The sequence below is a fragment of the Aureimonas endophytica genome (assembly GCF_014642635.1).
GTDB classification, from domain to species: domain Bacteria; phylum Pseudomonadota; class Alphaproteobacteria; order Rhizobiales; family Rhizobiaceae; genus Plantimonas; species Plantimonas endophytica.
On record NZ_BMIQ01000012.1, the window covers coordinates 1 to 89,938 of the forward strand.

The following is an 89,938-nucleotide window of genomic DNA, read 5'->3' on the forward strand; positions in this document are numbered from 1 at the left end:
CTTCCACTCAGCCCACCGCGTCACTCCCACGTCACCATGACAATCCCATGCAAAAATATCCGCCCTCCCAGACGGAAAGATCGGCCCGCTTCGTCGACGTCCCCCGCCGGCCGGAAAACGGTCGGTGCGGTTCCGTCAGCCGCGCAGGGCTTCGGCCGGTGACTGGCGATAGGCGAGGAGGGCGGGCAGGAGCGTCACGAGGCCGGTCAGCGTAATGAGGACGAGCAGCGCCAGTCCGTCTTCGCTTCGGAACTCGACCGGCAGGCGAATGCCGCTCGCCCCGCCGACATGACGCGCCAGGGCCAGCGCCGCGCCATAGCCAAGCGCGAAGCCGCCGATTATGCCGAGACCGATCGTGCCGACCACTTCTAGCCAGACGATGGAGAAGACCGTGCCGCGCGAGGCGCCGAAGGCGCGCAAGGCGCCGATCTGGCGCCGTCGCTGCAGGACATGGATGGTGACGACGAGAAGAATCGCGCCGGCGACCAGCGCCTGCGCGCCATAGGCGATCGTCGCCAATACGCTGCGCGCATCGCCGAGCGTGCCGTAGAGCCTAGTCAGCACTTCGGCCGGAAAGACGGCGAGGCTGCGCTCGTTGCGATATTCCTGCCGCAGCTTGTAGGCGTCGGCGATGGTCCTCGGCTTCACGAGAATCGCCGGCACGCCGGGCGCGCCCGGCGATGCCAATGCCGCCGGGTCGATCGGCCGATCGAGATCCAGCGCGTCATGCGTGCCCGCCGCATCGGCGGCCTTCGCGCCGGCCAGAAGCGGGGGCACGGCCTCCGCCTCATGCGCATGCACCTGCCAGACGGCCTCGATCGGCACGAAGATCGCGCGGTCCCACGGGGTGCCGGTCGGCGCCATGCGCCCGACCACGCGGTAGCTGACCTCGCCATGGACATGCCCGCCTTCGGACATCCGGCCATGCAGCGGATGGAAGCGGCTGTCGATCCCGCGTGCCACGGCGGCGCCCACCACCGCCTCGCCGAGCCGCGCGAAGAGCCGGCCCTCGGCGGGTCCGCCGAAACTCGAGATGACGTCGCCGGTCGTGCCGACCACCGGATCGTCGCCGACGAAATCGCCGAAGCCGACCGGTGCCGCGACGGCGACGCGTGGATCGGCTCTCAGCGCCGAAAGGACGCGGCCGGGCAGGAGGGGCAGGGGAGCCGGCTGCAGGAAGACCGACGAGAGGACGAGCTGCGTCTCGCTGCCGGGCGCGCCGACGACGAGATCGAAGGCGCTCGCCGCCCGCGCGCTGCCGAGGCGCAGCGCCCTTTCGCCGAGCGTCACCGAAACGCCGAGCGCCGTCGCGAGCGCGATGAGCAGCGCGACGGCGAGCGCCCCGGCCCATTGACGGCGAAGATCGGCGAGGACGAAGCGAATCATCGGTCAGGCGCCTTCCGCCGGGAGGAGCCGGCCATTGGCGAGCCGCAACACGCCCCCCAGCCGTTCGAGAAGGCGCGGGTCGTGGCTGGCGACGATCAGCGTCGCGCCGGTCTCCGTCGCGAGGTCGAGAAGGAGTTCGCCCACCGCCGCCCCCGCCTCGGCATCAAGGCTCGCCGTCGGTTCGTCGGCGACGAGGATGCCGGGCCGCGTCACCAGCGCCCGCGCCACGGCGACGCGCTGCATCTGCCCGCGCGACAGGGTCTCGACGCGCCCGTCGCGCCGGGCGACGCCGACCCGGTCCAGCAGGCGCTCGGCCTCCGCGCGCGCCTCCGCCTGCGGCCGGGTCCGCGCCAGGCGATTGGGCAGAAGCACGTTCTCGATGGCCGACAGGCCGGGAAAGAGATGGAAATCCTGCATCACCAGGCCGACATGGCGCGCCCGCCAGCGGTCGCGCCGGGTCTCGGACAGGGTCGCGAGGTCGGTCTCGCCCCAGCGCAGCGCGCCGTGGCGCACCCGTTCGAGGCCGGTCAAGGCGTTGATGAGCGTCGTCTTGCCGGAGCCCGAGGCCCCGGTCAGCGCGATCCGGGCGCCGGGCTCGAGGCGCAGGGAGGGAATGGCGAGCGCCGGGGCCGCCAGTCCTCGGAAACGGACTTCCAGGGCGTCGATCGCGAGGCCGAGCATGGATCAGGCGACCGAGAAGCCGGCATCGACGATGCGGACGCGGCTGACGAAACCGGTCTCGGGATCGGTCCAGGAGCCGAGATCGAGGCGCCCGGCGACGTCGATCGGCCGGTTGGCCTGCACGAAGGTCTGCGCCTCCTTCAGATAGATCACCACGATCGAATCGGGCCAATCGGCATCGGAAGAACAGAAGGGGCAGAGCGACATCGGAATTTCGGTGAGGACGAAGAACTTCGCCTCGGCCTTCAGCGGCGGGGCCATGAAGCCGCGCATCGTCACGTCCTGGCCGGCCAGGGCCTTGGCCTTGTCCGACAGGGTGAGGCCGAGAACGCTCACCTTGCCGTAGAGTTCGTCGAAGGCGATCGCGGACGCGGCCCGGGCGGGACGCAGGGGAATGAGCCCGCTCGCGGCCCCCGCGAGGGCGGATCCGATCACCTGCCGGCGGGAAAGAGCGAAGCGGGCCATGGCCTTGGCTCCTCGAGGCGGGGCTGTCCCCCGAAGGAAAAGGGCCCCGGCGGCGGGCGCCGGGACCTCGTGTCGTGCGACAGGGACTTTGCGTTCCGCCTCAGTTCTTCTGCGGCGCCAGGGCGAAGGCATCGGCGAGGACGCGATAGATGTCGCTCTCCTCCATATAGCCCTTGAACTCCTCGGCGCCCGGTCCGGCCGCCTGAAGCACGACGTCGTCGACGGCATGGACGGCGGTATCGGCCGAGCGGGGCAGGTTGCCCTCGCGGAACACGGCGCCGGGAACCGACTTGTAGGCGTCGTTCGCGACATATTCCTTCTTTTCGTTCTGCACGGCGGGCTCGAACGGGCCGTCCATCTTCGGCCGGAAGGTCTCGTAATAGTCCGGATAGTTGTTGGAGAAGATGGCGAGGCGGCGCGACACGTCGACCCGGTCCGGATAGCCGTCGCCGTCCTTGTCCTCGTAGTTCGGGAAGCCGGCATCGGCATAGACGCCGACCTTCTCGCGCATCTCGGTGCCCGGCTTGTCGTCGTCGATCGTGCCGATGATCGAGACGCCATGGGTGTGGTCCGCGGTGGCGACGATCAGCGTGTCGGGATGGCTGCGCTGGAACTCGCGGGCGACGGCGACGGCCTTGTCGAACTCGATCGTGTCGATCATCGAGCGCTCCCAGTCCATCGGATGCGAGGCCTTGTCGATGCAGGAGCCCTCGACCATCAGGAAGAAGCCCTCCGGGTTCTTCGACAGCTTGTCGAGCGCGACCTCGGTCATCTCGACGAGGCCCGGCTGGTTCGGGAACTTCGCCACGGTGCCCTTCTTCAGGAAGCCGCGATCCAGCATGAAGTCCATGTTGCCGGTGTGGAAGAGGCCGAGCAGCTTGTCCTGATTCGTGCCCTTGGCGGCGGCGAGCTCCGTCTTGTCGGTCGCGAGCGCGTAGCCCGCATCCTTGAACATCTGGATATAGTCCTTGTCGTCCTTGCGCTTCGAGCCGGCGGTCGCCTGGGGTAGGAAATAGGCCGAGCCGCCGCCGAGCAGGACGTCCGGCTTCACGGCGAAGAGCATGTCGACGATCTCCGGCTTGTCGGCCCGCTTGCGGGTGTGGGACACGACGGCCGCCGGGGTCGCGTCCTCGACCTCGGAGGTCGCGACGATGCCGATCGACTTCTTCGTCGTGCGGCGCAGCGCCTCGCCGATCGTCTCCACCTTCGGATCGTCGAAGGAATTCTTCGTGCGGTCGGCATAGACGCCGAGCGCGTTCACGGCCGTCTTGTGGCCGGTCATATAGGCCGACATCGTGTTGGCGCTGTCGGTGGCGACGGCATTGGTCGAGGAGGTGCCGACGAAGGCCATGTGGTCGAGATCGTCCATGGCGAGGCGGCCGTTCGCCTTGCCCTCGGTCATGCCCTTGGACATGATCCGGGCGCCGGTGCGGTTGGCCACCGACATGCCGTCGCCGAGGAGGAAGATGATGTTCTTCGCCTTGGGGATCGCCGGCGTGCCGTAGACCGTCCAGGTCACGGTCTTGGTCTCGTCGCCGGCCTTCGCCTCGACCTTATAGCTGCCCGGCTCCTTGAGGGCGGCGCCGTGGAGACGCACGGCGGAGGCCTCGGTGCCCTCTTCCTTGGCGATGAACTCGACCGGCTTGCCGAGCACCTCGGCGGCCGGCTTGCCGTTGATGGTCACGGACACGGCGCCTTCTTCGACCGCCTTCGCGAACTCGACCTTCATGTCGAAGGGCGAGCCCGCCAGGATCGTCGCGCGATCGAGCGGCAGCACCGTCGTCGCGCCGGCGGCGGAGGAAAGGAGGGTGGTGGCGGTGAGCAATGCGACCAGGCCGCGCATGGCGTCGTCTCCAGCGTTGGGATGGCGGTCGGCTATTCGCTTTGCATGACAGGGCAATGACGTAATATTATTGCATTACAGTGGGATGGCCGGGGCCATGACGGCGTGAAGACATCGTGGGCGGGCACTTCGTCGCAGGGGCCGCCGCCGATCCTCCGGCGCGTTTCCGGATCGCTTCTCAATCCCGAGGGGGATCGGCCGGGATCGACGCCTCGTCGGGGTCCGGTTGCCGGTCGGCCCTGCCTTCGAGAAGGAATTGCGGCCGGCTCGGCGTGAAGCCCTGGAAATAGGTCTTCAAGGCGGGCGAGGCCGCCAGGAGTTCCACGATCTCGCGCGGATGGAGGGGCGTCCGTCCGAACCAGGGAAAGCGCTGCGGGCTGAAGCTCTCGACCAGCCAGTCCACCACGGCGCGATGGCGCGCCGTCTTGATCACTTCGGGATGGACGGCGAGCCAGATCTCGACCGAGCCGCCGAGCGCCAGATCGACGGGAACGACGTCGCCGCCGATCGCCATGGCATAATTCGGCAGAAGCCCGAGGCCCGCGCCTTTGGCGATCGCCCAGTAATGGGCGCTGGCGAAATTGGTCCGCAGCCGGATCATCCGATGCGCGACCTCGGGCGTGAAGATCGCGCCGAGATCGCCGCTGGAGAACTGTTCCATCTCCTGCGCGATGATCTTGTGCCCGGCGAGGTCGGCGAGGGTCGCGGGCAGGCCGTGGCGTTCGGCATAGGACCGGCCGGCGAAGAGCGCCAGATGGGCATGGCCGAGCCGGCGCTTGATGAGGTCGGGCGCCGTCGGCTCGGTCACCTGGATCGAGATGTCCGCCTCGAGCCGCAGGACGTCCACCGAGCGCAGGGCGCATTGCAGGGTGAGCTGGATGTCGCGTCCCTCGTCGGACAGGAAGTCGACCAGCTGGGGCAGGAGCCAGAAGGTGCCGAGGCCCTCGGTGACGGCGAGATGCACCGAGCCCGCCATGGTATTGGCCGCCGACTGGGCGACGCGCCACAGGTCGGACATGGACTGCTCGACGCTGCGGGCCGAGCCGGCGAGGCGCCGGCCCTCCGCCGTGAGGTTGACACCATTCGCGTTCCGGTAGAAAAGACGAAAGCCGAGAAGGTCCTCAAGCCGCTCGACGGAATTGCGCAGCGTGTTGACGCTCTGCCCGAGATCGAGGGCGGCCTGCCGGAAACTGCGGCGCTCGGCCACCGCCAGAAACACGCGAATCCCGTCCCAATCGACGTTCTGGGGAAGGTGTTCCATTTTCTGAACGCCCCGCTCCTATCTTTGCGGCATCCAGCGATGTTAACGCGAGCTAACCATAAGGTACAACCTTGTGGAGAAGTCCATTGGCCAGCTCGACCAACCTTCCGCCGCGTTCCCCTTCCGACGAGGCCGGCGCCATGTCCGCGCCGCGGCATCGCTTCGCCACCAACGATCCCGAGCATCGCGGCACCGGCATCTCGGTCGTCCATGGTCTCGACGACCTGATGAAGGTCGTCGCCGTGCGCTCGGCCGTCTTCCTCGGCGAGGAGAAGTTCGACTTCGCCCAGCAGTTCGACGGCAACGATCTTTGCGCGACGCATCTCCTCTACAGCGTCGAGGGCGAGCCGGCCGCCTGCATCCGCATCCGCTTCTTCGGCGATTTCGCGAAGATGGAGCGGCTCGCCGTGCGCAAGGAGTTCCGCCGCTCGCGCATCGCCTTCCAGATCGTGCGGGCCGCCGTCGATCTCTGCCGCGCCAAGGGCTTCCGCCGGCTCTACGGCCATGCCAAGCAGGACAAGCTCGATTTCTGGCAGTTCTTCGGCTTCAAGCTGCGCGACAATGGCGCGCCCTTCGACCTCGCCGGCTATGCCGTGGTCGAGATGGTCGAGGAGGTGGAGCCCTTCGAGGATGCCGTCCGGCTCGGCGGCGATCCGCTGCGCTCGATCCGCCCCGAGGGGCGCTGGGACGTGCCGGGCATTCTCGAAGAGCCGGCGAAGCTCTGATGACCATCTCGACCGAAGAGGAGCAGGCGATCGCGAGCCTCGCGCGCTCGATCGTCCGGGACCGGGAGGCGGCGCGCGAGCTCAGCATGCCCTTCGCCTGCCGGCTGCTCGACCTGTGCCTGATGGAAGTGGCGCTGAACTGGGAAGGGCGCGGCCCTTCCGCCGCCCGCGCGCCGAACGATCCGCTGGCCGCTCTTCTCGAAACCAAGCTGCGCGTGGCGCTGGCGGAGCACGGCAATTTTCCGCCGCGCTGAGGACGCCGATTCCCTTTCGATTTCACTCGTTGCGGCCTCGCGCCGATTTCAGGACATTCCCGTGAACCCTCGCAGCCAGCCGGACGATCTCGCGCTTCTTCTCTATCTCGCCAATGCGCTGCCCGCCCTGCGCCGCGTGTCCGAGACGGCCGCACGCCTCACCGAGCATTCGATCGTGGAACTGGCGGTCGCCATCGCCTGCGGCCGCGACCCGGAAGGGTCGGCCTTCGACCTTTACCGCTATCTCGGCCATGCGGTGCGCGATGTCGAGGCGATCGCCCCGACCAGCGCCGACGCGCTGCGCGCCGCCCTGTGCCGGCTGCTGCCGGCCGATCTCGCCGACGGCCTCGTCGACATGGCGCCGCTCGGCCGCGCCTGAGCGCGGAGCCGCCGCCTCAGGACAGCGGGAAGTGACAGGCGGCGAGCGTGCCGGCGCCGCCGGGCGCGGCCGAGAGCATCGGTCGCTCGGCGCGGCAGCGGTCCTGGGCACGGGGGCAGCGCGGCTCGAAGCGGCAGCCGGGCGGCGGCGCGAGCGGGCTCGGCACCTCGCGCGCCACGCGCCGCGCGCTCTCGCCGCTCGCCGTGCGCCGGCCGGCATGCGGCTCCGGAATCGCCTCCAGCAGGGCCGCCGTATAGGGATGGCGCGGCGCCTCGAAGATCTCGTCCGCCGCGCCGATCTCGACCACCGAGCCGAGATACATCACCGCGACGCGGGTCGAGATCTGCCGCACCACTGCCAGGTCGTGCGCGATGAAGACATAGGTGAGGCCGAAGCGCTCGCGCAGGTCGCAGAACAGGTTGACGATCTGCGCCTGGACCGAGACGTCGAGCGCCGAGACCGGCTCGTCGGCGACGATCAGCTTCGGCTTCAGGGCGATCGCCCGGGCGATGCCGATGCGCTGGCGCTGGCCGCCGGAGAATTCGTGCGGGAACCGGCTGGCATGCTCGGCCGGCAGCTCGACGCTGGCGAGCAGCTCGGCGACGCGATCCGGGATTTCCTTTTCCGAACAGAGTCGATGTACGCGCAGCGGCTCGGCCAGGAGGTCGCCGACGCGCCGGCGCGGGTTCAGCGAGGCATAGGGGTCCTGGAACACCATCTGCAGCCGCGCCCGGAAGGGCCGGAGCGCGGCGTTGGACAATTCGCCGATCTCCGCCCCGTCGAATTCGAGCCGGCCGTCGGAAAGCTCGGTCAGGCGGGTGAGGCAGCGCCCGAGGGTGGACTTGCCGCAGCCCGATTCGCCGACGAGGCCGAGCGTTTCGCCCGGCATCACGTCGAAGGAGACGTTGTCGACGGCGGTAAGCACGCGCCGCCGCGCCTTCACCAGCGAGCGCACCGCGTCATAGCGCTTGACGATGCCGCTCGCGCGCAGCAGCGGACGGTTCGGAACGGCGGCGGTCATGCGGATTCCAGCAGTCTGGCGCGGCGGAAGCGGGCCTTTGCCTCGTCCGGCAGGAAACAGGCGGTGCGGCCGGCGCCCTCCGCCACGAGCGGCGGACGGGCCGTGCAGGGCGCGAAGGCATGGGCGCAGCGCGGCCGGAAGGCGCAGCCCTCCGGCGGCGACAGGAGATTGGGCGGCAGGCCGGGAATGCCGGTCAGCCGGTCCGGCCGGGGGCCGCGCAGCGGCGGGATCGAGTTGAAGAGGCCGTGCGTATAGGGATGTCGCGGCGCGGCGAACAGGTCCGCCACCGGGCCGGATTCGACGATGCGGCCGGCATACATGACGCAGACGTCGTCGGCGATCTCCGACACGACGCCGAGATCGTGGGTGACGAAGACGACGGCCGTGCCATGGTCGCGCCGCAAGCGGTCGATCAGCGCCAGGATCTGCGCCTGCACCGTCACGTCCAGCGCCGTCGTCGGCTCGTCGGCGACGAGCAGCGCCGGCTCGCAGCTCACCGCCATGGCGATCACCACGCGCTGGCGCATGCCGCCGGACAGTTGATGCGGATAGCGCTCGGCGACGCGGGCGGGATCGGGAATGCCGACCTCGGCGAGAAGGGCCACGGCGCGCTCGCGCGCCGCCTTGCGCGACAGGTCCGTATGGGCGCGGATCTGCTCGACGATCTGGGCGCCGACCGTGTGGACCGGGGTCAGGGCCGTCATCGGGTCCTGGAAGATCATCGCGGCGCGCCGGCCGCGGATGCGGCGCAGGCGCTGCGGCGACAGGCCGACCAGCTCCTCGCCCTCGAAGCGGATCGAGCCGGACAGGACGGCGTTCGGATCGGTGATGAGGCCGAGCATGGCGAGCAGCGTCTGCGTCTTGCCCGAGCCGCTCTCGCCGACGAGGCCGAGGACGCGGCCGGCTTCGAGCTCGAAGGACACCCCGTCCACCGCCCGCACGAGGCCGCGTTCGGTGCGGAAGGAGACGGCGAGGTCGCGGACGGCGAGCAGCGGTTCAGCGGGCATCGCGCACCCGGGGGTCGAGCAGGGCGTAGAGCATGTCCACCAGCGCATTGGCCGCCACCACGAAGAAGGAGGCGTAGAGCACGGTCGCGAGGATCACCGGCAGGTCGAGATTCTGGAGCGCGTCATAGGTCAGCTTGCCGACGCCGCGCAGGCCGAAGACCACTTCGGTGAGCAGCGCGCCGCCGCCGATGAGGGCGCCGAAATCGAGGCCGAACATGGTGACGAAGGCGATGAGCGAGGAGCGCACGCCATGCCGCCAGAGGATGTGGCTTTCGCTGAGGCCCTTCGCCCGCGCCGTGCGGATGAAGTCCTCCTGCATCGTCTCGATGAGATCGGCGCGCAGGATCCGGCCGTAGAGGCCGATATAGAGGATGGCGAGCGTCGTCCACGGAATGACGAGCGCCTTGAACCAGCCGAGGGGATCAGTGAGGAGCGGCTTGTAGCCGAGCGGCGGCACCCAGGAGAAGAGCATGGTGGCGTGCAGCGTGCGCTGCGACAGGAGATTGGCCACCTCGCCCACCCAGAAGACGGGCATCGAGACGCCGACGAGGCTCGCCGCCATCAGCATGCGGTCGGTCCAGGTGCCGCGCGTCGCGGCGGCGATGACGCCGACGACGAGGCCGCCGAAGATCCACAGCACCGCCGCGCCGAGGACGAGCGACAGCGTGACGGGGATCGCCCGCGTCACGGCCGGCACCACCTTCTGGCCGCGATTGACGAAGGAGGTGAGGTCCTGCGTGACGAAGAGCTTCTTCATCATCAGCGCGTATTGCACCGGCAGCGGCTGATCGAGGCCGAAGCTCTGGCGCACCTGCTGCAAGGTCTCCTGCGAGGCGTTGCGCCCGGCGATGCGCGCCGCCGGGTCGGCGCCCGGCGTCGCGAAGAAGATCAGGAACACGACGACGCTGATGCCGAACATCACCGAGACGAGCCGGGTCAGGCGCGACAGGATGGCGAGGATCATCAGAGAATCCTGACCTTGGCGCGCGGGTCGAGCGCGTCGCGCACGCCGTCGCCGAGAATGTTCAGGGCCAGCACCGTGACGGCGATGGCGATGCCGGGGGCGAGCGCCACCACGGGCCGCGAATAGAGGAGGCCCTGGCCGTCCTGGATGATCGTGCCCCAGGAGGCGTCCGGCGGCTGCACGCCGATCGACAGGAAGGAGAGCGAGGACTCCGTGATCATGTCGAGCGCGAGGAGGATCGGCACGAAGACGATGACGCGCGGCATGACGTTGGGCAGGAGGTCCTTGAAGAAGATCCGCCAGGGCGGCACGCCGAGCGCCACGGCCGCGAGGATGAATTCGGACTTCATCAGGGACAGGGTCTGGCCCCGGATCGGCCGGGCGACATAGGGCACGTAGACGAGGCCGATGATGACGATCGGCAGCCAGAGACTGCCGGCGCTGACCTCGATCGGGCCGATGGAGAAGCCGTGGCTGATGAGCACGATCGAGAGCGAGATCGCGAGAAGATAGATCGGAAAGGCCCAGAGCACGTCGAGGACGCGGTTCAGCACGCCGTCGACCACGCCGCCGAAGAAGCCGCAGGCGAGACCGACGATCACGGCGAGGACGAGGGTGAGGAGCGTCGCGGCGCCAGCGATGAGAAGCGAGTTCTGGCCGCCATAGAGCAGGCGCGCCGCGACGTCGCGGCCCTGGTTGTCGGCGCCGAGGAGATAGGGGCCGAATGCGAGCGTCGGGCCGATCGGCGTGGTGCCGAGACCGAGGCCCGTGGTCGAGGGCGCCATGATCGGCACGGCCTTGCCGTCCAGCATCACGGTGCCCGACAGGTTGGTCGCGAAGGGATTGGTGCCGGAGACCCGCGCGGCATAGAGCGGCGCGAGGGCCGAGGCGAGGGCGATGACGAGGAGGACGGCGAGCGCCACCATCGCCGCGCGGTCGCGCTTCAGGCGGCGCCAGGCGGTGACCCAGGGGCCGAGCGAGGCGGGCGCGGCTGGCGCCGGCTGGATCTCGGCGGGGGAGGCGAGGGCGCTCATGCCGCGGCCCGGACAGCGAAGCGGCGGCGGGCTTTCGCCGGCGCCGGATCGGCCGGCGATGCGATCTCCCCCGCGAGGGGGGAGACCGGACGGATCGTCGGCATCGGCGCGGGCGCCGATGCCCTGTCGGCCACAGGCCTCACTGCACCGCCACCTTCGAGACGATCATGTAGAATTGCGGGCTGAAGGTGAAGTTCTGGACCCGCGAGGACACGAAGTCGACGCGCTTCGGCGTGAAGAGCACGGCGGCCGGCGCGGCGTCCGTCACCATCTTGTCGACCTCGGTCCAGAGCGGCAGCGCGGCGGCCTTGTCCTTCACCGAGGCGGCGAAGGCCTCCGTCATCTTGGCGTCCACCGCCTTGTCGCAGAAGCCGGCGATGTTCACCGAGGCGTCCGAGCCCGGATGGAAGGAGGCGCAGGAGAACAGGACGTTCAGGAAGTTCGAGGGCGAGGGATAGTCCTGGAACCACTGCGAGATCGACAGCTGCACCTTGTTGTTGGTGTTCTGGATGTAGGTGAACTGCAGGTTCTGCGAGATCGGCTGGACCTTCGCCTTGTAGCCGAGCTCGTTGAGGACGTCCTGGAGATAGACGCCGATGGCGCGCGAGACCACCGTGTCCTCGGGCACGATCGTCACCTCCTGGCCGGCGGTGCCGGATTCCTGCACCAGCGCCTTCGCCTTCTCCATGTCCGGCGCCGACCACTTGGCGCCCGGCTCCTTCGTATAGGGGCAGTAGTCGACATGGCCGGGGAAGTCCGGCGGCAGGATCTGGCAGGCGGGCTGGCCGAGATTGGCGCCGCCGAAGAGCTTGACGATCGCCTCGCGGTCGATGGCGAAGTTCACCGCCTGGCGCGCCTTGGCATTGTCGAAGGGCGGCAGGTTGGTGTTCATCGGCGCGTACCACATCGCCGTCAGCGGGTGGACGAAGACCTGGTTCTCGTATTGCGTGCCGATCTCGGCGAGCCGGTCCGGCGGCGGCTGGTCGAACATCCAGTCGGCGTCGCCGTTCTGGATCGCGGTGACGGCCGCCTCCTCCGTCAGGCCGAAATCATAGGAGATGTCGTCCACGAGCCCGTCCGGCTGGGCGTCGGCGCTCCATTCCTTGAAATTCGGATTGCGGACGAATTTCAGCGAGGCGTTCGGGTCGTAGCTCTGGATCATGTAGGGGCCGGTGCCGGGGATCGGCGTCGTGCCCTGGTCGCTCGCCGGCGTCGCGGCCGGCAGGATATAGGCATGCGGCACGGCGAGCTTCTGGAGGAACTCGCCATCCGGCGCGGTGAGGTTGATGGTCACGGTGCCGGCCGCCTTGTCGCCGCTGACGCCGCCTTCCAGCGTGCAGGTGGCGGGAGTCGCGAGGCATTTGTCGGCGCCGACGATGCCGTTGTAGAAGGTGCCGGCGGTCGGACCGGAAATCTTGAAGATGCGCTGGAAGGAGGCGACGACGTCGTCCACCGTCAGGTCCTGGCCGTTCGAGAACTTGATGCCCTGGCGCAGCTTGAACGTGTAGGTCTTGCCGTCGTTCTCCGGCGTCGGCAGGGCCTCGGCGAGATCGGCCACCACGTCGAAGCCGGTCTTGTCGCCCGTCTTGCGGAAGGTGACGAGCCCGTCATAGGTGACATACATCAGCTGCCAGTATTGCAGCGTGTAGTTGATCTGCGGATCGATGGTGCCGGCGGCGGCACGGGCGAGAAGGCGCAGCGAGCCGCCCTTCTCCTGGGCGGCGGCGGGGCCGGCGAGGGACAGCGCGAGCGCGCCGCCCGCCATGGCGGCGAGAAGGCTTCGGGCAACGATCCGCGACATCAACGCATCTCCTTCACATGGTTCCGATCGCAACGGCTGGCGGTGCGGCGCCTCACCCGAAGCTTACGGACTCGGGCGCCGCACGATAGCTATCAAAAGTCATAGGGCGCCACTCGTATGGACGGCATTCCGCGAGACGGCAAAATACGGGCGCGGGACCGGATGGGGCGGCGATGCGCGATGCGGCGGCGCGGCGCTCAGGCGGCCGGCGCGGCCTCGATCAGCCGGTAATGCGCCGCCCGCGCCACGGCCTGGAAGCGGTTGCGCGCGCCGAGCTTGCGGCTCGCGGCATTGAGATGCAGCGTCACCGTCGGCACCGAACGCTCGATGCGGCGGGCGATCTCCTTCGCCGTCAGCCCGTCGGCGCAGAGGCTGAGGCATTCGCGCTCGCGCGGGGTGAGGCGGACATGATGCGTGCGCCGCGTTTCGGCGTCGAAGCCGGCCGAGACCACGTCGTGGAAGATCTGCCCGAGAACGCCGATCTGCGGCACGATCTCGGCCGCGTCCGCCGCGAAGTCCGGTTCGGCGTCGATGCGGATGGCGGTGAAGGTGGCGAGATCGCCGCGCGGCTGGTGGATCGGCACCGTCACGCCGAAGGAGAAGCGCATGTCGTGCATATAGCCGAGTACTGGCCGGTGCCGCTCGCGGATCACCTCGTCCATCACCCGGCTCTGCTTGCCGAGCCCCGACCAGACGAAGGGGGCGGCGGTGGCGAGCGCGGCGTCCTGCACCGGATCGAGCTGGTAGAAGCCGGATTTCCACAGCGCCAGCATGTCTTCCGGCACGCGGCGCGCTTCCAGGATGTTCGGCGTGATGAGGCTGCCGTCATGGCTGCGCGGCACGGGCGTATAGTCGTAGATGACCGCCGAGAAGCCGGCGCGCTCGAGGATCGCGAGGGCGCGATCGAGCGCCGGCCCCAGCGCCATGCCCTCGGGCAGAAGTCGCGGAATGTCGGACAGGATCGTCATGGCGCGGCGATCTTTGCGCGCTTGCGGCCTGCCCGTCAATTGAGCGCGCCCAAGTTTCAAGCAGGAATCGGCGTCATCCCTGTCTTTTTTGACAGCTTTCGTCGCCCGGCCTCCTCTCGCTAGCCTCGCCCCAAAGCAAGGAGGACCCGATGGCCGCCATTCCCGTCACCGAAGGCTATGCGCCGCATGGCGAATACCGGACCTGGTATCGCGTCACCGGCGATCTCGCGAGCGGCAAGCTGCCGCTCGTCGTCGCCCATGGCGGGCCGGGCTGCACCCACGACTATGTCGACAGCTTCAAGGACCTCGCCGCGAACGGCCGCGCCGTGATCCATTACGACCAGATCGGCAATGGCCGCTCGACGCATCTGCCGGAGAAGGGCGGCGACTTCTGGACGGTCGCCTTCTTTCTCGGCGAGCTCGACAATCTCCTCGCCCATCTCGGCATCGCGGAGCGCTACGCGCTGCTCGGCCAGTCCTGGGGCGGCATGCTCGCCTCCGAACATGCCGTGCGCCGCCCGCAAGGGCTGAAGGCGCTGATCCTCGCCAATTCGCTCGCCGCGATGGATCTCTGGGTGGCGGGCGCGGCGGAGCTGCGCGCCCAGCTGCCGGCGGAGGTGCAGGACGCGCTCGACCGGCACGAGGCGGCCGGCACCACGCAGGACCCCGAATATCTGGCGGCGAGCCGCGTCTTCTACGACCGCCATGTCTGCCGCGTCACGCCCTGGCCGGAGGAGGTGGCGCGCACCTTCGCCGCCGTCGAGAGCGATCCGACCGTCTATCACACGATGAACGGGCCGAACGAGTTCCATGTCGTCGGCACGATGCGGAACTGGACGATCGTCGACCGGCTCGACCGGATCGAGGCGCCGACGCTCGTCTTCCGGGGCGCCTATGACGAGGCGACGCCGGAATGCGTCCAGCCCTTCATCGACCGCATCCCGACGGTGGAATCCGAGGTCTTCCCGAATTCCAGCCACATGCCGCATGTGGAGGAGAAGGAGGCCTGTCTCGCCCGCGTCGAGCGCTTCCTCGCCGCGCGGGACTGAGCCCGGCTAGCCCTCGCCGATCCGGTAGCCGACGCCCGGCTCGGTCTCGATGAGGCCGGGCTTCGCCGGGTCCTCTTCCAGCTTCGCCCGGAGCTGGCCGATATAGACGCGCAGATATTGCGTGTCCTGCCCATGCGCCGGACCCCAGACCGCCTGGAGGATCTGGCGATGGGTCGAGACCTTGCCGGCATGGCGGACGAGATAGGCGAGAAGGTCGAATTCCTTCGGCGTCAGCTTCACCTCCGCCCCGGCCCGCGTCACGCGGTGGCGCAGGACGTCGATCTCGATCGCGCCGATGCGCAGCGCCGCCGTCTCGCCGGCCCGGCGCATCCGATGGCGTAGCGCGGTGCGCAGCCGCGCCATCAGCTCGCCGACGCCGAAGGGCTTTTCTACGAAATCGTCGGCGCCGAGATCGAGCGCCTCGATCTTGTCGGCCTCCCGGTCGCGCGCCGAGAGGACGACGATCGGCAGATCCGTCTCGGCGCGCAGCTGCCGGATCACCTCGCGCCCGTCCATGTCGGGCAGGCCGAGATCGAGGACGAGAATGGCGGGAGGGCGCTGCCGCGCCTGCGCGAGTCCCGCCCCGCCGGTCTCGGCCCGGGCGACCTCGTAGCCCTCTGCCTCCAGGGCGGGCTTCAGGAAGCGATGGATGGCCGGCTCGTCGTCGACGACGAGAACGAGGGCGCGGCTCATGGCCGGGATCCGTCGCCGAGCGGCAGGCGGATGCGGAAGGCCGCGCCGCCGCGCCCCGCCGCTTCCGGCAGGAGCTCGACCGTGCCGCCATGCGCCTCGACGATGCCGCGTGTGATCGCGAGGCCGAGCCCCGCGCTGTCGCCGCCGTCGCCCGCGCCGCGCTTCGCCCGCGTGAACTTGGCGAAGACCTCGGCGCGCAGAGCCTGCGGCACGCCTGGCCCGTCGTCGCGGATCTCGATCGTCATCGCCTCGCCCGAGGCCTCCGCCGCGAGGGTGACATGGGCGTCGCGCCCGGCATGGCGCACCGCATTGGCGACGACATTGCCGAGCGCCTGGTCGATGAGGCTCTGATCGGCGAAGACGAGCGGCAGGCCCTTGGCGATCTCCACCGTGAAGCGCTGCGTCGCGCCGCGCTTCGACGCGGTCGCCACGATCCGGTTCAAGCCTTCCGCCATGTCGATCCAGTCGCGGTTGAGGTCCAGCGCCCCGGCTTCGAGGCGCGTCATCGCCAGGAGATTGCGCACCATCTGGTCGAGATGGCGAGCCTCGTCGCGCACCTGTTCGAGAAGATCGAGCCGCGCCTCCGGTGCGAGGCGCTCGCCATAGTCGATGAGGCTGCTCGCGGCGCCGAGCACCGAGGCGAGGGGGGTGCGGAAGTCGTGGCTGATCGAGGCGAGGAGGATGTTGCGCACCCGCTCGGTCTCGGCGGCGGTGCGCGCCTCGCCGACCTCGGTGGACAGCTGCGCCCGGTGCAGCGCCGCCGCCGCCTGCTCGGCCAGCGCCTCGAGCAGCGCGCGCTCCTCGAGGCCGAGCGCGGCCATGTCGGGCGCCTCCTCGACGCCGAGGACGCCGACGCGCCGGCCGGGCAGGGCGAGCGGGCGGAAGGTCCAGCCGCTGGAGGGCAGGGTGCCGGTGCCGGCGCCCGCCGCCTCGTCATGGTCGAAGGACCAGCGCGCGGCGCTTCTCGCCGGCGTGTCGAGCCGGTCGTTCGGCGGCCAGGCGGCGGCGATGGCGAGGTCTCCCTCCCTCGGCAGCAGCACGACGGCCGCCCGGCCGAGCGCGGCATTGATCTCGCCCGCCACCGCCTCCGCCACCGCGCCGGCATCCGGCAGGGCGGAAAGGGTGCGGGTGAAGCGGTAGAGCCGGCGCGCGGCGCGGGTGCGCTGGGCGGCGACGCGCATCTGCTCGCGGGCGCGGCCGGCGACGGCCGAGATGGTGACGGCGATGATGAGGAAGATCGCGAGCGCCAGCAGCTCGTGCGGCCGCGCGACGGTGAAGGTGTAGGTCGGGTCGATGAAGAAGAAGTTGTAGGCCGCGAAGGACAGGAAGGAGGCGAAGACCGCCGGCCAGACGCCGAAGACGAGGGCCGGCGCCAGGACGGCGAGGAGATAGAGCATCGAGACATTGGGCAGCGGCACGAAACGCAGCAGCACGGTGCCGAGCGCCGTCGCGCCGGCGACGCCGCCCGCCGCCGCGAGATAGGCCGCGCCGGCGCCGAGCGGCGGCCAGGGGCGTCGCGGGCTCTCCGCCGCGCCGGCATCGGTCACGACATGGATCGAGATGCCGTCGGCCCGGCGCACCAGCGCGTCGGCGAGCGACAGGGCGCGCCAGGGCCGGAAGCGCCGGTGGCGCCGCTTGCCGACGACGATCTGCGTGACGTTCTCGAAGCGCGAGAAGCGCAGGATCTCGCTCGGCAGGTCGTGGGCGACGAGCTGCACCACTTCGGCGCCGAGCGTGCGGGCGAGCTGGAGCGCGGCGTCGAGCCGGGCGCTCGGCGCCTCGCCGAGCGTCGCGCCCGGCCGCTCCACCGTCACGGCGAACCAGGGCGCGTCGAGGAGATCGGCGAGGCGCTTCGCCCCGCGCACCAGCCGCTCGGCCCGATCGTCCGGTCCGAGCGCGACGAGCAGCCGCTCGCCCGCTGCCCACGGGCCCTCGATCGCGCCGCCCTGCATGCGCTCCACCAGATCGCTGTCGACCCGCGCAGCCACCTGGCGCAGCGCGAGTTCGCGCAGGGCGGTGAGATTGGAGGGCTTGAAGAAGTTCTGCGTCGCGCGCGCCGCCGTGTCCTCGACATAGACCTTGCCCTCGGCGAGGCGGCGGATCAGCTCGTCCGGCGGCAGGTCGACCAGCACGATCTCGTCGGCGAGGCCGAGCGTCGTGTCCGGCACCGTCTCGCGCACCCGGACGCCGGTGATGCGCTGGACGACATCGTTGAGGCTGGTCACATGCTGGACGTTCATCGTCGTCCAGACGTCGATCCCGGCGCGCAGCAGTTCGGCGACGTCCTGCCAGCGCTTGGGATGGCGCGCGCCCGGCACGTTGGAATGGGCGTATTCGTCGACGAGGATCAACGCGGGGCGGCGCTGGAGCGCGGCGTCGAGGTCGAATTCGCCGATCAGCCGGCCCTTGTAGGCAATCCCCCGGCGCGGCAGGACCTCCAGACCCTCGACAAGGGCGGCCGTCTCGGCGCGGCCATGGGTCTCGACGATGCCGACGAGGATGTCGCGGCCGGCGGCGCGCGCGGCCTTCGCCGCCTGGAGCATGGCGAAGGTCTTGCCGACGCCGGGCGCCGCGCCGAGAAACAGCCGCAGCCGGCCCCGGCCCTCGCGCTCGGCGGCGCTGATCAGCGCATCGGGCGAGGCCCTCGGCGTCTCGAGCTTCGTCATGGTCGTCGTCCGGTCGGCGCGATGCGCGCGAGGGGCGCCCCGCCGGGACCCCCTCGCGTCTCCTCTCGCATGGATCGCGGCGCCCGTCGCCTCATCCCGCCGGCGCGCCGGCGGAGGCGGCGGTGGGCGTGCCGCTCGCCGGGGCGGATTTGGGCGCCGCCGCCGCGTCGAGCGCGAGGTTGACGGCGAGGACATTGACGCGCGGCTCGCCGAGAAGGCCGAAGGTGCGGCCCGCCGTCCCGGCGGCGATGATGCGCTTCACCTCGCGGAGGTCGATCCGCCGGGCGCTGGCGATGCGCGGCGCCTGGAGGGCGGCGAAGGCCGGCGAGATGTCGGGATCGAGCCCGCTGCCGGAGGTGGTGATCGCATCCGCCGGCAGGAGACCCGCGCCGGTCTCGGCCTTCAGCGCGGCGCCGTCCGCCTTCAGCCGCTCGGCGAGCTTGGCGCTGGTCGGGCCGAGATTGGTGCCGGAGGAGGCCGTGCCGTCATAGCCGGTGCCGGCGGCCGAGGGACGCGGATGGAGATAGATCGGCGCGGCGAAGGCCTGGCCGATCAGCGAGGAGCCGACCGGAACGCCGTCGCGCGTGACGAGGCTGCCATTGGCCGCGTCGGGAAAGAGGCGCTGCGCGATTCCGGTCATCGCCAGCGGATAGGCGAGACCGAGAAGCACGGTGAAGCAGCCGAGGCCGGCCAGCGCGGGGCGAAGCTGTTGCAGCATGGCGAAAACCTTTCAGGCGAGGCCGAGGGCGGCGACCGCGAGGTCGATGAGCTTGATGCCGAGAAAGGGCACCATGATGCCGCCGAGGCCGTAGACGAGGAGATTGCGGCGAAGGACGCTGGCGGCGCTCGCCGCCCGGTAGGGCACGCCCGTGAGGGCGAGCGGGATCAGGGCGACGATGACGAGCGCGTTGAAGATCACCGCCGAAAGGATGGCGCTTTGCGGCGAGGCGAGGCGCATCACGTTGAGGGCGCCGAGCTCCGGGATCGCCGCCACGAAGAGGGCGGGGATGATGGCGAAATATTTCGCCACGTCGTTGGCGATGGAGAAGGTGGTCAGCGAGCCGCGCGTCATCAGGAGCTGCTTGCCGATCGCCACGATCTCGATGAGCTTGGTCGGATCGGAATCGAGATCCACCATGTTGCCGGCCTCGCGCGCCGCCTGGGTGCCGGTCTGCATGGCGACGCCGACATCGGCCTGGGCGAGGGCGGGCGCGTCGTTGGTGCCGTCGCCGCACATGGCGACGAGCCGGCCCTGGCGCTGCTCGTTGCGGATATAGGCGAGCTTGTCCTGCGGCGTCGCCTCGGCGATGAAATCGTCGACGCCGGCCTCCGAGGCGATGGCGGCGGCGGTGACCGGATTGTCGCCCGTCACCATCACCGTGCGGATGCCCATGCGGCGCAGCTCCGCGAACCGCTCCTTGATATCCGGCTTCACCACGTCCTTCAGGTGGATCACGCCGACGAGGCGCCCGTTCTCGGCGAGGCCGAGCGGCGTGCCGCCGGACTGGGCGATGCGGTCGACGGCGGCGGTGAAGGCCGCCGGCTCGGCAACCTCGCGCCCGGCGCTCTCGCGCACGAAGCGGCGGATGGCGTCGACCGCGCCCTTGCGGATGCGCCGCTCGCCGAGATCGACGCCGGAGAGGCGCGTCGCCGCCGAGAAGGGGATGAAGCTCGCCCCGTCCGGCCGCTCCTCCGACAGGCGCCCGGCGAAGCTTTCGCGCGCCAAGGCGAGGATCGAGCGGCCCTCCGCCGTCTCGTCCGCGAGGCTGGCGAGAACGGCGATCCGGGCGGTGTCGGCCTCGCCCGCGCCATCGGCGGCGATGAATTCCGCCGCCATGCGATTGCCGAAGGTGATGGTGCCGGTCTTGTCGAGAAGCAGCGTGTCGACGTCGCCGGCGGCCTCCACCGCCCGGCCCGACATGGCGAGGACGTTGTGGCGGATCAGCCGGTCCATGCCGGCGATGCCGATGGCCGAGAGCAGCCCGCCGATCGTCGTCGGAATGAGGGTGACGAGCAGCGCGACGAGGATCGGCACCGAAACGGCGGCGCCGGCATAGGCGCCGAAGCCCGTGAGCGTCACCACGGCGACGAGGAAGATCAGCGTCATGCCGACGAGAAGGATGGTGAGGGCCAGCTCGTTCGGCGTCTTCTGCCGCTCGGCACCCTCGACCAGCGCGATCATCCGGTCGAGAAAGGAGGAGCCGGGCGCAGCGGTGACGCGCATGACGATCCAGTCCGAGACGACGGTGGTGCCGCCGGTGACGGCCGAGCGGTCGCCGCCGGATTCGCGGATCACCGGCGCGGATTCGCCCGTCACCGCCGCCTCGTTGACCGAGGCGATGCCCTCCACGATCTCGCCGTCGCCGGGGACCAGATCGCCGGCCTCGACCAGGACATGGTCGCCGACCTTCAGATCGAGGGCCGAGACCGGCTGGACGTCAGCGCGGTCGGTGGGATCGGCGAGGCGCTTGGCGATCGTGTCGGTGCGCGCCTTGCGTAAGGAATCGGCCTGGGCGCGGCCCCGGCCCTCGGCGACGGCCTCGGCGAAATTGGCGAAGAGCACCGTGAACCAGAGCCAGGCCATGATCTGGCCGGTGAAGGCGAAGGGCTGGCCGGCGACGAGATCGCGGACGAAGAGCACGGTGACGACCGCCGCCACGGTCTCGGTGACGAAGATCACCGGATTGCGGACGAGGGCGGCCGGGTTCAGCTTGACGACGGCGTCGAGCGCGGCGCGGCCGAGAAGCTGGGGCGTGAAGGTGGAAGCGGCGGCTTGCGCGGCCATGGCGGGGATGTCCTTGCGATGAGGAGGGGCGCGGGGCGGCTCAGAAGGTCTTGCCGGCCAGCATGCCGGCCTGTTCGGCGATCGGGCCGAGGGCGAGCGCCGGAAAGAACTGCAAGCCGCCGAGGATCAGGATCACGCCGGCGAGGAGGCCGACGAAGAGGGGGCCGTGGGTGGGGAAGGTGCCGGCCGAGGGCGCGAGCCGCGTCTTGGCGACCAGCGAACCGGCGATCGCCATCATCGGCACGATATAGGCGAAGCGGCCGAGGAGCATGGCGAGGCCCAGCGTCGTGTTCCACCAGGGGGAATTGGCCGACAGGCCGCCGAAGGCCGAGCCGTTGTTTCCCGCCGCCGAGGTATAGGCATAGTAGATCTCCGACAGGCCGTGCGGACCGGCATTGCCGAGACCTGAGAGCGCCGAGGGCAGCACGGCGGCGACCGCCGAGAAGCCGAGGATCGCGACCGGCAGGATGAGGATCGCGAGCACCGCCATCTTCATCTCCTTCGCCTCGATCTTCTTGCCGAGATATTCGGGCGTGCGCCCGACCATCAGCCCGGCGATGAAGACCGAGACGATGGCGATCACCAGGATGCCGTAGAGGCCGGAGCCGACGCCGCCCGGCAGGATCTCGCCGAGCATGATGAGGACCATCGGCACCATGCCGCCGATCGGCGTGAACGAGCCGTGCATGGCGTTCACCGCGCCGTCCGACAGGCCGGTGGTGACGGCCGCGAACATGGAGGAGGCGGCGAGGCCGAAGCGGACCTCCTTGCCTTCCATGTTGCCGCCGGCGGGATCGAGCCCGGCGCCGGCGAGGATCGGCGTGCCGGCGGCCTCGGCCCAGTAGCAGGTGGCGATGCCGGCGACGAGAAGGAGGCCCATGGCGGCGAGGATCGCCCGCGCCTGGCGCCTGTCGCCGACGAGATGGCCGAAGGCGAAGACGGCGGCCACGGAGACGACGAGCATCTGCCAGAGGGTCAGCGCATTGGCGAGCGGCGAGGGATTCTCGTAGGGATGGGCGGAATTGGCGTTGTAGAAGCCGCCGCCATTCGTGCCGAGCTGCTTGATCGCGAGCTGCGAGGCGACCGGGCCGAGGGCGAGCGTCTGCTCGGCCCCTTCCAGGGTGCGGACCTTGGCGGCGGGGCTCAGCGTCTGCGGCGTGCCCAGCGCCACCTGCCAGAGGCCGGTGACGATCGCCAGCGGCAGGAGCACGTAGAGGGTGGCCCGCGTCATGTCGACGAAGAAATGGCCGACGGTCGAGCCGCCCGAACGGGCGAAGGCCCGGACGAGCGCCACGGCGAGCGCCAGACCTGTCGCCGCCGACAGGAAGTTCTGCACGGTGAGGCCCGCCATCTGGCTGAGATGGCTCATGGTGGTCTCGCCGCCATAGGACTGCCAGTTCGTGTTGGTCACGAAGGAGACCGCCGTGTTGAAGGCGAGATGCGGCGACAGGCCGGGAAAGCCCTGGGGATCGAGCGGCAGGAGGTCCTGGAAGCGCAGGAGGAGATAGAGGAGCGCGAAGCCGGCCGCGTTGAAGAGGAGCATGCCGGCCGTGAAGCCGAGCCAGCTCTGCTCGCGGGCGGGATCGACGCCCATCGCCCTGTAGAGAAGGCGCTCCACCGGATGGAGGAGCGGCGAGAGGACGGTGCGCTCGCCGGAGAAGACGCGGGCCATATAGGTGCCGAGCGGCAGGGCGAAGAGAAGTACGGCCGCGAGGATCAGAACGATCTGCAGCCAGCCGACGAGGGTCATCGGATGAGGGCCTTTGCGAAAGGATCGGAAGCGTCAGAACCGCTCGGGATGGACGAGCGCGGCGACGAGATAGGCGGCGAGGGCGAGCGCCGTGGCGCCGCCGAGGACGAGGTCGAGCATGTCAGGCCTGGTCCGCCCAGCGCGCATAGGCGCCCATCAGCGCGAAGAAGCCGAGGCCGGCGGCGAGGTAGAGAAGATCGAGCACGGGGCGAGCCCTCCTTTCGGGATCGTCCGTCGATCTAGGAGCCGCCGCATAAAGCCTCGATAGGAAAGAGGCGGGCGCCGCATAAGGAAGCCGTAAAGACGACGGGCCGCCCCTTGCGGAGCGGCCCGCCGATCACCCGAGGAGGCGCCTTCGTCAGGCGGCGGCCGGCAGCCGGTCGTTGACGAGGGCGGCGAAGCGCCGCGCTTCGCTGAGACAGGCCGGCTGCTCGGCGCCGTAGCGGTGGTTGATCTCCATCATCAGCACCGTGCCGGGCAGGGGGCTCAGCTCGGCGAAGATCTCGGCGAAGGGGATGTCGCCCCAGCCGAGCGGCATGTGGAGATCGCCGAGGCCGAGCGCCGTCGCCTCCTGCGGGAAGTAGAAGGGCGTGCGGCCCTGCGGCTGGCCGAAGGAATCATGCACATGGAGATGGCCGGCGACTTCGGCCATGGCCCGGAGCTCGGCGCGGAAGTCGAGGCCGCGATAGGTCGATTCGATATAGGCGTGGCTGAAGTCGATCAGCGCCACGAGATTGGGATGGCCGATCGCCTTGATCGCGCCGGCGAGCTCGCTCGGGCTGCGGCGCCATTGGCCGGGCTCGGTGGTGAAGATGTTCTCCAGGGCGATGCGCACGCCGTAGGGGCGCGCGAATTCGGCGAGGGCGTGGACGGTCTCGTCCTCCAGCCGGCCGGCCGCCGCGCGCTCGGCGCCCTGGTCGGCCCGGATCGCGCCGCTGTGCTGGACGAGAATGCCGGAGCCGATGCGGTCGCAGATCTCGACCAGCGCCTTGGCGGCTGCGAGCTGGCGGTCGACCGTCTCCCTGTCCATGAAGTTGGAGGCGACGAGGCCGTGGACGGTGTAGCGCAGCGGCAGCGAGCGCGTCAGCTGTTCGAGCCGGGCGGCGCGCTCGGGAATGATGCGGCCGCCGGCGACGATGTCGAGCGAGGAGACGGCGATCTCGGCGACATCGGCGCCGATTTCCGCGATCTGGCGCAGCCGCGCCTCGAGACTTGCGAATTCGCCATCGGCGGAAGCGGCGTTGAAGCCGACGGCGACGATCGGGGATGGGGTCATGGGCTGGTTTCCAGCTGGGAAAAGCCGCTGGCCGGCAGGCGGGGCGGGCGGGTGCGGACAGCCCATAGGAAGGTCGTGTCACCGGCATATGACGCTGCCCGGATCGCCCGCGCCGCCACCCGGCACGCGACGAGCCCTCCTCCTGCCTTCGCCATCGGGCGGGGTCCGGATCCGCCCGACGGAAGCGAACAAGCCACTGAGCGAATTTATCCTTTCCGAAACCTTAAATCCGCTGGCGCGGAATTCGGAGTCATGCAACTGCATCGCGAGTTGAGTTGTAGTAGAGATTCGCATGTCCGATTCCTTTCTTTCGGTCGTCCCCCTCACTCCCGGTACCGATCTTCTCGCTCCCTCGGCCGAGGGGCGATTGGTGACGGCGACCTTGTCCACGCTGAATGCCTCGGACCAACTGGTCGGCGGCGCCGGTCATGACGTCCTGGCGCTGGACGGCGCGGAGGCGACGTATCGTTCCAACCCGTTCGACGCCCGCAACACCTTCGATCTGTCGGAGCTCGCCGCCTTCTCCGGCTTCGAGGAAGTGCGTGTCAGCAATCCGACCCGGGTGCAGGTCAATCTCGACCTGCCCGACGGCATGGACCTGAAGCTCGTCCTCAGCGACGGCCGGGTGCCCGGCGCGAATGTCCCGGCCTGGACGGGGAACATCTCGGTCCAGCTCGGGACGGGACGGGTGAACCTCCAGGGCGGCGCCGAGGGCGACAACATCATCGCCTCGCAGCCCGACCATCTGGCGGCCGGCAGCGTGATCGACGGCGGCGCGGGGCGCGACCAGCTGAATTTCAGCCATGTCTATCAGGTTCTGGGCGGCTACGACCCGGAGACGCAGATCTATACCCCGATCACCATCGCCGACACGGTCTACGACCTGACGAAGATCGATCTGAAGAATGTCGAGAATCTGGCGCTCTTCGGCGGCTTCTCGCAGCTGAACGGCGCGACGGTCGTCAAGGTCGATGCGGCTTCGCTCGCCGATGTGACCCTGATCATGGGCGTCGACAATGCCGAACTGACGACCGACGCGGCGGCGCTGGATCTGACGGGCAAGACGCTGCGGGACGTTCTCGTCGCGAGCGGCAGCAAGGCCGGCACGGTCTTCACGACCGACAGCGTCCAGACGGCGCTGCAGATCGTCGGCGGGGCCGGCAAGGACGAGGTGGTCCTGACCGGCGCGGCGCTGACCGAGGCCCAGCGCGAGCATATCTTCCGGGAAGGGGCCATCGAGACGCTGCGCGACGCGTCGGGTCTCGCCGAGGCCGAATACGATGCGCAGGGCGCGCTCCGGCAGGTGATCTTCACCGGCCTGGACGGCGGCAAGCGCATCGACCGCTACGCGCCGGACGGCACGAAGCTCGCCGAGACGTCGATCCACGACGGTCTGCGCGAGGAGCACAGCTTCGTCGTGACGGGCAAGGCCTATGCGAGCCAGGACGCGGTCTATGACGCGGCGAGCGGCAGGCTGATCTCGCTGGAACGCGCCTATGCCGACGGCCGGCCGGCCCTGTCGCAGACGGTGAAGGCGGATGGCAGCCAGGTGGTGAAGGACTGGACGCCGGCGGGCGAGCTCACCGTCTCGATCCTGTCGAGCGACGGACGCCTCCAGACGCAGGACAGATACGATGCCGCCGGGCATCACCTCTCCTTCGACATGCGCAATGTCGACGGCTCGCGCGAATGGCGCGGCTTCGACCCGGAGACGGGACGCGAAACGAGCCTCGTCCACGTCAATGCCGACAAGAGCCGGGTGGAGACGAAGCATACGGTGGCCGGCAAGCCCTATGCCGACCAGGTGGCGAGCTACGATGCGAAGGGCCATCTCACCGAGATGCTGCGCCACCATGCCGACGGCTCGCTCGCCTTCTATCAGGTGAACGGGGCGGACGGCACCAGCGAGGTGCATCAGTACGACGCCTTCCATCGTGAGACGACCAAGGTGCTGGGCGATCTCGCCGGGGCGCGCGATGCGTTCGAATTCGCCTATGCCGGCCGCTCGCCGCTGCCCTCCGCCGTGACGCAGACCCATTACGGCGCGGGCAACGTGAAGCTCTGGACGGACCGGACGGCGGCGGACGGCAGCCACAGCCAAGTCGCCAAGGCCGCCGGCGCGGTGCTGGTCTCGCACGAGGGCGTCGCGGACACCTTCACCGGCTTCAAGGGCGGGGCGGACACCTTCGTCTTCGGCCAGGGCTTCGGCAAGGACGTGGTGAAGGGCTTCGAGGCGGGATCGGGCACGGGGCACGACGTCCTCGCGTTCGACGACAGCCTCGTCTCCAGCTTCTCCGAGCTGCAGACCCACATGACGAAGCTCGGCGGCGATACACTCCTCTCCTTCGGAACGGACACGCTGCTCGTGAAGGGTGTCGCGCCGGCGGCGCTCACCGCCGACGATGTCCACTTCATCCATCACGACCAGCTGATGATCTGACCACGGGGCGCGAGCGACCGTTGTGCCCCGGCCGCGGCTTCCCGCAGCCGCCGGGCCCTGGATCGCGCCCGCGCCGGGCGGTCGATCCGGCACTCGCGGCGCGGCGTCGCGCGGAGGTCCGGCGCGACGCGCTTCGGGCGTGCTTCGCCCTGCCGGAGGGCGCGGCCAGACGTCATCCGACCCTAACCCCACGGCATATTTTCGTGTGGCGCGCCGCCCGGGCGAAAGGGTAACTTCATGCTCCGCCGGCCATGGTTGGCGGATCACTGAGCAATCGATTCGAGAGCGGCGCCCGGTCCCCTCCCTCTCGACGATCGCGGAGCTTGCCGTGCCATGCGAAAGGGATTGAGGCAGATCGCGACCCATCAGGTTCGGCTCGGCATGTTCATCGAGCGCCTGGAGGGCAATTGGCTGGATCACCCCTTCTGGCGCAAGCGCTTCCTGATCGAGGCGCCCGCCGATCTCGCGCGCCTGCGGGCGAGCGCCGTCGCGGCGGTGACGATCGACGAGGCGAAGGGCGTGCCGCTCGCCGACGATGCGGACGCGGCGCCGGCCGCCGCGTCTCCTCCCCAGCGCCGACGCCTTTCCCTCCCGCGTCTCGCTCTGTCGCCCATGGATCGGGAGCGGGCCCGCGCCGAGCGGGTGATCCAGCAGTCGCGCCGCAGCATCGCGCGGATGTTCGGCGAGGTGCGCCTCGGGCGGGCCATGCCCTTGCAGCGCGCGCTGCCGATCGTCGACGAGATCGTCGGCTCGATCGACGGCAACGTCACCGCGCTCTTCGAGCTGACGCGCCTCAAGTCGGTCGATTCCTATACCTATCTCCATTCGATCGCCGTCAGCGGGCTGATGATCGCCTTCGCGCGGCATCTGGCGCTCGATGAGGACGAGGTGCGGCTGCTCGGCCTCGCCGGCCTCTTGCACGACATCGGCAAGATGGCGATCCCGCGCGCCGTCTTGCAGAAGCCCGCCAATCTTTCCCCCGCCGAGGTGGCGCTTATCCAGACGCATCCCGAGAGGGGCCACGCGATCCTGCTTGCCCGGCCGGACACGCCCGAGCTCGTGCTGGATGTCTGCCTGCATCACCACGAGCGCATGAACGGCGGCGGCTATCCGGGGCGGCTGGCGGGCGAGGGATTGAGCCGCGCCGCGCGCATCGCGGCGATCTGCGACGTCTATGACGCGGTCACCTCGGTCCGGCCCTACAAGAAGCCCTGGGCGCCCGTCGAGGCGCTGACGCAGATGGCGCGTTGGGACGGCCATTTCGACCGGGCGCTGCTCGAACGCTTCGTCGCCGCGCTCGGCTTCGAGGATCAGCGCGACAGGGTGCTGGAACAAGGCGCGGAGCCGGCCCAGCAGGAAGTCTCCGTCAACGGCTTTTCCGATCCTTCGGCCTGATTTCGGCACGGAAAATCGGTTTTCTTGCACCGTTTTCGCGCTTAGCGCGGCCGTCCGTCGATCACGATCCGCTCGCCGGTCCGCTTCGGGCTCGATCCCTTGCCGATCCGGGCCGCCCGATCGTTCGTCGCCTAAATATTTCCTCGCGGAGGCCGTTTTCAAGACAGGATGCAAAATTCCGTGTCTTCGAAATGCCAAGGAGAGCGGTTAGGAAGTCGCACCATTGCTTTGATGGAGAGATAATCATGCCGACGATTGGATGGCGCGACGTCGCCCATGTCGAAGTCACGGGCCCGGTCCGCTTCCGCAGCATGACAGTACAGATCCGCTCGGAACATGTCGCGCGCTGGCGCGATGATCCTGACGGCCGCTTCAATGTGCATGCCTCGTCGGCGGATCCGACGGTCGGTGAACTTGGAAAGTTCTTTCCGAGCCTTTGAGAGCCGGACGGCAGGTCTTCGTGAAAGCCTGCCGACCTCTTTCCCGCGCCGCTTCTACGGCGCGAGTATCGGCGGCGGCGCGACGGATTCGCGCTCGATCAGCGGCGTGTCGAAGACGCGCCGCCGCACCTCCCGCCGCCCCTCGATCCGCTCGGCCAGCATGCGCATCGCCTCGCCGCCGAGATCGTAGGACGGCTGCGCCAAAACGGTGACGGCCGGCGACAGGGCGCTCGTCCATTCCGCGTCGTCGAAGGTGACGAGCGACAGGTCGCGCGGAATGGCGAGACCGAGCGTCCGCGCGGCCCGGAACACTTCCAGCGCGATCTTGCTGTCGGAGGCGAGGATCGCGGTCGGGCGATCCGCGCCGGTCAGGAGTTCGGCAAGGATCGCCTGGGCGGCACGCGGCGCGCCCGCGTTCAGCCGGACGAAACGCTCCGGCGCTTCCAGCCCCGCCGCCGCCGCCGCGTCGAGAAAGCCGCTGAGCCGGCCGAGCACCGTCGTCAGCACGATCTGCGACAGGTCGCGGAACCGGGCCTCCGGCGCGTCGGTCGCGGTCAGATAGGCGATCCGCCGGTGGCCGGCCGCGACGAGCAGCCGCGTCGCGCGCCGCGCCGCCGCGCCGTCGTCCACCAGCGCCGCGTCGACCTCCAGCCCCTCCACCTCGCGATCGACGAAGACGAGCGGCAGGCCGCGCGCCTGCGCGTCGCGAAGATGCGCGCCGTCGCGCATCGAGGCCGGCGCGACGATCAGCCCGTCGACGCGCTTGGCCATCAGCATCGCCACCGCCGTCCGCTCCTCGGCCACGTCCTCCCCGGAATTGGCGAGGATCACGCCGAAGCCGAGCGCCTTGGCGCTGTCGGTGATGCCGCGCACCAGGAGCCCGAAGAACGGGTTCTCGATATCGCCGACCACCGCGCCGATGGTCAGCGAGCGTCCCGTCGCCATGGTGCGGGCGAGCTCGTTCGGCCGGTAGTCCAGGCGCTCGGCCGTCTCGACGATCCGCTGCTTCAGCGCCTCGCTCACCGTGCCGTAGCCGCCGAGCGCGCGGGCGGCCGTCGCCTTGGAGACCTGGGCGGCGCGCGCCACATCGGCGACGGTCACAAGGCGTTTGGGAGGGAGCGTGTCGGCCATTCGCCTTTCGCGTACAAATCCGCGCCAGTTTCGTCAATTGCACAAAAATTCGCGTCTGAGACCGGTTTCCGCTTGTCATGAAACCGGTCTCAAGCTTTACTCGATCCGAAAGGGCGAGGCCGGTCAAGGAGGTGCGGCGACGCATGGCCGGTCGCGGGAGGAGGCGCTTGCCGCCTCGGCGAGAATTCCGCGCGACGGGGGTCGCCGGCTTTGCAAGGAGACGACGCATGAACCGACCGAACCGCCGATCCATCCTCGCCTCCGCCGCGTTCGGGCTGGCGCTTCTCGCCGGCACGGCGGGTATCGCCGGTGCCGCCGACAATGCCTACGGCCTCATCGAGCCGGGCCAGATCAGCGTCGGCACGATGGGCGATGCCAAGCCCTATACCTTCACCGACAAGGACGGGAACTTCACCGGCTTCGACATCGAGCTGTTTCTCGACGTCGCCCGCCGCATCGGCTTCGACAAGGCGCATGTGACCTTCATCGGCCAGGAATTCTCGGCCCTGATGCCTTCGGTCGCCAATGGCCGCTTCGATGTCGCCGTCGCCGCGATCGGCACGACGGACGCGCGCAAGAAGACGGTCGATTTCTCCGACGGCTATCTCGCCGGCTATCTGACGGTGCTGACCGCCGACACCGCGATCAAGAGCGCCGACGATCTCGCCGGCAAGCGGCTCGGCGTCGTCCAGGGCACGCTCCAGGAAATCTACGCGGAGAAGAACTTCGCCAAGGCCGACATCGTGAAGTTTCCGGACAACAATTCCGCCGTCTCGGCGCTGAATTCCGGTTCGATCGACGCGCATTTCCTCGATTACGAGGCCGCCAAGCAATATGGCGACCAGTACAAGGGCCTGACGCTGGCGATCAACATCCCGTCCTTCGACGCGCCGGCCGGCTTCGTCGTCGCCAAGGGCAAGGATGCCTTCCGCGAGGCGCTGAACAAGGGCCTTCACGAGGCGATGCAGGACGGCACCTGGAAGACCCTCTACCAGAAGTGGTTCCCGGGTTCGCCGATGCCCGACCAGTATCTGCCGAAGCCGTAAGCCGGCCCGGCATCACGACGGCGCGCCCGCTTCCCTGATGGCGGGCGCCTGTCCCAACCCGCGCGGCGGCCGCGCGGCCGCTCTTCCCCTCGTCGTACGCAAGCGGGCCGCATGACCTGGTTCGAGATCATCCAGCGCAGCTTCTTCGACTTCGGCGCCATGGCCGAGGTCCTGCCGAACATGCTCATGGTCGGCCTCAAGAACACGCTGATCCTCGCCTTCGCCTCGACGCTGATCGGCATCGTGATCGGCATGATCCTGGCGATCATGGGCATCTCGCGCTCGGCCTGGCTGCGGGTGCCGGCCCGTATCTATACCGACATCTTCCGCGGCCTGCCGGCCATCGTCACCATTCTCCTCATCGGCCAGGGCTTCGCCCGGATCGGCCGGCAGATCTTCGGGCCCTCGCCCTATCCGCTCGGCATCCTGGCGCTCAGCCTCATCGCCGGCGCCTATATCGGCGAGATCTTCCGCTCCGGCATCCAGAGCGTCGACAAGGGGCAGCTCGAAGCCTCGCGCGCCCTCGGCATGACCTATCCGAAGGGCATGCGGCTCATCGTCGTGCCGCAGGGCGTGCGGCGCGTCCTGCCGGCGCTGGTCAACCAGTTCATCGGCAATATCAAGGATTCGAGCCTCGTCTATTTCCTCGGCCTCCTGGCCTCCGAACGCGAGCTTTTCCGCGTCGGCCAGGATCAGGCCGTGGTCTCCGGCAATCTCTCGCCGCTGATGCTGGCAGGCCTCTTCTATCTCCTCATCACCGTGCCGCTCACCCATGCGGTGAACGCCATCGACAAGCGGCTGCGCACCGGCCGCCGCCCGGCCGCTCCGTCCTCCGGTCTCCACGAGGTGGAGGAAGAGGAGGCCGCAACGCCGGCGCTGCCGGCGCGCGGCAAGCTGAAGGGCGCGCGGCTCGACGTCGTCGATCTCGACATGGCCTATGGCAATTATCAGGTCCTGCGGAAGGTGAATCTCTCGGCCCCGGCCGGCTCGATCACCTGCATCATCGGCCCGTCCGGCTCCGGCAAGTCGACGCTGCTGCGCTGCCTCAACCGTCTCGCCGAGCCGCTCGGCGGCGACATCCGCCTGGACGGCGACAGCGTCATGGCGATGAAGCCCGACCGGCTGCGCCGCCGCGTCGGCATGGTGTTCCAGCATTTCAACCTGTTTCCCGACCATACCGCGCTCGGCAATGTCATGCTCTCGCTGCGGAAAGTTAAGAACCTGTCGGGCGGCGAGGCACGGCGCGTCGCCGAGACGCGGCTCGCCGAGGTCGGTCTCGCCCAGCGCATGGACCACCGGCCGATGGACCTGTCCGGCGGCCAGCAGCAGCGCGTCGCCATCGCCCGGGCCCTTGCCCTCGAGCCGGAACTGATGCTCTTCGACGAGGTGACGAGCGCGCTCGACCCCGAACTCGTGAAAGGCGTCCTCAAGCTGATGGCTGGCCTCGGGGAAAGCGGCATGACCATGGTGGTCGTCACCCACGAGATGAACTTCGCCCGGCGCGTCGCCGATCAGGTCGTGTTCATGGACGAGGGCGCCGTCGTGGAGAGCGGGCCGCCGGAGGCGATCTTCGGCAATCCGCGGAGCCCGCGCCTCAAGCGCTTCCTGTCGGAAGTGCTCTGAACCGCGCGGCGAGCAACGAAGGGCGAGGAAACATGACATCCAAGGTGCAATGGGGCGTCCTCTCGACGGCGAAGATCGGCCTGAAGGCCGTGATCCCGGCGATGCAGAAGGGCGAGCGGGCGACGATCGCGGCGATCGCCTCGCGCGACGGCGACAAGGCGCGGGCGGTGGCGGCGGAATACGGCATTCCGCGCGCGTACGGCTCCTACGAGGAACTGCTCGCCGATCCGGCGATCGAGGCGATCTACAACCCGCTGCCGAACCATCTCCATGTGCCGCTGACCATCCAGGCGCTGGAGGCCGGCAAGCACGTCCTCTGCGAGAAGCCGATCGCGCTCACCGCCGCCGAAGCCGAGACGCTGGTCGAAGTGTCGAAGCGCACCGGCCGGCGCGTCGCCGAGGCCTTCATGGTGCGCCATCACCCGCAATGGCTGAAGGCGCGCGATCTCGTCGCCGAAGGGCGGATCGGCGAGGTGCGGACCATCCACACGCTCTTCTCCTATTATCTCACCGACCCGACCAATGTCCGCAACCAGGCCGAGATCGGCGGGGGCGGCCTCTACGACATCGGCTGCTATGCCATCAACACGGCGCGCTTCCTGTTCGGCGCCGAGCCGGAGCGCGTCGTCGGCACCTTCGACAACGATCCCGAGATGCGGATCGACCGCATGGTCAGCGGCCTCGCCGAGTTTCCCGGCCGGCGCCATCTCGCCTTCACCTGCGCGACGCAGCTCTCGCCCAGCCAGCGCGTCGTGGTGCTCGGCACCAAGGGGCGGATCGAGATCGAGATTCCCTTCAACGCCCCGAACGACCGCCCGACGCGCATCATCGTCGATGACGGGCGCGATCTCTTCGGCTCCGGCCGCGAGGCGATCGAGATCCCGGTGACGGACCAGTACCGGCTCCAGGGCGACGCCTTCTCCGCCGCGATCCGGGGCGAGGGGCCGGCGCCCGCCGGCCTCGACGACGCGATCGCCAATATGCGCGTCATCGACGCCTTCTTCCGCTCCGGCCGCTCGAACGGCTGGGAGCGCCCCTGAGCCCAAGGGACATCCGACCATGACCTCTTCCGCCCAACGCCATGTCGCCGTGATCGGCGGCGGCATCTTCGGCACGTCCACCGCCTTGCATCTCGCCCGGCTCGGCTGCGCCGTGACGCTCGTCACGGAGGCGGGCCTGTCCTCCGGCGCCTCGGGGCGGTCGCTCTCCTGGCTGAACTCCTCGCGCTACCGCTCGCTCGCCTATCACCACCTGCGCATGGCGGGGCTCGACCGCTATCGCTCGCTGCTCGCCGCCCATCCCCGGGCGGGGGCCTGGCTGCGCTTCGACGGCGGCCTGACCTGGGATGCCGATCAGGCGGAGAACGAGATCGAGGCCGTCTTCGCCTACGAGACCGCCATCGCCTATGACGCGCGCTTCCTGGCGCCGGCCGAGGTCGCGGCGGTGACGCCCGGCGTCGACGCGCGGGCGATCACCCGCCAGGGCGCGATCTTCAATCCGGGCGAGGGCTGGGTCGATCTGCCCTCGCTCGTTGCCTTCCTGCGCGGGCAGCTGGCGGCCGAAGGCGTCGCGATCGTCGAAGGAGCGGGCAAGGTGCGGGTCGCGGTCGAGAACGGGCGGGCGGCGGGCGCGCTCCTTCCCGGCGGCGAGCGGCTCGCGGCCGATGCCGTGCTGCTCGCCACCGGGCCCTGGGTGCCGCGCTCGCTGGCCGAGCTCGGCATCGCCATGCCGGACCAGACGCCGATCTCGCTGCTTGTCAAGACGACGCCCTTCGCCCATCCGCTGCGCGCCGTCCTCAACACGCCGCGCGTCGCGATCCGCCCGACGCCGGACGGTGCCTTCGCGCTGGATTCCGCCTGGTCGGAAGAGGAGGTCGTCGCGAAGGAGGACGGCAGCTACGCGGTGCGGCCGGAAACGCTCGATGGGCTTCTCGCCGAGGCCGCCAAGGTGCTCGAAGGCCAGCCGCGCCTTGTCGTCGAATCCTTCGGCGTCGGGCCGAAGCCGATCCCCGCGGATGGCGATCCGGTCTTCGGCGAGCTCGCCGAGATCCCGGGCCTCTTCGTCGCCTTCAGCCATTCCGGCGCGACGCTCGGTCTCATCGCCGGCGAGATGCTCGGCCGCGAGATCGCGACGGGCGAGCGCCAGCCGATGCTGGCGCCCTTCCGGCCGGACCGCTTCACGCAGGTGTCCCGCCAGGCGGCGGAATAAGCAGGGCTCGAGGACATCACGGCCGGCGGTGGTTTTCCGCCGGCCGGAAAAGCTCGCTCCGACGCTGCTGCGACATATGACGACCCTGTCAAACAAAAGTCGTTGACAGCGGCCCGTCCGTCGCGCCTAAATCACGCATGGCCAGGGAGACTGTCCGGCCGCGCGTCGCGGCGGACAGGGGCGAGGACGGGGAGGTTCGCATGTCGCGCCAGACGACGAAGCATGCCGGCGGCCGGCGCCCGATCCCCCTTGCGCGCGCCCTCGGTTCTCGGCTCTAGCGAGCTCGGCACCCCGCCGGGAGCGGGAGCCGGTCCGAGGCCCGAGAACCGCAACGCCTCCCAGCTTGCAGCGGCGGCTTTCGCGACCGGCTCCCGTCGGGGCCCGCGCGGACGATCTGATCAGGAAGAGACCATGAAATTGCAGGACAAGGTTGCGATCGTCACCGGCGGCGCGCAAGGGATCGGGGCCGCGATGGCGCGGGCGCTGGCCGACGAGGGAGCGCATGTCGTGATCGCCGACATCGCCCTCGACCGGGCGGAGGCGACGGCGAAGTCGCTCGGCGGCAAGGCGATGGGCGTCCATCTCGACGTGTCCGACACGGCCTCGATCCAGGCCATGGTGGGGCGGGTGGTGGAGGCGCTCGGCGGCATCGACATCCTCGTCAACAATGCCGCGATCTTCGATGCCGGTCCGTTCCTGGAGATCAGCGAGAAGAGCTACGACCGGCAGTTCGCGATCAACGTCAAGGGCACGCTCTTCACCATGAAGGCGGTCGCGGCGCGGATGGTCGAGCAGGGGCGCGGCGGCAAGATCATCAACATGGCGAGCCAGGCCGGACGCCGGGGCGAGGCGCTGGCCGCCGTCTATTGCGCGACCAAGGCGACGGTGATCTCGCTGACGCAGTCGGCGGCGCTGGCGCTCGCCCCGCATGGCATCAATGTCAACGGCATCGCGCCCGGCGTCGTCGACACGCCGATGTGGGACGAGGTCGACGCGATGTTCGCGCGCCACGAGAACCTGCCGCTCGGCGAGAAGAAGAAGCGCGTCGGCCTCGCCGTGCCGCTCGGCCGCATGGGCAAGCCGGAGGACTATCGCGGCATCACGATCTTCCTCGCCTCCTCCGATTCCGACTATGTGACCGCCCAGACCTATAATGTCGACGGCGGCAACTGGATGAGCTGAGGCGCCTGCGTTAGGAAGCGAAGACGCGCGAATCCCCGCGACGGCCGATGCCGCGCGGGTCGGGAGGCCGGCATCGACCGGTCTCTCCTTCATGGTACGACGATCACGGCACTCTGGGAGGATATGCCAATGACAATGGGAACGCGGATACGGACCCTCATGGCGGGCGCCGCGCTGCTCGGCCTCGCCGGCGCGGCCGGGGCGCAGACGACGCTGACGATCGGCACCGTCAACAACAACGACATGATCCGCATGCAGGGCCTGACGCCCGAGTTCGAGAAGGCGAACCCGGACATCAAGGTGAACTGGGTGACGCTGGAGGAGAACGTGCTGCGCCAGCGCGTCACCGCCGACATCGCGACGCGCGGCGGCCAGTTCGACATCATGACCATCGGCACCTACGAGGTTCCGATCTGGTCGAAGCAGGGCTGGCTGACGCCGCTCGAGAATCTCGGCTCGGCCTTCGCGGTGGACGACCTGCTGCCGCCGATCCGTACGGCGCTGTCCTCCGAGGGCAAGCTCTATGCCTCGCCCTTCTACGGCGAGAGCGTGATGACGATCTACCGCAAGGACCTGCTCGACAAGGCCGGCCTAAAGATGCCGGAGAAGCCGACCTTCGCCTTCGTCAAGGAAGCGGCGGAGAAGATGACCGACAAGTCGGCGGGCGTCTACGGCATCTGTCTGCGCGGCAAGCCGGGCTGGGGCGAGAACATGGCCTTCATCGGCAATCTCGCCCGCTCCTACGGCGCGAATTTCTTCGACGCTTCCTGGAAGCCGCAGTTCCAGAGCGAGGGCTGGAAGAAGGCCGTGTCGGACTATGTCGACGTCATGAAGAAGTACGGCCCGCCCGGCGCGGCCGCCAACGGCTTCAACGAGACGCTGGCCCTCTTCTCGACGGGCAAGTGCGGCATCTGGATCGACGCGACCAGCGCCGGCTCCTTCGTCACCAATCCGAAGCAGAGCCAGGTGTCCGACAAGGTCGGCTTCACCTCGGCGCCCTGCGGCGTCGAGAACTGCCCGAATGGCGGGGCGAACTGGCTCTGGGCCTGGTCGCTGGCCATTCCGCAATCCTCCAAGAAGAAGGAGGCGGCCGAGAAGTTCATCGCCTGGGCGACGGACAAGAACTACCAGACGCTGGTGGCCGAGAAGGAAGGCTGGTCGAACGTGCCGCCCGGCACGCGCACCTCGCTCTACGAGAACAAGAAATATACCGAGGCGACGCCCTTCGCGGCCGAAACGCTGCGGGCGATGAACGCCGCCGATCCGGGCACGAAGCCCGACAAGCCCTATGTCGGCCTGCAATTCGCCGCGATCCCCGAATTCCAGGGCATCGGCACGGCGGTCGGCCAGCAGATGGCGGCGGCTCTGTCCGGCTCGATCACCGTCGATCAGGCGCTCGCGGCGGCCCAGGCCCAGGCGACGCGCGACATGACCCGCGCCGGCTACATCAAGTAAGCCTGACGGAACGATCCGGCCGGCGCCCCCTCGCGCCGGCCGGACCCGGTTTCCCCTGTTGCGGCCCGGCGGAACCCCGCCGGGCCGCATTCTCATTCCCACATGCTGTACTGCTCGTTCGACACCGCGCCGATGCCGAAGCGCGTATCCTTGGTCGACTTGCGGCTGTTCTCGGCCTTGAACACCCGCCGGGCCTCATCGTAGCGGCCGAGCTTGAGATTGGCCCAGCCGCGCAGGAGCTCGGCGCCGCCATTATGACCGAACTTGGCCTTCTGCTTGTCGAGAAGGGCGAGCGCCTCGGCATAGTTGCGCGACTTGAAGGCGGCATTCGCCTCGGCCATCAGCTGCGAGCCACCGCCACCGCCGCCGCCCTTCGCGCCGCCGCCGGATTTCACGGCGCGCACGGCCTTCGCCGCCGGACGCTCCGCCGTTTCCGCCTTGAGGCTCGCGAGTTCGGGGAAGTCGTTGCCGAAGCGCTGCGTGATCTCGCGCAGCTCCTTCGGATTCTTCGACCGGGCCGCGACCACCGCGAGGCCCGTGACGCCTTCCTGCGTCGGCTGCCAGGACACCGACTTCTCGAACCAGCCGCGCGCGTCGTCCAGCCGGTTCTGCGCCAGGAGGTTCCAGCCGAGCGACTGGGCGCCGAGCGCCGAGCGCGCCTGATCGACTGCCCCGGAGAAGTCGCGGATGGTCGCCGCGTCGAGCACGGCGGCGGCGTCGTTCTCGGTGAGGCGCGTCGAGATCATCTCGATATAGAGCTTGGCGATCTCCTCGGCGCGGGCGCGATTGGTGAAGGCGAGGCTCACCGCCTCGTCGGTCTGCCCGCCGCTCCGCAGCGCGAGGATCTGGCCCTCGATCGCCTTCGGATCGGGGCCGAGCTGGCCCGCCGCCTTGAACCAGGCCGTGGCCCCGGAAAAGTCCTTCAGCGCGTAGAGATACCAGCCGAAGAGGAGAGCGTCGCCCTGGCTGCGGCTCGTGGCGACCGCGGCGGCGAAGCCGTCGAGCTGCGCCTGGTCGGGACCGCTGCCGGCGTCGCCGGACGCGACCGCCGCCATCTGCCGGCGCAGCGGATCGAAGCGCAGCGAGCCGAACTCGTCGCGCCCGTCCGGCTGCGGCCGGCCGAGGGCCGCCAGCGATTCCATGCCCTGCGGCGGCAGGAGGAGGGCGGCCTTCTGATAGGTCGCCATGCGCTGCGCCGGGTCGTCGCAGCTCTTCAGGATATAGCTGTAGAGATCGAAGGAGCGGGCGAAGTTCTGGAGCCGCGCATAGCCTTCGCCGAGCGACCAGAGCAGGTCGATATTGCCGCAGGTCAGCGCCGCCGCGTTCTTGCCGGCCGCCGTGACGACGCCGTTCCAGTCGCTACGGCTCGCCGCGCTGCCGATCTCGAACCGCGCCCGCTCGACCGCGACCTTGCCGGCGAGGTCGTCGGAAGGCTTCCAGTCCGGCTGCGCCTTGACGCGGGCGGCCATCGCGGCGTCGAGGCCAGCGAAATCCTTCTTGGCGAAGAGATCCCAGAGCTCGCTCTCGTCGACGGCCGCCTTCTGGGCGAAAAGGTCCGCCGGCGGCTGCCAGTCGGGATGCAGCGCCTTCAGGCGGCGGATCTCGGCGCCGACCCGGGCGAGATTGCGCGTCGAGGCGTAGTAGCGCAGCGCCGTCTCGTCCACCGCGCCATCCGTCGCGCCGTCCTCGGCCTTGGCGGCGTCCGCCGGCGGCGGGGTCGGCTCGAAGGGCGAGGCGGGCGTCGCGGTCGCCGGAGCGGCGGCGGGGGCGGGGGCGGCGGCGAAGGGATTGATCCCCGGACGGAGCGTCGCGGCGGCGGCCGGAGCCTGGATCGGCGCCGGCGGCGCGGCGAAGGGATTCTCGCCGGGCGCGACGGGCCGGGTCGGCGCGGCGGCGCCGAGCGAAGCCGGAACGGCGACCGAGGCGCTCGCCACGTTCACCGGCGCGGCATTGCCGAAATCCGGGGCGGTCGGTCCCGCCGCGAAGCTCGTTCCGCCGAGCGCCAGCACGAAGAAGGAGGAGGAAAGAAGCAGTCGGTTCAGCGAAGGCATTGCGGATACCTCTCGGCAAGCGCCATCAAGGCGAGGATGTGGAGGGTGCTCGGGTAGTATTGGGTCGGCTCGAAGGCCGTGGCGGCCTCGGCGCGCGGGCTGCGCCCCGTGGCGCAGTCGAGAAGCGCGACGATCGCGCCATAGCCGGGGTCGGACAGACGCTCGAGGGTCTGCCCGGTGGCGAGATCGACCGTCCGGGGGCCGCCGGCCCCCGGCGACAGGGCGTCGGCGAAGCTGCCGACGAGATAGCTGTCCGGCTGGCGCGACCAGGCAAGATAGAGCGGAACGCGCACGGCATTGTAGCCGAACTCGGCCGGGAAGCCCTTGGCCGGCGCCGGATGCTCGCCGGCGAGCGAGGTCCAGTCGGCGGGCAGGCCCGCCTGGCCGAAGCGCGCGTCGGTCACGAGGCGGGCGCCGGTGGCGGCGAGATCCGCCTTGCGGAGCTTCGGCGAAATCTCGCCGAGCTCCTCCAGCGCCGGGAAGATCCAGTAGGACAGGTTCACCACGGGTCCGTCCGGCTGCTCGCCGGCCTGGAAGCCCTGGCTGCCCGGCAGGAGCACCTTGCCGCCGCCGCTCGCCACGACATTGGTCTCGACCACGGCGTCGGCGATCGCCCGCGCCTCGTCGCGCCATTTCGGCTCGTTCCAGCGCTTGGAGGCCCGCAGCAGCGCCCAGGCGATCAGAAGATCGCCGTCGGTCGCGTTGTTGCGGTCGGAGACATGCGGATCGGCGGCCGGGTCCCAGCGCCAGGCCGCCAGCCCGTCGTCGCGGACCATCAGCTCCTTGCGCGTCCAGCCGAGCATGCGCTCGAAACCGGCGCGGTCGTCGGCGGCGACGGCGATCAGCATGCCGTAGCCCTGGCCCTCGCTATGGCTGATGCCGCCATTGGCGCCGTCGACGACGCGGCCTTCCGGCGCGACGAAGCGGCTCGAATAAAGGGCCCAGCTGCCGAGGATCAGGTCCTCGCCCGGTGCCGGGGGCGGCGCGGCGCGGGCGGGAAGCGCCGCGAGCCCCGCCGCGACCGCGATCGCCGCGCCGGCCAGGAGATGGCGAAGCCGCATCACGAGTTCTTCTCGCCGACGCTGCGCAGGAGCAGGCTGGTGGCGAAGCCGAGGAGGAGCAGCGTGCCGATCGTGGCGATGAGATATTGCTCCGTATGCCGCGAGAACCAGCCGGCCACGACGAGGCGGGCGTTCGAGAAGGTGCGGGGCTGCGTCTCGTAGAGCCGCTCGCTCGTCGCCGCATGGGTGGTGACGCGGGCGTCCTCGGACGAGACCTCCGTCACGGCGCCGCCGAGCGAGGACCAGTGCTCGCGCTTCGTCACCGTGGCGACGCCCGCCACCACCTGATCCTTGGTCGGCGCCGTGACCATGGTCCAGCTGGAGGAGGAGGCGTTGGGCGAGGGCATCTGCGCGATGGTGAGATCGGCATCGGCCGAGGGCGTGAAGGCCTCGGGCGTGCGCTGCGCGGTGGCGATGGTCATGATCTCGGACAGGGCCCAGCCGGCCGAGGTGCCGAGATCGTCGAGGACGCGGTTGAGACCGCCGCCGATCGCGGCCTCCTCTACAACCGGCGCCGGCGGCGGGGTCGCCGCGGCGAGGGCGGCGGGGTCGGGCAGGCCGAGCGCCGGGGCGGGCGGCGTCGCGGCCGCCGCCGGGGCGACGAAGGCCGCGCCGGTGCTCGCCACTTCCGTGGCGGCGCCGCCGACCTGGGCGATGCGGACCGTGTCGAACATCGTCGGCGGCAGCGTGTTGAGGGCGCCGAAGGCGATGAGATCGTCCTTGAGGTCGAGCGACAGCGTGGCGGTGGTGCGCACCGGCTGCGGCTTGCGCGTCGAGCTCGTGATCTTGGCGACGAAGGTGGCGGCCGCGCCGAGCAGCGGGCGGTCGAAATTCGGCACCAGGAGGCTGAGACCCTTCTCCACCGCGCGATTGGCCTCGGCGATGCCGGCGGTCATCGAGGCGATGTCCGGGGCATGGCCGATGCGCGCATAGTGCGGCATGGTGAAGGACGAGGTGTCGGCGAGGCTGAAGCGGATCTGCGGCGTCGCCTGGGCGGTCGTCTCGCAGGCCGCGTCGGCGGCGTTGGGCACGATCGCCTCGACGTTGAAGACGTTGACGCCCGGCTTCAGCGCCTTCAGCGGCACGCGCATCCGCTGCTGGCGGATCTGGCCGGCCCGGCTGGAGCTAAGCGGCAGCGTCGTCACCACCTGGTCGTTGGCGCGGATGATGAGCTGCGCCCGCTCGGCAAGGCCCGCCGCGAAGCTGCCGTCGAGCGTGAAGGCGGCATAGTCGTAGTCGGCGGCATAGAAGTCGGCCGGCAGGACGATGCGGAACTCGTCGCGATAGAAGCGGCCGGCGAAGGGCCGCGTGTCGGCGCCGAGCTTGGCGAAGCTCACCGTCTCGCCGCTGCCGACGCTCTGGCCCCGGCGCATGGCGAGGCTTTCCTGGCCGGCGGCCGGACCCTCGGGCCGCATCGAGCGGGCGCGGGCGAGGAGATCGGCGAGATTCTGCTGGACATTCTCCGCCGTGACGCCGGAGACGACGAGCACCTGCCGCTGGCCGTCGCGGGAGGGGAGCAGCGAGACGAAGGGAATGTCGGTATTGCCGCGCAGGTCCGGAAAGGCCTTGCCGAGCTCGCCGACGCTGCCGACGACGACGTCGAGACCCGGACCCGTGCCGCCCCGATCGGAGAAGTCGACCGTCGGCGCCTCGAAATAGCCGAGGAGAACCGCCGCCTGGATGGCGTTCATCGTGGCGTCGATCGCGCCGCCGGTGGCGCTGGCGCCGACGACGCCGCGAATGCGCACCCGGCCGTCCTCGCCCGGCTCGATCGCCGGCAGTTCCGCCAGCGACCGGACGCTGCGCGCCGCGCCGTCGAAGACGAGGCCGCTCGTCGCCGGATTGATCTTCGTCCAGAGTTCGTAGGTGCCGTCGGTCGAGCAGTCGACGCGGTGATGCTGCTCGACCAGGAGGCGCACCCCGTTGAAGCCCGGCTGCAGCAGCGCGGCGGGAATGTCGGCCGAGACGGTCTGGCCGCCGGCCCGGCCGAGCGTGACGTCGCGCACCAGCATGTCGTTGACATAGACCAGCATGCGCGACTGCTCGGGCAGGACGGAGACCGCGCTGTCGAGAACGAGCACCAGCCGGGCGGCGGCGGCCGATTCCGCCGCGGTCACGAAGACCGGGAATTCGAGCCGGCGGCTCTCGCCTTCGAGGGTGAGGTCGCGGTTCTCGATGGCGAAGCGCCGGAGATTGGCCGGCGCCGCGCTGTCCGCCGCCCGCGCGAGGGGGGCGGCGGCATTGGGATCGAAGGCGGGCGCGGTCTCGGCCGGCGCGGCGAGGGCCGCGACGGAGGTGCCGAGAAGGCTCGCGACGGCGAGGGTCAGCGGAAGTTTGCGGGTCATCCCGATCGTCCTTCGTTCAGCTGGCGTCGGCGGGCGTGGCCGGGGTGATCTTCGAGGCCAGGGACGGCAGCGCCGTGGCTTCGGGCTTGGCGGGCGTCTCGTTGCGATCGGCGACGAGATGGTAGAAGGCGCTCCAGGGGCGGCCGAGACCCCAGGCAAGCAGCGTCAGGCTGCCGCGCAGCATGCCGCGCGGGCGGCGGCGCGCTTCGCGCTCCTCGCGCACGGCGCTGAGATCGCCCGTCATCAGCTCGGCGATCGCGGCATAGTCGCCGGAGGTCGCCTCGTAGCGCAGGCCGAGGGTGACCGTGTCGCTCCAGCTGGTGACCTGGCGGATGGTGACCGGCAGGCGGCCGCGCTCGGCGCCGCTTTCGCCGTCCACGACGATGATCTCGGCCCGGTCCTGGCCGGCGAGCGCCGGCAGGGCGGCGAGCGGGACCACCTTGGCGCCGCCGAGCGAGGTGTCCTTCACCTCGACCGGGATCAGCGCGCCGGCGACCGAGAGCACCGCGTTGCGGGCGGCGCTGATGCGCGGCGTCTGGCGCCGCTCGCGCCGCTCGGTGACGACGCCGAGGGCGGCGCCGGCGATGAGGACGTTCAGCGCGTTCCAGGCGGCGACGACGAGCAGGATGCCGCCGACCTGCGGTTCGGTCTCGTAGCGATAGACCGAGTAGACCATGGCGCCGAGCAGCACCGCGAAGATCACGAAATAGGGGACGGCGAGCGGCGAGAGGCGGTCTTCCTGGAGCGTCTCGCCCTTGGCGGTGACGTTGAAGGTCGGCCGGCGCGGGTTGACGATGACGCTGAAGACGGCGCGGAAGAGATAGACCGACTGCACGTATTCATAGAGTTCGGACACGAAGGGCCAGCGCACCGAGCCGTAGAGATAGTTGCGGATCAGCGAGTTGATGGCGAGATAGGTGACCGTGTAGGCGAAGAACTCCTGCGCCGAGACGTCGAAGATCTTCAGATCGAAGAAGATGAAGAGAAGAGGGGATAGGAGGAACACCATGCGCGGCAGCGGGAAGAACCAGCACATGCAGCTCGACAGGTAGCAGGTCTTCTGCGACAGGCTGAGGTTGCGGCGGAGCAGCGGGTTCTTCAGCAGGAAGATCTGGATCATGCCGCGGCACCAGCGGGAGCGCTGGCCGATGAAGCTCGACAGCGTTTCCGGCTGGAGGCCGGTCACCATCGGCCGCTCGACATAGCGGCTGGTCCAGCCGCGCGAATGCAGTTCGAGCGCGGTCTCGCAGTCCTCGGTGATGGTGACGCCGGCGAACCCGCCCACCTGCTCCAGCGCGCGGCGGCGCAGCACGGCGGCCGAGCCGCAGAAGAAGGTGGCGTTCCACTTGTCGAGCCCCTTCTGGATCGAGTTGTAGAACATCTCGTTCTCCGACGGCATGCGGTCGAAGGTGCCGAGATTGCGCTCCAGCGGGTCGGGATTGGAGAAGAAGTGCGGCGTCTGGACGAGGAACAGCTTGTCGTCCTCGCCGAAATGCCCGACCGTCTCGCGCAGGAACTCCTTGGCCGGGGCGTGATCGGCGTCGAAGACCACGACGAGCTCGCCGGTGCTGTGCGCGAGGCCGTTGTTCAGGTTGCCGGCCTTGGCGTGCTCGTTCTTGGCGCGCGTCAGATAGGTGACGCCGAGCGTCCGGCAAAGCTCCTGCAGTTCGACATGGCGGCGCTGGGCCTCGGCGGCGGCGCGCAGATCGCGCGAGTTGCGCTTCTGGTCCGTGCCGCCGTCGTCGAGAAGGAAGACCTTCAGGCGCTCGGCCGGATAGTCGAGAGCCTTCGCGGCCGACAGGGTCAGCGAGAGGATGTCGGCGCTCTCGTTATAGGAGGGCACGAAGACATCGACATTCGGCAGGTCCTCGTCGGCCGTCTGCGGCGCGCGCTTGCGCTCCAGGGGATCGGCGGCGACGAAGAGGCTGATGAACAGGAAGGCGATGCAGTACATCTCGGCCGCGTAGAGAATGATCGCGGGCACGAAACTGACGAGATCGCTGGACGACGGCAGCGTCGCCGTCGTGCGCCAATAGGCGTAGCGCAGCACCACGGCCACGGCGAAGACCAGGAAACAGTGCCGCCACGCGCCCTGCAGTCGGAACACGTAGATCAGGCCGGACAGCACGATCGCGGTCAGGGCGACCGCGAGCTGTGTTTCCACGCTGAGTGGCTGGAAGATCAGTAACAGGGCGGCAATGGCCGGCAGCGACCACAATAATGCCTTCGCAGGGACGTGCATGAGGCTCTCGACAACTTACCTTGGGAGATCGGTCGCCGTGACTTAGGATGAATTTGAATCGGAAAGCAACTAATCGGCCGTTCGACGGTTAATGGATGATTTTATTGATCGATGATTAAATGGTTTAATAATAGTAAGCGCAAGGCGAAGTGTTTTATCGGTTTTGTTTCGCCCTTGCCGTTTCAACGACTTGGCCTCGATCCGGCCGGCTTGGCGAGGCGTATCGCGTGAGATCCACCGGCGATGCGATGGCGGGCGAGGAGGCCGCGCTCGATCGGCTTAACGGATTCCCCTGCGACATCCTGGGGCGAAATAACTTTTGGTTGTGTCAATCGCGGAGTCCATCTTGGCCCGTTTCCGGCTAAATAAGTCCTGGCTACGTATTTCGGCCGGGCACGAAGATCTGAGGGAAGGCGATCTTCTTTTTCGTCTTCAGGGCGACATGCCTGCCGACGCGACAGCCAAGCCGGAGCTTTGAGCCGGTCCGATCGGCGCGCCGGCCGGGAAGGAGGGGGTACGGCGCGGCGGTGCCATCCGCCGCGCCTTCCGCATCCGGCTTGGAGTCCTACCGCCTCACGCGGCGTAGCAAGGCCATTGGAAGTGGCGCAGCAGCACGGAATTGGCCGGATTGTCGGCGGGACTGAAGCCGATATAGGACGAGCCTTCGAGCTGGATGTCGAAGCGGACCTCGAGATCGACGAAGATCGAGCGGTCCGGCCGGATCAGGCCGAACTGCAGGAAGGGCATCGGCAGATAGCCCGGCATCTGCGCGACGACGGTGCGGCCGTTGCCGTCCTCGTCGATCCAGGTGCGCCGCGCCGTCGCCTCGCCGCACAGCCGCCAGGTGCCGACATCGTCGACGAACTGGATCGCGGACTGGCGCAGATACATCCAGCACTTGCACCATTTGTCGTCGCAGGCCCAGGGACAGCTCTGGATATTGGTCCAGCCGGTGATGTTGCCGAAGAGCTCGACCCAGGGCGCCGAGTTGTAGCGGCCGGAGGCGGAGGGCGGTCGCCGTTCCGGCTGCAATTCGAAGGTCGCCCAGGCGCCGGTGCTGAAGGGAAGCAGCGGATCGCCGTTGTAGTCGCGATGGCCGAAGAAGTGCAGCCCGTCGGTCTGGGAGGATACGGCGATCCCGCCGCCGCCATACCATTGCGTCCGCGCCCACCAGAAATCGGCGCCCGCCGCGAAGGGCGCGGCATCCAGCGGCGCGAGTTCCGGCTGGAAATCGGTCCAGCCGAGCTTGCCGACGCGATCCGCATAGGCCTGGAGGGCGGAGCGCGCCCGGCCGTCATCGCCCTTGAAGCCTTCATGCTCGGCGGCATGGAAGATCGCCGCCTCCTCGCCGGACGGCCGAGACTCGGCGAGGAACCGGTGCGAACGCGCCAAAGCCTCCAGCCGCGCGGCCCGCGCGTCGTCGAACGACTTCAGGAGCCAGTCCGGCAGCTCGTGATTGGGATTGTCGACGTAGTCGTGTTCGATCATTGCAGCATCCCCTATGGTTGACGGGAAGAACAGCTTTCAGACCTACGCACACGCTCACAAGACGAAAGGAAACTGACCTAAGGGAACAAGGCTTAGCACATTGGCGACATCTGTAAACGCGCCGGGCAACCCGGATGCCGGGCGCCGCGCGGGCGAAACGGTGCCGTCGCGCGACGTTCAGGCCGCCGCGCGTCCCGCAACGACGATCGCAAGCCAGAGGACATGGCTCGACAAGCGACCCGCCCCTGGCGCCGACGATGAAAGGAAGATCGAATTCTCGGGAAATCGTCCGCCGAACCTCGGGAGGCGGATCCTCGACCCCTTCAGGGGAAGGTCACGCGCCTTGCGATGGCCGAAGCCATCGTCCTGTTCGACATCTGCGGATTGGTGCCCAGGAAAGGACTGCATGAGGGGAGGGCTGGAAAGCCTATTTTATAGGGTTCTCAGGGTTTGCATCGTAGAGTTTGTAGCACAGTCGCGTGGCGCATTGAAAGTCTACGGGGCAAACTAATAAAATCCGCATTTAACCCTTGATACCGCGCGTGAACCGATGACACTGTAGGTTGAAACATATCGCCGGTGCGCAAAAATGAAGTCGTGGGCTAGCTTCGAAGAGAATGTACGTGGACTTGCTTCCGCAATATGGAGCCACGACTGCCTTCCTGGGAGAATTGGAGGTGTCGATATAGATGGTGTGATCGACACTGAAAGCGATATACGCATCCTAATTGAAATGACGGAGCGAAGAGACCTTAATAAGGTTCGTGAAGACGTTAATAAACTCCTTACTGCCAAAAATGCTCTCCTGGCAGAAAGCGGCGAATTCGCTAGATGTTTCTGTGTTGTCAACGGGACCGTAACCAAATCAATGGTCGAGGCTGGTGCGCCTCACAAGATTAAGGTTGTTTCCTTCCAGTCTTTCGCCCGTACCTTCTACGATTTTGCTACTTATCGCATCGCTCGTGAAAGCGCCCCCTTCGGCAGTGCTGTTGATCCCCTCACCGGGAGAAGGGATGAGAGCGATTATGTCGCTGTCCGATACGAACACCTCGCTCACCGAACCGAACTAACCGCAAAAGACGTGACAGATTTGCTGCTCGCAGGAAAGCGAGTTGTGCTGCTTGGAGAGTACGGTAGCGGCAAAAGCCGATGCTTACGTGAGGTCTTCTTTCAGCTCGCCGCGCAGGCAGAGGCTTTGCAGAACTATCCTGTAGGTATAGATCTTCGTGAAATGTGGGGAGTTAAGAGGGGCATCGAGTTGTTGCGTCGGCATCTCGAAGATCTTGGGCTCGATGCGTTGCAAAAGCCTGCCATTCGAGCACTAAATACAGACAGCCTTATCCTTCTATTTGATGGGTTCGACGAACTGGGCTCGCAGTCTTGGAGCAACGACAACGACAAGCTGCGTGCAATACGTGCTAAATCGCTTGAGGGAGTTAAAGACCTCATATCTAGAACGACGGGCGGAGTGCTGATTACGGGGCGCGAGCACTACTTCAACAACAACGAAGAGATGTTCGCAGCGCTAGGCATGTCGAAGAATTCAGCCGTTGTGCTTCGCTGCAAAAGTGAGTTTTCCGAGGCGGAAACTAGTGAGTTCTTCCGCCGCTTGGAGGCTGAGATTGATCTCCCGCAGTGGCTTCCTCGGAGGCCGCTCATCTGCCAGACGATTGTAAATCTTTCCGAAGACGACATCGATCGGATGTTCGGAGATGAACAAGACGAAGCAGAGTTTTGGGAGCATTTCATCCATGTTCTCTGCGAACGAGATGCTCGTATACACATCTCGTTTGATGCATCAACGATTGAATTGATTCTTATCCAGCTCGCACGGCTGACGCGGACTCGGCCAGCGAACGTTGGTCCAATAACGTTGGCTGATACCCAAACAGCTTTCGAGGCAGTCGTAGGCCAGCAGCCGGTTGAAGAGGCTGCCGTTATGCTGCAAAGACTTCCTGCGTTAGGTCGGGTGAAAGCCGAATCGAACGACCGCCAATTTATCGACGTTTACATCCTCGATGGGCTTCGAGCGAAGGATATCGCAAACCTTACGCGCACCGATGATGCGGCTCGACATAGCCAGACCAATGGAATCAAGTACGTTAATCCCTTGAACGATCTAGGACAAAAGGTTCTTTCTCACCATATTGGTGACAGGAATTTAGAATTTCTTCAGCTTGCTAAGCGGGCCCTCACCGGTTCCAACAGGGTATTGGCGTGCGATATTGTTGCTAGTCTGCTGCGGGGGAGATTGGCAAGTCTAGATTTTGGAGGGCTCACAATTGACGACGGATTGTTCGTCAAGCTGAACTTATCGAAGACGCTTCCGTCTAATCTTCGTGTAACAAACTCGGTGCTTGGCGACTTCACTCTGCCGTCCGCTCCGCCTCCTAATACGTCGTTTGAAAACTGCCTCGCTGAACGTGTTTTCGGTATTGCATCGGCCAATGCTGTGCCGGCATGGATAAAAGGCTTTAGTGCCGACCACTACGATTCCGTCGAGAGCGTGTCGAGAATCCGGCAAATTGGATTGAGCCCAGAGCAAGAGGTTCTCGTCGCGATCATCCGTAAGGTTTTCTTCCAGAAGGGGGCAGGAAGGAAGGAAGAAGCGTTGACGCGTGGCCTTGGGAAGTTTGCGCCTTCGTCTAAAGTCGAGAAGATCATCAACTTGCTGATGCGGGAAGGTGTTTTAGAGCGGTTTAGAGGTAACGAGGGCTGGGTTTACACACCGAAGCGCCCCCTTGCTGCGCGGATGAAGACAATGCTCTATGAGTTGCGGACGAGCCGCGATCCAATCTGGCAGGCAGTCTCCACTCTCTAGCTTTTCGCTTGGGGGGCCGGTTATCGGTTCCTCTTCGCGCCACGCCCAGCCAGCCTAAAGCGGGCCTTAGCCATCATGACACTGTTGAACTCCGGGATAGGTTAGGGGTCGCTTATCCCAGACGCCCTCACGCAGGGGCGGACGTGAGGTTTCCCCCCGTACCCCCCCTCCCGGTTTGATAGTGGCAACCGGCTGAACTAGCGATCGTTGGAGCAGCTTGCATCTCAATCGAGAGCGATGTTGATGCCGTCGTAAATGATCGCACTGCCTGGGTTCATGCGGATTCCCCACCCGGGGTTCTGCAAAAGGAATAGCGCTGCCCCTTCGACTGTCGCGAATTCCTTCGCAGACGCGACATGGTTCGTAGATGGCGGGAAGCATTTGAACCGGCTGCCATGGAGTAGATAAGCCTCTTTCTGTACGCCTTTCGTGTTTGCCCAAATGCGCATGACGCCCCTCGAATCTTGCTATGGTGCCCACGGTGCATACCCTATCCGAACTCAACCGTTCCACAGGGCTTGGTCTAGCGGGCCGTTCCACGCCGTGCCTAAAGCCGTCCCACAAGAATGCCCGTTGACATTTGGAACGGAGCAACCATCATAGCCTAGACCCCATTGGAACGATCGGGAGCCGCTAGGCCATGTCCATGCTGATCGGATACGCACGCACGTCCACCCTGGAACAAGAAGCCGGCCTCGAAGCCCAAGAGCGCGACCTCAGGGCCGCAGGATGCGAAGAGGTCTACGCGGAGCGCGTCTCTTCGATGTCCGAACGGGCGGAGCTTCGAGCCGCCATCAAGTTCGCCCGTAAAGGTGACACGCTCGTTTGCACGAAGGTTGATCGTCTCGCCCGCTCAGCGTCCGGCCTCTGGGACATCGTGAAGGAACTGGACGAGAAGAATGTGGGTCTCCGCATTCTCAGCCTTGGCGGCGACACGGTGGACACTCGGAGCGCCACGGGCCGGCTTATCCTCACCATCTTCGCCGGGTTCGCTCAGTTCGAACGGGAGATGATGCTAGAACGTCAGCGTGAGGGCATCGCAAAGGCGAAGGCCGAGGGAGCCTATAAGGGACGCAAGCCGACTGCGATGGCCAAGGCCGACCAGGTGAAGGCGCTGGCAGCCAAGGGGATGTCCATGAGCCAGATCGCGGCGGAGGTCGGTATTGGTAAGGGCAGCGTCCACCGCATACTGACGGCTAAACCGGAGACCGCGAAACTCGCTAGCGCTTCCGTTTAGGTGAACGCGCTTCCCGCTCGGCTTTTCTCTTCTCCCGATCTTCCTGCGCTGCCTTTCGGAGTAGATGGTCGAGAGCGATGCTGGCCATACTCATCCCTTCTGACGCCTCAGCATCGTCAGCTTTGCGCACCCGATAGGTCGCTGGCGGTGGCGACGCCTCCACCCTTTGCTCAGCTCGCGCCTTCTCGCGCATCTCTTGGATGGCTCGGCGGCTGACGAAATGCCGCCTCCCGATCTTCTCGATAACCAGCCGTCCGCGCCTCGCCTCCGCCCGTAGGGTCGCAGGCTTGATGGCCTCCCTGAAGATCAGCTTGCACGCCTCTTCGAGCGTTAGCGGCTCGTCAGGATCGGGTGCGTTCTCCATCAATCCTCCGCTTCTTAATTGCCTCTCGTCCGTTTGAAACGTGGCAAGGTTTTCGCCAAGCCGAGCCACCATCAATCGCTATCTAGAAGCTCGCGCCCCGCCGCTGTCCATTCGCCGAACCGAAAGCCGCCTTCCTCCATCTTCACGAAGCCCGCGTCGGCTAGGAGTGCCATCGCCTCCTCCCCAGCCGTCATGCACATATTGTCCAGGCAGTGGACCAAGCGGCCGTCGTTCATGTCTTCCCTGGAGAGATACTGAGCGACCATCCAGGCAAGAGAGCGGAGGAGAAGCCGCTCGCGTTCGTTCATCGTGTCCTCTCCGTCTGCCGCCGGCCGGCCGTACGCTGTCCCGCTAGCTTTGCTGAGGCCGCTGACAGTGTAGAGCCAGTTCACCCACATCACCAAGGAGAAGGACTGCCTCGGCAAGGACGACCGCGTGGACTGCGTGGCGGGCGGCGTGGCGGTCTTCGCGGAGATGCTGGGGGTCGATCCCACCGTGATGAGCGCCAGGGCCAGCGAGGACCGTAAGGCCGCTGAGATCGCCGCGCTCTTCGATGAGGAGGACGACTTGTTCGGGACGGGCCGAGTGATGGCGGATACGCGGGCCCAGGCTGCGAAGGCGCAGAAACGGCATTAGGGGATACGAGATTGAGGGAGCCTGCCGGGTGCGGTGGGCTCTCTATTTGTGTTTTTGCGTAATGGGGCGTGAGGAAATAGGTAGGTCTATGAGGGGGGCTCTAGGCTGCCATATAGTTATACACATAGAGATAGACCCCATCATCATCCTCACCGGGAGCATGGCCATCAGGAGATGGAGCTTTAGGCTGTGCTCAAAGTGTACGATCCAAGCGACCTATTAGGCTCTTTGGGGGATGATGGGGTCTAGGTAAAAGCCGTTCGGAACCCATGTGCCTTTACGAGAAGGCACTTCGAACCGACTCTAGACCAATCAACGGCTTACGGTGTGGGCGCCTCTTAGGAGAACGAAGCGCACCCCGAGGCACCCATGAGGAAACTCCGTAGAGACTTCACCGAGCCCGCCGATCCCGAAATGGCACGCCGCCAGCGCTGCAACGATGCGGCATGGCGCTTCCTTCTTGATGCCGTGGCCGAACGCTTCCCCATGGATGCCATGCGTGATGCTGCGATTGTGTCTCTTCGCCGTCCTCGGGGCCTGAAGTCCCTTACGGGTTCAGCGGTCTACGAGGTGGTAAAGCGCTTCCACTGCCCTGAGCCGACCGTGAAGCTGATGACGGGGACCCTCGCGGACCTCTTGGTGCTTGGCGGTACGGCTGGCCTCGATGGATCACCGAGCCCGATCGCTGAGACCTACCAGAAGTTCACCACATGGAAGCTGGCCAAGGCCGGGGCGGAAAGGCGTCGGCGGGACATCACGAAGGCCGCTGAGAAGACCAAGGCCCAATGGAGACAGTCTCGGGAGTGGGAGGGGTCTAGCTGAGTTAGGTGGACTGATGAGGAAAGCCCTCTCGGAACCCCGCTCGCCCCAGAACATGAAGAAGGGCCGCAGCCCAGCCAGACCGCGACCCTTCAAGCCCCTCTAGAAGGATTGGCGGCAGTGATCCGCTGCGGCCAGCCCGGAGAATACCGCGCGGCCTCCGAAGAGCAAGGTGGTGGAAGGCGACATAACGAAAAGGAATCCAAGGGCCTAAACGGATTCACACAATGAATTGGACCCTCCGAATCCCGGTGGCCTAGCCTCGCATCCGCCTCAGGACCTCAGCCCTCCTCAGGCGCAACCGACCAGCCACCTCCGAGGATCACCAGCCATGAACGCCGTAACGCTTGCTCCGAGCGAAGGCACCTTTGCGTCCGTTGAGGCACCGCTTTGCCCCCTGCCTACCGAGGAGTTCAGCCAAAAATGGCGCCGAAGCCTGAGGGATGGCAGCGAAGAGGTGGTGCCGTGGTATCAGCGTGATCCCGCCGGAATTGTACGCTGCCCGTACGGGATACCGCAGACCAATCCCGGCTTCGTTTCACCGCTGGGTTATCTGGACCTTCATGAGGATACCCCAGCCGTGATGGCGGGCTGCCACATAGCAATAGGGCTTGCAGCAGCTTCGTGGGCGCAGGTTGGAGGGGAAAGAACAACGGGCGGCCGGGATGTCGTGATTTGCCTCACTGAGGACGCGTGCCCGATCAGCGACATGACACTATTCGAAACCCTCTGCATCGCTGAGCACGAACTCCAGCCCGCCCGCGATCGTGTCGCCGTCCGCCTCGCCACCGACCCCGACTTCACCGCCAAGTTCGCCCAGGCGCGGGCCATCATGAGCGCCGCGTGCGTCTACTTCCCCTGGTATCGCGGGGATGGCAAGATTCCCGGCTGAGGGAAGCCGTAGGGGTCTCATAGGTCCCAAGACTGAACCCCAGCGAGGGGCATGAAGCCGGGCGGCAAGGGTGCGAGAAGACGCCCACCGCGCGGTTTCGTTATGTTCGGCCGGAGGAAGGCGAATTGCCCCTCATGATGAGAAAGCCGGCCTAGTAGGGGCGCAATAGGTAGGTTGATGAGGAGCGGGATTATGTCTCGTATCGAGGAAGGCGCTCAGAATTAGGCGTCACGATAAGGCCCCCGCGCCTAACTAAGTGCGCCGCGCGGTTCAGAGATACCCTCAATGCCGGCCATCTCGAACACTAAGCGTAACGAGCGGTACGCTTAGCGCCAAACCATTTCGCCCTTCGCCTCGCATGGCCGGGCCATACCGCTAACCATCGACCCCAATTCCCTCTCAGCACCCACGGGCCGCGCCATCCGCGCAGTGGGGGGCCGCGCCGCGCCTTCAAGGCATCGCGCCATGCCAGCCGAGAGGGACGCTGAGGCCCGCAGACAGAAAATCCCAGGGGTGGGCGCTGTCTGCGGGCCGGATGGCTTCGTGCCGTCCAGTCTTCGAGCCTGCCCTGTCCCCCCAATCCACCACCATTCAGAAACGAAAGGCATCGCGCCTATGTCTACGATTCCGGCCCCAAGCCCGCCCCGACGCCGCATCCGCAGGAACGCCCCCGACCGCTATCTCTCAGCGGACGGCCTGTACGCCCGCCTCGCGTACCTTCAAGACTTCATCCGCCACGCTCAGCACCACTTTCCGGCACCGCCCCCAAGCGACTTCACGGACCCCATTCCGAACTTCCTCCTGGTCGGGGCAGAGCATGGACCGATCACCGCCGTTGAGCTGGACATGCGGGGCGGACACCAGATGGTCGGCATTTCGATCCACGGCCGCAACCTCCGTTGGCTCCACCCCCTCGACTACGTGGCGGTAAGCTTGGTGACGGCTTACGGCGTCCCGCTCACGCTTCAGAAGACAGGTGGCGGCTTCGACTATCCGAGGTTCCGCGCGTTCATGCCCGCAGCAAAGGGCCGGAATATCTATCTTCTCCGAGCCCTTGCCGATGCTCCGCCGTGGCTGGTGGCGAGCCATCTGGAGCCGATCGCGGACCTGAACGAGGCCGCTTCGAGGGTGGACCACCACTATCTCGGCAGGGACGCCATTCGGCTTCGATCGGTGAGGGAGGTTCGGGAGGAAGGCAAGGAAAGCCGTGTCCCGCGCCTTGGGCGGCAAGCCCTTATCGATGCCGCCGCACACTATTACGGGCTCCATGCAGACAAGGCGGAGTTCCATCCGGCATCGGAAGTCTACCGGATGATGGTCGAAGCGGCCTTCACGTTGGCGGACTGGCGGCACGGAAGAGCGGACGGCAAGCCTGTGGCAGCAACCGCATTCGACCGTATCGCGGGCGTTTCCCTCCCGACCGCAGCCTAGCACCACAGCCAAGCTATCCGAGCCTCGGGGCAATCGCTCCGGGGCCGCTCGCACATTTCTCATTCAGTCCGAAGGCTCACCCCATGCCCAGCATCGAACCGAATATCTTCACCATCGACCGGATGCCCTACGTAGACAGCCGGGACATCGCACGCGAGTTCGGCATTCGGCATTCCCGCGTTCTCGAACGGATCGCCGAAGTTAGAAGCAACATCCCGGATGCAGCCAGCGAGCATTTCCGCAAGCGGATGGCTGTGGTCGACGGCCATGAAACCCATTCCGTCGCTGTCTCCTACATCGCATTCATGACGATGCCGGTCCCACACCGCCGGACAGAGCGGACGCTGAAAGCGCTCGTCGCCTATCTCGAAGCGATGAGTGCGGCCTTCGACGCGGCCGGAGGGACGATCCCGCCCCTTCGCACGTTGATGGAGGGGCGGAACTGATGGCCCGCGCACCGAGCACCCCTTCCTCAGGCACCGTGCTCCTCCAGCCGCAAGCCCAGCCCGTCGACACCTTCGAGGCGCCCCCGAGAACCAATCCGCTCTTGGAGCTGGCGCAGAGCCTCGCGCCGCTCAGCCGCGAGGTGGATGAGATGCTGTCCGTCCGCGCCGCGAAGCAGAAAGAGGACGACATCAAGCAGGCCGACGCCCTCTTCGTTGAGACAAACGGCGACGGCATCGCGGAGGCCACGCGGCGAGGGCTCTGGCCAGCGCACACCTCCCCGACATTCGTGAAGCACTACAAGCAGCTCGAAGGGGATGCGATCGGCCGACGCCTCCGGGCCGGCTGGCAGGCCGCCTACGACCAGTGGGCGGAGAAGGGCACCGCTGACGATGCGGCTCTGAAGGCCAAGCAGAAGGAGTACGTTGCGGCCAACATCGGCACGGACGATCCTGAAATCCTGGCGGCAGTTCGCCCCCATCTCAGCGAGCTTGTGGGCGCTGCCATCGAGACCCACTCCCGCTATCGTTCGGGGCAGTTCAGGGAGGAGGCCCTTCGCGCCAACCTCTCCGCCATCAACTCCACCCTGGACGATGCCGACACGGACGGCCTCGCGTCCGGCAAGGGGACCGACTACGCGGCGGCAGGCGATGCCATCGAACGCCAGCGCCAAGCCTACATCGCATCCGGCGGCACGGCTTCGGACTTCGATGAGAACGGCATGAAGCTCATCGCGGCGAAGGCGGTGGAGCTGCGCGACCCGAAGCTCCTCGATTTCTTCAAGCGCAAGGTGCCCGGCGAGGACTACACCTATGGCGATACGCCCGTGGGCTCGCAACTCCGGCAGACCGCGACGGATCACCTGGAGACGATCGCCCGGCAAGAAGTAGTCGACCAGAACCAGCAAGCGGAGCGGCAGCGCAAAGCCCAAGCCGATGCCGCCACCCGATCCGCGATCGATGCGCTTGCGGCCGGGCAGACAGTGCCGGAGGAGGTCTTGGCGGCGGGCTCGAAGGCCGATGCCGACTTCCGGGTGAAGGTCGGCGAGTGGAAGGCCAACCTCGCCAAGGGCCGCCGTAATGATCCTCTCGTTATGCAGATCAAGCGGGAGATTGTTGGCGGCGCTGGGATGGATGCCGTCCGTGTGGCACTGCCGAGCATCGAGAGCCCTGACGACCTCAGCGACGTAGTCACCTTCGCGAAGTCCGTAGGCGGGGACGAAGCAGGCGGAACGAACAACATCCTCAACACGGCGTCTGTTCGCGAGACGTTGGCCACGCTGGAAGCCCGCACCAAGGCCACCGGATCGTTCCTCAATCCGATCACCGGCACGACGCCGGAAGGTGATGAAGTGATGTTCGACTTTCGGATGATGGCTTTGCAATGGGCGAAGGCTCACCCGGACGCCCCGGCTGAGGAGCGTGAAACGGCCATTGCCCGCATGGGCAAGATTGTTAAAAGCCGCCTTTTCCCCGACCCAGCGGACCCGAACATCATGCAGTATCGGCGTGATGCCAATGCCGTGGGCGGCTTCGAGAACCCTTACGAGACCGCAGCGCCGGTCCAGCCGGAGAACGCCCAGCCTCAGCCGGCCGCCCAGCCCAAGGCCGACGACAGGACCCCGCAGCAGCGGGCGGAGGATGCCGGCGCTGCGATCGGACGCATGGTCCCGCCCGCAGGATCGCCTCAAGGAACCGGCCTCAGCCCGGAAGCCCAGAGCTATTTCGACAGCTTCAGCCCGGAGGAGCAGGCGGCCATCCGCAACGGGGCGGCAGGGGTGAAGGGCGGTCTCCCGGCGATGGTCGATCACCTGCAACGGACTGGCCAAAAACCGAAGGCCAGACCCACCGCCACCGCGCCGGATGGGACACCGATCGACCCCATTGCGTATCACCCCTCGCAGCCGGCTCGCCCTGCCGACCTTCGCTTCCTCTCCTCCCGCGCCGTCAGCGGGGCCCAGCGCCCGGACAGCTTCACGGGGATGCGGCCGGAGTTCGCTTCTGGGCTCGAAGCTATGCTCCGCGCGGCTCCTCCCGAGATCGCGGAGGGGCTTCAGGTCTCTTCTGGATACCGATCGCCGGAGCGCCAAGCCGAGCTTTGGGCCGATGCTCTTCGGAAATACGGATCGCCGGCCGAAGCCCGCAAGTGGGTCGCACCGCCCGGACGCTCCGGCCACAACCACGGCCATGCGGCAGACCTCTCGTTCAACGGCAAGCGCCTGGACGATGCCCCCGCCAATGTCCGGGAGTGGGTCCATCAGAATGCGGCTCGGTTCGGCCTCGCGTTTCCCCTCGGCAACGAGGCGTGGCACGTAGAGTTGGCCGGGGCGCGGAGCGGCGGAGGCAAAGGAGCCATCGCGCGGCGCACCTTCACACCGAAGGATGCGGAGAGCTTCCTATCTGCGGCGATGTCGCTGGATGCGCTGGATGCTCCAGGCGATGCGCGGGATAATGAGGGCGGCGCGTTCGTCCCTGGCGATGTCTCGGCAGGCCGGCTCCTGGACCTCATTGGACAGGCGGAAGCGGGCGGCAACTACAACGCGGTCTTCGGGAACGAGGACGCAACGCGGGACCTCAGCCGCTACAGCCTGGACGACATCCTCAACGAGCAGGCCGCCGCGAAGAACCGCAACGCCTACTCGACGGCCATCGGCAAGTACCAATTCCTTCACAAGACCCTTCGCGGCCTAAAGGAGGAATTGGGTCTCAGCGGATCGGAAAGCTTCACGCCGGAGCTTCAGGACAGGCTTGCGGTCGCGCTTCTGCGGCGGCGCGGATGGTCGGCATTCCGGGCCGGGAAGATCAGCAAGCGGCAGTTCGCCCTTCGCCTCAGCCAGGAGTGGGCCACGTTGCCGGACCCGAACACGGGCCGAAGCTTCTACCACGATGACGGCGTGAACCGGGCCAGGGCGAAGAGCCGTGAGGTCTACGCGGCGCTTGGCTTCCCGATCGGCGGCGAAGGCTGAGGGCGGAAAGGAGATAGAACAAATGAGCAACACAACGCTGGAAGACGCCATCGCCTCCTTCCCCGCACAGGATGAGGCCGGCGCTATGCCCTCGCTCGAAGATGCCATTGCGTCCTTTGGGCAGGACGGAACGGCCGATCCGGTAGCGGGCACCGCGTCCTTGGAAGATGCCATCGCCGGCTTCGGGAATGAAGAGGCCACCGCATCAGCGCCGGCCGCCCGATCGCCCGCCCTCACGCCCGGCTACTATGTCGAGCACGGCGAGGCCGGCCTCGGGCAGCCCATCTCCTCCACGGTCCATGCGGCTACCCTCGGTGGCCTTGCCGCTGCACATGAGACGGCAGACTTCGTGAAGGAGCGCCTCACCGGCTCCGGTTTCGATCACCCCGAGTTCGATGCGGAGGTGAGGAAGGCCAAGGAAGGCGGTATCGTGGACGGCCTCGCGCTCGGCATCGGGCAGTTCGCTGTTGGCATGATCGGCGCCGGGAAGCTGATCGCCCTCGGTAAGGCGGCACCCATCATCGGTGGTGCGCTGGAGGCGGCCGGCAGTGCCATCGCGGCCACCCGTCGCGGGCGCTTCGCAGCCGAGACAGTGAAGCTTGGGGCCGTCTCGGCGGTGGCCTTCGATCCCCACGAGGAGCGCCTGTCGAACCTCCTTCAGGACAGCGTGATCGGCAATCCGCTCTTCGAGTATCTCGCGGCCGACCCCGACGACAGCACGGCCGAAGGGCGGTGGAAGGCATTCCTGGAGAGCACGTTCCTGGATGCAGCCCTCGCCGTTCCGAAGCTGCTTACGGTTGGCGCGAAGATTGCCCGTGCGCAGATACGTGGCGACACGGCTGGAATGGCTCGGCTTGCTGACGATGGCTTGGCGGAGATCAACGCGGCGGCCCGAGCGGGAGACGCGGAAGTGCCGGCCGCCCTTGCGGATGACATTGCGCCGAAGCCCGTGGACGCCCCTCAGCCCGCGACGATAGAAGGTGGTCTAGATGAAGCTGCCCCCGCCGTGGGGCGATCCGCTGACGATGCGGCACCCGTCGCTACTGTGGACGAAACGGCCCCTGTTGCAGCCGTGAAGGCGACCGAAGCCCGATCGAAGTTCGACCTCCTGCCCAAGCCGACGCAGACGGACGAAGACACGGCTAAGCTTCTCGACGCCATGCGATCGGACACCGACGCCATCGCTCAGCACGGGAGCCGACTTCGCGCGATCAACTCGGGCCATGCCTTCGGCCGTGGCGAGACGATCCCCTATCCCAAGCTTGGCGATACGGCCGAAGTGAACGCTTTCTTGGCGCGTGTGGTCGATGCCGAGGAAGAGCGGATCGTCGCCGTCAAGGGCGTGGCCGTCCTCCACGATGCTGACGTTGAGCGGATCGCCTTAGACAGGGCCAAGCTCTTCGGCGAAGACCCCAGCGACTTCATCGCCCGCCTTGAGGGGTCGGCGGAGGCGTCCGTGAAGATGGTGGCGGATGCGGAAGCGGGCCGCTTGATCGTGAACCGGCTTGCGGGGGACCTCACGTCTCTTGCTCAGCGGCTTCAACTCGGGGACTTCTCCGAGTTCGGCGGGGATCGCGCAAGGGCCTTCCAAGAGTTCGCCCGCCGTCACGCCATGCTGTCCAGCGTCCACGCCTCCACCGCCGCCATAACGTCGAACTCAGCGAGGGCCACCCGTCTCGCAGGGGTGCGGCTTGTGGTCGATCCGGCCGCCGTGGAGGCCATCCCGATCCACGACACGGAACGGCTTATCGGTCTCTACGCCGCCAGCGATGGGACGCCTCAGAGCATCCGCCGCTTGGCCGATCCCTCGCTCTTCGCCAAGGGAATGGATGTGGCGAAGTTCATCCTCGTCAACAATCTCATCTCGGGATGGACCACCCAAATCGTCAACATGCTCGGCAACAGCTACATGGTCGGCATCCGGCCCTTGGAGCGGATCATCGGGGCCTTGCCGGGCACGGCGATGGGGCGGGAGGAAAGCGGGCTTATCGTCCGGCAGGCGCTTCACCAGTACGCCTACACCACGACCGCCTTTATCGACGGCTTCAGGTCCGCCGTGCAGACGCTCAAGACGCGGGACAGTGTGCTCGCACCGCAGACCACCGAACTCTATCGGACGCTTCAGGGGCCAGCCCAGGCGGTGCCGTCGCAGACTTGGAGGCCGTGGTCTACGCCCGAAGGCGCAATCCACAACGTCTTCGCATCGATCCTCCCAAAGGCCGCCCTCAACGTGATCGGCACGCCGATGCGCTTGGCCGGCTTCACGGACGAGATGGCGAAGCAAACTGTCTACCGTTCGTCGGTGATGGCGAAGGCGCATATGGAAGCCGCGAGCGAGGCCGCCCGGTTGGGGCTTCAAGGTGACGAGGCGCGGGCCTTCGCGAAAGACTATGCCCGGCAGAAGGTGGAGGCAGCCTTCGATGCAGCCGGAAGGGGAACCGATACGGCGGCGCTGGAAGAGGCGAACATCGCCACCTTTTCGCAAGACCTCATCCCCGGCACATGGGGCAATACGGTGCAGCGGGCCAAGCTCAGCCATCCGGGCCTTGGCTTCATCCTCCCCTTTACCAAGACCCCGACCAACATCCTCCGGTACGGCTGGAAGATGACACCCGGCCTCAATCTCCTCCAGGCCGAGTACCGGGAGATGCTTCTCGGCAGGATGGGAGGGGAGGCCCAGGCGCAGGCCATGGGACAAGTCGCGATCGGCACCTCGGGGATGCTGGCGGCGGCCTCACTGGCTTCCATGGGAACCATCACGGGCGGCGGGCCGCAGGACCCGAAGCAGCGGCAGGCCCTTCTTGCAACGGGGTGGCTGCCCTATTCCATCGTGAAGGAGAACGCGGACGGCACCAAGACCTATGTCAGCTACGGCCGGCTTGATCCCATCGCGATCCCCTTCGGCATCATTGCGGACATCCAAGACGCGATAGCCGCGATGGGGCGTGATGAGGGGCTCGATGATGCCGGCGCGTTGGAATGGGCACAGACGGCAAGCCTTGCCCTCGGCATCGCCCTCACCAAACAGTTCCGGTCCAAGAGCTATCTCAAGGGCTTCTCGGACTTTATGGAGATGGTGGTCGATCCTGATCAGAAGGTGGGGTCGTTCGCCGGGCAGATGGCCGCCAACTTCGTGCCCTTCGCCTCGCTCCTCCGCCAGACGGACCCGGACGATACGATGCGCGATGCCAGGACGATGGTCGATAAGATCATGGACACAATCCCCGGCCTGGGGACCGGCCTTTCGCCCCGCTACGATGCGTTTGGAGACCCCGTGCTGTCTCGCAACGGCTTGTGGACTTCCGATAAGGCGGGCATCGTGGATCGCGAAATGCAGCGCCTCGCCCTGGAGAACGGGGCGGCACCGACAAGGGTGAGCCCGACGCGGGATGCCGGGGTAGACCTCCGAGACATCACCATGACGGACGGGGAGTTTGCCGGCCGGAACGCCTACGAAATGTACCAGGAGCTTGCCGGGCATCTGCCTCGGGGACCAGCCCTCAAGGATGTGGTGGCCAAGCTCATCGAAAGCCGAAGCTATCGTCTTGCACCAGATGGGGACGCTGGAACGCCGGGCACGAAGCTGAATGTCCTGACGGGGCTTATGGGCAAGTACCGGGCGGACGCGATGGGTATTCTGAAGCGGGACGGGGCGGTGCGTGATGCGATGCTGAAGCGCCGGAGGAAAGCGGAGCGGGAGGGCTTGGCGCTGCGACAGGGGGCGCTCGGGCTGGCCTTACCGGGTGGCTCGGGGCAGTCTCAGGCGGGAGGACGGCCGGGCGTTGGCGAGGCGTTCGGGGTCCAGTTGGGTGCTGTGTTCGGAGGGCGATAGACAAGGTAAAAGTTTGGGGCTTCGGGTTCGCTCGGGGCTCCTATCCCCTCTGTGTGTTACTTCGAAGTGCAATCCTCTTGGCTTTCGATGATAAGGAAGTGGGTTTATTGTGGAGCCCAAGTCCTCCCTTCAAGCATCACTGCCTGCGAAACAAATAGGGAACATTTCCTAGCCTCTATGCCTTCCTCATGGCATTATCCTCAAGCGAATCACGTTGATGTGGAGGCGGCCATGGCAGGGATTTGCAGGGAGGAGCTACCCAACCCCGAAGGCCCGGACGACGACCTTGAGAGGCTCGTAGTAGAAGCCATCACGCTAGCCGAGGGTGACATGCGCCGGGCTATCCGCGCCCTGATCCTCGGACAGCACGAGATCGAAGCCGAGAAGGCCGCCCAAGTGTCCGCCGGCTACATCCGCAGAGGGCTCTACTGATGGCCGCGCCTAAGCCCCGCCTCTACGAACTCAGCGATAGCCAGCGCGAAGAACTCCTCACGCGGTCGCGAGACCTTTGGAAGATCGTTTGCGGCTCGCTTGGCGTGATGGAAGCGAGAGGTCGGGATCACGATGCCTTGGCGGACTTCGCGCCGGAGCTTGGTGCGTTCGCTTATGCCATCAGCGAGGGTAGGGTGAACCTCGGGGAACAACTCGCGACGGCCCACGCGAAGGCGGAGCTTCTGGAGGACGATGCTGATCGTTACGAGCGCGACGTGGAGGCAGCCATTGCGATGTGCGGTGGAGACGAACGGGCAACCATCAAGAGCCTTTTGGTCCTGACGGAGTTCCTGGAGCTGGAAGCGTTCGGAGCGGAGGGCGCACAGTACCGACGAAAATAGAATGGGCGAGGCACCCATCGCTCTCGCTGTTTGGATCAATGCACTGCCTCCATACATAGCGACAGCGATGATGAGTCTTTCACCAATTTTTAAAAAGCCGACCGCACTCTATAACCCATTTACTGGAGCCGGCTTCGCCTGCAAGAGTTCAAGGCGTTCTATTGCACCTCCCAGCTTTCGTTCAACTTGCACTTTCCAAAAGCTATTCAACGGTGGAGTGGCCGTTGCAATTCGCTCCAATAATCTGCCGCACAGTGCCTTTAACCAGGGCAACTCACTTTTGATCGCCATCAGGTCTCGGCCGAGTCCATATCTGTCATCTGTCAGCCAATCGAGCGCCGCGTGATCCAGACCACCTTCGCGAAGCAGAAGATTAGAGAATTCATCGACCTCAGCCTCCGCGAGTATTGGCAGGCGCAGGTAGTCTCCTAATGCCTTGTTCTGGTCTGAGATCATATGCAAATTTCGATCTTCTCGTACAAGCGCATCTATAAGTGCCGCTCGATATTCAGGAAATCTCTGCCTGGCTGTGCGCATCATGCTGGACCGGATCAAATCTAATATCAGTACCAGTTCTTCCTCATGTGCTTCGGCCCCTATCGCTTGGTAGCCGTAGGCAGTTAGCCGGTTAAGAGATGTATGCTCAAAGCCTGGCTCAAGTCCAGACCCTAGCACATGAAGTTCATCGATGTATTTCTTAATAAAATCGCTCGGCTTTAGCCCAATTGACAATGTATTATCGCCGTGCTCTTCGCGCCAGAGCATTATACCTGCGAGTTGTAGCAGCTCACCGGCATCGCGAACCTGGTGCTTTTCAAGTTTCTCAACTGCGCGTTTTGTTTCCCGCAGCAGCGTTTCGGTGTCCAGCTCCCAAATTTCGATGAGATGGCGCCAAGGAGGAACGTTCTCCGGCTTGCCGGTAAGCGGGCTGATACTCAAAGCCAAATTGATCTCTTCGCAAGAGAACTGCCCATGCGCGATATAATCATAAATCAGCTTGAATGGGAGGGTTGGAGCGGAAAGGGAGAGAGCGCTATCATATCGTTCGACGATAGAATTTGCCTGCTGCTCCTCCTCCGTTGGTTGTGTATCTTGCTTTCTTATCACATAAGAATTTCTTCCCGTGCTCACGGCATAGGGATTGATGAGCGGCTTTTCAGATATTGCCGACCCAAGTTCGAGAGAAACATAGATGCAGCTTAGGAAAATGCTCTTCAGACCGTCAACGCGATCTCGATAAACAGGATCGAGAAGCAGCATAAATCTTCCGAACGCCTCAATGCCAATTCTTAGTAAGCGTAGGTTCTCGCGACCAGATGCCCAAAAGACGTTCAGAGCTGCTTCTTGCTCTCGCTTTGCTATTTCCCTAGCTTCTGGCGCTGCGAGGGCTTCCACAAAGAAAGGGTAAGCCGCGATAGGATCGGCTTGAAATAGGAGGGTGCGGCCTATCAGCTTTTCCTTGAAAGACGCTAATACGGTTGCGTTTTCTTTATCTAGATTAGAAGCATCAGACCGCTTGAAGGCAGCTTCGTTAGAGACAACAACTACTCTGAATTTTTCATGTTCCACAAATCTGTTGATGTATCCGAGTGCATCTCTCAGAGGCATCTGAGAACGCTCGATGTCATCGAATATTATCAGGCCGTCCCGGATCAGCTCCAAGCGTTCGGCTAGCGCCTTCGCCCCTACATCATTAGCTATTCCCTTGGCAGCGTCGCCCGCGCCGAAGACACTCCCAGCACCTGCAAGGGCTGTGGAAAGGAGATAGCCAACTGTGCGTCCAGTTTTTGAAAATAGTTGAGCAGTGGCTTGCTTCTCCAAATCGCTGATATTCTGGGCTCCGAAGAGCGATATATATAAGCTTTTCGGATCGTCCGTCTTTGACTGTCTTTGTAATTCGTCCAGATATGTTTTAATAAAATAGGTCTTCCCCGCTCCCCAGGGAGCATTGATTTGAAGCGCGTAGAATGGAATGCCGGACTGCGCTCGAAAGAATTCTAACTCGTCTAGGATATGCTGATTTTTATTGGCCACTAATATCTCTCAATCTTCCGCTTTAAATCGGGGAAATTTTTCGAACGCTTTCACTTGCGCCGCTAGGCTGACATCGCCGTAGCGTCCGCCTACGGTGGAAGGCGCCCAGCCGCCGATAGCATCCAAAACGCTGTCCTCTATGCCGACCTCACGCCCCCGCGTTTTGAAGGCGTGCCGCCATCCGTGGTTCGGGGCTACGCGCTCATCCGGCACCACCTCACGCGCGAAGGCAGCCAACCGGTTCTTGACGGCCTTCCACTTTCCGCGCGGGTCTTCGTCACCCTTCACCGCGTAGAACAGGTGGCCCGGCTTGCTGGCCTGCACGAAATCCGGGAAGCCTTGCTCAACGAGGTGGGCGTGAAGCACGACCTCGCGCACCTCTTTGTCCTTCACGGTGCCGGCCTCCGGCGTGATGGTGATGGTCCACCATTCGCCGTTCTGCTTCACGTCCTCCTTGCGGAGCTGGACCACCTCGCCCACTCTCGCCCCCGTGTAGGCGCAGAGCCACGGCACCCAGCGCTTGGCGGCGGCTGTCTGTGGTTTCTCGGTGGGCGTGCGGACATGCCGAAGACTCTTCCTCAGGATCGCCTCGGCTTCTTCAATCGTGAAGCCCTTAGGCCGCGTCTGAGTCTTCTTCGAGCGGAGCACCTTCACGCCGTCCGCTGGGTTCGAAGCCATGAGCCCGTTCGCAACGGCGTAATTGAAGAGAGCCTTCAGCCCAACCAAGTCGCTGTCCCGCACTGTCTTCAGGCTGGCACCGGATGCGATGCGGTGATCCTTGAAGCGGACCACATCGGCGTTCGTCACGCGCTGCGGGTCGTCGTGCTTGAGAAACGTGGCGAAGCGGTTGATGCTGGCTTGATAGCTATCGTGGGTGGACTGAGAGCGGCCGGCGATCTTGGCCTCTGCCCACCAGCGACCATGGAGACCCTTGAGGGAAACCTTGTCGCTCGCCTTGCCCGTTGGCTTCGGAGGATCGACCACCACCACCGGCTTAGGGGCCACCCACTCAGGGAAGCGAACCGCTTCCGGGGGAGGGGAGAAGTCGCCGGCCGCTTGGCGCTTTTGGACTTCGAGGCCATCCCGAAGAGCGCGAAGAAACTCCCGCAACGCCAGGGCCCGGCTCGGCTTGTCGATTTCCGTGAGGCCGCGATCACGGAGGGCGTGGTCTACGAGACGGCCGAAGAGCGGCTCCAACTCTTCCAGAGGGTCTATCACCTCCTCCGGTGCAGGCAGCTGATTAAGTGCAGCCTGCCAAGCGCCGGGCAACTCGAATGGATCATCAACGACCCGCCAAGCCGTGCCCGGCTTCAGCGTGTCCGACTCAACGGCGGTCGTGCGGCCCCGCTCTGTGCTGGCCCAGTTGCGAAACATCGCACCAGCAAGCGCAACGCATTGCTGATGGGAGAGGGCGATCGGTTTGGAGGACCGCAACGACGCGAAGAGCGCCTCGAAGTATGCGGCTAGTTCTCCCTGCCGCTGACGGACTTCGCTGGGGATTGCGGTGCGAAGCGAGATGCGAAGCGTTTCAGTCTTGGCCGTGATGTTGCATCGGGCAGTCTTAGGGCCGATCGGCACGACCAACGACATGCCTGCCATCCGCTCCCGAAGGTCTGCCGGGATGCGCTGCCTGAAGCTGTAATTTTGGGTGCCTTTGCGCCGCAGAGGAGCCACCGGTCGGAAGAGCATGTATGCCACCTTTGTAGCACAGCCCGTCCGTCTCAATCGACTGTAATCGCTTATCTCTTTGGCTTCCCGGAACAATCCGGTGAATTGGTGCCCAGGAAAGGACTCGAACCTTCACGCCTCGCGGCACACGGACCTGAACCGTGCGCGTCTACCAATTCCGCCACCTGGGCACGGCCGGACGTTTAGGGGCTCCCATTCCGCCTGTCAACGGCCCAATGACGCCGACATGACGCTCTTCGCAAAAAGAGGCGAGGCGGCCGGGACGGCGGCCGCTTCAGCAAGCGTTCACCGCCGCGCCACTTGGCGTGGTGCGCGCGCAGGATTCTCTTTTCGCGCGGGCCGTGGAGCGCTATGACCGCCTCGACAGTTCTTCCGGTGGCGGCCGCCTGCGCGCGGCCCGACAGATTCAAGGCGGATTCGGCATGGCGGTGGATCTCAACAAGACGGTCACGGTCTTCGGTGGGTCCGGCTTCATCGGGCGCTATGTGGCGCGCTCGCTCGCCCGGCGCGGCCATCGCGTGCGCATCGCCTGCCGCCGGCCGGACCTCGCCTATCACGTGCAGGTCGCCGGCAATATGGGCCAGGTCATGCCGGTCCAGGCGAATCTGCGCTATCGCTGGACCATCGACCGCGCGGTCGAGGGCGCCGATCACGTCGTCAATCTCGTCGGCATCCTGGCGGAAGGCGGCAAGCAGCGCTTCGCCGCGCTCCAGGCCAAGGGCGCCGGCGAGGTCGCGGAGGCGGCCAAGGCGGCCGGGGCGCGGCTGACCCATCTCTCGGCCATCGGCGCCGACGCCGCCTCGCCCTCGGCCTATGCGCGGTCCAAGGCGGAAGGCGAGGCGCTGGTGCGCGCTGCGCTGCCGGACGCCACCATCCTGCGCCCCTCCATCGTCTTCGGACCTGAGGACAATTTCTTCAACCGCTTCGCCGACATGGCCCGCCTGTCGCCCTTCCTGCCGCTGATCGGCGGCGGGACGACGCGCTTCCAGCCGATCTATGTCAACGACGTCGCCGAAGCGGTGGCGATGACGGTCGACGGCACGGCGCCGGACGGCCGGACCTACGAGCTCGGCGGCCCCGAGATCCTGTCCTTCCGCGAGATGATGGAGATCATGCTGGAGGTGGTGAACCGCCGCCGGCGCTTCCTGCCTCTCTCCTTCGGCACCGCTTCGCGCCTCGCCGAGCTGACCTCCTGGCTGCCGAGCCCGCCGCTGACCGGCGACCAGGTGAAGCAGCTCGGCATCGACAACATCGTCTCCGAGGCCGCCCATCGCGAGGGCCGCGACATCGGCGCCTTCGGCATCAATCCCGAATCGCTCGGCGCCATCCTGCCGACCTATCTCGTGCGCTTCCGGCCGCAGGGCCAGTTCACCCGGCCGGAGATCCATGCCGGCGGCCTGAAGCGCGACAGCGAAATGGCCTGACCGCCCTTCCGCGATCGTGAAACGAGAAACGGCGGCCGTCCCGATCGGGGCGGCCGCCGTGTTTTGTGGTCCCTGCCGGAAAGGCGCCGGTCAGGTGCCGGTGACGGTGAGGGCGATGAGGCCGATCACGCCGATCGCGATGCGCCACCATGCGAAGGGGGCGTAGCCGTGCCGGGAGACGAAGCCGAGCAGCGAGCGCACGACGAAGAGGGCGCAGACGAAGGAGACGACGAAGCCGATCGTGATGAGGCCGAGATCGGAGCTGTTCAGCTCGTTGCGATATTTCCAGAAGTCGAGCGCGAAGGCGCCGGCCATGGTCGGCATGGCGAGGAAGAAGGAGAATTCCGCCGCCGAGCGCTTGTCGGCGCCGAGCAGCAGCGCCCCGACGATGGTCGAGCCCGAGCGCGAGGTGCCGGGGATCATGGCGAGGCACTGGAACAGGCCGATCTTGAAGCAGAGCGGCAGGGAATAGTCCATCAGCCGGGTATAGCGCGGCTTCAGCACCAGCTTGTCGACGGCGAGGAGCACGATGCCGCCGAGCACCAGCATGATGCAGATGAGCCGGGGCGATTCGAAGAGATAGGTCTTGATGAAGTCGTGCGCGAGAAGGCCGATGACCACGGCCGGAAGGAAGGCCACCAGCACGCCGTAGACGAAGCGCCGGCTTTCCGGAACGGTCGGAAAGGTCGTGGCGATCTCCGTCAGCCGCTTGGCATAGACGGAGAGGACGGCGAGCACCGCGCCGAGCTGGATCAGGACCGCGAAGGTGTTGCCGGTCGTGTGGAAGCCGAGGAAATGGCTCGCCAGGATCAGATGGGCGGTGGACGAGACCGGAATGAATTCCGTCAGCCCTTCGATGAGACCGAGAATGACGGCGTCGAAGATCGAACCGATGTCCATGCGAGGGCTCCGTGAACGGGGCGCGTCCGGGCGGCGGGCGCCGGATGGGCCCGCCGGGAGTCGTAAACCATCGGGGCGCGTTTTTTTGCAAGTGCGAAAAAGCCCCAGTCCCTTCCGCTTCGCCGCCTTCTTGCGGCGTGGTTACCCCGCAAGCGTCTTGCTGGCGCGGCGCGACCTGCTATGTCCCCGCAAACGGCGAGTCGGGCGCGCCGGCGCCGGATCGGCGCTCTCGGCGTCTTTGCCTTTTCTCAAGGTCTTGCCGGCAGGTTTTCACCAAGGGCGTGATCCGCCCGGTTCCCGCTTGGTTGCGTATGGACATCTTCGCTCGCCCATGTTGAGGCTGCACCACCATCCGATGTCGGCGGCCTCGCGTTTCGTCCGCCTCGTGCTTGGCGAATATGCCGAGCGCCCCGAGCTCCTGGACGAGCGGCCCTGGGAGCGGCGGCGCGATTTCCTCGCCCTCAATCCGGCCGCGACGCTGCCGGTGCTCATCGAGGATTCGGGGCCGCCGATCGTCGGCGGCATGGTGATCGCCGAATATCTGGACGAAACGCGCGGCGTCTTCCAGCGCGACAAGCGCCTCCAGGCCGAAACGCCGGCCGAGCGCGCCGAAGTGCGCCGGCTCGTCGACTGGTTCCTGGCCAAGCTGGAGAACGAGGTGACGCGCTATCTGGTGCGCGAGCGCGTCTTCAAGCAGGAGATGCGGCCGGAGGAAGGGGGCGGCGCGCCCGACGCCTCGGCGATCCGCGCCGCGCGTGCCAATCTCAAGCACCATATGCGCTATGTCGGCTGGCTGGCCGAAAGCCGCAACTGGCTCTCCGGCGACCGGCTCTCCTATGCCGATTTCGCGGCGGCGGGCGCTCTCTCCATTCTCGACTATCTCGGCGAGGTCGCCTGGGACACCGAGCCGCTGGCCAAGGAATGGTACATGCGGGTGAAGTCGCGGCCCTCGTTCCGGCCGCTCCTGACGGAGCGGGTGCGGGGCATCCCGCCCGTCGCCCATTACGCGGAACTCGATTTCTAAGCCGGTCCCGCCTCCTTATATGGGGGCCATGAGCGAGCCCCATGCCCTTCGCCGCTTCCTCGAGGCGGATGCGCGCCGCCTCGGCTTCGAGGCGGTCGGCGTCGCCTCCGTCGCCGAGGACGCGGCGGCGGCCGGGCGGCTCGCCGAATTCGTCGCGGCCGGGCGGCACGGCACGATGGGCTGGCTGCCCGAAACGCTGGAGCGGCGGCGCTCGGCCGGCGCGCTATGGCCGGAGGCGCGCTCCATCATCGTGCTCGGCATGAATTACGGGCCGGACGAGGACCCGCTCGCCAATGTCGCCCGGCGGGAGCGCGGCACGATCTCCGTCTATGCCCGGCATCGCGACTATCACGAGGTGATCAAGGGCCGGCTGAAGGAGCTCGGCCAGCGGCTTCTCGCCCGCGCCGGCGAAGGCCATGCGATGAAGGTCTTCGTCGACACCGCGCCCGTCATGGAAAAGCCGCTCGGCCAGGCGGCGGGGCTCGGCTGGCAGGGCAAGCACACCAATCTCGTCAGCCGCGCCTTCGGCTCCTGGCTGTTTCTCGGCTCGATCTTCACGACGCTCGACCTCGCGCCGGACGCGCCGGAACGGGACCGCTGCGGCTCCTGCCGGGCCTGCCAGGACGCCTGTCCGACCGATGCCTTTCCCGCGCCCTACCAGCTCGATGCGCGGCGCTGCATCTCCTATCTCACCATCGAGACCAAGGCGCCGGTGCCGCGCGCGCTGCGGGCGCGCATGGGCAACCGCATCTATGGCTGCGACGACTGTCTCGCCGTCTGTCCCTGGAACAAGTTCGCCGCAACGGCGCGCGAGGCCAAGCTCGTCGCTCGGGACGAACTGCGCTCGCCGGATCTCGCCGCGCTCCTCGCCCTCGACGAGGCGGATTTCCGCGCCCTCTTCGCCGGCTCGCCGGTGAAGCGCATCGGCCGGGCGAAATTCGTCGCGAACTGCCTGATCGCCGCCGGCAATTCCGGCGCGGCGGCGCTTCTCCCGTCCGTTCTCGGCCTTCTTGAGGATGCCGAGCCGCCGGTGCGCGCCATGGCCGTCTGGGCGCTTCACCGTCTTTCGCCGGCCGAGGCCTTGGCACGGCGTCCCGCCGCGCTCCATTACGAGACGGACGAATCCGTCAGGAGCGAATGGGATGCGCTGGAGCAGGAAGGCTGAAGAGGCGAAGGCCATCGCCGAGACGGCGCTGGACAGCGTGAAGGCCAGAATTCCCGCCGATCTCGACAGCGCCCGCGCGGCGCTGGAGGAGGGCGGCCGGCGGGCGCGCGCCGTCCTATCGCGCGAGGAGGCGGTGGGACGCGCGGCGGTCGGCGCCCTGGCGGTCGGCGCGCTCGCCGTCGGTGCCGTGGCGATCGGCGCCTTCGCCATCGGCCGCCTGTCCGTCGGCAAGGCGCGGATCGGCGCCGCCGATATCGGACGCCTCAGGATCGGCGCGCTGGAGGTCGGCGAGGTCCGGCGCCTCGTCCGCGACCGCTCCTGAGCGCGCCGATGCGGCTCTTCGTCTTCGGCTGCGGCTATTCGGCCGGGGCCTTCGTCACGCGGCTCGCGCCCGATCTGGTGCTCGGCGTCACCACGCGCTCGCCCGAGAAGGCGGCGAGCCTCGCCGCCCGTGGCTTGAAGCCCTTCGTCTTCGACGGCGAGCGGCCGGGCGAGGGCATCGACGCCGCCCTGGAGCGCGCCACGCATCTCCTCGTCTCCGCCGCGCCGGGCGAGGCGGGCGATCCGGTGCTGCGCCAGTATCGCGACCGGCTCCTGCACGCCATGCCCGCGCTCGCCTGGATCGGCTATCTCTCGACCGTCGGCGTCTATGGCGATCATGGCGGCGCCTGGGTGGACGAGGAAACGCCGCTCCGGCCGGTCTCGCAGCGCTCGGTGGAGCGCGTGGCGGCCGAGGCGGACTGGTCGCAACTCGCGGCCGCGCGGAACGTGCCGCTCGCGATCCTGCGCCTGTCCGGCATCTACGGGCCGGGGCGCAACGCCTTCGTCAACCTGCGCGAGGGACGGGCGAAGCGGCTGGCGAAGCCCGGCCAGGTCTTCAACCGCATCCATGTCGAGGACATCGCCGGCGCGCTCGCCCATCTGGCAGGGGAGGGGCTCGGCGGCGTCTTCAATGTGACCGACGACGAGCCGGCGCCACCCCAGGATGTGGTGGAACTCGCCGCGCGCCTCGTCGGCGCTCCGCTGCCGCCGCTGGTGAATTATGACGAAGCGTCACTCTCGCCGATGCAGAGATCCTTCTATGGGGAGAACAAAAGGGTCTCGAATGCTAAAATCAGGGCTTCCGGATACACATTTATCTATCCGTCATATCGGGACGCTCTCCCTTCTCTCACAGGCGATTACAGGAATTCGTCATCACCGAATATTTCGTGATTATGACGCGTTGCAACATGACGTGATGGAACTGATCGCATTTTGACCTCGACTCCCCCGCATCTACCCCCTCGCTAGCCACGGGGGCGACGAGGGGGTGAGGGGATCACGAGCTCGGCCACCCGGGGAAAATCAACGGGATAAGGACCGAGAGGTTGAAGACTGCCGTACTGACAGCCATCGCCATCGCCATTTCGACGACTTCCATTCCGCATAGCGCCTTCGCTCAGACCACGGATATCAAGACCAGCTGCGGCGGTGCCTCCTGGTACTCGCTGCGCTCCCGCACCGCTTCGGGAGAAATGATGAATCCGGCGGCCATGACCGCCGCTCACAAGACTTTGCCGCTCGGCAGCAAGGTCAAGGTAACAAACCTCAAGAACAACCGCTCCATCATCGTGACGATCAACGATCGCGGACCTTTCATCAAGGGTCGGATGATCGACCTGTCCAAGGGCGCGGCCCGGGAGCTCGATTTCGTCCATTCCGGCGTGGCCCGCGTCCAGATCGAGGCGCCCGACGGCAGCGGGACGAAGAGCTGCGCCTGAAGGCGCCTCGCTTCATACCCCCCAATCACCATGCCACCGATCGCTCGCCCCGGCGCGCGGACCCGCCCTTGCGCGTCCGTGGCCGGGCGGGCGATCCGTTTCAGGCCGGCGTGAGGCCGAGCCGCACCCGCAGGGCGAAGCGCCCCGTCATCAGGACGGCGGCCGCCAGGAGGCCGGCCGCGAGGCCCGTCCAGATGCCGATGCCGCCCATGCCGAGACCGAAGGCGAAGCCGTAGGCGATGGGCATGCCGATCGCCCAATAGCTGACGAGCGCGATCACCATCGGGATCCGCGTGTCGGCGAGGCCGCGCAACACGCCGCTCGACACGACCTGCAGACAGTCGATCATCTGGAAGGCGGCGGCGACGGCGACGAGCTGCACGCCGGTCGTCAGCACCGCCGATGCGCTCGGCGCGGCGGGGTCGAGATAGAAGCCGACCAGCGCATCCGGCACCGTCCAGAACAGGATCGCGCCGGCAAGGCCCGAGGCGATGGCGGCGGCGATGGCGGTCCAGGCCGCGCGCCGCAGATTGGTCCAGTCCCCGGCGCCGAAGGCGGTGCCGACCCGCACCGTCGCCGCCTGCGACAGGCCGAGCGGGATCATGAAGGCGATGGAGGCGAGCTGGAGCGCGATGCCGTGAGCGGCGAGCGCCACGGCGCCGAGCCAGCCCATCATCACCGTCGAGGCGGTGAACAGCCCGACCTCGGCGACGATCGTCGTTGAGATCGGCCAGCCGAGCCGTAAGACCTCGCGGAAGGCCGGCCAGTCCGGCCGCCAGATGCGCTGGAAGAAACGGTAGGCCTGAAGGCGCGGCGCGCGGGCGCAATAGACAAGCATCGCCAGCGCCATCAGCGTGTTGGTGATCGCCGAGGCGAGCGCCGAGCCTTCGAGGCCGAGCGCCGGCAGGCCGAGATTGCCGAAGATCAGGCCCCAGTTGAGAACGGCATTCGCCGCCGCGCCGCCGATGGTGACGAGGAGGATCGTGCCCGTGTGCCCGGTGACGCTCAGCGCCGAGCGCGCGCCGGCGACGAGGAGCGCCGGGACGAGGCCCCATTCGAGGATGCGCATGAAGGCGCCCGCGAGCCGCGCCGTTTCCGGCGTCTGGCCGAGCGCGAGCAGCACCGCCTCGAAATGCCAGAGCGGCGCCAGCATCAGGAGGCCGTAGAGCGCGACCACCCAGAAGCCCATGCGGATCGAGCGCCGGACGCCCGTGCGGTCGCCGCGTCCTTCCGCCGCGGCCGCGATCGGCATGGCCGCCTGGGCGAAGCCGCCGCCGAAGATCCAGACGACGAAGAAGGCCTGCGTGCCGAGCACGGCCGCCGCGAGCTCGGTCGCGCCGAGCCGGCCGACCATCAGCGTGTCGGTGACGTTGATGGCGATCTGCGCCAGCTGGGCCCCGGCCAGCGGCGCGCCGAGACCGAAGGTCGCCCGCAGATGCGCGCCCCAGGACAGGGCGCCTTCCACCGGCGCGCCGGCGCCGCGCGCCGGCAGGACCGTCGTTTCCTGCATGAGCGTCCTCCCCGCTGGGTCGAATCACGCTCGCCGCAGGCGGCCGTGGGCTGACCCGGACGCCGATCGCGTTAGATCAGCCCCTCGTGACTGTCCAGCGCGTCCGGCCGGGAAAGGCCGGTGCCGCCGAGCCAAGGAGTTCGCCATGAGCCTCGATCTCTATTACTGGCCGAGCATCCAGGGGCGCGGCGAATTTCCGCGCCTCGTTCTCGAGGCCGCCGGCGCGGATTATCGCGACATGGCGCGGCTGGACGGGGTGGAGGGCGGCGGCGTCGAGGGCATGATGGCCTTCATGGAGGGCAAGCGGGGCCATCCGGTGCCCTTCGCGCCGCCCTTCCTTGTCGATGGCGATCTCCTCGTCTCGCAGTCGGCGGCGATCTCGGCCTATCTCGGCGAGACGCTCGGCCTTGCGCCCGACGACCGGCCGGGCCGCGAATGGGCGCGGGCGCTGGCCGCCACGACCTCCGATCTGACGGCGGAAGCGCATGACGTCCACCATCCGGTCGGGGTCTCGCTCTATTACGAGGAGCAGAAGCCGGAAGCGCTCCGCCGCGCGAAGGAGTTCCGCGAGCAGCGCATCCCGAAGTTCCTCGGCTGGTACGAGAGGCTCATCGAAACCAATCCGGCAAGGTCCGGCTGGCTCGTCGGCAACCGCCTGTCCTATGTCGATCTCGGCCTGTTCCAGGTCGCGGCGGGCCTCGCCTATGCCTTTCCGCGCGCGATGGCGGAGGCCGATAGGCGTTTTCCGGGCGTCGCGGCGCTCGCGGCCCGGGTGCGGGAAACGCCTCTGATCGCCGACTATCTCGCCAGCCCGCGCCGCCTGCCCTTTTCGACGGAAGGGATCTTCCGCGCCTATCCGGAGCTCGACGGCGGCGCCTGACGCGCCGCCGCCATTCTCGTTCCGGAGCCTACTCGGCGAGCTTCGAGGCGAAGAGCGACAGGGCCTGCTGGTAGACCACGGCGCGGTTCCACTGGGCGAAGACCGGATAGTTCGGCTCGCCCGGGCCGTAGCCGGCATTGGCCTGCCAGCCTTCGGCGCGCAGGAGATTGGCGGTGGAAGCGAGGACGTCCGCCTTCGAGCGGATGAGATCGGCATGGCCGTTGCCGTCGAAATCGACCGCGTATTTCAGGTAGTTCTTGGCGAGGAACTGGGTCTGGCCGATCTCGCCGGCCCAGGCGCCGCGCATCTGCGAGGCCGCCATGTCGCCGCGATCGACGATCTTCAGCGCGGCGAGCAGCTCCTCGGTGAAGAAGTCGGAGCGCCGGCAGTCGTAGGACAGCGTCGCCAGCGACTTGAAGACGTTCATGCTGCCGGAATTGGCGCCGAAGCCGGTCTCCATGCCCCAGATGGCGACCAGCACTTCCTTCTGCACGCCATAGCGGCGCTCGATCGAATTGAGGAGGGATTCGTTCTGGCGGATGACCGACTTGCCCTTCTGGATGTAGGAGGGCGGGGCGCGGCGCGCCATGAACTGGTCGAGCGACAGCTTGAAGCTCTTCTGATTGCGGTCGAGGCTGATCACTTTCCGGTCATAGGTCACGTCGCCGAGCGCCGCCTGGAGCGTGCGCTGCGAAACGCCCTGGGCGGCGGCCTCGCGCTCGAAATCCGCCAGCCAGGACGAGAAGCCGGCGCCGTCATTGCCGCAGCGCGCCGCCAGAGCCGGTCCCGCCCCCAGCCCGGCGAGAAGCGCGCCCGCGGCGATAAGGGCTTTGGCGGCCTTGAGCAGATGGGTCATCAACTATCCTCGTCTCCCGATCGATCGCGCGGCGCGCGTCCCGTCGCCTGACGGCGCAAAGGTTCGAATCGCCCAAGGGCAGGGCGAATCCGGCGAAGATTAGGCGCGCTTCCTCAGCGAAACGTTAACCAAGCCGGGGGCGACGGCGCGCGTCGCGCTCGCCGCTTCCGGCCCGGCCGCGAAGCCGCTATGGCCTTCGGAACGAAAGACGTTCGAACCAGGCCCTTAAGCCGCGCGGAGACCAAGGTGACTTCTGTGACGGATCGGGCGCGCGCTTCGGGCGCGCTGTCCGGCGATACGCTCGGCATCCTCGTGATGCTGTTCGGCATGCTGCTCTTCGCGGCCAACGACACGCTCGGCAAATGGCTGGTTGCCACCTACTCGGTCGGCCAGATCATGTTCCTGCGCTCCATCGGCGCGCTCGCCGTCATCGCGCCGCTCGCGCTGCGCCGGCCGGCGGGCGAACTCCTGCATGTCGGCCGGCCGGTCGTTCTGGCGTTGCGGGTGATCCTCGCCACCGGCGAGGCCGCCGCCTTCTACTACGCGACGATCAGCCTGCCGCTGGCCGACGTCATCACCTACTGGTTGGCGGCGCCGATCTATGTCGCGGCGCTCTCGCCCTTCATGCTCGGCGAGCGTGTCGGCTGGCGCCGCTGGACGGCGATCGCCATCGGCTTCGTCGGCGTCGCGATCGCGCTGCGACCCTCCTCGGCCGCGCTGACGCCGGCGGCCCTCGTGTCGCTCGCCGGTTCCTTCGTCTTCAGCCTCACCGTCATCTTCGGCCGCCAGCTGCGCGGCACGCCCGACCTGACGCTCGTCTTCTGGCAGTTCGTCGGCTCGCTCGTCCTCGGCTTCCTGACGCTGCCCTTCGGCTGGGTCGCGCCGAGCGTTCCCGACTTCCTGCTGCTCTGCCTGCTCGGCATCGTCTCCATGGCGGGCCATGTCTGCGTCACCCGCTCGCTGAAGCTCGGCAAGGCGGCGACCGTCGCGCCGATGCAATATTCCATGCTCGCCTGGGGCATGGTCTTCGCCTGGCTGGTCTTCGGCGAATGGCCCGACCGCTGGACGCTGGTCGGCGCGGCCGTCATCATCGCCTCCGGCCTGTTCATCGCCTTCCGCGAGCGCAAGGTCAAAGAAAAGGGGGCGCCGACCACGCTGGTCGACACCCCCTGATCGGGCTCGTCCCGGAAAGGCTCAGTCCTGGCCGAGCTTGCCGTCGATGCGGCGCCAGAGGCCGAGCGGATTGCCGTCCTGAAGCGCCGGGGGCAGGAGCGCGCCCGGCAGGTCCTGGTAGCAGACCGGGCGCAGGAAGCGCTGGATCGCCAGGCTGCCGACCGAGGTCGAGCGGCCGTCGGAGGTCGAGGGATAGGGGCCGCCATGCACCATGGCATGCGCCACCTCGACGCCGGTGCCGAAGCCGTTGACGAGAATGCGGCCGGCGAGGCGCTCCAGCTTCGGCAGGAGCTTGGCGGCGGCGGCGTGATCCTCCGCCTCCATGTGGAGCGCGACGGTGAGCTGGCCTTCCAGCGCCGCGATCACCTTCGCCACCTCGTCCGCGTCGCGGCAGCGCACGAGAAGCGAGGAGGCGCCGAAGACCTCGTCCTGCAGATCGTGATGGGCGAGGAAGTTCTCGGCGCTCGTCGCGAAGAACGCCGCCTGGCCCCGCAATTCGCCGCCCTCGGTGCCCTGGCCGACGAGCTCCACCGCCGCATGGCCGCGCAGCTTGCCCGTGCCCTCGCAATAGGCCCGGTGGATGCCGGGCGTCAGCATGACGGCGGCCGGGGCGGCGGCGATCGCTTCCGTCGCGCCGCGCACGAAGGCGTCGAGACCCTCGCCCTCGATGGCGATGATCAGGCCCGGATTGGTGCAAAACTGGCCGGCGCCGAGCGTCAGCGAGGCGATGAAGCCCTTGCCGATCGCCTCGCCCCGCGCCTTCAGCGCGCCGGGAAACAGGAGGACCGGATTGATCGAGCTCATCTCGGCATAGACCGGGATCGGCATCGGACGGGCGGCGGCGATCTTCATCAGCGCCGTGCCGCCGGCGCGCGAGCCGGTGAAGCCGACGGCCCGGATGCGCGGATCGGCGACGAGACCCTGGCCGATCTCGCGGCCAGAATCGTAGAGGAGCGAGAAGGTGCCCTCCGGGAGCCCACGATCCTTCACCGCCTTCTGGACGGCGCGGCCGACGAGTTCGGACGTGCCGGGATGGGCCGAATGGGCCTTGACGATCACCGGGCAGCCGGCGGCCAGCGCCGAGGCCGTGTCGCCGCCGGCGACGGAGAAGGCGAGCGGGAAGTTCGAGGCGCCGAAGACGGCGACCGGGCCGAGCGGCACGTTGTTGAGGCGCAGGTCCGGCCGGGGCAGGGGCTTGCGCTCCGGCAGCGCCGGATCGATGCGCGCGTCGAGGAAGCCGCCGTCGCGCAGCACGCCGGCGAAGAGCCGCAGCTGGCCCATGGTGCGGGCGCGCTCGCCTTCGAGGCGCGGCCGGGGCAGGCCGCTTTCGGCCATGCAGCGCTCGATCAGCTCCTCGCCGATCGCCTGGATATTGTCGGCGATGGCTTCGAGGAACAGGGCGCGCTCTTCCGGCGGCAGGGCGCGATAGGGCTCGAAGGCGGCCTCGGCGAGGGCGCAGGCGCGTTCGAGATCGGCCTTGGTGGCGCCGCCGAAGCCGGGCGTCAGCTTCGAGCCGCTCGCGGCGTCGATGCCGAAAATCTCGCCGTTTGCGCCCTTCACGGCCTCCGCGCCGATGAATTGCTGTCCGAGAATGGTCATGGAAGTCTCCCGTCGATCGATCGAGGCCCCGGTCTTCAGCTCCGGGGCCGGCCGGCCGTCCGCATATGGGAAGCGGCCGGCGGTTTGTTTACTTGCCCCAGCTGAGCGCCAGCGGCTCCAGCGGGCGGGCGAGTTCGAGGAGCCCCGCCTTCGTCGCCGGATGGATCTGCTCCAGCGGATGGCGGACATGGTCGGAGCGGATGACGCCGCCTTCCATCATCACCGTCTTGGCGGCGCGCAGCCCGCATTGGCGGTTCTCGTAGTTCACGAGCGGCAGGACGCGGGCATAGGCCTCCGCCGCGCCCGCCCGGTCGCCGGCGCGATGCCGGTCGAAGACCGGGCGCAGGAGGTCCGGCAGCAGCGCGCTCGACATCGTGCCCGTCGCGCCGGCATCGAGATCGGCCATCATGGTGATCGCCTCCTCGCCGTCGAAGGGGCCGACGATCGCCTCGCCGCCCGCCGCGATCAGGGCGCGGAGCTTGGCCGCCGACTGGGCCACCTCGATCTTGAAGTAGCGCACCAGCGGCACCTCGCGGGCGAGCCGCGCGAGGAAGGGCACGCCGAGCGCGACGCCAGAAAGCGGCGCGTCCTGCACCATGATCGGAATGCCGGCCGCCTCGGCCACCGCCTGGAAATGCTCGACCATGCCGGTCTCGTCGGCCTTGAGGCCGGTGCCGTGATAGGGCGGCATCAGCATCAGGAGCGCCGCGCCGAGCTCCGCCGCCTCCTTGCCGCGCGCGGCGGCGATGCGGGTGGAGAAATGCGAGCAGGTGACCATCACCGGCACGCGGCCCGCGACATGCTCCAGCGACAGGCGGGTGAGCGTCCGGCGCTCCTCGTCGGTCAGGAGGAACTGTTCGGAATAGTTGGCGAGGACGCAGATGCCATCGACGCCCTGGTCGATCATGCAGTCGAGGACGCGCTTCATGCCCTCCAGATCGAGATCGCCAGTCTCGGTGAACGGCGTGGGCGCGACCGGAAAGAGGCCGGAAAAGGGCTCTTGGAAAGGCATCGGCGGCTCGCTTTCGAACAGGAATCTGACAATCGTTGCGCAGCCTTACAGGAACTCGCCGGCCGGGGGAACGGAACTCCCGGCATTCGGGGCGCAAAAGTATGCTTTTTCCCGTGCCGCGCTTTTCTCGGCCCGGCCTCCCTTTTCTCACCTTGATTATAGGCGATCTTCTAGTGACGGAGGCGGCGCTTAGACCTATGGTTGAGAGCGACCGACGGACGGAAACGTCATCATGGCGACGCGCGGGGGCGCGGACGCGAGGCCGGCGACGAGAGGGGTGACGACGGAATGCGCATGCCGCAGATCAAAGCCGGCTCCGGCCGCATGCTGCTGCTGCGCGGTATCGCGCTCACCCATGATGTCGTGGTCGGCGCGCTGGCCATGCTCCTGTCGCTCGGCCTGCGCCTCGGCGACGAGCGGTTCTGGCTGGGCATCGACGGCTATCTCGTCACCAGTCTCGCCTTCGGTCTCCTCGTCGGCGCCATCGGCTTCACGGTCGGGCTCAATCGCGGCATCTGGCGCTATGCCTCGCTGCCCGAACTGATCTCGGTGATGAAGACCGCCACCGTCTCGGTGCTGCTCTTCGTCTTTATGCATTTCCTCGTGGTGCGCCTCGACAATCCGATGATCCCGCGCTCGACGCCGGTGATCACCTGGGCGCTGCTCGTCGTCATGCTGGCGGCGCCGCGCGCGGCCTATCGCTCCTATCGCAACCATCGCGACACGGTGCGGCTCGGCCGCGCCGCGCGCCAGTCGGCCAAGCGCGTGATCCTCGTCGGCGCCAGCGACAATGCCGACATCTTCCTGCGCATGGTGAGCGAGCAGATCGGCTCGAACTACGAGGTGCTCGCCATCCTGGACGAGCGCGGCCGGCGCGTCGGCCGCTGGATCCGCGGCGTGCCGATCGTCGGCACGCTCGACCGGCTGCCGGAGATCGTCCGGCGCTTCGAGGAGGAGGGGCAGCGGCCGGACGCCCTGATCCTCACCCGCTCGCGCGAGGATTTCGAACGCCACGCCTCGATCGACGAGCTGATCGAGCTCGCCAGCGTCGAGGGCCTGCCGCTGCTGCGTCTTGCCGACATGCTGGACATGCGCGACGTCGCCGCGCCGCCGGAGATCCGGCCGATCCGCCTGGAGGACCTGCTGCAGCGCCGACCGCTGCGGCTCGCCAACCGCGACGTTTCCGAACTCATCGCCGGGCGCACGGTGCTGATCACCGGCGGCGGCGGCTCGATCGGCTCGGAACTAGGCCGCCAGATCGCGGCGCTGAAGCCGGCGCGGCTGGTGATCGTCGATGCCAGCGAGTTCGTGCTCTTCGAGGCGGAAAGCGCCCTGAAGCGCCTCGCGCCGCAACTCGAGGTGCGCGCCCTCATCGGCAATGTGCGCGAGGCGGCGACGGTGGACCGCATCTTCGCCCGCGAGCGCCCGCATGTCGTCTTCCACGCGGCGGCGCTGAAGCATGTGCCGATCGTCGAGGCGCAGCCGCTGGAGGGCATGTTCACCAATGCCATCGGCACGCGCAACGTCGTGCGCGCCGCCGTCCGCGCCAGGGTCGGCGCCATGGTGATGGTCTCCACCGACAAGGCGGTGAATCCGACCAACGTGATGGGCGCGACGAAGCGCCTCGCCGAGATGGTCTGCCAGGCCGAGGACATCGCCGCCGGCACGGAGGGCACGCGCTTCGTCACCGTGCGCTTCGGCAATGTCCTCGGCTCGGCCGGCTCGGTCGTGCCGACCTTCGAGAAGCAGCTGGAAGCCGGCGGGCCGCTGACCGTCACCCATCCCGAGATCGAACGCTATTTCATGACCATCAAGGAAGCCTGCTTCCTGGTGCTCGAAGCGGCGGCGCACGGGCTGGCGCATCGGGCGGAGCGGGGGCGCATCTTCGTTCTCGACATGGGGCGGCCGGTGAAGATCGTCGAACTGGCGCGCGACGTGATCCGCCTGTCGGGCCTGCGGCCGGACTCCGACGTGAAGATCGTCTTCACGGGCCTCCGGCCCGGCGAGAAGCTGACCGAGGAACTGTTCGATCCGGCCGAGACGTTGTCGCATACGGCGGTGGAAGGCCTCCTGACCGCCTTTCCGCGCGCCATCGAGGCGCCGCTCGTCGCGCGCATCCTCGACGAGATGCAGCGCCATATCGAGGCGGACGACGCCGCCTCGGCGCTCCGCCTCCTGTCCGGCACGGTGCCGGAATTCCGCCCCGGCCGCGAGGCGCTGGCGCTGATGGGCCCCGCCGCGCCGGTCCCCGGCCTCGAGCCGCGCGACGGCGGCACGATCCTGTCCCTCCCGGGCCTCAAGCGCGGCGAAGCGCCGGAACAGCCCTGAACAAAGCCCGAGAGGCAGCGGCGGCGGCCACGAGCGCCATCGGTTCTGGTCAGCGCCAAGGACATGCCCTGATTTCGTTGCCGACCAGAATGCGTCGCCGACCGATCGTTGTGGGATCGCTCCGGCTCGGCCAGGGCGCGACGTCCCGAGTTTGACCGGCTGCTCATAGAAGACTACGTTGTATTACAACGTGGAGCTTTTTTTGATGAGCAAGCGCGAGCTTTCCGACCCGATCACGTTGCGCATCCCCCTCGATGTGCTCGAAGCGGTCGAGACCATCGCAGAAACGAGCGAACGCAGCCGCAGCTGGGTGATCGTCCGCGCGTTGCGGCTGTATCTCGCCGGGGAGGGGGAGGAGATCCTCGCCGTGCGACGCGGCCGCGAGCAGATCGCTGCCGGCGAGGTCCACGAGATGGACGACGTGTTGCGTGAGTTGGAGGTGATCGTGGCCGGCAAGGCGGCCTGATGCGCGTCCGTCTCTCCGAGGATGCTCGGAGATTTCTGCGTGCCGAGGCCGAGTATCTGCGCCGCCGCAATCCGTCCGCGGCGCACCGTTTTCTCGAAAGCATCCGGCTGGCGAGAACAAATCTTGCCGAGTTCCCGCTGATCGGCGCAACGGCTTGCGACAGTCTCGTGCCCGGGAGCCGGCGTCTCGTCGTCGGACCCTACGTCCTGACTTACGACGTCCGCGCCGAAACCGTCGAGGTCGCGGCCATTCGCCACGGCCGGATGCAGGATCCTGGTCCGAAAGTCGAAGACGACTTCGATTACGAAGCGGAAGCGTCGATGTCCCGGCCATAGTCGTAGCCGAGGGATCTGGGCCTTCTTCCGCGACGCGCCGCCGCCTTGGTCGGCCTGTCCCGAAGGGCGCGGTTCAGAGCCGGTAGAATTCGCGGAACCAGGCGACGAAGCGGGGAATGCCCTCGGCGACGGTGGTGGTCGCCCGCCAGCCGGTGTCGCGCGTCAGCGGCTCGGTCTCGGCGAAGGTCGCCGGCACGTCGCCGGGCTGCATCGAGCGCATGATCATCTCGGCCTTGCGGCCCGTCGCCGCCTCGATCGCGCCGATGAAGTCGAGAAGCGGCGTCGGCTGGCTGCCGCCGATATTGTAGAGCCGCCAGGGGGCGTCGGAACTCGCCATGGCCGGCGCCGCGCCGCGCCATTCGGGATCGGGCGCCGCCGGCCGGTCGAGCGCGGCGAGGATGCCGGTCGCGATGTCGTCCACATAGGTGAAGTCGCGGGCATGCCGGCCGTGATTGAACACCTCGATCGGCTCGCCCGCCAGGATCTTCCGGGTGAACAGGAAGGGCGCCATGTCCGGCCGGCCCCAGGGGCCGTAGACGGTGAAGAAGCGCAGCCCCGTGACGGGCAGGCGGTAGAGATGGGCGTAGGAATGGGCCATCGCCTCGTTGGCGAGCTTCGTCGCGGCATAGAGGCTGAGCGGATGGTTCGTCGCCTGCGCCGTCGAGAAGGGCATCGCCGTGTTGCCGCCATAGACGGAGGAGGAGGAGGCATAGACGAGATGCTCCGCCCCGCCATGGCGGCAGCCTTCGAGGACGTTCAGGAAACCGGTGAGATTGGTGTCGGCATAGGCATGGGGATGGGTCTGGCCGTAGCGCACCCCGGCCTGCGCGGCGAGATGGACGACGCGATCGAAGCGCTCGGCGGCGAAGAGCGCCGCCATGCCGTCCCGGTCGACGATGTCGCCCTCGACGATGCGGATGTTCGGGAAGCCGGCGAAGCGGCCGAGGCGCGCGCGCTTCAGGCCGGGATCGTAATAGGCGTTCAGATTGTCGAGCCCGACCACCTCGTCGCCGCGCGCGGCGAGGCGCAGCGCCGTCTCGCAGCCGATGAAGCCGGCCGCTCCGGTGACGAGGATCTTCACGCCGCCCCCAGGAGCCGCAGCGCGGCGGCGGGGTCGACGCGGCCGTCGTAGAGCGCGCGGCCGGAGATCGCGCCTTCGAGGATCGCGGCGTCCGGCGCGGCGAGGCGCTCGATATCGGCGAGGGAGGCGAGGCCGCCGGAGGCGATGACCGGGATCGGCACGGCCTTCGCCAGCGCGATCGTCGCGTCCCAGTTGACGCCGGCGAGGATGCCGTCGCGATCGATGTCGGTATAGATGATCGCCGCGACGCCGGCATCGGCGAAGCGCAGCGCGAGGTCCGTGGCGGTGAGATCCGAACTTTCCGCCCAGCCTTCCACCGCGACGCGGCCGCCACGCGCGTCGATGCCGACGGCGACGCGGCCCGGAAAGCGCTTGGCCGCCGCGCGCACCAGATCCGGGTCGCGCACCGCGACCGTGCCGAGAATGACGCGGGCGAGGCCGAGGTCCAGCCAGCGCTCGACATCGGCCATGGTGCGGATGCCGCCGCCGAGCTGCACGCGCATCGCCCCGCCGACCGCCTTCAGGATCGCCTCCACCGCCGCCCCGTTCACCGCCGCGCCGGCGAAGGCGCCGTCGAGATCGACGACATGGAGATGGCGGAAGCCGGCGGCCTGGAAGGCGGCGGCCTGGGCCGCCGGATCTTCGTTGTAGACGGTCGCCTGCGCCATGTCGCCGAGCTTCAGGCGCACGCATTCGCCGCCCTTCAGATCGATCGCCGGAAAGAGAACGGGCATCAGGGTTTCCAGGTGAGGAAGTTGGTGAGGAGGGCGAGGCCGAGGCGCTGGCTCTTCTCGGGATGGAACTGGGTGCCCGCCTTGTTGCCGGCGGCGACCATGGCGGTGATCGGCCCGCCATAGTCGGCGCTGGCGAGGACGTCGTCCGGGTTGCGGGCCGCCAGATGGAAGGAATGGACGAAATAGGCGTGCAGGCCGTCCTCGCCCGTCGGAATGCCGGCGAGCAGCGCATGGGGGCGCCGGACGGCGATCGTGTTCCAGCCGATCTGCGGGATCTTGAGCGCGGGATCGGCGGGCACCATCGGCTCCACATCCCCCGCGATCCAGCCGAGCCCTTCGGTGATCGTCTTTTCCAGCCCGCGCGAGCTCATCAGCTGCATGCCGACGCAGATGCCGAGAAAGGGCCGGCCCTTCTCTTCCACCGCCTCGCGCAGCGCCGCCGTCATGCCGGGAACGGCGTCGAGCCCGGCGCGACAATCGGCATAGGCGCCGACGCCGGGCAGGACGACGCGGTCGGCCGCTGCCACGGCCTCCGGCGCGTCGGTGAGAAGGATGCGCGTCGCGAGCCCCGCCTCCCGCGCGGCGCGCTCGAAGGCCTTCGTCGCCGAGCGCAGATTGCCCGAGCCGTAGTCGATGATCGCGAGCGTCTCAGCCATGGTCGCGGCTCCCGGTGCGGCTGAACCAGCCGCCGCGCCGGCGCGGCGCGGCGCGCGGCGCCCTGTCGGCGAAGCCCCAAGGATAGGCGGCCTCGCCGGGCTCCGCGCCGTGCGGCTTGCGGCCGGCCCGGCCGGCGACGGCGTGATAATAGTAGACGGCCGCCTCTTCGGCATTGGCCGCCTCGAAGGCCCCCGTCTCGACATAGCGCTTGCGGCGCAGGCGCCAGCCGCGCAGGCGCGGGCCCTCCAGCGCGACGAGAAGGCCGAGAAGCGCCAGAAGCGCCGCGGCGAGCGGCGTCGCCCCCTGGCGCGCCAGCCAGCCGAGGCCGCCGGAGGCCAGGAAGACGACGAGCCCCGAGACGAAGAGGCCGTAGCGCAGGAGCCAGATCCAGGGAAACAGGAAGGCCCAGACGGAAAAGGCGTCGCGCACGAAGACGGCGTTCTCGCTCGGTGTTCCCGGTGCCTCGCCCTGGCCGGGCGGCGGCTCGAACACGATATAGCGGGTCACGCGAGAAGGCCCTTGGTCGAGGGCACGAGATCGGCCTGGCGCGGATCGATCGCCACCGCGTCGCCGAGGACGCGCGCCACCGCCTTGAAGCAGGTCTCGGCGATGTGATGGGCGTTGGCGCCGTAGAGATTGTCGATATGCAGCGTCACGCCGGCATTCTGCGCCAGCGCCTGGAAGAATTCGCGCACCAGCTCGGTGTCGAAGGTGCCGATCTTGTGGCGTGGGAACTCGGCGCGGAAGACGAGGAAGGGCCGGCCCGAGACGTCGATCGCGGCGCGGGTCAGGCATTCGTCCATCGCGAGGTCGAGCGAGGCATAGCGGCGGATGCCGCGCCGGTCGCCGAGCGCGGCGCGGATCGCCTGGCCGAGCGCGATGCCGGTATCCTCCACCGTATGGTGGTCGTCGATATGCAGGTCGCCGTCGGTCTCCACCACCATGTCGATCAGCGAATGGCGCGCGAGCTGGTCCAGCATGTGATCGAAGAAGCCGACACCGGTGCGCACGGTCGCCCGGCCCGTGCCGTCGAGATCGACGCGCACCTTGACCCTGGTCTCCTTCGTAGCCCGTTCGACCGTCGCGTCCCGTCGTCCCGCCGTCTCGCCCATCGCTCGACCCTTCACGCCGCCCCGTGCGGCGCGATCCGATTAGAACATCGGGGGGCTTGAGGGAACACCGCTTCTTGGCGCGCGCGAATCGGGCGCTTACATGGGGCCCGGAGCGTCGCCCCGCCGGGCGGCGCCGGTTTCCAGGACTGTCTTTCCCATGAATTTCGAGAAGCACGATCCGGCGACGATCTACGGCACCACGATCGTCACGGTGCGCAAGGGCGGCAAGGTGGTCGTCGCGGGCGACGGCCAGGTCTCGCTCGGCAATACGGTGATGAAGGGCAATGCGCGCAAGGTGCGGCGCATCGGCAAGGACGGGCAGGTGATCGCCGGTTTCGCCGGCGCGACGGCCGACGCCTTCACGCTGCTCGAACGCCTGGAAGGCAAGCTGGAGCAATATCCCGACCAGCTGATGCGCGCCTGCGTCGAGCTCGCCAAGGACTGGCGCACCGACCGCTATCTGCGCCGGCTGGAGGCGATGATGATCGTCGCCGACCGGTCCGTGACGCTGACGCTGACCGGCAATGGCGACGTTCTGGAGCCGGAGCGCGGCGTGATGGCGATCGGCTCGGGGGGCAATTACGCGCTGGCCGCCGCACGGGCGCTCGCCGACACGGATTTTCCGGCCGAGGAGATCGCGCGGCGGGCGATGAAGATCGCCGCCGAGATCTGCATCTATACGAACGACAACGTCATTCTCGAGGCGCTCGACGCCGAGGGGTGAAAGGGTCGCGGCGGGCGCGCGCATCCCGGCGCGCCCGTCCTCGTTTCGCGCTCATCGACAGCCATGGAGCGGCGAGATGACCGAGACGGCCGAGAAGAGCGATCCGAAGCTCTGGGAGAGGGTGAAGAAGAAGGTGACCAAGGGGGCCAAGGGCGGCAAGCCCGGCCAGTGGTCGGCCCGCAAGGCGCAGATGGCCGTCGCCGAATACAAGAAGGAAGGCGGCGGCTACGAGGGCGGCAAGGACGAAGGAAACAGCCTCCATCAATGGACCGAGGAGGACTGGGGCACGAAGTCCGGGAAGGCGAGCGGCGAGACCGGCGAGCGCTATCTGCCGAAGGAGGCGCGCGAGCATCTTTCCGAAGAAGACTATGCCCGCACGACCGCGAAGAAGCGGCGCGACAGCGCCAAGGGCGAGCAGTTCTCCGCACAACCAAAAGATGTTGCCAGCAAGACCGCTGCCTATCGCAAGACCGGTGCGGGCGCGAAGACCCGCGCGGACCTTTATGCCGAAGCGGCGCGGCGCGGGATCAAAGGACGGTCACGCATGACGAAAGGTGAACTGGAGAAAGCACTTACGTCAGCCTGATCGCCGGCGCGGTCGCAGGCCGGGGCCGGGGTGACGAAGCGCAGCCTAACGTCAGTCAACAGATCATTATCAATTGCATGAATATAAGTGGCGAGCTGACGTCGTAATACTGGCTCGATCACCATGAAACGCCTCATCGCCTCGCTCGTCCTCGCTCTTGCGGCGAGTTCCGCCCCGGCCGGCGCCACGACCGTCGGCGTGTCGATCTCGAAAAGCGACACGTTCATTAAGATCGTCAGCAAGAGCATCGAGAGCCGCGCCGCCGCCACGAGCGGGGTGACGCTGAAGCTCGAGAATGCCGATGGCGATGTCGCGCGCCAGCTTCAGACGGTGAAGGATCTCGTCGCGGCGAAGGTCGATGCGCTGGTGGTCATGCCGGTCGACGGCGATACCGGGCCGGTCATCTCCAAGCTGGCGAGCGATGCCGGCATTCCGCTGGTCTATGTCAATTCCGAGCCGGTGAACATCGATTCGCTGGCGAAGGGGCAGTCCTATGTCGGCTCGGACGAGCGCGATTCGGGCACGCTCGAGACGCGCGAGATCTGCCGTCGCCTCGGCGGCAAGGGCGATGTGGTCGTGATGATGGGCGAACTCCAGCACTTCGCCGCCCGGCGCCGCACCGACGACGTCGCCGAGGTTCTCGCCACGCCGGACTGCAAGGGCATCCGGGTGGTGGAGCGTCAGTCCGCCAACTGGTCGCGGCCGCAGGCCGAGAAGCAGATGAACGAATGGCTCCAGGCCGGCGTCAAGTTCGACGGCGTGATCGCCAACAACGACGACATGGCGCTCGGCGCGATCCGGGCCCTGAAGGCGGCCGGCTATTCGATGGACCGCCTGGTCGTCGGCGGCGTCGACGCGACGGCGGACGCGCTCGGCGCGATGAAGGACGGCGATCTCGACGTGACGATCTTCCAGAACGCGCGCGGCCAGGGCGAGACGGCGCTCGACACCGCCGTGAAGCTGGCGGGCGGCGCCGACATGCCGACGAAGATCTATATTCCGTTCGAGCTCGTGACGGCCGAGAACCTCGCGAACTACGCCGCGCGCAACTGATCGTCGCCCGAAGCCGCAAGCGCTTCGCTCCTCCTTATCCTTCCTCGAGTCATTTCCATGTTGAACAAGCTCGGCATCAGGGCGCGCATCACGCTCGGCTTCGTTCCGCTTCTCCTGTTGATGGGCTTCATGGCCTTCAACGCGGTGCGGGGCGTCGACGCCATCTCGGACCTTTTCGCCTCCTATCGCCACACGGCCGATTACGGCCTCACCATCAGCGAGATGAGCGACGACCTGCGCGTCATGCGCACCTCCGCCTTCTCCTTCATCGCCGATGCCAATCCCGAGGCCGGCGACAAGCTCCATGCCAGCCTGACGCGGATGCAGGCCAAGGGCGAGGCGCTCGCCGCCAAGGTGTCCGACATGCCGCAGCTCGTGTCGGGCCTCGCCGAGGTGCGCAAGGACGCCACCGATTACGGCGCGGCCTTCGACCGGCTGCTCGACCTGCAGCGGCGCCAGGATCTCCTGACGACGAAGCTGACGGAATTCGGACCCTGGGCCGGCATCGCGCTCGGCGACATCATGCGTTCGGCCTGGCGGCAGTCGAACACGGACGCCGCCAATTCGGCGGGCGCCGCGATGGAGCCGCTCGGCCTCAGCATGATGATGGCGGAACGCTTCCTGCGCACCCGCGACGCCGCCCATTACGACGCCGCCATGGCGGCGCTGTCGCGCGCGCTCAGCAATGCGAAGGGGCTCAACGCCTCGCTGCGCGACGAGCTTCAGCTCCAGCGCCTGAAGTCGGCTCTCGCGCTCCTCGACAATTACGGCAAGCGTCTGACCGATGCCAAGGATGTCGTCCTCGCGGCGCGCGACATCCAGAAGAACCAGCTCGACCAGATCGGCCCGCGCCTGGAAAAGAGCTTCGAGGCGCTGCAGGGCGGCGTCGTCGGCCGCCAGAAGGAGCTCGGCCCGGTCGCCGAGGATCTGGCGAGCTCGACCTCGCGCTCGACCATCGTCATCGGCTTCGTGCTCATCGGCCTCGGCATCGCCCTGTCCTACGGCATCGGCCGCCTGATCTCGGGTTCCGTTCGCGCCATGGCGGCGATGATGCAGCGTATCGCCGACGGCGATGCCGGAATGGAAGTGCAGGGCGCCGAACATGCCCATGAGCTCGGCGCCATGGCGCGCTCGCTGCGCGTCTTCCAGGAAACCGGCCGGGCGAAGCTCCAGGCCGAGGCCGAATCGGAACGCGCCCGCCTGTCGGGCGAGGCGGAGCGGCGCCGGCGCGACAGCGAGAAGGCGGAAGAGGGCGAGCGCATGGCGCATGCCTTCGAGCAATTGTCGGTCGGCCTCGACGCGCTGTCGCGCGGTGACCTGACGGCGCGGGTCGGGCAGGTCGACGCGCAATACGCGCCGATCGCCGAGAAGTTCAACGCCTCCGTCGCGGCGCTGGAAGCGACGATCGGTTCGGTCGTCGGCTCGGTCGGCACGATCCGCATGG

At 67.4% G+C, this 89,938-nt stretch carries 77 protein-coding genes and 1 tRNA gene; 39 read left to right on the forward strand and 39 right to left on the reverse strand.

The annotated features are described in order from the left end of the window. Positions 1 to 135 precede the first annotated feature (135 nt). The 5 genes from IEY14_RS24010 to IEY14_RS24030 all read right to left on the reverse strand — a co-directional run bounded on the left by IEY14_RS24010 (position 136) and on the right by IEY14_RS24030 (position 5,636). A complete protein-coding gene (locus IEY14_RS24010) occupies positions 136 to 1,386 on the reverse strand; it encodes an ABC transporter permease (RefSeq protein ID WP_188913092.1) in 1,251 nt (416 codons plus the stop codon). A 3-nt stretch (positions 1,387 to 1,389) separates the two neighbouring features. Next, positions 1,390 to 2,067: an ABC transporter ATP-binding protein gene (locus IEY14_RS24015; protein WP_188913094.1), complete on the reverse strand. Its 678-nt coding sequence runs from the start codon at positions 2,065 to 2,067 to the stop codon at positions 1,390 to 1,392. 3 nt (positions 2,068 to 2,070) lie between these two features. After that, complete coding sequence (locus IEY14_RS24020; protein WP_188913096.1) at positions 2,071 to 2,532, reverse strand: hypothetical protein; 462 nt, start codon at positions 2,530 to 2,532, stop codon at positions 2,071 to 2,073. Positions 2,533 to 2,632: 100 nt separating this feature from the next. Further along, the gene (locus IEY14_RS24025; protein WP_188913098.1) at positions 2,633 to 4,375 is read right to left on the reverse strand and encodes an alkaline phosphatase; all 1,743 of its coding nucleotides are present in this window, start codon (positions 4,373 to 4,375) and stop codon (positions 2,633 to 2,635) included. Between the two features lie 178 nt (positions 4,376 to 4,553). Continuing rightward, positions 4,554 to 5,636 carry a LysR family transcriptional regulator gene (locus IEY14_RS24030; RefSeq protein ID WP_188913100.1) on the reverse strand — a complete coding sequence of 361 codons (1,083 nt, stop codon included), beginning with the start codon at positions 5,634 to 5,636 and terminating at the stop codon, positions 4,554 to 4,556. Positions 5,637 to 5,776: 140 nt separating this feature from the next. Between IEY14_RS24030 and IEY14_RS24035 the strand changes: the two genes are divergently transcribed. From IEY14_RS24035 to IEY14_RS24045, 3 genes are all read left to right on the forward strand, one after another. Further along, on the forward strand, positions 5,777 to 6,361 hold the full coding sequence (locus tag IEY14_RS24035; RefSeq protein ID WP_188913101.1) for a GNAT family N-acetyltransferase: 585 nt from the start codon (positions 5,777 to 5,779) through the stop codon (positions 6,359 to 6,361). Beyond that, the gene (locus IEY14_RS24040; protein WP_188913103.1) at positions 6,361 to 6,615 is read left to right on the forward strand and encodes a hypothetical protein; all 255 of its coding nucleotides are present in this window, start codon (positions 6,361 to 6,363) and stop codon (positions 6,613 to 6,615) included. Before IEY14_RS24035 ends, IEY14_RS24040 begins: the two co-directional genes overlap by 1 nt. Before the next feature lie 61 nt (positions 6,616 to 6,676). Then, positions 6,677 to 6,994, forward strand: a complete 318-nt coding sequence (locus IEY14_RS24045; protein WP_188913105.1) for a hypothetical protein — start codon at positions 6,677 to 6,679, stop codon at positions 6,992 to 6,994. Between the two features lie 16 nt (positions 6,995 to 7,010). Here IEY14_RS24045 and IEY14_RS24050 read toward each other — a convergent pair whose 3' ends face one another. The 6 genes from IEY14_RS24050 to IEY14_RS24075 form a co-directional block, all read right to left on the reverse strand. Then, a complete protein-coding gene (locus IEY14_RS24050; RefSeq protein ID WP_188913107.1) occupies positions 7,011 to 8,015 on the reverse strand; it encodes an ABC transporter ATP-binding protein in 1,005 nt (334 codons plus the stop codon). Next, positions 8,012 to 9,022 carry an ABC transporter ATP-binding protein gene (locus IEY14_RS24055; protein WP_188913109.1) on the reverse strand — a complete coding sequence of 337 codons (1,011 nt, stop codon included), beginning with the start codon at positions 9,020 to 9,022 and terminating at the stop codon, positions 8,012 to 8,014. Before IEY14_RS24055 ends, IEY14_RS24050 begins: the two co-directional genes overlap by 4 nt. Further along, positions 9,012 to 9,986 (reverse strand): ABC transporter permease, encoded by a 975-nt coding sequence (locus IEY14_RS24060; protein WP_188913111.1) that lies wholly within the window; start codon positions 9,984 to 9,986, stop codon positions 9,012 to 9,014. The genes IEY14_RS24055 and IEY14_RS24060 overlap by 11 nt, the downstream gene beginning before the upstream one ends. Next, entirely contained in the window at positions 9,986 to 11,020 is a 1,035-nt protein-coding gene (locus IEY14_RS24065) for an ABC transporter permease (RefSeq protein ID WP_188913113.1), read from the reverse strand. Before IEY14_RS24065 ends, IEY14_RS24060 begins: the two co-directional genes overlap by 1 nt. Positions 11,021 to 11,159: 139 nt before the next feature. After that, positions 11,160 to 12,821, reverse strand: a complete 1,662-nt coding sequence (locus IEY14_RS24070; RefSeq protein WP_188913115.1) for an ABC transporter substrate-binding protein — start codon at positions 12,819 to 12,821, stop codon at positions 11,160 to 11,162. 197 nt (positions 12,822 to 13,018) lie between these two features. Next, positions 13,019 to 13,789 carry a helix-turn-helix transcriptional regulator gene (locus IEY14_RS24075; RefSeq protein ID WP_188913117.1) on the reverse strand — a complete coding sequence of 257 codons (771 nt, stop codon included), beginning with the start codon at positions 13,787 to 13,789 and terminating at the stop codon, positions 13,019 to 13,021. Positions 13,790 to 13,938: 149 nt separating this feature from the next. Here IEY14_RS24075 and IEY14_RS24080 point away from each other — a divergent pair, with 149 nt between their 5' ends. Next, positions 13,939 to 14,838, forward strand: coding sequence for a proline iminopeptidase-family hydrolase (locus IEY14_RS24080; RefSeq protein ID WP_188913119.1), 900 nt, complete (start codon positions 13,939 to 13,941; stop codon positions 14,836 to 14,838). Between the two features lie 6 nt (positions 14,839 to 14,844). On the opposite strand, the gene IEY14_RS24085 is transcribed toward IEY14_RS24080, so the two are convergent. From IEY14_RS24085 to IEY14_RS24115, 7 genes are all read right to left on the reverse strand, one after another. Then, positions 14,845 to 15,531, reverse strand: a complete 687-nt coding sequence (locus IEY14_RS24085; protein WP_188913121.1) for a response regulator — start codon at positions 15,529 to 15,531, stop codon at positions 14,845 to 14,847. After that, a complete protein-coding gene (locus tag IEY14_RS24090; RefSeq protein ID WP_188913123.1) occupies positions 15,528 to 18,197 on the reverse strand; it encodes a DUF4118 domain-containing protein in 2,670 nt (889 codons plus the stop codon). The genes IEY14_RS24085 and IEY14_RS24090 overlap by 4 nt, the downstream gene beginning before the upstream one ends. Positions 18,198 to 18,288: 91 nt before the next feature. After that, a complete protein-coding gene (gene kdpC, locus IEY14_RS24095; protein WP_188913126.1) occupies positions 18,289 to 18,915 on the reverse strand; it encodes a potassium-transporting ATPase subunit KdpC in 627 nt (208 codons plus the stop codon). A 12-nt stretch (positions 18,916 to 18,927) separates the two neighbouring features. Further along, positions 18,928 to 20,982 carry a potassium-transporting ATPase subunit KdpB gene (gene kdpB, locus IEY14_RS24100; RefSeq protein ID WP_188913128.1) on the reverse strand — a complete coding sequence of 685 codons (2,055 nt, stop codon included), beginning with the start codon at positions 20,980 to 20,982 and terminating at the stop codon, positions 18,928 to 18,930. Between the two features lie 40 nt (positions 20,983 to 21,022). Then, entirely contained in the window at positions 21,023 to 22,732 is a 1,710-nt protein-coding gene (gene kdpA / locus IEY14_RS24105) for a potassium-transporting ATPase subunit KdpA (protein ID WP_188913130.1), read from the reverse strand. Between the two features lie 33 nt (positions 22,733 to 22,765). Next, entirely contained in the window at positions 22,766 to 22,879 is a 114-nt protein-coding gene (gene kdpF / locus IEY14_RS24110; protein WP_194446536.1) for a K(+)-transporting ATPase subunit F, read from the reverse strand. Between the two features lie 211 nt (positions 22,880 to 23,090). Next, positions 23,091 to 24,008 carry a sugar phosphate isomerase/epimerase family protein gene (locus tag IEY14_RS24115; protein WP_188913132.1) on the reverse strand — a complete coding sequence of 306 codons (918 nt, stop codon included), beginning with the start codon at positions 24,006 to 24,008 and terminating at the stop codon, positions 23,091 to 23,093. Positions 24,009 to 24,300: 292 nt separating this feature from the next. On the opposite strand from IEY14_RS24115, the gene IEY14_RS24120 reads away from it, so the two are divergent. From IEY14_RS24120 to IEY14_RS24130, 3 genes are all read left to right on the forward strand, one after another. Further along, complete coding sequence (locus IEY14_RS24120; RefSeq protein WP_188913133.1) at positions 24,301 to 26,448, forward strand: hypothetical protein; 2,148 nt, start codon at positions 24,301 to 24,303, stop codon at positions 26,446 to 26,448. A 333-nt stretch (positions 26,449 to 26,781) separates the two neighbouring features. Beyond that, complete coding sequence (locus IEY14_RS24125) at positions 26,782 to 27,843, forward strand: HD-GYP domain-containing protein (protein WP_188913135.1); 1,062 nt, start codon at positions 26,782 to 26,784, stop codon at positions 27,841 to 27,843. A gap of 245 nt (positions 27,844 to 28,088) precedes the next feature. Further along, the gene (locus IEY14_RS24130; protein WP_188913137.1) at positions 28,089 to 28,283 is read left to right on the forward strand and encodes a hypothetical protein; all 195 of its coding nucleotides are present in this window, start codon (positions 28,089 to 28,091) and stop codon (positions 28,281 to 28,283) included. A 54-nt stretch (positions 28,284 to 28,337) separates the two neighbouring features. Here IEY14_RS24130 and IEY14_RS24135 read toward each other — a convergent pair whose 3' ends face one another. Beyond that, positions 28,338 to 29,414, reverse strand: a complete 1,077-nt coding sequence (locus IEY14_RS24135; protein ID WP_188913139.1) for a LacI family DNA-binding transcriptional regulator — start codon at positions 29,412 to 29,414, stop codon at positions 28,338 to 28,340. A 227-nt stretch (positions 29,415 to 29,641) separates the two neighbouring features. Between IEY14_RS24135 and IEY14_RS24140 the strand changes: the two genes are divergently transcribed. The 6 genes from IEY14_RS24140 (at position 29,642) to IEY14_RS24165 (ending at position 36,928) form a co-directional block, all read left to right on the forward strand. After that, positions 29,642 to 30,460 carry an ABC transporter substrate-binding protein gene (locus IEY14_RS24140; protein ID WP_188913141.1) on the forward strand — a complete coding sequence of 273 codons (819 nt, stop codon included), beginning with the start codon at positions 29,642 to 29,644 and terminating at the stop codon, positions 30,458 to 30,460. A gap of 111 nt (positions 30,461 to 30,571) precedes the next feature. Further along, the gene (locus tag IEY14_RS26215) at positions 30,572 to 32,083 is read left to right on the forward strand and encodes an amino acid ABC transporter permease/ATP-binding protein (RefSeq protein WP_188913144.1); all 1,512 of its coding nucleotides are present in this window, start codon (positions 30,572 to 30,574) and stop codon (positions 32,081 to 32,083) included. Positions 32,084 to 32,115: 32 nt separating this feature from the next. Then, a complete protein-coding gene (locus IEY14_RS24150; protein ID WP_188913145.1) occupies positions 32,116 to 33,123 on the forward strand; it encodes a Gfo/Idh/MocA family protein in 1,008 nt (335 codons plus the stop codon). Between the two features lie 19 nt (positions 33,124 to 33,142). Next, on the forward strand, positions 33,143 to 34,291 hold the full coding sequence (locus IEY14_RS24155) for an NAD(P)/FAD-dependent oxidoreductase (RefSeq protein ID WP_188913147.1): 1,149 nt from the start codon (positions 33,143 to 33,145) through the stop codon (positions 34,289 to 34,291). A gap of 411 nt (positions 34,292 to 34,702) precedes the next feature. Beyond that, complete coding sequence (locus tag IEY14_RS24160; protein WP_188913149.1) at positions 34,703 to 35,473, forward strand: L-iditol 2-dehydrogenase; 771 nt, start codon at positions 34,703 to 34,705, stop codon at positions 35,471 to 35,473. 159 nt (positions 35,474 to 35,632) lie between these two features. Next, positions 35,633 to 36,928 carry an ABC transporter substrate-binding protein gene (locus IEY14_RS24165; RefSeq protein WP_244639659.1) on the forward strand — a complete coding sequence of 432 codons (1,296 nt, stop codon included), beginning with the start codon at positions 35,633 to 35,635 and terminating at the stop codon, positions 36,926 to 36,928. A gap of 92 nt (positions 36,929 to 37,020) precedes the next feature. Here the strand turns inward: IEY14_RS24165 and IEY14_RS24170 are convergent, their stop codons facing one another. The 5 genes from IEY14_RS24170 to IEY14_RS24190 all read right to left on the reverse strand — a co-directional run bounded on the left by IEY14_RS24170 (position 37,021) and on the right by IEY14_RS24190 (position 46,115). Next, positions 37,021 to 38,979, reverse strand: coding sequence for a tetratricopeptide repeat protein (locus tag IEY14_RS24170; protein WP_188913151.1), 1,959 nt, complete (start codon positions 38,977 to 38,979; stop codon positions 37,021 to 37,023). Next, positions 38,967 to 40,040: a family 8 glycosyl hydrolase gene (locus IEY14_RS24175; protein WP_188913153.1), complete on the reverse strand. Its 1,074-nt coding sequence runs from the start codon at positions 40,038 to 40,040 to the stop codon at positions 38,967 to 38,969. Before IEY14_RS24175 ends, IEY14_RS24170 begins: the two co-directional genes overlap by 13 nt. Next, positions 40,040 to 42,385: a cellulose biosynthesis cyclic di-GMP-binding regulatory protein BcsB gene (locus IEY14_RS24180; RefSeq protein ID WP_188913156.1), complete on the reverse strand. Its 2,346-nt coding sequence runs from the start codon at positions 42,383 to 42,385 to the stop codon at positions 40,040 to 40,042. Before IEY14_RS24180 ends, IEY14_RS24175 begins: the two co-directional genes overlap by 1 nt. 16 nt (positions 42,386 to 42,401) lie before the next feature. Continuing rightward, positions 42,402 to 44,627: a UDP-forming cellulose synthase catalytic subunit gene (bcsA, locus tag IEY14_RS24185; protein WP_188913158.1), complete on the reverse strand. Its 2,226-nt coding sequence runs from the start codon at positions 44,625 to 44,627 to the stop codon at positions 42,402 to 42,404. Between the two features lie 573 nt (positions 44,628 to 45,200). Then, the gene (locus IEY14_RS24190; protein WP_188913160.1) at positions 45,201 to 46,115 is read right to left on the reverse strand and encodes a hypothetical protein; all 915 of its coding nucleotides are present in this window, start codon (positions 46,113 to 46,115) and stop codon (positions 45,201 to 45,203) included. Positions 46,116 to 46,809: 694 nt separating this feature from the next. Between IEY14_RS24190 and IEY14_RS24195 the strand changes: the two genes are divergently transcribed. Continuing rightward, positions 46,810 to 48,936, forward strand: coding sequence for an NACHT domain-containing protein (locus IEY14_RS24195; RefSeq protein WP_210318570.1), 2,127 nt, complete (start codon positions 46,810 to 46,812; stop codon positions 48,934 to 48,936). A 640-nt stretch (positions 48,937 to 49,576) separates the two neighbouring features. Next, positions 49,577 to 50,173, forward strand: coding sequence for a recombinase family protein (locus IEY14_RS24200; protein WP_308422081.1), 597 nt, complete (start codon positions 49,577 to 49,579; stop codon positions 50,171 to 50,173). Here IEY14_RS24200 and IEY14_RS24205 read toward each other — a convergent pair. Both IEY14_RS24205 and IEY14_RS24210 read right to left on the reverse strand, forming a co-directional pair. Continuing rightward, a complete protein-coding gene (locus IEY14_RS24205) occupies positions 50,157 to 50,537 on the reverse strand; it encodes a hypothetical protein (protein WP_188913164.1) in 381 nt (126 codons plus the stop codon). The genes IEY14_RS24200 and IEY14_RS24205 overlap by 17 nt on opposite strands. Before the next feature lie 71 nt (positions 50,538 to 50,608). Continuing rightward, entirely contained in the window at positions 50,609 to 50,845 is a 237-nt protein-coding gene (locus IEY14_RS24210) for a hypothetical protein (protein ID WP_188913165.1), read from the reverse strand. Positions 50,846 to 50,972: 127 nt separating this feature from the next. Between IEY14_RS24210 and IEY14_RS24215 the strand changes: the two genes are divergently transcribed. The 9 genes from IEY14_RS24215 to IEY14_RS24255 all read left to right on the forward strand — a co-directional run bounded on the left by IEY14_RS24215 (position 50,973) and on the right by IEY14_RS24255 (position 62,389). After that, the gene (locus tag IEY14_RS24215; RefSeq protein WP_188913166.1) at positions 50,973 to 51,173 is read left to right on the forward strand and encodes a hypothetical protein; all 201 of its coding nucleotides are present in this window, start codon (positions 50,973 to 50,975) and stop codon (positions 51,171 to 51,173) included. 369 nt (positions 51,174 to 51,542) lie between these two features. Further along, entirely contained in the window at positions 51,543 to 51,995 is a 453-nt protein-coding gene (locus IEY14_RS24220; RefSeq protein ID WP_188913167.1) for a hypothetical protein, read from the forward strand. A gap of 328 nt (positions 51,996 to 52,323) precedes the next feature. After that, a complete protein-coding gene (locus IEY14_RS24225) occupies positions 52,324 to 52,884 on the forward strand; it encodes a hypothetical protein (RefSeq protein WP_188913168.1) in 561 nt (186 codons plus the stop codon). Positions 52,885 to 53,499: 615 nt separating this feature from the next. Next, positions 53,500 to 54,315, forward strand: coding sequence for a hypothetical protein (locus IEY14_RS24230; protein WP_188913169.1), 816 nt, complete (start codon positions 53,500 to 53,502; stop codon positions 54,313 to 54,315). A gap of 83 nt (positions 54,316 to 54,398) precedes the next feature. Beyond that, positions 54,399 to 54,761, forward strand: coding sequence for a Rha family transcriptional regulator (locus tag IEY14_RS24235; RefSeq protein ID WP_188913170.1), 363 nt, complete (start codon positions 54,399 to 54,401; stop codon positions 54,759 to 54,761). Beyond that, entirely contained in the window at positions 54,761 to 57,724 is a 2,964-nt protein-coding gene (locus IEY14_RS26055; protein ID WP_244639660.1) for a D-alanyl-D-alanine carboxypeptidase family protein, read from the forward strand. The genes IEY14_RS24235 and IEY14_RS26055 overlap by 1 nt, the downstream gene beginning before the upstream one ends. 22 nt (positions 57,725 to 57,746) lie before the next feature. Further along, positions 57,747 to 61,556 (forward strand): hypothetical protein, encoded by a 3,810-nt coding sequence (locus IEY14_RS24245; RefSeq protein ID WP_188913172.1) that lies wholly within the window; start codon positions 57,747 to 57,749, stop codon positions 61,554 to 61,556. Positions 61,557 to 61,787: 231 nt separating this feature from the next. Continuing rightward, on the forward strand, positions 61,788 to 61,988 hold the full coding sequence (locus tag IEY14_RS24250; RefSeq protein WP_244639661.1) for a hypothetical protein: 201 nt from the start codon (positions 61,788 to 61,790) through the stop codon (positions 61,986 to 61,988). Continuing rightward, positions 61,988 to 62,389: a hypothetical protein gene (locus tag IEY14_RS24255; RefSeq protein ID WP_188913174.1), complete on the forward strand. Its 402-nt coding sequence runs from the start codon at positions 61,988 to 61,990 to the stop codon at positions 62,387 to 62,389. Before IEY14_RS24250 ends, IEY14_RS24255 begins: the two co-directional genes overlap by 1 nt. A 108-nt stretch (positions 62,390 to 62,497) precedes the next feature. Here IEY14_RS24255 and IEY14_RS24260 read toward each other — a convergent pair whose 3' ends face one another. The 3 genes from IEY14_RS24260 to IEY14_RS24270 form a co-directional block, all read right to left on the reverse strand. Further along, positions 62,498 to 64,423 (reverse strand): P-loop NTPase fold protein, encoded by a 1,926-nt coding sequence (locus IEY14_RS24260; protein ID WP_188913176.1) that lies wholly within the window; start codon positions 64,421 to 64,423, stop codon positions 62,498 to 62,500. Between the two features lie 9 nt (positions 64,424 to 64,432). Continuing rightward, a complete protein-coding gene (locus IEY14_RS24265) occupies positions 64,433 to 66,112 on the reverse strand; it encodes a site-specific integrase (RefSeq protein WP_188913178.1) in 1,680 nt (559 codons plus the stop codon). Positions 66,113 to 66,197: 85 nt separating this feature from the next. Next, a tRNA-Leu gene (locus IEY14_RS24270) sits at positions 66,198 to 66,282 on the reverse strand. Between the two features lie 252 nt (positions 66,283 to 66,534). Between IEY14_RS24270 and IEY14_RS24275 the strand changes: the two genes are divergently transcribed. Beyond that, positions 66,535 to 67,536, forward strand: a complete 1,002-nt coding sequence (locus tag IEY14_RS24275) for a complex I NDUFA9 subunit family protein (RefSeq protein WP_188913180.1) — start codon at positions 66,535 to 66,537, stop codon at positions 67,534 to 67,536. Positions 67,537 to 67,626: 90 nt separating this feature from the next. On the opposite strand, the gene IEY14_RS24280 is transcribed toward IEY14_RS24275, so the two are convergent. Next, on the reverse strand, positions 67,627 to 68,436 hold the full coding sequence (locus IEY14_RS24280) for an undecaprenyl-diphosphate phosphatase (protein ID WP_188913182.1): 810 nt from the start codon (positions 68,434 to 68,436) through the stop codon (positions 67,627 to 67,629). Between the two features lie 331 nt (positions 68,437 to 68,767). Between IEY14_RS24280 and IEY14_RS24285 the strand changes: the two genes are divergently transcribed. From IEY14_RS24285 to IEY14_RS24305, 5 genes are all read left to right on the forward strand, one after another. Further along, a complete protein-coding gene (locus tag IEY14_RS24285) occupies positions 68,768 to 69,460 on the forward strand; it encodes a glutathione S-transferase family protein (RefSeq protein ID WP_188913184.1) in 693 nt (230 codons plus the stop codon). A 19-nt stretch (positions 69,461 to 69,479) separates the two neighbouring features. Further along, on the forward strand, positions 69,480 to 70,625 hold the full coding sequence (gene queG / locus IEY14_RS24290; protein ID WP_188913187.1) for a tRNA epoxyqueuosine(34) reductase QueG: 1,146 nt from the start codon (positions 69,480 to 69,482) through the stop codon (positions 70,623 to 70,625). Then, entirely contained in the window at positions 70,603 to 70,947 is a 345-nt protein-coding gene (locus IEY14_RS24295) for a hypothetical protein (protein ID WP_244639663.1), read from the forward strand. Before queG ends, IEY14_RS24295 begins: the two co-directional genes overlap by 23 nt. Positions 70,948 to 70,955: 8 nt before the next feature. Then, positions 70,956 to 71,840: an SDR family oxidoreductase gene (locus tag IEY14_RS24300; protein ID WP_188913189.1), complete on the forward strand. Its 885-nt coding sequence runs from the start codon at positions 70,956 to 70,958 to the stop codon at positions 71,838 to 71,840. A gap of 191 nt (positions 71,841 to 72,031) precedes the next feature. Then, positions 72,032 to 72,388 carry a septal ring lytic transglycosylase RlpA family protein gene (locus tag IEY14_RS24305; protein WP_244639666.1) on the forward strand — a complete coding sequence of 119 codons (357 nt, stop codon included), beginning with the start codon at positions 72,032 to 72,034 and terminating at the stop codon, positions 72,386 to 72,388. Between the two features lie 100 nt (positions 72,389 to 72,488). On the opposite strand, the gene IEY14_RS24310 is transcribed toward IEY14_RS24305, so the two are convergent. Further along, the gene (locus IEY14_RS24310; RefSeq protein WP_188913191.1) at positions 72,489 to 73,898 is read right to left on the reverse strand and encodes an MATE family efflux transporter; all 1,410 of its coding nucleotides are present in this window, start codon (positions 73,896 to 73,898) and stop codon (positions 72,489 to 72,491) included. 145 nt (positions 73,899 to 74,043) lie between these two features. Between IEY14_RS24310 and IEY14_RS24315 the strand changes: the two genes are divergently transcribed. Then, positions 74,044 to 74,778, forward strand: coding sequence for a glutathione S-transferase (locus IEY14_RS24315; RefSeq protein ID WP_188913193.1), 735 nt, complete (start codon positions 74,044 to 74,046; stop codon positions 74,776 to 74,778). Positions 74,779 to 74,806: 28 nt separating this feature from the next. On the opposite strand, the gene IEY14_RS24320 is transcribed toward IEY14_RS24315, so the two are convergent. Continuing rightward, positions 74,807 to 75,634, reverse strand: coding sequence for a lytic murein transglycosylase (locus IEY14_RS24320; RefSeq protein WP_188913195.1), 828 nt, complete (start codon positions 75,632 to 75,634; stop codon positions 74,807 to 74,809). 246 nt (positions 75,635 to 75,880) lie between these two features. On the opposite strand from IEY14_RS24320, the gene IEY14_RS24325 reads away from it, so the two are divergent. Further along, positions 75,881 to 76,807, forward strand: coding sequence for a DMT family transporter (locus IEY14_RS24325; protein ID WP_244639664.1), 927 nt, complete (start codon positions 75,881 to 75,883; stop codon positions 76,805 to 76,807). Positions 76,808 to 76,828: 21 nt separating this feature from the next. Here IEY14_RS24325 and IEY14_RS24330 read toward each other — a convergent pair whose 3' ends face one another. Both IEY14_RS24330 and IEY14_RS24335 read right to left on the reverse strand, forming a co-directional pair. Further along, positions 76,829 to 78,406 carry an aldehyde dehydrogenase (NADP(+)) gene (locus IEY14_RS24330; RefSeq protein WP_188913198.1) on the reverse strand — a complete coding sequence of 526 codons (1,578 nt, stop codon included), beginning with the start codon at positions 78,404 to 78,406 and terminating at the stop codon, positions 76,829 to 76,831. Between the two features lie 88 nt (positions 78,407 to 78,494). Next, positions 78,495 to 79,418 carry a dihydrodipicolinate synthase family protein gene (locus IEY14_RS24335; RefSeq protein ID WP_188913201.1) on the reverse strand — a complete coding sequence of 308 codons (924 nt, stop codon included), beginning with the start codon at positions 79,416 to 79,418 and terminating at the stop codon, positions 78,495 to 78,497. Between the two features lie 294 nt (positions 79,419 to 79,712). Between IEY14_RS24335 and IEY14_RS24340 the strand changes: the two genes are divergently transcribed. The 3 genes from IEY14_RS24340 (at position 79,713) to IEY14_RS24350 (ending at position 82,547) form a co-directional block, all read left to right on the forward strand. Next, positions 79,713 to 81,746, forward strand: a complete 2,034-nt coding sequence (locus IEY14_RS24340; protein ID WP_188913203.1) for a polysaccharide biosynthesis protein — start codon at positions 79,713 to 79,715, stop codon at positions 81,744 to 81,746. 205 nt (positions 81,747 to 81,951) lie between these two features. Next, entirely contained in the window at positions 81,952 to 82,212 is a 261-nt protein-coding gene (locus tag IEY14_RS24345) for a CopG family ribbon-helix-helix protein (RefSeq protein WP_188913205.1), read from the forward strand. After that, the gene (locus IEY14_RS24350; protein ID WP_188913207.1) at positions 82,212 to 82,547 is read left to right on the forward strand and encodes a type II toxin-antitoxin system RelE/ParE family toxin; all 336 of its coding nucleotides are present in this window, start codon (positions 82,212 to 82,214) and stop codon (positions 82,545 to 82,547) included. Before IEY14_RS24345 ends, IEY14_RS24350 begins: the two co-directional genes overlap by 1 nt. 73 nt (positions 82,548 to 82,620) lie before the next feature. On the opposite strand, the gene IEY14_RS24355 is transcribed toward IEY14_RS24350, so the two are convergent. From IEY14_RS24355 to hisB, 5 genes are read right to left on the reverse strand one after another with little or no spacing between them, the layout of a single operon-like run. Then, a complete protein-coding gene (locus IEY14_RS24355) occupies positions 82,621 to 83,628 on the reverse strand; it encodes an NAD-dependent epimerase (RefSeq protein WP_188913209.1) in 1,008 nt (335 codons plus the stop codon). Continuing rightward, entirely contained in the window at positions 83,625 to 84,362 is a 738-nt protein-coding gene (gene hisA, locus IEY14_RS24360) for a 1-(5-phosphoribosyl)-5-[(5-phosphoribosylamino)methylideneamino]imidazole-4-carboxamide isomerase (RefSeq protein WP_188913211.1), read from the reverse strand. Before hisA ends, IEY14_RS24355 begins: the two co-directional genes overlap by 4 nt. Further along, on the reverse strand, positions 84,362 to 85,018 hold the full coding sequence (gene hisH / locus IEY14_RS24365) for an imidazole glycerol phosphate synthase subunit HisH (RefSeq protein ID WP_188913212.1): 657 nt from the start codon (positions 85,016 to 85,018) through the stop codon (positions 84,362 to 84,364). Before hisH ends, hisA begins: the two co-directional genes overlap by 1 nt. Further along, positions 85,011 to 85,526, reverse strand: coding sequence for a DUF2628 domain-containing protein (locus tag IEY14_RS24370; protein WP_188913215.1), 516 nt, complete (start codon positions 85,524 to 85,526; stop codon positions 85,011 to 85,013). Before IEY14_RS24370 ends, hisH begins: the two co-directional genes overlap by 8 nt. Further along, on the reverse strand, positions 85,523 to 86,131 hold the full coding sequence (gene hisB, locus IEY14_RS24375; protein WP_188913217.1) for an imidazoleglycerol-phosphate dehydratase HisB: 609 nt from the start codon (positions 86,129 to 86,131) through the stop codon (positions 85,523 to 85,525). The genes IEY14_RS24370 and hisB overlap by 4 nt, the downstream gene beginning before the upstream one ends. A gap of 157 nt (positions 86,132 to 86,288) precedes the next feature. Between hisB and hslV the strand changes: the two genes are divergently transcribed. The 4 genes from hslV to IEY14_RS24395 all read left to right on the forward strand — a co-directional run. Beyond that, on the forward strand, positions 86,289 to 86,855 hold the full coding sequence (gene hslV, locus IEY14_RS24380; RefSeq protein WP_188913219.1) for an ATP-dependent protease subunit HslV: 567 nt from the start codon (positions 86,289 to 86,291) through the stop codon (positions 86,853 to 86,855). Between the two features lie 76 nt (positions 86,856 to 86,931). Then, a complete protein-coding gene (locus tag IEY14_RS24385) occupies positions 86,932 to 87,441 on the forward strand; it encodes a hypothetical protein (RefSeq protein ID WP_188913221.1) in 510 nt (169 codons plus the stop codon). Positions 87,442 to 87,564: 123 nt separating this feature from the next. Next, complete coding sequence (locus IEY14_RS24390) at positions 87,565 to 88,494, forward strand: substrate-binding domain-containing protein (RefSeq protein WP_188913223.1); 930 nt, start codon at positions 87,565 to 87,567, stop codon at positions 88,492 to 88,494. A gap of 57 nt (positions 88,495 to 88,551) precedes the next feature. Then, the coding region (locus IEY14_RS24395) for a HAMP domain-containing protein (RefSeq protein ID WP_188913226.1) at positions 88,552 to 89,938 on the forward strand (1,387 nt) is incomplete at its 3' end.

What these genes read in the sequence shown, in the direction of transcription:
- IEY14_RS24010 (WP_188913092.1), bottom strand. Translation starts at nt 1,386, where the DNA reads ATGATTCGCTTCGTCCTCGCCGATCTTCGCCGTCAATGGGCCGGGGCG.
- IEY14_RS24015 (WP_188913094.1), bottom strand. Translation starts at nt 2,067, where the DNA reads ATGCTCGGCCTCGCGATCGACGCCCTGGAAGTCCGTTTCCGAGGACTG.
- IEY14_RS24020 (WP_188913096.1), bottom strand. Translation starts at nt 2,532, where the DNA reads ATGGCCCGCTTCGCTCTTTCCCGCCGGCAGGTGATCGGATCCGCCCTC.
- IEY14_RS24025 (WP_188913098.1), bottom strand. Translation starts at nt 4,375, where the DNA reads ATGCGCGGCCTGGTCGCATTGCTCACCGCCACCACCCTCCTTTCCTCC.
- IEY14_RS24030 (WP_188913100.1), bottom strand. Translation starts at nt 5,636, where the DNA reads ATGGAACACCTTCCCCAGAACGTCGATTGGGACGGGATTCGCGTGTTT.
- IEY14_RS24035 (WP_188913101.1), top strand. Translation starts at nt 5,777, where the DNA reads ATGTCCGCGCCGCGGCATCGCTTCGCCACCAACGATCCCGAGCATCGC.
- IEY14_RS24040 (WP_188913103.1), top strand. Translation starts at nt 6,361, where the DNA reads ATGACCATCTCGACCGAAGAGGAGCAGGCGATCGCGAGCCTCGCGCGC.
- IEY14_RS24050 (WP_188913107.1), bottom strand. Translation starts at nt 8,015, where the DNA reads ATGACCGCCGCCGTTCCGAACCGTCCGCTGCTGCGCGCGAGCGGCATC.
- IEY14_RS24055 (WP_188913109.1), bottom strand. Translation starts at nt 9,022, where the DNA reads ATGCCCGCTGAACCGCTGCTCGCCGTCCGCGACCTCGCCGTCTCCTTC.
- IEY14_RS24060 (WP_188913111.1), bottom strand. Translation starts at nt 9,986, where the DNA reads ATGATCCTCGCCATCCTGTCGCGCCTGACCCGGCTCGTCTCGGTGATG.
- IEY14_RS24065 (WP_188913113.1), bottom strand. Translation starts at nt 11,020, where the DNA reads ATGAGCGCCCTCGCCTCCCCCGCCGAGATCCAGCCGGCGCCAGCCGCG.
- IEY14_RS24070 (WP_188913115.1), bottom strand. Translation starts at nt 12,821, where the DNA reads ATGTCGCGGATCGTTGCCCGAAGCCTTCTCGCCGCCATGGCGGGCGGC.
- IEY14_RS24075 (WP_188913117.1), bottom strand. Translation starts at nt 13,789, where the DNA reads ATGACGATCCTGTCCGACATTCCGCGACTTCTGCCCGAGGGCATGGCG.
- IEY14_RS24080 (WP_188913119.1), top strand. Translation starts at nt 13,939, where the DNA reads ATGGCCGCCATTCCCGTCACCGAAGGCTATGCGCCGCATGGCGAATAC.
- IEY14_RS24085 (WP_188913121.1), bottom strand. Translation starts at nt 15,531, where the DNA reads ATGAGCCGCGCCCTCGTTCTCGTCGTCGACGACGAGCCGGCCATCCAT.
- IEY14_RS24090 (WP_188913123.1), bottom strand. Translation starts at nt 18,197, where the DNA reads ATGACGAAGCTCGAGACGCCGAGGGCCTCGCCCGATGCGCTGATCAGC.
- kdpC (WP_188913126.1), bottom strand. Translation starts at nt 18,915, where the DNA reads ATGCTGCAACAGCTTCGCCCCGCGCTGGCCGGCCTCGGCTGCTTCACC.
- kdpB (WP_188913128.1), bottom strand. Translation starts at nt 20,982, where the DNA reads ATGGCCGCGCAAGCCGCCGCTTCCACCTTCACGCCCCAGCTTCTCGGC.
- kdpA (WP_188913130.1), bottom strand. Translation starts at nt 22,732, where the DNA reads ATGACCCTCGTCGGCTGGCTGCAGATCGTTCTGATCCTCGCGGCCGTA.
- kdpF (WP_194446536.1), bottom strand. Translation starts at nt 22,879, where the DNA reads ATGCGCGCTGGGCGGACCAGGCCTGACATGCTCGACCTCGTCCTCGGC.
- IEY14_RS24115 (WP_188913132.1), bottom strand. Translation starts at nt 24,008, where the DNA reads ATGACCCCATCCCCGATCGTCGCCGTCGGCTTCAACGCCGCTTCCGCC.
- IEY14_RS24120 (WP_188913133.1), top strand. Translation starts at nt 24,301, where the DNA reads ATGTCCGATTCCTTTCTTTCGGTCGTCCCCCTCACTCCCGGTACCGAT.
- IEY14_RS24125 (WP_188913135.1), top strand. Translation starts at nt 26,782, where the DNA reads ATGCGAAAGGGATTGAGGCAGATCGCGACCCATCAGGTTCGGCTCGGC.
- IEY14_RS24130 (WP_188913137.1), top strand. Translation starts at nt 28,089, where the DNA reads ATGCCGACGATTGGATGGCGCGACGTCGCCCATGTCGAAGTCACGGGC.
- IEY14_RS24135 (WP_188913139.1), bottom strand. Translation starts at nt 29,414, where the DNA reads ATGGCCGACACGCTCCCTCCCAAACGCCTTGTGACCGTCGCCGATGTG.
- IEY14_RS24140 (WP_188913141.1), top strand. Translation starts at nt 29,642, where the DNA reads ATGAACCGACCGAACCGCCGATCCATCCTCGCCTCCGCCGCGTTCGGG.
- IEY14_RS26215 (WP_188913144.1), top strand. Translation starts at nt 30,572, where the DNA reads ATGACCTGGTTCGAGATCATCCAGCGCAGCTTCTTCGACTTCGGCGCC.
- IEY14_RS24150 (WP_188913145.1), top strand. Translation starts at nt 32,116, where the DNA reads ATGACATCCAAGGTGCAATGGGGCGTCCTCTCGACGGCGAAGATCGGC.
- IEY14_RS24155 (WP_188913147.1), top strand. Translation starts at nt 33,143, where the DNA reads ATGACCTCTTCCGCCCAACGCCATGTCGCCGTGATCGGCGGCGGCATC.
- IEY14_RS24160 (WP_188913149.1), top strand. Translation starts at nt 34,703, where the DNA reads ATGAAATTGCAGGACAAGGTTGCGATCGTCACCGGCGGCGCGCAAGGG.
- IEY14_RS24165 (WP_244639659.1), top strand. Translation starts at nt 35,633, where the DNA reads ATGGCGGGCGCCGCGCTGCTCGGCCTCGCCGGCGCGGCCGGGGCGCAG.
- IEY14_RS24170 (WP_188913151.1), bottom strand. Translation starts at nt 38,979, where the DNA reads ATGCCTTCGCTGAACCGACTGCTTCTTTCCTCCTCCTTCTTCGTGCTG.
- IEY14_RS24175 (WP_188913153.1), bottom strand. Translation starts at nt 40,040, where the DNA reads ATGCGGCTTCGCCATCTCCTGGCCGGCGCGGCGATCGCGGTCGCGGCG.
- IEY14_RS24180 (WP_188913156.1), bottom strand. Translation starts at nt 42,385, where the DNA reads ATGACCCGCAAACTTCCGCTGACCCTCGCCGTCGCGAGCCTTCTCGGC.
- bcsA (WP_188913158.1), bottom strand. Translation starts at nt 44,627, where the DNA reads ATGCACGTCCCTGCGAAGGCATTATTGTGGTCGCTGCCGGCCATTGCC.
- IEY14_RS24190 (WP_188913160.1), bottom strand. Translation starts at nt 46,115, where the DNA reads ATGATCGAACACGACTACGTCGACAATCCCAATCACGAGCTGCCGGAC.
- IEY14_RS24200 (WP_308422081.1), top strand. Translation starts at nt 49,577, where the DNA reads ATGTCCATGCTGATCGGATACGCACGCACGTCCACCCTGGAACAAGAA.
- IEY14_RS24205 (WP_188913164.1), bottom strand. Translation starts at nt 50,537, where the DNA reads ATGGAGAACGCACCCGATCCTGACGAGCCGCTAACGCTCGAAGAGGCG.
- IEY14_RS24210 (WP_188913165.1), bottom strand. Translation starts at nt 50,845, where the DNA reads ATGAACGAACGCGAGCGGCTTCTCCTCCGCTCTCTTGCCTGGATGGTC.
- IEY14_RS24220 (WP_188913167.1), top strand. Translation starts at nt 51,543, where the DNA reads ATGAGGAAACTCCGTAGAGACTTCACCGAGCCCGCCGATCCCGAAATG.
- IEY14_RS24225 (WP_188913168.1), top strand. Translation starts at nt 52,324, where the DNA reads ATGAACGCCGTAACGCTTGCTCCGAGCGAAGGCACCTTTGCGTCCGTT.
- IEY14_RS24230 (WP_188913169.1), top strand. Translation starts at nt 53,500, where the DNA reads ATGTCTACGATTCCGGCCCCAAGCCCGCCCCGACGCCGCATCCGCAGG.
- IEY14_RS24235 (WP_188913170.1), top strand. Translation starts at nt 54,399, where the DNA reads ATGCCCAGCATCGAACCGAATATCTTCACCATCGACCGGATGCCCTAC.
- IEY14_RS26055 (WP_244639660.1), top strand. Translation starts at nt 54,761, where the DNA reads ATGGCCCGCGCACCGAGCACCCCTTCCTCAGGCACCGTGCTCCTCCAG.
- IEY14_RS24245 (WP_188913172.1), top strand. Translation starts at nt 57,747, where the DNA reads ATGAGCAACACAACGCTGGAAGACGCCATCGCCTCCTTCCCCGCACAG.
- IEY14_RS24250 (WP_244639661.1), top strand. Translation starts at nt 61,788, where the DNA reads ATGGCAGGGATTTGCAGGGAGGAGCTACCCAACCCCGAAGGCCCGGAC.
- IEY14_RS24255 (WP_188913174.1), top strand. Translation starts at nt 61,988, where the DNA reads ATGGCCGCGCCTAAGCCCCGCCTCTACGAACTCAGCGATAGCCAGCGC.
- IEY14_RS24265 (WP_188913178.1), bottom strand. Translation starts at nt 66,112, where the DNA reads ATGCTCTTCCGACCGGTGGCTCCTCTGCGGCGCAAAGGCACCCAAAAT.
- IEY14_RS24275 (WP_188913180.1), top strand. Translation starts at nt 66,535, where the DNA reads ATGGCGGTGGATCTCAACAAGACGGTCACGGTCTTCGGTGGGTCCGGC.
- IEY14_RS24280 (WP_188913182.1), bottom strand. Translation starts at nt 68,436, where the DNA reads ATGGACATCGGTTCGATCTTCGACGCCGTCATTCTCGGTCTCATCGAA.
- IEY14_RS24285 (WP_188913184.1), top strand. Translation starts at nt 68,768, where the DNA reads ATGTTGAGGCTGCACCACCATCCGATGTCGGCGGCCTCGCGTTTCGTC.
- queG (WP_188913187.1), top strand. Translation starts at nt 69,480, where the DNA reads ATGGGGGCCATGAGCGAGCCCCATGCCCTTCGCCGCTTCCTCGAGGCG.
- IEY14_RS24295 (WP_244639663.1), top strand. Translation starts at nt 70,603, where the DNA reads ATGCGCTGGAGCAGGAAGGCTGAAGAGGCGAAGGCCATCGCCGAGACG.
- IEY14_RS24300 (WP_188913189.1), top strand. Translation starts at nt 70,956, where the DNA reads ATGCGGCTCTTCGTCTTCGGCTGCGGCTATTCGGCCGGGGCCTTCGTC.
- IEY14_RS24310 (WP_188913191.1), bottom strand. Translation starts at nt 73,898, where the DNA reads ATGCAGGAAACGACGGTCCTGCCGGCGCGCGGCGCCGGCGCGCCGGTG.
- IEY14_RS24315 (WP_188913193.1), top strand. Translation starts at nt 74,044, where the DNA reads ATGAGCCTCGATCTCTATTACTGGCCGAGCATCCAGGGGCGCGGCGAA.
- IEY14_RS24320 (WP_188913195.1), bottom strand. Translation starts at nt 75,634, where the DNA reads ATGACCCATCTGCTCAAGGCCGCCAAAGCCCTTATCGCCGCGGGCGCG.
- IEY14_RS24330 (WP_188913198.1), bottom strand. Translation starts at nt 78,406, where the DNA reads ATGACCATTCTCGGACAGCAATTCATCGGCGCGGAGGCCGTGAAGGGC.
- IEY14_RS24335 (WP_188913201.1), bottom strand. Translation starts at nt 79,418, where the DNA reads ATGCCTTTCCAAGAGCCCTTTTCCGGCCTCTTTCCGGTCGCGCCCACG.
- IEY14_RS24340 (WP_188913203.1), top strand. Translation starts at nt 79,713, where the DNA reads ATGCCGCAGATCAAAGCCGGCTCCGGCCGCATGCTGCTGCTGCGCGGT.
- IEY14_RS24345 (WP_188913205.1), top strand. Translation starts at nt 81,952, where the DNA reads ATGAGCAAGCGCGAGCTTTCCGACCCGATCACGTTGCGCATCCCCCTC.
- IEY14_RS24350 (WP_188913207.1), top strand. Translation starts at nt 82,212, where the DNA reads ATGCGCGTCCGTCTCTCCGAGGATGCTCGGAGATTTCTGCGTGCCGAG.
- hisA (WP_188913211.1), bottom strand. Translation starts at nt 84,362, where the DNA reads ATGCCCGTTCTCTTTCCGGCGATCGATCTGAAGGGCGGCGAATGCGTG.
- hisH (WP_188913212.1), bottom strand. Translation starts at nt 85,018, where the DNA reads ATGGCTGAGACGCTCGCGATCATCGACTACGGCTCGGGCAATCTGCGC.
- hisB (WP_188913217.1), bottom strand. Translation starts at nt 86,131, where the DNA reads ATGGGCGAGACGGCGGGACGACGGGACGCGACGGTCGAACGGGCTACG.
- hslV (WP_188913219.1), top strand. Translation starts at nt 86,289, where the DNA reads ATGAATTTCGAGAAGCACGATCCGGCGACGATCTACGGCACCACGATC.
- IEY14_RS24385 (WP_188913221.1), top strand. Translation starts at nt 86,932, where the DNA reads ATGACCGAGACGGCCGAGAAGAGCGATCCGAAGCTCTGGGAGAGGGTG.
- IEY14_RS24390 (WP_188913223.1), top strand. Translation starts at nt 87,565, where the DNA reads ATGAAACGCCTCATCGCCTCGCTCGTCCTCGCTCTTGCGGCGAGTTCC.